Annotated in this window: 90 protein-coding genes, 2 tRNA genes and 1 pseudogene (1 of these 93 cut by a window edge); 60 read left to right on the forward strand and 33 right to left on the reverse strand. The window is 42.2% G+C overall.

From position 1 onward, the window contains the following. Both AY605_RS13465 and AY605_RS13470 read left to right on the forward strand, forming a co-directional pair. On the forward strand, nt 1–148 hold the 3' end of the coding sequence (locus AY605_RS13465; protein WP_064096894.1) for a hypothetical protein. The gene continues 806 nt to the left of window position 1, outside the view; 148 of the gene's 954 nt are visible here — the last part of the coding sequence; the start codon falls outside the window, past its left edge; it ends in the stop codon at nt 146–148. 1,173 nt (nt 149–1,321) lie between these two features. Next, on the forward strand, nt 1,322–1,951 hold the full coding sequence (locus AY605_RS13470; RefSeq protein WP_064096968.1) for a sugar transferase: 630 nt from the start codon (nt 1,322–1,324) through the stop codon (nt 1,949–1,951). A gap of 438 nt (nt 1,952–2,389) precedes the next feature. On the opposite strand, the gene AY605_RS13475 is transcribed toward AY605_RS13470, so the two are convergent. The 3 genes from AY605_RS13475 to AY605_RS13485 are packed head-to-tail and all read right to left on the reverse strand — an operon-like array spanning nt 2,390 to nt 6,124. Then, complete coding sequence (locus AY605_RS13475; RefSeq protein ID WP_064096895.1) at nt 2,390–4,576, reverse strand: polysaccharide biosynthesis tyrosine autokinase; 2,187 nt, start codon at nt 4,574–4,576, stop codon at nt 2,390–2,392. Between the two features lie 16 nt (nt 4,577–4,592). After that, on the reverse strand, nt 4,593–5,021 hold the full coding sequence (locus tag AY605_RS13480; RefSeq protein WP_064096896.1) for a low molecular weight protein-tyrosine-phosphatase: 429 nt from the start codon (nt 5,019–5,021) through the stop codon (nt 4,593–4,595). Then, a complete protein-coding gene (locus AY605_RS13485) occupies nt 5,021–6,124 on the reverse strand; it encodes a polysaccharide biosynthesis/export family protein (protein WP_155857673.1) in 1,104 nt (367 codons plus the stop codon). Before AY605_RS13485 ends, AY605_RS13480 begins: the two co-directional genes overlap by 1 nt. Nucleotides 6,125–6,555: 431 nt before the next feature. Here AY605_RS13485 and wecB point away from each other — a divergent pair, with 431 nt between their 5' ends. The 15 genes from wecB (at nt 6,556) to AY605_RS13560 (ending at nt 23,393) form a co-directional block, all read left to right on the forward strand. After that, nucleotides 6,556–7,680 (forward strand): non-hydrolyzing UDP-N-acetylglucosamine 2-epimerase, encoded by a 1,125-nt coding sequence (gene wecB, locus AY605_RS13490; RefSeq protein WP_081406383.1) that lies wholly within the window; start codon nt 6,556–6,558, stop codon nt 7,678–7,680. A gap of 12 nt (nt 7,681–7,692) precedes the next feature. After that, nucleotides 7,693–8,946 carry a UDP-N-acetyl-D-mannosamine dehydrogenase gene (gene wecC, locus AY605_RS13495; RefSeq protein ID WP_064096898.1) on the forward strand — a complete coding sequence of 418 codons (1,254 nt, stop codon included), beginning with the start codon at nt 7,693–7,695 and terminating at the stop codon, nt 8,944–8,946. Continuing rightward, on the forward strand, nt 8,946–10,010 hold the full coding sequence (locus tag AY605_RS13500) for a glycosyltransferase (protein ID WP_064096899.1): 1,065 nt from the start codon (nt 8,946–8,948) through the stop codon (nt 10,008–10,010). The genes wecC and AY605_RS13500 overlap by 1 nt, the downstream gene beginning before the upstream one ends. Continuing rightward, a complete protein-coding gene (locus AY605_RS13505) occupies nt 9,997–10,740 on the forward strand; it encodes a lipid II flippase family protein (RefSeq protein ID WP_064096900.1) in 744 nt (247 codons plus the stop codon). The genes AY605_RS13500 and AY605_RS13505 overlap by 14 nt, the downstream gene beginning before the upstream one ends. Continuing rightward, nucleotides 10,737–12,002 carry an O-antigen polymerase gene (locus AY605_RS13510; protein ID WP_064096901.1) on the forward strand — a complete coding sequence of 422 codons (1,266 nt, stop codon included), beginning with the start codon at nt 10,737–10,739 and terminating at the stop codon, nt 12,000–12,002. Before AY605_RS13505 ends, AY605_RS13510 begins: the two co-directional genes overlap by 4 nt. Beyond that, a complete protein-coding gene (locus tag AY605_RS13515; RefSeq protein WP_064096902.1) occupies nt 11,999–13,210 on the forward strand; it encodes a glycosyltransferase family 4 protein in 1,212 nt (403 codons plus the stop codon). The genes AY605_RS13510 and AY605_RS13515 overlap by 4 nt, the downstream gene beginning before the upstream one ends. Before the next feature lie 4 nt (nt 13,211–13,214). Further along, a complete protein-coding gene (locus AY605_RS13520) occupies nt 13,215–13,823 on the forward strand; it encodes a sugar transferase (protein WP_064096903.1) in 609 nt (202 codons plus the stop codon). Then, nucleotides 13,823–14,476 carry an acetyltransferase gene (locus AY605_RS13525; protein ID WP_064096970.1) on the forward strand — a complete coding sequence of 218 codons (654 nt, stop codon included), beginning with the start codon at nt 13,823–13,825 and terminating at the stop codon, nt 14,474–14,476. The genes AY605_RS13520 and AY605_RS13525 overlap by 1 nt, the downstream gene beginning before the upstream one ends. Nucleotides 14,477–14,507: 31 nt before the next feature. Continuing rightward, entirely contained in the window at nt 14,508–15,683 is a 1,176-nt protein-coding gene (locus AY605_RS13530; protein ID WP_064096904.1) for a DegT/DnrJ/EryC1/StrS family aminotransferase, read from the forward strand. 118 nt (nt 15,684–15,801) lie between these two features. Then, nucleotides 15,802–17,676, forward strand: a complete 1,875-nt coding sequence (locus AY605_RS13535) for a polysaccharide biosynthesis protein (RefSeq protein ID WP_064096905.1) — start codon at nt 15,802–15,804, stop codon at nt 17,674–17,676. 12 nt (nt 17,677–17,688) lie between these two features. Then, entirely contained in the window at nt 17,689–18,564 is an 876-nt protein-coding gene (gene galU / locus AY605_RS13540; RefSeq protein WP_064096906.1) for a UTP--glucose-1-phosphate uridylyltransferase GalU, read from the forward strand. Between the two features lie 12 nt (nt 18,565–18,576). Then, on the forward strand, nt 18,577–19,833 hold the full coding sequence (locus AY605_RS13545; protein ID WP_064096907.1) for a nucleotide sugar dehydrogenase: 1,257 nt from the start codon (nt 18,577–18,579) through the stop codon (nt 19,831–19,833). Continuing rightward, nucleotides 19,833–21,491 (forward strand): glucose-6-phosphate isomerase, encoded by a 1,659-nt coding sequence (gene pgi / locus AY605_RS13550; protein ID WP_064096908.1) that lies wholly within the window; start codon nt 19,833–19,835, stop codon nt 21,489–21,491. The genes AY605_RS13545 and pgi overlap by 1 nt, the downstream gene beginning before the upstream one ends. Before the next feature lies 1 nt (nt 21,492). Continuing rightward, nucleotides 21,493–22,512, forward strand: a complete 1,020-nt coding sequence (gene galE, locus AY605_RS13555) for a UDP-glucose 4-epimerase GalE (protein ID WP_064096909.1) — start codon at nt 21,493–21,495, stop codon at nt 22,510–22,512. 2 nt (nt 22,513–22,514) lie between these two features. Beyond that, nucleotides 22,515–23,393: a beta-1,6-N-acetylglucosaminyltransferase gene (locus tag AY605_RS13560; protein ID WP_064096910.1), complete on the forward strand. Its 879-nt coding sequence runs from the start codon at nt 22,515–22,517 to the stop codon at nt 23,391–23,393. 83 nt (nt 23,394–23,476) lie between these two features. On the opposite strand, the gene AY605_RS13565 is transcribed toward AY605_RS13560, so the two are convergent. From AY605_RS13565 to AY605_RS13610, 10 genes are all read right to left on the reverse strand, one after another. Next, nucleotides 23,477–24,853: a phosphomannomutase/phosphoglucomutase gene (locus AY605_RS13565; protein ID WP_064096911.1), complete on the reverse strand. Its 1,377-nt coding sequence runs from the start codon at nt 24,851–24,853 to the stop codon at nt 23,477–23,479. Between the two features lie 59 nt (nt 24,854–24,912). Continuing rightward, the gene (gene glmS / locus AY605_RS13570) at nt 24,913–26,751 is read right to left on the reverse strand and encodes a glutamine--fructose-6-phosphate transaminase (isomerizing) (RefSeq protein ID WP_064096912.1); all 1,839 of its coding nucleotides are present in this window, start codon (nt 26,749–26,751) and stop codon (nt 24,913–24,915) included. A gap of 11 nt (nt 26,752–26,762) precedes the next feature. Then, complete coding sequence (gene glmU, locus AY605_RS13575; protein ID WP_064096913.1) at nt 26,763–28,127, reverse strand: bifunctional UDP-N-acetylglucosamine diphosphorylase/glucosamine-1-phosphate N-acetyltransferase GlmU; 1,365 nt, start codon at nt 28,125–28,127, stop codon at nt 26,763–26,765. Between the two features lie 20 nt (nt 28,128–28,147). Beyond that, nucleotides 28,148–28,669 carry a phosphatidylglycerophosphatase A gene (locus tag AY605_RS13580; protein WP_064096971.1) on the reverse strand — a complete coding sequence of 174 codons (522 nt, stop codon included), beginning with the start codon at nt 28,667–28,669 and terminating at the stop codon, nt 28,148–28,150. Next, entirely contained in the window at nt 28,647–29,564 is a 918-nt protein-coding gene (gene thiL / locus AY605_RS13585) for a thiamine-phosphate kinase (RefSeq protein ID WP_064096914.1), read from the reverse strand. The genes AY605_RS13580 and thiL overlap by 23 nt, the downstream gene beginning before the upstream one ends. A 17-nt stretch (nt 29,565–29,581) precedes the next feature. Beyond that, on the reverse strand, nt 29,582–30,031 hold the full coding sequence (gene nusB, locus AY605_RS13590) for a transcription antitermination factor NusB (protein ID WP_005173752.1): 450 nt from the start codon (nt 30,029–30,031) through the stop codon (nt 29,582–29,584). A 4-nt stretch (nt 30,032–30,035) separates the two neighbouring features. Continuing rightward, entirely contained in the window at nt 30,036–30,506 is a 471-nt protein-coding gene (gene ribE / locus AY605_RS13595) for a 6,7-dimethyl-8-ribityllumazine synthase (RefSeq protein WP_004280926.1), read from the reverse strand. A gap of 18 nt (nt 30,507–30,524) precedes the next feature. Continuing rightward, on the reverse strand, nt 30,525–31,640 hold the full coding sequence (gene ribBA, locus AY605_RS13600) for a bifunctional 3,4-dihydroxy-2-butanone-4-phosphate synthase/GTP cyclohydrolase II (protein WP_005173756.1): 1,116 nt from the start codon (nt 31,638–31,640) through the stop codon (nt 30,525–30,527). Nucleotides 31,641–32,060: 420 nt separating this feature from the next. Next, nucleotides 32,061–33,572, reverse strand: coding sequence for an aldehyde dehydrogenase family protein (locus AY605_RS13605; protein ID WP_064096915.1), 1,512 nt, complete (start codon nt 33,570–33,572; stop codon nt 32,061–32,063). 356 nt (nt 33,573–33,928) lie between these two features. After that, nucleotides 33,929–34,891 (reverse strand): alpha/beta hydrolase, encoded by a 963-nt coding sequence (locus tag AY605_RS13610; protein ID WP_064096916.1) that lies wholly within the window; start codon nt 34,889–34,891, stop codon nt 33,929–33,931. A 293-nt stretch (nt 34,892–35,184) separates the two neighbouring features. Here AY605_RS13610 and AY605_RS13615 point away from each other — a divergent pair, with 293 nt between their 5' ends. The 8 genes from AY605_RS13615 to AY605_RS13650 all read left to right on the forward strand — a co-directional run bounded on the left by AY605_RS13615 (nt 35,185) and on the right by AY605_RS13650 (nt 45,577). Then, nucleotides 35,185–36,885, forward strand: a complete 1,701-nt coding sequence (locus tag AY605_RS13615) for an NAD-dependent malic enzyme (protein WP_064096917.1) — start codon at nt 35,185–35,187, stop codon at nt 36,883–36,885. 504 nt (nt 36,886–37,389) lie between these two features. Continuing rightward, nucleotides 37,390–38,433 (forward strand): phytanoyl-CoA dioxygenase family protein, encoded by a 1,044-nt coding sequence (locus AY605_RS13620; RefSeq protein WP_064096972.1) that lies wholly within the window; start codon nt 37,390–37,392, stop codon nt 38,431–38,433. A gap of 206 nt (nt 38,434–38,639) precedes the next feature. Next, on the forward strand, nt 38,640–39,467 hold the full coding sequence (locus AY605_RS13625) for an ABC transporter permease (protein ID WP_064096918.1): 828 nt from the start codon (nt 38,640–38,642) through the stop codon (nt 39,465–39,467). Next, on the forward strand, nt 39,464–40,126 hold the full coding sequence (locus AY605_RS13630) for an ABC transporter ATP-binding protein (protein WP_064096919.1): 663 nt from the start codon (nt 39,464–39,466) through the stop codon (nt 40,124–40,126). Before AY605_RS13625 ends, AY605_RS13630 begins: the two co-directional genes overlap by 4 nt. Beyond that, on the forward strand, nt 40,116–41,213 hold the full coding sequence (locus AY605_RS13635) for a capsule biosynthesis protein (protein WP_064096920.1): 1,098 nt from the start codon (nt 40,116–40,118) through the stop codon (nt 41,211–41,213). Before AY605_RS13630 ends, AY605_RS13635 begins: the two co-directional genes overlap by 11 nt. Nucleotides 41,214–41,216: 3 nt before the next feature. Next, a complete protein-coding gene (locus AY605_RS13640; RefSeq protein ID WP_064096921.1) occupies nt 41,217–42,902 on the forward strand; it encodes a polysaccharide biosynthesis/export family protein in 1,686 nt (561 codons plus the stop codon). 77 nt (nt 42,903–42,979) lie between these two features. Continuing rightward, nucleotides 42,980–44,302: a glycosyltransferase family 2 protein gene (locus tag AY605_RS13645; protein ID WP_064096922.1), complete on the forward strand. Its 1,323-nt coding sequence runs from the start codon at nt 42,980–42,982 to the stop codon at nt 44,300–44,302. Between the two features lie 144 nt (nt 44,303–44,446). Then, nucleotides 44,447–45,577: a GT-D fold domain-containing glycosyltransferase gene (locus tag AY605_RS13650; protein ID WP_064096923.1), complete on the forward strand. Its 1,131-nt coding sequence runs from the start codon at nt 44,447–44,449 to the stop codon at nt 45,575–45,577. A 116-nt stretch (nt 45,578–45,693) separates the two neighbouring features. On the opposite strand, the gene AY605_RS13655 is transcribed toward AY605_RS13650, so the two are convergent. Further along, nucleotides 45,694–50,322 (reverse strand): capsular polysaccharide synthesis protein, encoded by a 4,629-nt coding sequence (locus AY605_RS13655; RefSeq protein WP_171254980.1) that lies wholly within the window; start codon nt 50,320–50,322, stop codon nt 45,694–45,696. A 400-nt stretch (nt 50,323–50,722) separates the two neighbouring features. Here AY605_RS13655 and AY605_RS13660 point away from each other — a divergent pair, with 400 nt between their 5' ends. Genes AY605_RS13660 through AY605_RS13675 form a run of 4 tightly spaced genes read left to right on the forward strand, consistent with a single transcriptional unit; the run spans nt 50,723 to nt 56,526 of the window. After that, the gene (locus AY605_RS13660) at nt 50,723–52,096 is read left to right on the forward strand and encodes a bifunctional cytidylyltransferase/SDR family oxidoreductase (protein ID WP_064096924.1); all 1,374 of its coding nucleotides are present in this window, start codon (nt 50,723–50,725) and stop codon (nt 52,094–52,096) included. Nucleotides 52,097–52,106: 10 nt separating this feature from the next. Further along, the gene (locus tag AY605_RS13665) at nt 52,107–53,270 is read left to right on the forward strand and encodes a hypothetical protein (RefSeq protein WP_064096925.1); all 1,164 of its coding nucleotides are present in this window, start codon (nt 52,107–52,109) and stop codon (nt 53,268–53,270) included. Nucleotides 53,271–53,273: 3 nt separating this feature from the next. After that, nucleotides 53,274–55,259, forward strand: coding sequence for a capsular polysaccharide biosynthesis protein (locus AY605_RS13670; RefSeq protein WP_081406386.1), 1,986 nt, complete (start codon nt 53,274–53,276; stop codon nt 55,257–55,259). 7 nt (nt 55,260–55,266) lie between these two features. Next, nucleotides 55,267–56,526: a capsule biosynthesis protein gene (locus AY605_RS13675; RefSeq protein WP_064096926.1), complete on the forward strand. Its 1,260-nt coding sequence runs from the start codon at nt 55,267–55,269 to the stop codon at nt 56,524–56,526. Nucleotides 56,527–56,696: 170 nt separating this feature from the next. Here the strand turns inward: AY605_RS13675 and AY605_RS13680 are convergent. Together AY605_RS13680 and AY605_RS13685 are read right to left on the reverse strand one after the other, a co-directional pair. Continuing rightward, nucleotides 56,697–56,772: transfer RNA gene (locus AY605_RS13680), tRNA-Gly, on the reverse strand. A gap of 48 nt (nt 56,773–56,820) precedes the next feature. Further along, nucleotides 56,821–56,893: transfer RNA gene (locus AY605_RS13685), tRNA-Gly, on the reverse strand. Between the two features lie 233 nt (nt 56,894–57,126). On the opposite strand from AY605_RS13685, the gene AY605_RS13690 reads away from it, so the two are divergent. From AY605_RS13690 to AY605_RS13710, 5 genes are all read left to right on the forward strand, one after another. Continuing rightward, entirely contained in the window at nt 57,127–57,435 is a 309-nt protein-coding gene (locus AY605_RS13690) for a BolA family protein (RefSeq protein WP_064096927.1), read from the forward strand. 9 nt (nt 57,436–57,444) lie between these two features. Beyond that, entirely contained in the window at nt 57,445–57,837 is a 393-nt protein-coding gene (locus AY605_RS13695) for a SirB2 family protein (protein ID WP_064096928.1), read from the forward strand. A gap of 96 nt (nt 57,838–57,933) precedes the next feature. After that, nucleotides 57,934–58,770 (forward strand): ParA family protein, encoded by an 837-nt coding sequence (locus tag AY605_RS13700; RefSeq protein ID WP_064096929.1) that lies wholly within the window; start codon nt 57,934–57,936, stop codon nt 58,768–58,770. Between the two features lie 13 nt (nt 58,771–58,783). Continuing rightward, on the forward strand, nt 58,784–59,176 hold the full coding sequence (locus tag AY605_RS13705; protein WP_064096930.1) for a hypothetical protein: 393 nt from the start codon (nt 58,784–58,786) through the stop codon (nt 59,174–59,176). A 197-nt stretch (nt 59,177–59,373) separates the two neighbouring features. Beyond that, on the forward strand, nt 59,374–59,967 hold the full coding sequence (locus AY605_RS13710) for a hypothetical protein (RefSeq protein WP_064096931.1): 594 nt from the start codon (nt 59,374–59,376) through the stop codon (nt 59,965–59,967). A gap of 21 nt (nt 59,968–59,988) precedes the next feature. Here AY605_RS13710 and AY605_RS13715 read toward each other — a convergent pair whose 3' ends face one another. After that, nucleotides 59,989–60,627, reverse strand: coding sequence for a DedA family protein (locus tag AY605_RS13715; RefSeq protein WP_064096932.1), 639 nt, complete (start codon nt 60,625–60,627; stop codon nt 59,989–59,991). A gap of 271 nt (nt 60,628–60,898) precedes the next feature. Between AY605_RS13715 and AY605_RS13720 the strand changes: the two genes are divergently transcribed. Next, on the forward strand, nt 60,899–61,261 hold the full coding sequence (locus AY605_RS13720) for a NirD/YgiW/YdeI family stress tolerance protein (protein WP_064096933.1): 363 nt from the start codon (nt 60,899–60,901) through the stop codon (nt 61,259–61,261). A gap of 191 nt (nt 61,262–61,452) precedes the next feature. Further along, a complete protein-coding gene (gene guaA / locus AY605_RS13725; protein ID WP_064096934.1) occupies nt 61,453–63,021 on the forward strand; it encodes a glutamine-hydrolyzing GMP synthase in 1,569 nt (522 codons plus the stop codon). Between the two features lie 141 nt (nt 63,022–63,162). On the opposite strand, the pseudogene AY605_RS15365 reads toward guaA, so the two are convergent. Both AY605_RS15365 and AY605_RS13735 read right to left on the reverse strand, forming a co-directional pair. Then, nucleotides 63,163–64,380 (reverse strand): annotated as a pseudogene (locus AY605_RS15365) (GGDEF domain-containing protein). 193 nt (nt 64,381–64,573) lie between these two features. Beyond that, complete coding sequence (locus AY605_RS13735) at nt 64,574–65,896, reverse strand: GGDEF domain-containing protein (protein WP_064096935.1); 1,323 nt, start codon at nt 65,894–65,896, stop codon at nt 64,574–64,576. Nucleotides 65,897–66,398: 502 nt separating this feature from the next. Here AY605_RS13735 and AY605_RS13740 point away from each other — a divergent pair. Both AY605_RS13740 and AY605_RS13745 read left to right on the forward strand, forming a co-directional pair. Continuing rightward, nucleotides 66,399–67,346, forward strand: a complete 948-nt coding sequence (locus AY605_RS13740; RefSeq protein WP_064096975.1) for a pirin family protein — start codon at nt 66,399–66,401, stop codon at nt 67,344–67,346. 160 nt (nt 67,347–67,506) lie between these two features. Then, complete coding sequence (locus AY605_RS13745) at nt 67,507–68,157, forward strand: glutathione S-transferase family protein (protein WP_064096936.1); 651 nt, start codon at nt 67,507–67,509, stop codon at nt 68,155–68,157. A gap of 48 nt (nt 68,158–68,205) precedes the next feature. On the opposite strand, the gene phoR is transcribed toward AY605_RS13745, so the two are convergent. The 3 genes from phoR to AY605_RS13760 form a co-directional block, all read right to left on the reverse strand. After that, a complete protein-coding gene (gene phoR / locus AY605_RS13750; RefSeq protein ID WP_064096937.1) occupies nt 68,206–69,564 on the reverse strand; it encodes a phosphate regulon sensor histidine kinase PhoR in 1,359 nt (452 codons plus the stop codon). 26 nt (nt 69,565–69,590) lie between these two features. After that, a complete protein-coding gene (gene phoB / locus AY605_RS13755) occupies nt 69,591–70,301 on the reverse strand; it encodes a phosphate regulon transcriptional regulator PhoB (RefSeq protein ID WP_064096938.1) in 711 nt (236 codons plus the stop codon). A 250-nt stretch (nt 70,302–70,551) separates the two neighbouring features. Further along, entirely contained in the window at nt 70,552–71,229 is a 678-nt protein-coding gene (locus tag AY605_RS13760; protein ID WP_064096939.1) for a TetR/AcrR family transcriptional regulator, read from the reverse strand. A 224-nt stretch (nt 71,230–71,453) separates the two neighbouring features. Between AY605_RS13760 and AY605_RS13765 the strand changes: the two genes are divergently transcribed. Beyond that, nucleotides 71,454–72,302 carry an SDR family NAD(P)-dependent oxidoreductase gene (locus AY605_RS13765; protein WP_064096940.1) on the forward strand — a complete coding sequence of 283 codons (849 nt, stop codon included), beginning with the start codon at nt 71,454–71,456 and terminating at the stop codon, nt 72,300–72,302. Between the two features lie 118 nt (nt 72,303–72,420). Here the strand turns inward: AY605_RS13765 and AY605_RS13770 are convergent, their stop codons facing one another. Further along, a complete protein-coding gene (locus AY605_RS13770) occupies nt 72,421–73,785 on the reverse strand; it encodes an MATE family efflux transporter (RefSeq protein WP_064096941.1) in 1,365 nt (454 codons plus the stop codon). Nucleotides 73,786–73,917: 132 nt separating this feature from the next. After that, nucleotides 73,918–75,072, reverse strand: a complete 1,155-nt coding sequence (locus AY605_RS13775; protein WP_064096942.1) for a methionine aminotransferase — start codon at nt 75,070–75,072, stop codon at nt 73,918–73,920. Between the two features lie 246 nt (nt 75,073–75,318). Between AY605_RS13775 and AY605_RS13780 the strand changes: the two genes are divergently transcribed. Genes AY605_RS13780 through AY605_RS13790 form a run of 3 tightly spaced genes read left to right on the forward strand, consistent with a single transcriptional unit; the run spans nt 75,319 to nt 79,926 of the window. Further along, nucleotides 75,319–78,168: a type VI secretion system Vgr family protein gene (locus AY605_RS13780; protein WP_064096943.1), complete on the forward strand. Its 2,850-nt coding sequence runs from the start codon at nt 75,319–75,321 to the stop codon at nt 78,166–78,168. Nucleotides 78,169–78,170: 2 nt separating this feature from the next. Continuing rightward, nucleotides 78,171–79,469: a LysM peptidoglycan-binding domain-containing protein gene (locus tag AY605_RS13785; RefSeq protein WP_064096944.1), complete on the forward strand. Its 1,299-nt coding sequence runs from the start codon at nt 78,171–78,173 to the stop codon at nt 79,467–79,469. Then, the gene (locus tag AY605_RS13790; protein ID WP_064096945.1) at nt 79,456–79,926 is read left to right on the forward strand and encodes a hypothetical protein; all 471 of its coding nucleotides are present in this window, start codon (nt 79,456–79,458) and stop codon (nt 79,924–79,926) included. Before AY605_RS13785 ends, AY605_RS13790 begins: the two co-directional genes overlap by 14 nt. A gap of 131 nt (nt 79,927–80,057) precedes the next feature. On the opposite strand, the gene AY605_RS13795 is transcribed toward AY605_RS13790, so the two are convergent. Further along, nucleotides 80,058–80,978: a Dyp-type peroxidase gene (locus AY605_RS13795; RefSeq protein WP_064096946.1), complete on the reverse strand. Its 921-nt coding sequence runs from the start codon at nt 80,976–80,978 to the stop codon at nt 80,058–80,060. A gap of 161 nt (nt 80,979–81,139) precedes the next feature. Here AY605_RS13795 and AY605_RS13800 point away from each other — a divergent pair, with 161 nt between their 5' ends. Continuing rightward, nucleotides 81,140–81,760 (forward strand): LysE family transporter, encoded by a 621-nt coding sequence (locus AY605_RS13800; RefSeq protein ID WP_064096947.1) that lies wholly within the window; start codon nt 81,140–81,142, stop codon nt 81,758–81,760. An 88-nt stretch (nt 81,761–81,848) separates the two neighbouring features. On the opposite strand, the gene znuB is transcribed toward AY605_RS13800, so the two are convergent. The 3 genes from znuB to AY605_RS13815 are packed head-to-tail and all read right to left on the reverse strand — an operon-like array spanning nt 81,849 to nt 83,914. Then, entirely contained in the window at nt 81,849–82,649 is an 801-nt protein-coding gene (gene znuB, locus AY605_RS13805; protein WP_064096948.1) for a zinc ABC transporter permease subunit ZnuB, read from the reverse strand. 3 nt (nt 82,650–82,652) lie between these two features. Beyond that, nucleotides 82,653–83,435 (reverse strand): zinc ABC transporter ATP-binding protein ZnuC, encoded by a 783-nt coding sequence (gene znuC, locus AY605_RS13810; protein ID WP_064096949.1) that lies wholly within the window; start codon nt 83,433–83,435, stop codon nt 82,653–82,655. Beyond that, nucleotides 83,417–83,914: a transcriptional repressor gene (locus AY605_RS13815; RefSeq protein ID WP_064096950.1), complete on the reverse strand. Its 498-nt coding sequence runs from the start codon at nt 83,912–83,914 to the stop codon at nt 83,417–83,419. Before AY605_RS13815 ends, znuC begins: the two co-directional genes overlap by 19 nt. Before the next feature lie 147 nt (nt 83,915–84,061). On the opposite strand from AY605_RS13815, the gene AY605_RS13820 reads away from it, so the two are divergent. From AY605_RS13820 to adhP, 13 genes are all read left to right on the forward strand, one after another. Further along, nucleotides 84,062–84,898: a metal ABC transporter solute-binding protein, Zn/Mn family gene (locus AY605_RS13820; protein WP_064096951.1), complete on the forward strand. Its 837-nt coding sequence runs from the start codon at nt 84,062–84,064 to the stop codon at nt 84,896–84,898. A 174-nt stretch (nt 84,899–85,072) separates the two neighbouring features. Continuing rightward, nucleotides 85,073–85,465 carry an ATP synthase subunit I gene (locus AY605_RS13825; protein WP_064096952.1) on the forward strand — a complete coding sequence of 131 codons (393 nt, stop codon included), beginning with the start codon at nt 85,073–85,075 and terminating at the stop codon, nt 85,463–85,465. Nucleotides 85,466–85,576: 111 nt separating this feature from the next. Further along, nucleotides 85,577–86,452: a F0F1 ATP synthase subunit A gene (atpB, locus tag AY605_RS13830; protein WP_064096953.1), complete on the forward strand. Its 876-nt coding sequence runs from the start codon at nt 85,577–85,579 to the stop codon at nt 86,450–86,452. A gap of 83 nt (nt 86,453–86,535) precedes the next feature. After that, nucleotides 86,536–86,781 carry a F0F1 ATP synthase subunit C gene (atpE, locus tag AY605_RS13835; protein WP_000424060.1) on the forward strand — a complete coding sequence of 82 codons (246 nt, stop codon included), beginning with the start codon at nt 86,536–86,538 and terminating at the stop codon, nt 86,779–86,781. 39 nt (nt 86,782–86,820) lie between these two features. Further along, nucleotides 86,821–87,291: a F0F1 ATP synthase subunit B gene (locus AY605_RS13840; RefSeq protein WP_064096954.1), complete on the forward strand. Its 471-nt coding sequence runs from the start codon at nt 86,821–86,823 to the stop codon at nt 87,289–87,291. A 12-nt stretch (nt 87,292–87,303) separates the two neighbouring features. Next, nucleotides 87,304–87,840 carry a F0F1 ATP synthase subunit delta gene (locus AY605_RS13845; protein WP_005094549.1) on the forward strand — a complete coding sequence of 179 codons (537 nt, stop codon included), beginning with the start codon at nt 87,304–87,306 and terminating at the stop codon, nt 87,838–87,840. A 43-nt stretch (nt 87,841–87,883) separates the two neighbouring features. Continuing rightward, the gene (atpA, locus tag AY605_RS13850) at nt 87,884–89,428 is read left to right on the forward strand and encodes a F0F1 ATP synthase subunit alpha (protein ID WP_005094547.1); all 1,545 of its coding nucleotides are present in this window, start codon (nt 87,884–87,886) and stop codon (nt 89,426–89,428) included. A gap of 88 nt (nt 89,429–89,516) precedes the next feature. Next, on the forward strand, nt 89,517–90,386 hold the full coding sequence (atpG, locus tag AY605_RS13855) for a F0F1 ATP synthase subunit gamma (protein WP_004280996.1): 870 nt from the start codon (nt 89,517–89,519) through the stop codon (nt 90,384–90,386). A gap of 26 nt (nt 90,387–90,412) precedes the next feature. Continuing rightward, a complete protein-coding gene (gene atpD, locus AY605_RS13860; RefSeq protein ID WP_004280997.1) occupies nt 90,413–91,807 on the forward strand; it encodes a F0F1 ATP synthase subunit beta in 1,395 nt (464 codons plus the stop codon). 26 nt (nt 91,808–91,833) lie between these two features. Beyond that, entirely contained in the window at nt 91,834–92,253 is a 420-nt protein-coding gene (locus AY605_RS13865) for a F0F1 ATP synthase subunit epsilon (RefSeq protein WP_064096955.1), read from the forward strand. Nucleotides 92,254–92,334: 81 nt separating this feature from the next. After that, nucleotides 92,335–93,012: a hypothetical protein gene (locus AY605_RS13870; protein WP_155857674.1), complete on the forward strand. Its 678-nt coding sequence runs from the start codon at nt 92,335–92,337 to the stop codon at nt 93,010–93,012. Nucleotides 93,013–93,314: 302 nt separating this feature from the next. Further along, nucleotides 93,315–94,691 carry an NAD-dependent succinate-semialdehyde dehydrogenase gene (locus AY605_RS13875; RefSeq protein ID WP_064096957.1) on the forward strand — a complete coding sequence of 459 codons (1,377 nt, stop codon included), beginning with the start codon at nt 93,315–93,317 and terminating at the stop codon, nt 94,689–94,691. 401 nt (nt 94,692–95,092) lie between these two features. Continuing rightward, nucleotides 95,093–96,124 (forward strand): alcohol dehydrogenase AdhP, encoded by a 1,032-nt coding sequence (adhP, locus tag AY605_RS13880; RefSeq protein WP_064096958.1) that lies wholly within the window; start codon nt 95,093–95,095, stop codon nt 96,122–96,124. 76 nt (nt 96,125–96,200) lie between these two features. Here adhP and AY605_RS13885 read toward each other — a convergent pair whose 3' ends face one another. Both AY605_RS13885 and AY605_RS13890 read right to left on the reverse strand, forming a co-directional pair. Then, nucleotides 96,201–96,776, reverse strand: coding sequence for a hypothetical protein (locus AY605_RS13885; protein ID WP_064096959.1), 576 nt, complete (start codon nt 96,774–96,776; stop codon nt 96,201–96,203). Nucleotides 96,777–97,187: 411 nt separating this feature from the next. Continuing rightward, entirely contained in the window at nt 97,188–97,733 is a 546-nt protein-coding gene (locus tag AY605_RS13890) for a glutathione peroxidase (protein WP_064096960.1), read from the reverse strand. Nucleotides 97,734–97,922: 189 nt separating this feature from the next. Here AY605_RS13890 and AY605_RS13895 point away from each other — a divergent pair, with 189 nt between their 5' ends. Next, nucleotides 97,923–98,831 (forward strand): DMT family transporter, encoded by a 909-nt coding sequence (locus tag AY605_RS13895; protein ID WP_064096976.1) that lies wholly within the window; start codon nt 97,923–97,925, stop codon nt 98,829–98,831. Nucleotides 98,832–99,263: 432 nt separating this feature from the next. Here AY605_RS13895 and AY605_RS13900 read toward each other — a convergent pair whose 3' ends face one another. The 3 genes from AY605_RS13900 to AY605_RS13910 are packed head-to-tail and all read right to left on the reverse strand — an operon-like array spanning nt 99,264 to nt 102,224. Next, complete coding sequence (locus AY605_RS13900; protein ID WP_064096961.1) at nt 99,264–99,833, reverse strand: L-threonylcarbamoyladenylate synthase; 570 nt, start codon at nt 99,831–99,833, stop codon at nt 99,264–99,266. 40 nt (nt 99,834–99,873) lie between these two features. After that, nucleotides 99,874–101,013 carry a DNA-processing protein DprA gene (gene dprA, locus AY605_RS13905; RefSeq protein WP_064096962.1) on the reverse strand — a complete coding sequence of 380 codons (1,140 nt, stop codon included), beginning with the start codon at nt 101,011–101,013 and terminating at the stop codon, nt 99,874–99,876. A 56-nt stretch (nt 101,014–101,069) separates the two neighbouring features. Continuing rightward, the gene (locus tag AY605_RS13910; RefSeq protein ID WP_064096963.1) at nt 101,070–102,224 is read right to left on the reverse strand and encodes a LysM peptidoglycan-binding domain-containing protein; all 1,155 of its coding nucleotides are present in this window, start codon (nt 102,222–102,224) and stop codon (nt 101,070–101,072) included. 121 nt (nt 102,225–102,345) lie between these two features. Here AY605_RS13910 and def point away from each other — a divergent pair, with 121 nt between their 5' ends. The 3 genes from def (at nt 102,346) to AY605_RS13925 (ending at nt 105,491) form a co-directional block, all read left to right on the forward strand. After that, the gene (gene def / locus AY605_RS13915; RefSeq protein WP_004644875.1) at nt 102,346–102,876 is read left to right on the forward strand and encodes a peptide deformylase; all 531 of its coding nucleotides are present in this window, start codon (nt 102,346–102,348) and stop codon (nt 102,874–102,876) included. A 91-nt stretch (nt 102,877–102,967) separates the two neighbouring features. Continuing rightward, complete coding sequence (locus tag AY605_RS13920; RefSeq protein ID WP_064096964.1) at nt 102,968–103,387, forward strand: DUF2946 family protein; 420 nt, start codon at nt 102,968–102,970, stop codon at nt 103,385–103,387. A gap of 73 nt (nt 103,388–103,460) precedes the next feature. Beyond that, nucleotides 103,461–105,491 carry a TonB-dependent copper receptor gene (locus tag AY605_RS13925; RefSeq protein ID WP_064096965.1) on the forward strand — a complete coding sequence of 677 codons (2,031 nt, stop codon included), beginning with the start codon at nt 103,461–103,463 and terminating at the stop codon, nt 105,489–105,491. The last annotated feature ends 313 nt before the right edge of the window (nt 105,492–105,804 follow it).

A 105,804-nucleotide genomic window follows, 5' to 3' on the forward strand; every position in this document is an offset into this window, starting at 1 on the left:
AAATAATAGTAAAAAATTTGCTAAAATATTTGATTTTGGTACTTCTAACGAGAATGAAGGAAAATTTTTGAATAAGGGTTTAATCTATCAAAAAGAACGATTTGGTGCACGTGCAATTGTGCATGATTATTATAGTATAGATTTATAAAACTCGGCGCTTGGCTAAGCCAGCCTATGTCCTATTTATTTGTACCACCACTTGCTTCGACGAACCAAGAGTGAATGACAAATAGTGCAGAGATTAGATTGCAAATTTAATCTGTGTAATCATGGGCTACTATCTTAATGTAATTTCTTTCATTGTATACAACCTGGTCACAGGCCATCTGTCCTTGCCTGAATGGTACAAGGATATCCAGTATTTTAACGACAATAAAGCGATACATATAATGTATCAATATTACTGTAACGACAGTATTTTATTTGAGAGTAAGTTATACACAGGCTAAATGCTGTGCCGGCGGGATAAAAAATTAAGTTTAATATGTCCGTCCATGCTGAAAATGACCTATTTATCAATGACGCCAGCTTTAAAAAGATATAATTCATTTATTTATAATAATTTCAAAAGCTTGTATCTATTTTATGTTTTTTGAATGAGCTTCCAGAAGTTTAGGATTTGATCCGCTTATAAGGAAATCTGTGTATTTTGTCACAAAATGGCAAATTAGATCACATTTTGTCACATTTTTTTTAGTGTGAGCTGTGTTGTATTTTGTAATTGATATTTTTGTTAATTAACAATAATTTTCTTTCTCTGTTATAAATATCTGGAAGATTGCACTAGCTGGGTATAATTTCATAAGTGGCTAATTTAATTGCAAATTCTATAAAAATTTAATTTAATTATCAAATAAAATTTCACTAATACTACTTAGATTTAAAGTAATAATAAAAAAAATATTAATATCAGGTTATTTTGATTTCATTTGATTGCTTGTTAGCTGGTTAAAACATAATTTATTTTTAAAATTAAATATCCTTGCTATGATTCTGAAAAATAGACATATCGAGGTGTTTATTAATGATAATAGAAAAAGAAAAAAAGAATATTAAAAGAAATGAAGAAAGTACTATTTTAATATATAAGCCTTTATTTAATGAAAAAAATAATATTTTTTTAAAAGAACATTCGATGAATGAGGGGCATTATAAAAATAAAATAATACAGTTTTCTTTAAAGAAAGATCAACCTAATAAAGTGGATAAAAAGCCATTCAGGAATTTTATGCATAAAAATAATTTAATTTTAAAAAATTCTTTAATGCCTCAGGTATATGCTTATTCTGTTGCTGATATGCTTAAATATAAGCAGGATATCTTGAAAAGATTGATTGATATAGTGATTGCCTGCCTGGCTTTGCTCATATTATTTCCTGTTTTTATTATAATAGCTTATAAGGTACGGAAAAATTTAGGGTCGCCTGTTTTCTTTTATCAGGAAAGACCGGGTAAAAATGGTCAATTATTTAAAATAATTAAATTTCGGTCTATGCGGGATGCTGTAGATAAAGAGGGTAATCTTTTACCAGATAAATTCCGTATTACTCCATTTGGACAAAGGTTACGTTCTAGCAGTTTAGATGAAATGCCGCAGCTCATTAATGTTCTAAAAGGAGATATGAGTATTGTCGGACCCCGGCCTCAAATGAAAGAGTTTCTTGAACATTATACTGATGAACAAATGAGACGTCATGAAGTAAAGCCAGGTATGACAGGACTTGCTCAGGTAAGTGGACGTAATAATTTGTCTTGGGAAGAAAAATTTGCATTTGACGTAAAATATGTTGAACAGTGTAACGTGTGGCTTGATTTTAAAATCATGTTTAAAACAGCTAAAGTGATGTTGAGTCAGGAGGGAATTAATGCTCCTGATCAGGAAGTTGGTGCTGCAAGATTTTCAGGGAAAAATATACCTGAAACTCCTTTATATACCAAAGAGGTAAAATAATATGATTAAGAAATTGCTTCAGTTATTGCGGGTTTAGGAAGCTATTTTCTAGTCAGAAATGATTACGTACTAGAGAGAATGAATTTCACTATTTGTTTTTAATCCTGTATTTTTTTAAAAAGAGCTTGTTTTATCCAGCTTGGAAACTTTTAATTTGTGTCCGTTGGACAAAAAATAAAAATCTTTAAAAAAGGTCATGACTGATATTTTATTTTTAGAATGTCTGCATATTGAGTCAGTAATTTAGATTTACAGTGCAGAGTTAGATAATCTATTCAGCTTGGTTTGCTTAAACTATCTTGTTCAGTAGCGTTCTGATTACTGAATACAGGCTTGGTTATAATAATATTTGTTATTCAGATAAATATGAAAAGCTTCAAACAGATTTAAATTGAATGATTCTGAATCTGTTTGAAGCAGGATATCTAGGTCAAAGACCTAGTCTTCATTTTTTGAAGCCTTATAGGAATAAGCATAATTATAACCATAGCCATAACCTGCACTGGAGCGCTGGATATCATTCAAGATCACGCCATTTACCTTAACTCCAGCTTGTTCAAAGCGATTGACTGTTAATTCCAGCTCTTTCATCTGAGTCTGTGCATAACGTGCAATCAACAAATTCACACCCGCATGTTGTGAGATGATAATCCCGTCAGTCACTGCAAGAATAGGTGAAGTATCAATCAGGATATGATCATATTGACTGGATAACTGAGTCAGCATTTCCCCAAATAATGGGGTACTGAGTAACTCCGAGGGATTCACCGGGCTTTTACCCCGAGTCAATAGATCTAATCCTGGAATATCTGTGGCTTTGATCACTTCATTTAAAGTAGCCTGTTTATTTAAATACTCGGCTAAACCAGGCTGATGATTTTGATTAAAGTATTTATGGATATAACCGCGACGTAAGTCTGCATCAATTAAAAGCACACGTTTCTGGCTTTGTGCCAAAATTGCAGCCAGGTTGGTCGAGATAAAAGATTTACCCACTTCTGGTGCAGGCCCAGAAATCATCACAATATTGTTCCGTGCATTGCTTAAAGCAAAGTGAATGGCAGTACGCATACTACGCAAACTCTCAATCGCAATATCATCACTGTTTTTAACTGCCAGTATAGGAATATATTTTTTCTTCTTGGCCAGCTTGATATAGCCATTTTGTGCAGGTGAGCGAGGTACCGTCGCATATACCGGCAAATCTAGTTCATTTTCAATTTGACTGGAATCTTTAATGCCCGAACGTAGCATATTGCGTAGCAGTGCCAGCAAGGTTCCCAGGAACCCGCCCAAGAAGATGGATAAAATCAGGATTTGCAGTTTTTTCGGTTTGATTGGTTCTAATGGTTCAACAGCAGTATCGACTACACGTACATTACCAATTTCACCAGCTTTGGCAATTCGTAGCTGCTGATAAGAGTTTAACAGGGCAGTATAGAGCTGCTGTTTCACTTCAACTTCACGGAAAAGTTGCAAGTATCGGCGTTGCAGGTCGGGTAACTGCTTTAAAGTCCCTTCCAGCTCGTTAATTCTTTTGTTGATGGCAGCCAGTTGTGCATTCATCTGCTGCATCACCGGATGTTCATTGGTGTATTTGGCAGAAGCCTCAGCGACTTGCTGTTCGAGCTGAGCTTTCTGGGTTTCCAGGCTAATACTTTGGGTCAGATACAGTTCCGACTCTTTGGTGACATCGACCGTGTTGAATTGCTGACGGAAAGTATTGAATTCTCGCTCAGCTACATCCAGTTGCTGGCGCAATTCAGGTAACTGTTCATCCAGAAACTTAAGCGTTTGGGCCGTTTCTGCAGAACGACGTTCAATATTTTGCTGGCTATAGGCAGCCAGAATGGCATTGAGCACCTCAGTAATATGCTGTTTATCCGTACCCTGATAATTCAGGCCTAATACACCGGTCATTTTGCCTTTTTCTGCAACCGAGTAATTGGCGAGAATTGATTTTACTGCAGCGGGAAGGGATTGCTTTTGAACAAGATAAGGTGCCTTTAACTGGTCCTGGCTATAAATGGCAACTTTCCATTCACCATGTTCGGAATGTAATTGACTGCGCTGATTTAATGGCGCAGAGAATACCACCTGTTCTGTGGCCGGATCAGTTAAAGTGTATTTACCTTGCTGAAAGTCTAGACGTAAATTTTTGTCATGAAAATAAGCCGGTACTTCAAACTGACGGATATCAAAGGATTTACCATTGTCCTTAAACAAAACAGATGTTTTGCTGTATTCGGTCTGATAGTCATGCGGTGATAGTAAACGGTCGGTAAAGCTGTTTTCAGTGCCAGCGATGCGTAGATCGAGGTTTAAGGCTTTAATGGCCGAACCCAGCACCAGACGCGATTTCAGGAGTTCTATTTCTGCCTGAGCCGGCTGCTTTTGCTCTATCATGTTGGATAGATCACCCAATAAGGCAGCAGAAGCCCCTTTATTCTCTTCGACCTGTACCAGCGCATCGACTGAATAGGTGTCCGGGGTGACTCTTAAATACAGCAATGCGCAGATCACGCTTAAGATGACACACAGCGCAATCAGCTTCCACTGGGCAATGAGTGAAAAAAATAATTCTTTTAAGTCTATCGTATCTTCAGTATTGCTATTTTGGCTCATAATCTTGATTTCAAATTTAAATATATTTTTTCCAGTCAGCAATACAGCTCTGTATTAACTGGCAGGTATCATCAAATACAGCTTGGTCATGCTGATAGGGGTCAGCGATATTCCTGGCTTGCCAGTGCCCCAAACGGAAGGTTTTACCTTTGGCAAAAGGCCAGGTCTGTTCCAGATGTTTTTGTTGATTTTGACTCATCACCAGAACCAGATCAGCCTGTTTAATCATCTCGGCATTCAGCTTTCGAGCGACATGCGGGCTCATATCAATGCCCAAACTTTGCATGCACAGACTGGCTTTTTCATCTGCTGCATGTCCTACCATGCCCGCAATACCGGCAGATTCAATCTGTAAATGCGGATACTGTTGTTTTAAAAAGTATTCGGCCATCGGACTGCGGCAAATATTGCCAATACAAACCACTAAAATATGTTTAATCTGCATTATTGTCCCAAACGATCCAGGTTATAGAGTGCATTCGAGAACGGGATCATCTGGTTCACGACACGTTGCCAGCGTGCCAGACCTGAAGCATCAACATAGACAATGTCATTGCTGCGCATCTTGAACTGGTTGGCCAGGCCAAAGTCGGCAATACTACTCAAGTCCATTTGATAAACTTCGGTATGCACAGCATTCGGCTGACTGCGCACGATATAAATTTTGCTGCGGCTGGCGGAGAGTGGATTTAGGCCCAAACTTTCACCTAATACATCACTTAAACTCATCCCCTGATCGCGCAGTGGCAAGGACTGGTTTTTACCAGATTCACCCATGACATAGATTTTTTGATTTTCGCGATTGTTCACATATAAAGTGTCATTTGGCTGGATCAGCAAGTTATGCAGTGAAAAACCTGCTTTTTCCAGTTCTACCGTATTCAGGGTATAGGTCTGTCCCTGACGAACCAAGGTAATGGAAGCATTATTGCCCTGTTGTGCATTGACACCACCGGCCATGCCCAATGCCGTATAGACACTTACCGGCTGATCACTTAAATAAAACTGACCGCCTTTGATGACATTGCCCTGAACGGAGTAGCGCTGACCCTGATAGGACAGAACCCGTACAATGACATCCGGCGTTTTTAAATAACGGGCCAGTTGACTACGCAACTCGCGGTTGACTTGGGTCAGAGATTTGCCTGCAGCCTTGTAGCGGCCAATAATTGGAAACTGGATATAGCCCTGTGAGTCAATCTGATAACCGTTAGCCTGAGCAGACTGGTCACTACTAATGGTCGTGCTAGGCGGGGTCATTTCCGGATAGGCCCATAAATAGATGGACAGGATATCACCCGGACTCAGACTGTAGCTACGATGCGGGGTGCTAAACAAATGGGCGTAGTCTTGTTGAATGTTTTGTACAGCAGGCTGAACGGCCAGCATAGAGTCCTGGGTGAGTTTAATCACATTGACTGAAGTGCCGAGTTCGGTTTGATAAACACCTTCTGCTGGTAGGTCATAAGTTTGCAGACCAGAGGTCACTGCGCAGCCGGTCAAAGTGAGACCGCAAGTCAGTAAAAAAGCCAGTTGAATTTGTCGCACATGAAATCCCGTTTTTAATATTTAATTCGTTAAATCTGCGATATTCTACCTGAGAACTTTGATTTTATTATAACAAAATGTATCTGATTTTAATTGAACAGTGAACAAAGAGAATAAGGCCTGCCTGCCCATCCAAATCTTTTTCTAGAGCATTCCTGCATAAGCTTAGTTAAATATTTTCTTATTTTTTTTGTTTTTTGGTGTTAAATCACAACAGAATTTTCATGTTTTTCTGCTAGTATGCCTGCCGAAAGAAGGATGCCTATCATCATTAATGTGATATTTCAGCATTTTAAGTTATCAATCTAAAGATTGAGATGAGGATATATAAGAGTTTTTTTGACTATTTAGAAATCATTTTACAGTGAAATTTTGTACTCAAACATACTCTTAATTAGTTATAGCATTTTCATGCACAAAGGCGAGTAATAGTGAAAAAGAAAGTATTGCTGGTATTTGGTACAAGACCAGAAGCAATCAAGATGGCACCATTGGCTTTACAATTAAAACAGCAAGAGGATTGTTTTGAAACCAAAGTCTGTGTAACAGGTCAACATAGACAAATGCTCGATCAGGTACTTGAACTTTTTAATCTTAGCCCAGATTTTGATTTGAATCTGATGAAACCTGGCCAAACCTTATCTGATATTACTTCAGGCGTATTAAAAGGTTTAGAGCAAGTTTTTACAGAGTGGATGCCAGATGTGGTACTGGTACATGGCGATACTGCAACGACTTTTGCCGCTTCTTTAGCTGCCTATTATCACAAAATTTCTGTAGGTCATGTAGAAGCAGGATTGCGTACAGGTGATATTTATTCACCTTGGCCGGAAGAAGCAAATCGTAAGTTAACTGGCGCATTAACCACTTATCATTTTGCACCAACACAATCTTCCTATAATAATTTAATTAAAGAAAATATTAACCCTGAAAATATTACCATTACAGGTAACACGGTTATTGACGCGTTATTAACTGTAAAAGAAAAAGTTGAAAATGATCAAGAGATTATTTCTCAATTTGAACAGAAATTTGATTTCTTGGATCCTACTAAAAAACTGATTTTAGTTACAGGACATCGTCGTGAGAACTTTGGTCAAGGCTTTTTAAATATCTGTTCAGCTTTGGCTAACATTGCCAAGCAGCATCCTGAAGTTCAGATCGTATACCCTGTCCATTTAAACCCGAATGTACAAAAACCAGTAAATGATTTGCTCTCTGATATTTCTAATATTCATTTGATTGCACCTCAGGACTATTTGCCTTTTGTGTACTTAATGAACCGCAGTTATTTAATTTTAACCGACTCTGGCGGGATTCAGGAAGAAGCCCCTTCTTTAGGCAAGCCTGTATTGGTGATGCGAGATACCACAGAGCGTCCAGAAGCAGTAGATGCAGGTACGGTAAAACTTGTCGGAACTGATGCGGCACTCATTCAGCAGTCGGTCATCGAACTGTTAGAAAATCCAGATTTATATCAAACCATGGCAGCGGCACACAACCCTTATGGTGATGGCACAGCTTGCCAACAGATTATTCATGCTTTAAACAAATAAATTGAGTAAAAAATGCAAAATTTTAAACATATTTGTGTCATTGGTTTAGGTTATATCGGTTTACCAACAGCAGCAACGTTCGCTGCACATGGTGTAAAGGTTACCGGGGTAGATGTAAATCCGCATGCTGTAGATATGATTAATCAGGGTAAGGTACATATTGTAGAACCTGATCTTGATGCATTGGTGCGTGATGTAGTAGCTCGGCAAAAACTTTCTGCACAGCTTACTCCGGTAGCAGCAGATGCATATATTGTTGCAGTACCAACACCATTTAAAGAAAACTATGAGCCTGATTTAAAATATATTGAAGCAGCTGCCAAGGCAATTGCACCACATTTAAGTCAAGGTAATCTGGTGATTTTGGAATCTACCTCGCCTGTGGGCGCAACAGAGCAAATGGCGGCATGGTTAAGTGAGGCCCGCCCAGATTTAACTTTTCCGCAGCAAGCTGGTGAGCAAGCCGATATTTTAATTGCACACTGCCCTGAACGTGTATTACCCGGTAAAGTATTGCAAGAGCTGATTAGTAATGATCGTATTGTAGGGGGGATGACGCCTCGTTGTTCACAAGCATCAATCGATTTATATAAAGTATTTGTAAAAGGTGACTGTATTGAAACCAATGCACGTACTGCCGAAATGTGCAAACTGACCGAAAACTCGTTCCGTGATGTAAATATTGCGTTTGCTAATGAACTTTCTATTATTTGTGACAAATTAGATATTAATGTTTGGGAGTTGATTAAACTGGCAAATCGTCATCCACGTGTCAATATTTTACAGCCGGGTCCTGGTGTGGGTGGGCATTGTATTGCGGTTGATCCGTGGTTTATCGTTTCGAAAACGCCAGAGCAGGCGCGTTTAATCCGTACTGCGCGTGAAGTCAATGATGCAAAACCAGAATGGGTGATTGATCAGGTTAAAATCAAGATTGCAGAGTTTTTACAGGCGAACTCTGAAAAAACGATTAAAGATGTCACCGTAGCTTGTTATGGTTTGGCATTTAAACCGGATATTGACGACCTTCGTGAAAGCCCAGCTTTGGAAATTACTAAAAAGCTAGCTGAACAAGGTTTGAATATTTTAGCGATTGAGCCGAATGTCAGTGAGTTGCCAAAATTGTTTCCAACAAATGTTAAATTAATTGGTGTTGAAGACAAAGACTCTGCAGATATTCATTTAATATTGGTTGATCATAAGCAATTTAAAGCAAATTATAGAATTGATTCGAAATATATAGTAGATACAAAGGGGATCTTCTAATGAAGATCCTTGTTTTATCACAAGATTATCCTTCTATAGATAAGCCTTATGCTATGTCGTATGTTCATAGTAGAAATATTGAATATTTGAAATTGAATCATGATGTACAAGTGATTAATTTTAGTGTATCCAAAGAATATTCTTTTGAGGGAATTAAAGTTTATCCATTATCTTTTGCTCTTTTAGATCAAGCAGATATTATTTTATCTCATGCACCTAATATTCGTAATCATTTTAAAGTTATTCGCAAATTAAAGAAAAAGAAAATTATCTTTTTTTTCCATGGGCATGAAGTATTAAGAAAATATGGTGATTATCCAGCACCTTATACTTGGAATGAAGATTCGATATTAAAAAAAATATTAGTAAAGTTTTATGATAGTATTAAATTAAAGCTAGTAAGAAAGTATTTATTACAGTTGCAATCAAATAATGAATTAGGTTTAATTTATGTTAGTGAATGGATGAGGAAACAATTTTTAAATAACATAAAATTAAAACCAGAAACAATTGGTAAGGTAGCTGTAATTAGTAATGCTAATAATTATATTTTTATCGATCAAGAATACAACTATGATAAGCAAAACAAAAAGGCTGATTTCATAACTATTAGGCCTTTAGATGATTCTAAATATGCAATTGATTTAGTTGTTAATTTTGCAAAAAACAACCCGGATAAGACATTTCATGTTTATGGAAAAGGAAATTATTTTAATTATAATATTAAGCCTAAAAATATTGAGGTTATAAACTCATTTATTGCACAAAAAGATATTCCTAATCTTTTAAATAAATATAGTTGTGCTTTGATGCCTACTCGTTATGATGCTCAAGGTGTAATGGTTTGCGAGATGGCAACATTTGGAATACCAGTGATTACTTCAGATTTTGAAGTATGTATTGAAATGCTAAATGGTTTCAAAAATGTTGCATATTTAAGTGACAGTGATTTTTCAAAGATAAAGTTTGAGGATATTGAAATCACTAATTGTAAATCTAAAAATCTTAAGTTTAGTGCTGAAAGTTTGGTTGCAGAGGAGCTAGCCTTCTTTGATAAGCTCTAGTTTTATTTGTATTATAGTGATTATATGTTTTGCCTCTATACAGTTTATAGAGGTTAGTTCTTTTCTGGCTAGATACTCTGGAATATTTATTGGTAAAAAAACACTTGCATATGCTTTGCAGAATGCTGTCTTTATGTTAACGCGTTTTTTTACAATGGCTTTGCTTCCTCTATTGGGTTTGTTAATTGATTTTGGGGTAGATAGAACACAATATTTGTATATGGTAAGTGGTGCGTTTATATGTTCAGGTATTTTAGGTCTTACCGTAGTTTATTTTAGATCCTACATAATTTCCGGATTTATTAATGTTTTAGAAAGTGTAAGTTTAGGTAAAAGTCTTTTTACTACATTACTTAAACTCCCTTTTTTTATTATTAAGAATAAAAAAAACATTAAGGTTGCGAAACCAAAATTTTCATATTTAATTAAATCAAAAATTTTTTGGCTTTCAGCTATTGTTTTCGCTGTGTATGCATTATCAGTATTTATGGTTTTTTTTGTGAGCCTCAGTTTTCCAGATTATAGAGCTTCTATTAGCCAATTATCTGGTGTTACAAATGCTTTGGCAACAGTGCTTTTAACATTTGTTATTGAACCTAAGATTTCTCTTGCTATTGATAAAGATAGTAATGAAGATGCATTAAGTATGGTATTTTCTTTAATTTTAGGAAGAATAATTGGAGTTACCTTGTTTTCTCAAATTCTTGTACTAGGGATTTTATTTTTATGATTTTAATCTCTTTTCTAATTATGTTTTCTATTTTTTTTTATGGTTTGTTATTTGAGTATAAGAATAAAAGTCCTTTTTTAGTTTTTTATTTAGGTCTTTTAATTCTAGTGGTATTTCCGAGTTTTCTTAATTCATTGCCGCTAGCTTTTAGAAATTATCCTGATGTAGTATATGTAGAAGCTAATTTATTTTCTGCATTGTATTTATTAGTTTTATGCTTTTTTAGAATGTTACTTACTAGGATTTTTAAGGTAAATAATATTTGGTTGGATTTTGTTCAATATAAGAACTATAATGACTTCTCTGATTTAAATAGAATTTACTTATTTTTTTTATCTTTATGTTTTTTATGCTTTATATTTGGATTAAAACTTTTTTCATTTTCTGCTCTCATGACATTAAATTGGTGGGATTTGGTCAGATCAAATAGTCCCTTAGTAATTTTAGGCACTTATCTATCCTATGTATCATGTGGCATACTAATATCAAGTTATTATTCTAAAAATAAATTTGATAAAATTTTCTCTTATAGTCTTACAATAATATTTTTGTGTTTTTCTGTTTTAGTTTTAAAAACTAGAAGTTATGTTTTGATGTTCCTTGTCCCTATGTTTTTATACTTAATGTATAGTAAGCGTGGTATAGAACTTATTAAACCAATGATATTTTTTCTTGTTACAGTTTTTTTATTTGTTTTTGCAAGAGCAGTTAGACATAGTAACGATTTAAATGATTTTTTGACTGCTGATATAGGTTTAAGTATATTGGATGCGGGACAAGGTGCAGAGTCAACATTTATTGAGGCTTTTTATTATTTCATTTATAATAACAATAATTTTGAAGGATTTGATAAGAATTATACTTTAACTAGAATTTTATTTTTTTGGTTTCCTGATTTTAAGCCTATTGAATTTTCATATTTAATGCATTCTGCATATTTTGGTAGTTCACCAAATGAAGGTTTATCTATGCATCCGACAGTTTTTGGTGATGCATATGCCAATTCTTGGTGGTTGGGTGCATTTATTTATTCATCTTTTTTAGCATTATACATTTCATTATTAGAGTTGATGGTTAGGTTTTTTGATAATTCTAGAAAATATTTTAAGGTAATTGTATTTTCAATAATATCAATTGTCTCATTAATATTTGCTCGCGGCGCAGTTTATAATGCATTTATGTATTCATTCCTACCAATAATGATGTTATTTATTTTGATTTACAGTTTTAATAATATCTTTAAATTAAGGTTTTTAAAGTGAAAATTTTATATTTCCATCAACATTTTTCTACACCCAAAGGTTCAGCAGGCATTCGTTCTTACGCAATGGCACAATCACTCATTCGTAATGGGCATCAGGTAACTATGGTCTGCGGTTCTTTTGGTGCGGGGCAAACGGGGCTCACAGCGCCATTTGATCGTGGTATGCGTAGAGGTAATGTAGATGGTATTGATATCATTGAATTTGAATTGCCCTATTCAAATAGTTTGTCTTTCTTAAAACGTATCTTAATTTTTTTAAGCTTTGCATTTAAATCTATTAAAGTTGCTTTTACAGAAAATTATGATGTCTTATTTGCAACCACTACACCTCTGACAGCAGGTATTCCGGGAATTTTTGCTAAATGGTTCCGCAGAAAGCCATTTGTATTTGAAGTTAGAGATTTATGGCCAGAACTGCCAAAAGCAATGGGGGTTATTAAAAATCCGGTTATTCTATGGATGATGTCTGTTCTAGAGTGGTTGTCTTATCATTCAGCAGACCGCTTGATTGGTTTATCTCCTGGAATTGTAGAAGGTATTGTAAAACGCGGTATTGATCCACAAAAAGTGGCTTCTATTCCAAATGGTTGCGATCTGGATATATTTGCTCAAGAGCATCAGCCATGGCGTCCAGTAAAGGTAAAAGAAACGGATTTGATGGCAATCTTCACTGGTACCCATGGCTTGGCAAATGGTCTGGATGCTGTAATTGATGTGGCTGTTGAATTGCAGAAAAGGGGTAGAGATGACATAAAATTAGTTCTAGTAGGTGATGGCATGCAGAAGAAGCCCTTAATGGCGCGTGCCCAACAATTGGAATTAACAAATGTAGTTTTTCATGACCCAGTGAATAAAGCTAAATTAGCGGGTTTAATGGCAAATGCGGATCTAGGGCTGCAAATTTTAGCTAATGTACCTGCATTTTATTATGGCACCTCCCCAAATAAGTTCTTCGATTATATTGCAGCAGGCTTACCTGTATTAAATAACTATCCAGGTTGGTTGGCAGAGCTAATTATAGAAAAACATTGTGGTTTTGCTGTGCCACCTGAAAATTCACTAGCTTTTGCAGATGCATTAGAATATGCGGCAGATCATCGTGATGAGCTTGTTGTCATGGGAGAAAATGCACAGAATTTAGCTCGTTCTCAGTTTAACCGTCAGGAACTTTCACAAAAATTTTCTGATTGGGTTGCACAAGGATAAGATTATGCTAAAACGCCTTCTCGATATTATCATCGCTTCCATCGCCCTGATCCTGCTTTCACCACTTTATGCATTTGTTGCTTACAAAGTGAAAAAAAATTTGGGCTCTCCCGTCTTGTTTCGCCAGGTGCGTCCCGGTTTACATGGCAAGCCCTTTGAGATGATCAAGTTCCGCACCATGAAAGATGCTGTGGACGAGCAGGGGAACCCATTGCCGGACAGTGAACGTCTAACGCCTTTTGGTCAAATGCTACGTTCTACCAGTCTGGATGAAATGCCGGAACTGTGGAACGTGATTAAAGGTGATATGAGTATTGTCGGCCCACGCCCACTGTTGATGGAATACCTGCCGCTTTACAGCCCTGAACAGGCCAAACGCCATGATGTACGACCGGGCATGACGGGTCACGCGCAGGTCAATGGCCGCAATGCCATTGGCTGGGAAGAAAAATTCAAGCTGGATACCTGGTACGTCGAAAATCAGTCCATTTGGCTCGACTTCAAAATCATGTTTAAAACGGTACATAAAGTTTTAGCAAAAGATGATATCAGTGCCGAAGGCGAAGCCACCATGACACGCTTTACTGGCTCACAAAACAAGGATGAAACATGATGACAACTTTATATATTGGCATTTATGGTGCAAGTGGTTTTGGTAAAGAAGTTATGCCATTGGTTCGCCAACAATTTCCAACCTTAGCCAAAGATAACTTTGTTTTTATTGATGATGGCCAAGCTGGCACTAGTTTAAATGGCTATGTTGTTTTAAGTTATCACGATTTTCTCGGCAAACCAAATACACATAAGGCTGTGACGATTGCTATCGCAAATAGTCAAGTTCGTGAAAAACTGGTTCAGCGTTTAAATGAAGACCAGATACAGCATCTAGATGTTCAAGCAGGCAATACAGTTATTCTGGATGAGGTGCATATTGGTGAAGGGAGCTTACTTTGTCCTTTCACCTGTCTGACATCCAATATTAAAATTGGAAAATTCTTTCATGCCAATATTTATAGCTATGTTGCTCATGACTGTGTCATTGGCGATTACGTCACCTTTGCTCCTGGGGTGAAATGCAATGGCAATATCCATATTGAAGACCATGCCTATATTGGTACAGGTGCCGTAATCAAACAGGGAACTCCCGACAAACCTCTGGTAATTGGCAAGGGTGCTGTAGTGGGTATGGGCGCTGTAGTGACCAAAAGCGTACCACCGGGCGTAACAGTTGTTGGTAATCCGGCGCGGATTCTAGAGAAAAAATAAGTTTTTAAATTTTAAAAATTCAGGAAACATCATGTTAAACACTGCATTTGAACCATGGCCAAGTTTTACTCAGGAAGAAGCGGATGCGGTTTCCCGGGTTTTATTGTCGAATAAAGTCAATTACTGGACCGGACAGGAATGCCACGAGTTTGAAAAAGAATTTGCCCGGTTCGCAGAAACCCAGTATGCAGTGGCATTGGCCAATGGAACAGTAGCACTTGATGTCGCACTCAAGGCATTAGGTATTGGCGCAGGGGATGATGTGATTGTCACCTCACGTACCTTTCTGGCCTCGGCCAGCTCCATTGTAACAGCTGGGGCAACCCCGGTCTTTGCTGATGTCGAACTGGACTCCCAAAATATCTCCCGCCGTACCATTGAAGCGGTGATCACACCCAATACCAAGGCCATTATCTGTGTACATCTGGCAGGCTGGATGTGCGACATGGACCCGATCATGCAGCTGGCTTCCGATAAAGGCCTGTATGTGATCGAAGACTGTGCACAGGCGCATGGAGCAAAATATAAAGGTAAATCTGCCGGTTCAATCGGCCATGTTGCGGCCTGGTCCTTTTGCCAGGACAAGATTATGACGACAGGCGGTGAAGGCGGCATGGTCACCACCAATGATGAGAATCTGTGGAAAAAGATGTGGTCCTATAAAGACCATGGCAAGAACTTTGACAGCATCTATAACAAGCAGCATCCACCGGGTTTCCGCTGGCTGCATGACTCCTTTGGCACCAACTGGCGCATGATGGAAATGCAGGGTGTGATCGGCCGTATTCAACTGAAAAAGATGTCCGAATGGACAGCACAGCGTAATGCAAATATGGAAAAGATTTATGCGGCATTTGCAGACAGTCCATATTTTATCGTCCATCGTCCATCCGATGATTATGTGCATGCTGCCTATAAATGTTATGTGCAGGTCAATATCGATGCTTTGCCTGAAGGCTGGTCACGTGACCGGATCATGCAGGACATCAGTGCGCAGAATGTGCCTTGTTTCAGTGGCTCCTGTTCAGAAGTTTATCTCGAGCATGCTTTTGATGATACGCCATGGCGTCCGGCACAGCGTTTGAAAAATGCGCAGCAATTGGGTGAAACCAGTCTGATGTTTTTAGTTCATCCTACATTAAGTGATGAAAGTATTAACAAAACAGTCACCGCAATTCAACAAGTTATTAATAGAATAGTTGCTTAAACTTTAAGAATATAAGTGCACCGTGTTCGGTGCATTTAACTTATATAGAATATGTTTTTAAGTTACTCATCGCATTGTGACTTATTAAAAATTTATTAGAATTGAGACAACGCATCCAGTGAAATCGATCATTACGCCTTTCGTAGAATCACCACGAGCCGCCAAACTTGCATTTTTAATTATTCTAGATTTTTGTGCTTTTCCTGTCTTGATCTGGCTATGTTATGCCATTCGCCGATTCGATTTAGGCGCAGAAGTGGTGCCGAATCTGGCCTTTGGTACGCTCTGGGTCAGCGTGATTGCAGTTGCATCACTGTTTATCTGTGGGGTCTATCGCTTTATTGTCCGTACGTATAATGAAGTGTTTATGATTAAAATGGGGCTGGCGACTGCATTGACGGTCGCTGGTCTTTATGCTCTGGCTTATTTTACCCCGGCATTTATTCCGACCTCTATTCCACTCATGTTTGGCTTTATGATGTTTGCCTGGATCTGGTTTAGCCGGGGCATCATCCGTTTTATTATCCGTTCCTATTTGCAGGCTGACGTACAGAAAAAACGCATTGCGATTTATGGCGCGGGTCATGCCGGTCAACAGGTCGCTGCTGCACTATATCGTTCCAATGAGCATTTACCCGTTATGTTTATTGATGACAAGCGCTCCTTGACCGGACAGCAGCTGGGTCGACTCAAAGTCTATGATGCCCAGACTGCCTTAAAGCTCATGAGTAAGCAAAAAATTGATGAAATCCTGATTGCCTTGCCTTCGGTAGGGCGGGTCCGCAAAAGTGAAATCATCAAGTTTTTAGAACCGGCGCATTTAAAAATTACCGAGATTCCGGGGCTGACCAAACTGGTGGATGGTGAAATCCGGATTTCTGATATTCAGGAAGTGGATATTATCGATTTGCTGGGGCGTGATCCGGTGCCGCCAGTGCCGGAGCTGCTGGCCAGAAACATTAAAGATAAAGTGGTGATGGTCACCGGTGCGGGCGGTTCGATTGGTTCAGAACTCTGCCGCCAGATCATTAAAAACCAGCCGGCCAAACTGGTTATTTATGAACTGACTGAATTCGCACTGTATAGTATTGAAAAAGAGTTACGCCTTAGCGCTAGCTGTGAAATTATTCCGATTCTGGGCTCTGTACTGGATGAATCCAAGCTGGAGCGGGTGATTGAACAATATGGCGTACAGACTGTTTACCATGCTGCCGCCTATAAGCATGTCCCACTAGTGGAGTGTAATCCTCTGGCAGGGCTGAAAAACAACGCCGTCGGAACTGCCTTTAGTGTGAATGCAGCAGTAAAAAAAGGCGTCGAAACCTTTGTGTTAATTTCAACTGATAAGGCGGTACGTCCCACCAATGTGATGGGGGCGACCAAGCGTATGGCCGAGCTGTATTGTCAGGCCATGGCCGAAGCCCAGAACCAGACCCAGATCAGTATTGTGCGTTTTGGTAATGTGCTCGGTTCTTCGGGTTCGGTGGTGCCGCTGTTTAAACAGCAGATTGCCAAGGGTGGACCAATTACCGTGACTCATCCGGAAGTGACCCGGTTCTTTATGACCATTCCGGAAGCTTCGCAACTGGTGATTCAGGCCGGTGCTTTGGGTACGGGCGGAGACGTATTCCTGCTGGATATGGGCGAACCGGTACGGATTCAGGATCTGGCACGACAAATGGTTGCGCTGAGCGGACTCAAGGTTCGAGAAGAACAAAATCCAAATGGTGATATTGAAATTCAATATAGCGGATTACGTCCGGGCGAGAAGCTGTATGAAGAACTGTTGATTGACGAAGAAAATACAGAAATTACCGCGCATACACGTATTCTACGTTCTGTCGAAAAACATTATCCATTGGCAGAAATTCTGGCAGTATTTAACCGTATACATGAACTTACCGCGACTCAGGCCGATATTGAATGGGCACTGGCACAACTGGAACATTATGTCGACGGTTATGTACGCGGTAACGAAATTAAAGTGAACTAGGTTTTTATAGATATGATCAAAAAAGCAATTCTCCCTGTGGCGGGTCTAGGTACGCGTTTCTTACCTGCCAGCAAATCCATTCCGAAAGAGATGGTGACTGTCGTGGATCGCCCTGCGATTGAATATGTGGTCCGTGAAGCGGTTGCTGCCGGAATTGAGCAGATTATTCTGGTGACCCATTCTTCCAAGGCTTCGATTGAAAACTATTTTGACCGTAACTTTGAGCTTGAAACCACCCTTGAGCAAAAAAACAAAACCGACCTGCTGAAAGAAATTACGGAGATTCTGCCTGCAGGCGTGAGTGTGATTAGTGTACGCCAGCCACAGCCTCTGGGTCTGGGCCATGCAGTATTGTGTGCCAAAGCAGTGATTGGCGATGATGATTTCGCGGTATTATTGCCGGATGTACTGGTCAAGGATCAGGATCCGGAAAATGATCTGGCACGCATGATTCAGCGTTATGCTCAATCTCGGGCTTCACAAATCATGGTAGAAGCGGTACCTGAACATCTGGTCGACCAGTATGGCATTGTTGAAGTTGCTGCATCACCTGAGGAAGGGGAAAGTATCGTCATGCAGGGAATCGTCGAGAAACCGGCCGTCGGTACTGCACCTTCAAATCTATCTGTGGTCGGACGTTATATTCTGCCGGCAAAAATCATGCAGCTTTTGGAACAGACCCCACGCGGGGCAGGTAATGAAATCCAGCTGACCGATGCGATTGCCATGCTGCAGCAAACCGAAGCTGTAGAAGCCTACCGCATGAAAGGCCAGACCTTTGACTGTGGCAGTAAGTTAGGTTATCTAAAAGCTGTTTTACATTATGGCATCGATCATCCTAAACTCGGTAGCGAGTTTAAAGCATTGATTCAGGAACTTGCTTTATAAGAAAGGAAAATTATGAAAGTCGCAGTATTGGGAAAAACCTTATTTTCCGGAGTCATGTCGGCTCTTTTATCTGAATGTGGTCACCAGGTGGTCTGGTGTAACAGCTTCAATGCAGATGAGTCGGCCCGGCCCTATTTCCAGGATGAATCTCTACAACAATTACTGCAAAAACAGGAAAAATCTGGCTTTTTAAACTGTTGTGATTTTCAACATCTGGATTTTAATCAGGATGTTTTTTTCTTTAGTTTTAATGCGACTGAAGAACAGCAGGCATTTCAGATGCTGGACACCATCCGGCATGCCTGTTTTGCCCATCCCAAACTGATGATTAATGCTTCAACCTTTGGCTTGCATGGCACGCAGCGCTTTCAGCAGTTGCTGCCGAATGATGACTGGATTTATCTGCCAGATATTATTCAGGAAGGGAATGCACTGCGTAGCTTTACTCAGGCCACCCAGCTGATTGTGGGCTGTGATCATGCAGATATCCAGCCTAAAATCAAAGAACTCTTACGCCCATTATTTCCACGCGCGCAGCAGTATCTATTTATGCCGGTGCTGGATGCCGAATTTACCAAGCTGAGTATTTCCGGCATGCTGGCCACCCGGATCAGTTATATGAATGATCTGGCCAGTGTGGCAGAAAAGCTTGGCATTGATATTGAACAGGTACGGCAAGGCATGGCTGCAGATAACCGGATTGGTTCTGCCTATCTGTTCCCTGGCGTTGGTTTTGGTGGAGAGAATTTCTCCCATGATATCCGGACGCTTACTCACGCCGTGGCAGATTCAGGAGTGAAAAACCAGCTGCTGGAACAGGTCTGGGACATTAACGAACAGCAAAAAGAATTACTGTTTCGTAAACTCTGGAACTATTTCCGTGGAGACTTGAAGGGTAAAGTCATTGCGATCTGGGGTGCAGCCTTTAAGGAAAATACCCCAAGTATCCAGCAGTCTCCGGTACATGCCATGCTGACCGCTTTGTGGGCACAAGGCGTGACGGTCAAGCTGCATGATCCTCAGGCAATCGCAAATATTGAAAAGGTCTATGGGCCACGGGAAGACCTGATCCTGTGTAAAGACCAGTATCAGGCCGTGGAAGGGGCGCATGCCTTGTGTCTGATTACGGCATGGAAACAGTATGGCAGTCCGGATTATCCGTATTTGATCAAGTTGATGCAGCATCCCCTGATTCTGGATGGGCGTAATCTGTATGATCCGACGTATGTCAAGATACGTGGTTTTAATTATATTGGGGTAGGACGTTAATGTTGAGCCATTTTAATCCAAATCTCGACACTGAAACTGTGTGTCAGAAACTCGCCTCGAACAAAGAACAGCTTCAGTCTGAGCATTTGCGGGAGCTATTTGCTGCTGACCCGGAGCGCTTTAATCGATATTCTATCCAGTTTGAACAACTGCTGTTTGACTATAGCAAACACAGAATTAATAAAAATGTGCTGCAGGGCCTGATCGAATGGGCGGATGCACAGAACCTCAGATCCTGGATTGGCTCCCTATTTTCCAATCAAAAAATCAACTATACCGAGCAGCGTGCTGCCATGCATTGGGCACTGCGCCTGCCTAAACAGGATCAACAGCATGCTGATCTGGCAGCGGATGTATATGCCCAGCTGGAACGGATGTATGCCCTGGTGGAACAGATTCATGCCGGACAGCGCCGCGGTGCCACCGGGGAGGTAATTCAGGATGTGGTCAATATTGGTGTTGGCGGATCGGACCTAGGACCCTTGATGGTCACGCACGCTTTATCTGATTTTAAATACCAGTCTGCCCAGCCACTCAATGTACATTTTGTTTCGACCATGGATGGCAGTCAGCTGTCCGAGCTGTTGCATCAGCTGCGTCCGGAAACGACACTGTTTATTATTTCCTCCAAATCCTTTGGCACCATTGATACTCTGACCAATGCACAAACGGTACGCTTATGGCTGGAAAAGGCTTTAGGCCAGCATCCCTATATTCTTAAGCATCATTTTATTGGAGTATCGACCAAGCCGGAAAAAATGACCGCGTGGGGTATCGCGCCGGAAAACCAGTTGCTGCTCTGGGACTGGGTTGGCGGGCGTTATTCACTCTGGTCCTGTATCGGACTGCCAATTGCCCTGAGTATCGGGATTGAAGGCTTCAAGCAGCTGCTGGCGGGTGCCTATGCCGTGGACCAGCATTTCCAGTACCAGCCTTTTGAACGCAATATTCCGGTGCTGATGGGACTTTTGGGGGCATGGAATACCAATTTTCTGGATATTCAGACCCATGCAATTCTGCCTTATGACGGCCGGCTGAAATATTTTGCCTCCTATCTGCAACAGCTGGAAATGGAATCAAATGGTAAGTCAATCCAGCGCAATGGCGAAAAAGTCCAGTTCGATACCTGCCCGATCATCTGGGGAGAAGTAGGACCGAATGCCCAGCATGCCTTCTATCAGTTATTGCATCAGGGTACGCAGTCAGTCAGCTGTGATTTTATTGCGCCGGTAGAGCGTTATAACAGCCAGCAATATACCTATGTAGACAGTGCCGAAGCATTGGTAGAACAACATCATTTGGCCTTATCCAACTGTCTGGCGCAATCGCGCTTACTGGCTTTTGGCAATGAAGCCTTAGATCAGACTGAATTGGCGAGCTTGCCGGCCTATAAGCAGTATGAAGGCAATCAGCCGAGCAGTACCCTGTTATTGCAGGAGCTCAATCCATACAGTTTGGGCATGCTAATTGCACTCTATGAACATAAGGTATTTGTCCAGTCGGTGCTGTGGAATATCAATCCGTTTGACCAGTGGGGCGTGGAAAAGGGCAAGGAAATTGCCAACCAGTTATTGCCCATTCTGAATGGTGAGCAGGCTGACTTGAGTGGTCTGGATGGGTCTACCCAAGGCCTTATTAAGGTTCTATTAGGAAAGTAAAATGGCGAAAATTCTGGTCACAGGCGGGGCAGGCTATATTGGTTCACATACCTGTGTGGAATTGCTGAATGCCGGACATGAGGTCGTTGTACTGGATAATCTGTGTAATAGCTCAGCTGAATCCTTAAACCGTGTAGAAAAGCTAACCCAGAAAAGTCTGACCTTTGTGGAAGGTGATATTCGGAATAGCCAGTTACTCGATCAGGTCTTTCAGCAAAATTCGATTGATGCAGTGATTCATTTTGCCGGACTGAAAGCCGTTGGTGAAAGTCAGCAGATTCCTTTGGCCTATTTTGACAACAATATTGCCGGTACCATCAGTCTGGTTCAGGCGATGCAGCGCGCACAGGTATTTAAACTGGTTTTCAGCTCTTCAGCCACGGTATATGGGGAAAATAATCCGTCTCCCTATCAGGAAGACATGCCCTTAAATATGCCGAATAATAATTATGGTTACACCAAGTTGGTTGTTGAGCAGATGTTAGAAAAAGCAGCGATTGCAGATGAACGTTGGTCCATTGCTTTGTTGCGTTATTTTAATCCGGTCGGTGCGCATAAAAGCGGACAGATTGGTGAAGATCCATTGGGTATTCCCAATAACCTGATGCCTTTTGTGACGCAAGTGGCGGTAGGTCTGCGTGAAAAGCTGTGTATTTTCGGGAATGATTACGACACGGCTGATGGTACCTGTGAACGTGACTTTATTCATGTGGTGGATTTGGCGAAAGCACATGTTTTAGCCATTCAGAATCGTTTAAATCATCAAGGCTGCCGGGCCTGGAATATTGGTATGGGCCAACCGATATCGGTATTAACCCTGAAAGATACTTTTGAGAAAGTGAATCAGATCCAGATTCCATTTGAGTTTGCTGAACGACGTGCCGGTGATCTGGCAAGTTTCTATGCAGACAATGCGCGTGCAGTAAAAGAGTTGGGCTGGACACCCGAATATGGCTTGGAGGATATGCTCGCCGATAGCTGGAAATGGCAGAAGCAGAATCCCAAAGGATATGGATCATAGATATGAATTTTATTTATGGGGTTATTTGTCATCAACTTACCCATTCACTGGTTTTCCTGGTGAATGAGCTGCTGAAAAGTCCTCATAGTATTATTCTTATTCATGTCGATCAGAAAGCCGACCTTGCCCCATTTCATACTCAATTCGGACAGCATGATCAGGTATATTTTTTAGCAGACCGGACAGATGTACGATGGGGCAGCTATAGCCAAATTGAAGTCATGTTAAAACTCCTGCAGGAAGCGCAAAAATATGATTACGGCTATTTTTTCTTCCTGTCTGGAGATGACATTCCTTTATGTTCCAATACAGCAAGAGAATTATTTCTAGAAAAAGAATATCAGAAACAGACCGAGTTTGTGGGTCATGATGATTTAGCAGATGATGTGAAACAACGGGTTAATGTCCTGTATTTACCGATTATGTATCAGAAAGCTAAATCACCATTATTTCAGTTCCTGAACAGATGGGCATTATGGTATTGCCGGCACTTCCGTAAACAGGATATTTCTCATTTACCTAAACTATATAAAGGTTCAAACTGGATTACTCTCACCGATCAGGCGGTGACATTTATTCTAGATTATCTGGAAGCGAATCCGGATTATGCAAAAACCTTTAAATCTTCACTCTGTGCAGATGAAATCTTTTTCCATACCATTATTTATAATTCCCATTTTCAGCAACGCATCTATCATGCCCAGCATAGGATAGAGGATTGTGAAACAGGGCTAAGATATATTGACTGGGATTCCGGGCCAGATTATCCAAGAACTTTAGATGTTTCTGATTTTGATAAAATGAAGCAGTCAGGCATGCTGTTTGCGCGAAAAATGAATACAAATATAACAGTGGATATACTCGAAAAACATTTTCCATAAAAGCTTCAGGCCGGAAAAGTACCCTAAAAACTGGAGTCTTTTCTCTGGTTTAAAGGATACTGTTTTCAGGTTTTTTTGAGGACTTAAGCTTCGCCCTGGATCAGCTGGATCAGCTCATCGACATAGTCCTGCATTGGGCGTGGATTATGATCACGGCGGCTTTCAATATTCAAACGCAATAATGGTTCAGTATTGGAGGCGCGCACATTAAAACGCCAGCTACCAAAATTCAGGCTGACGCCGTCGGTCTGGTCAATTTCTGGTTTTTGATCGGCATAATGATCGAAAAGTTTTTGGATGGTTGCCTGGGTATCGGCCACTTTAAAATTAATTTCACCTGAACATGGGAACTTGGCGATCATTTCTTCCACGAGAGAAGATAAGGATTTTCCTGTTTCAGACAGTACCGCCATAGCCAGTAACCATGGAATCATGCCGCTGTCACAGTAAGCAAAATCACGGAAATAATGATGGGCGCTCATTTCCCCGCCATAAGCCGCATTATGTTCACGCATGACATCTTTAATGAAGGCATGACCTGATTTTGATTGGACGGTAATCCCCTGATACTGCTCCACCACATCCAGTGTATTCCAGACCAGACGCGGGTCATGGACAATTTTTTCACCAGACTGCTTCAGCAGGAATGCCTGTGCCAGAAGGCCAACAATATAATAACCTTCAATGAACTGCCCTTTTTCATCGAACAGGAAGCAGCGGTCAAAGTCGCCATCCCAGGCAATGCCCATATCCGCACCATGCTGAATGACCGCATCACGGGTGCTATCACGGTTTTCAACCAGAATTGGATTCGGGATGCCATTCGGGAAGTTACCATCGGCCTCATTGTGAATTTTGACAAATTCAACCGGGATCTGTAGTTGTTGAAACTTCTGTTCAAGCGCATCCACCACATGACCTGCGGCACCATTACCGGCATTCATCACCAGTTTCATCGGGCGGATTTTTGCCGGATCGATATAGGTCATCAGGTGGTCGATAAATTCTGGCAGGATATTATATTTTTCCGTATGACCTTTTTGGCTAACTTCAATGAATTGCCCTGATTCGGCCAAGGCCTGAATTTCTTTCAGACCGGTATCTGCACTGATCGGACGGGCATTTTCACGCACCAGTTTCATGCCATTATAGTCCATCGGATTATGGCTGGCAGTAACTTCAATACCACCCTGGACATCCAGGTGGAAAGCTGCGAAATAAACTTCTTCAGTCCCGGTCATGCCAAGATCCAGCACATTGACCCCGGCATCATTCAAGCCGCGAATAGTGGCCTGTTTTAGGTCTTCACTGCTGAGTCGTATATCACAACCAATGGCTACTGTTTTAGGCTGATAAATCTGTCCATAAGCCCGGCCAATTTTGTAGGCAATTTCTTCATTGAGTTCTGTGCCCAGTTTGCCGCGAATGTCATAGGCTTTGAAGCAAGTCAATTTTGTCATTTAGAGGCTCTCCATTTAGAAGAAAAAAGGCCGGTTTCCCAGCCTCGATTCAATTTTAATTATTCTACAGTAACCGATTTTGCCAGGTTACGGGGCTGATCCACATCCGTACCACGTAGCACTGCCACATGATAAGAGAGTAACTGCACCGGGATGCTATACACAATCGGTGCCAGTACTGCATTGACTGCCGGAATATGGACTACGTGCTTGCGCTCTTTGGCTTTAATGCCACTGTGCTCATCAGCAAAAACAAACAGTTCACCACCACGCGCCTGAACTTCTTCCATATTGGATTTCAGTTTATCCAGCATGTCATCCTGTGGTGCCAGAATCACCACCGGCATGTCATTGTCGACCAGTGCCAATGGTCCGTGTTTCAGTTCACCTGCAGCATAACCTTCCGCATGAATATATGAAATTTCTTTCAGCTTGAGTGCACCTTCCAGCGCGATCGGGAAGTGCGTACCACGACCCAGGAACAGGCAGTGCTGCTTTTCAACAAACAGTTCTGAAAGGCGTAAAATTTCATCATCATGACGCAAGGTATCCAGCATGACTTTAGGCATATGCCAAAGTCCTGTGGTAATTTCTGTCATTTTTTCTGTAGAAATAGTATTTTTTACAGAACCGATTTTCAGCACCAACAGCATCAAGGCGGCAAGCTGGGTGGTAAAGGCTTTGGTGGAAGCCACGCCAATTTCAGGACCAGCTAAAGTCAGCAGGCTGAAATCTGTTTCACGTACCATCGAAGAGGTTGCCACGTTACAGATCGTCATCGTGCTAATGTCCAGGCCTTTGGCCGTTGCACGTTTCTGTGTATCACGCAAGGCAGCCAAGGTATCGGCAGTTTCACCGGATTGGGAAATACATATATATAGCGTATTATTCACAATCACCGGAGTGCGATAACGGAACTCGCTGGCAATCTCGACCTGGCAAGGCAGATCAATCAGCTGTTCAAACCAGTATTTGGCGATCATACCGGCATGATAGCTGGTACCGCAGGCAATAATCTGGATTTGCTGGATTTTTGAGAAGTCATGTTCTGCATTGGTCAGGAAGTCTTCACGCAGTTCATGACCATTCAATGCTTGTGAAATGGTCTGCTGGATTGCTTCCGGCTGCTCATAAATTTCCTTGAGCATATAGTGCTTGTATTCACCTTTAGAAGCATTGCTGACGGCAGCATCCAGTTCCTTGACCGGACGATCGACCAGTTGACCATCGACAAAGACTTCAATGGTGGTACGGGTCAAACGGGCAATATCACCTTCTTCAAGATAAATAAAACGATTGGTAATTGGAAGTAATGCCAACTGATCGGAACTAATGAAGTTTTCACCAATACCGACACCAATCACCAGTGGCGAACCTTCACGCACGGTAATCAGTTCATCTGGATGATCCGTATGCACGATGCCCAGAGCATAAGCACCTTTCAGTTGCGGAACCACTTGGCGTACAGCCTCTAAGAGGCTCGGGGTAGATTTCAGCGCATCATTGATCAAATGGGCAACCACTTCAGTATCGGTCTGTGAGGTAAACACATAGCCCAAAGCTTCAAGATCATCCTTGAGCTCCTGATAGTTTTCGATAATTCCGTTATGCACCACTGCCACATTTTCAGAAATATGCGGATGGGCATTTTCTTCAGTCGGTTTACCATGGGTTGCCCAGCGTGTATGCGCAATGCCGAGTGAACCACTAATTTTTGATTCATTCACCGCCTGTTCAAGGTTGGAAACCTTGCCGACACGGCGTTCACGTAAGACCTGATGATTGTTGATAAGGGCCAAACCTGCTGAATCATAACCACGGTATTCCAGGCGTTTTAAGCCTTCAACCAAAATATTGGTAATACTACGTTCCGCAATGCCACCGACAATACCACACATATTTGTTCCCCTTATTTCTTGATTTTTTGCGGACGTGGATAGTTTTCTTTGACAAATTGCTTAGAGCGCTCTACTGCCAAACTGTTATCTTCCACATCACGGGTAATCGTCGAGCCTGCACCCACTGTGGCACCATTGCCAATTCTCACAGGTGCAACCAATGAACTGTTCGAACCAATAAAGGCCTGATCACCAATAATCGTTTTAAATTTGTTTGCACCATCATAATTACAGGTAATGGTCCCTGCACCGATGTTTGAACCACTGCCAACTTCTGCATCACCCAGGTAGGTAAAGTGGTTGGCTTTAGAGCCTAGACCAATCGTGGTATTTTTAACTTCAACAAAGTTACCGATATGCACCTCATTGGCCAGTTGTGCGCCCGGACGTAGTCGTGCAAAAGGTCCAATTTGGGTATCTTCCCCAACGATGGCGCTATCGAAAATGCTATATGGCTGAACCTTGGTGCCAGCTGCAATCTTGGTATTCTTGATAATACAGCCGGCGCCAATTTCAACGTTGTCGCCCAACTCGCAATCACCTTCGATAATCACATTGATATCAATGCGGACATCCTGGCCGACAGTTAAATTGCCACGCAGGTCAAAGCGGCTAGGATCAACCAGATGTACACCTTGCTGCATTAGCTGTTTGGCTTGATAAGACTGGAACTGACGCTCTAAAGCAGCGAGCTGTACACGGTCATTTACCCCTTCAACTTCAAAAGCCTGCTCAGGTTCTACCGATGCAACTTGCATACCATCTGCCAAAGCCATCGCGACAATATCAGTCAGGTAATATTCACCCTGCGCATTGTCATTGCTTAAATTTGGCAACCATTCATGTAATTTAGCATTGCTGACGGCATAAATACCGGTATTGATTTCCTTGATCTGACGCTGTTCTTCGGAAGCATCCTTGTGCTCCACAATGGCCTGGATTTCACCATTTTCACGGACAATACGACCATAACCACTGGCATCTGGCAGGGTAAGGGTTACCAGACCAATGCCGGTTGCTGTAGTGGCATCGAGTAATTTTTGCAAGGTCACAGGATTAATACAGGGTACATCACCGGAGAGGATCAGTGATACGCCATCTTGAGGCAGGACAGGCAGGGTCATTTGCACTGCATGACCGGTACCGAGCTGTTCAGCCTGTTCTACCCATTTAATAGCGTGTTGTGTAAATGCTGACTGAACCCGATCACCGCCGTGACCATAAATGGTAATAATATTATCTGCGTTTAATTTTTTTGCCGTTTCAATGACATGACCCAGTAAAGGACGTCCTGCAAGGGGTTGTAATACTTTCGGTAAGCTAGAGCGCATGCGCGTTCCTTTACCTGCAGCAAGAATAATAACAGTCGTTGACATGTTCTAATCCTAAATATGGCTTATGCCACGATGAAGTAAAAATAAAGCAAAATATAAAGAGCAGCCCAAAGACCGGCAATAATATCATCCAGCATAATGCCAAAGCCTCCGTCGACCTGTCGGTCAACCACCCGGATCGGCCAGGGTTTCCAGATATCAAATAATCTGAACAGGGCAAAACCGACCAGCAACCATAACCAGTTCATCTGACCTAAATAAATCAGTGGTAAGAAGGTAATAGATTGTCCGGCAAATTCATCCCAGACGATGCGGCCATCATCATGAACTCCCATAACCTTGGCAGTATGTCCGCAGATATATATGCCAATCAGGGACATGATAGCAATGGCAAAAACACTGTTTAAAAAACCAAGATGCAGCCAGATAGGGATAAATAAAAGTGCAAAGGCCGAACCGAAAGTACCTGGTGCTTTGGGAATGAGGCCAGAACCAAATCCTACCCCACTAAATACAATCAGTCGGTCGGTCCATGACATGGCTTTAAAATTGATCGCAGGTTTATGCAAAATGTTGATACCCATTAAATTGAAATAAATGGTCTGTGCCATCTTTTTCAAAAGTTAAGCCGTCTTGCTGCTGAATTGTGCCGATCATACTAATCGAAACATCAAGTTGTTTTTGCAATAATTTTTCGTAATTTTGCGGGCTTATTGTAAAACATAATTCATAATCGTCACCACCTGCCAGTGCATACTGCCATTTTTGTGCATCGTCTAATGCCTGCAAGGCAGGACTGATTGGCAGGTTTTCAAGTTGCAGCCTGGCACCGACTTGAGAAGCTTTGAGAATATGTCCAAGATCTTGAGCCAAACCATCCGAGACATCAATCATGCTATGGGCCAGTCCCTTTAGAGCAGCACCAAGCTGACAGCGTGGCGTTGGATAGTCCAGACGTTGCTGTAGCGGATGGCCAAGATGCTGTAGTGCAAAAGCCGCATCTCCAACGGTGCCGCTGACACAGACCAGATCACCCGGTTTGGCCCCTGAGCGTGGCACAGCCTGGCCAATATCAACCCAGCCTAATGCAGTGACAGACAGGGTTAAATGAGGACTTTGAGTGGTATCACCACCGATTAAACTCACCCCAAATTGATCGCAGCAATCATATAGGCCCTGACTAAAAGCTTTTAGCCAGTCATGATCAATCTGGGGTAGGCTCAATGCGAGTAAAATACTGTGTGGAGTTGCGCCCATCGCGGCAATATCAGATAAATTGACAGCCACGGCTTTCCAGCCAATCGCATGCGGATTGGTGTCTATTGGAAAATGGCGTCCAGCAACCAGAGTGTCGGCACAGATGACCAGTTGTTGCTGAGGCGGGGGGGTGAGCAAGGCTGAATCGTCACCGACGCCTAAATCGACAGAATTGGCATTCTTGCGATTGAAATAGGTGTCGATAATCGAAAATTCAGCCATCCAACATATCTACGCTATTAGTTAGACTGCTGTTTTTCTGCTGCACGCAAGGTTGTCGCTAAACGATCCAATACACCGTTGATGTATTTATGGCTGTCAGCACCGCCAAAATGTTTAGCCAGTTCGATTGCTTCATCCAGAACCACGCGATATGGAATCTCAAGATGTTCCTTGAGTTCATAAGCGCCTAGACGAAGGGTTGCAAGCTCAACACCATCCAGTGCTGAAAGTTCGCGATCAAGTACCGGAACCAAGAGCGCATCCAGCTCTTCATGATTGGCAACCACTTGAGTCAACAATTCATGATAATAGCTCAGATCCACTTTGTGCATGGCATTTTCCACACGCGTACGTGCTTCAATCTCATGCACCGGATTGTGGCTCATCTGCCATTCATAAATTCCTTGTACAGCAAAGCGACGTGCTTTACGTTTTGCTGCATAAGTTGCTTGAAGTGTTTGCGACATAGCGTTAAATAGCCTTTAACAAGTTAACCATTTCAATCGCAGTCAGGGCAGCTTCGCTACCTTTATTGCCTGCTTTTGTTCCAGAGCGTTCAATCGCTTGTTCAATACTATCCGTAGTGAGTACACCGTTAATGACAGGCAAGCCAGTGTCCAGGCCAACAACGCCCAAACCTTTGGCACATTCGCCTGCAACGAAATCGAAGTGAGGCGTGCTGCCACGAATCACAGCGCCAAGCGCAATGATGGCATCGAAACGATCTGAAGCTGCCAGTTTTTTCGCAACCACAGGAAGCTCCCAGGCACCAGGTGCATGAACAACAGTGATATTATCCTCTGATACACCATGACGTTTCAATGTATCAATAGCACCTTCTAACAGATGTTCAACCACAAAGCTGTTAAAACGACCAACTAAAATCGCATAACGGTCTTCGTTCGCGAGATGTAACATACCTTCAATACGGCGAACTGCCATAACAACCTCGATGATTTCTTAAGATGTTTGTTGTGCGGTGATGTATTCCACCACTTCTAAGTTAAAGCCTGACAGGGCATTGAAACGTAATGGAGAGCTCAGCAGCTTCATTTTTTCAACGCCTAGATCACGCAAAATTTGTGCACCCACACCAATGGTCTGATACTGCTGAGACAGTGCAGAATTTGATTTTACATTTTTTGGTGTTTTCAGGGTATCTAATGCCGGGCCCAAATCCTGTAAATGACGTTGGCCAATCCAGACCAGGACACCACGATCACTATTGGAAATTTCTTTCAGGGCACGATCCAGGTTCCAGGCTGGCTCGCCATCCTGTTTTTTCAGTTTGAGCAAGTCGCGGGTCGGGTTAAAACCATGTACACGCACTGTGGTCACGCCCTCTTTAGGCTCACCTTTGACCAAGGCCAGATGGATATCCGGATTACCCAGTTCACGATAGCGGTACAGGTCAAAGCTGCCGTATTCAGTATCAATACTTTGCTGATCGATACGCTCAACCGTTTGTTCATTGGTCATGCGGTAATGAATCAGGTCGGCAATCGTTCCGATTTTCAGGCCATGCTTTTCAGCAAAGACTTCCAGATCCGGACGGCGCGCCATGGTGCCATCTTCATTAATGATTTCACAAATGACTGATGCGGGTTCCAGTCCTGCTAAACGGGAAAGGTCACAACCTGCCTCGGTGTGCCCGGCACGGTGCAATACACCGCCTGGTTGCGCCATCAACGGGAAGATGTGTCCTGGCTGTACAATATCTGCCGGTTTGGCGTGGGCAGCCACTGCAGTTTGAATCGTGTGCGCACGTTCAGCCGGAGAAATACCGGTAGAAATACCTTTGGCTGCTTCAATCGACAGGGTGAAATTGGTTCCATGCTGAGCACCGTTGGCATCTACCATCAACGGCAGATTTAACTGCTGGCAACGCTCTTTACTTAAAGTCAGGCAGACCAGACCGCGTGCATGGGTGATCATGAAGTTGATGTCTTCAGGACGTACGTGCGTGGCAGCAATGACCAGGTCACCTTCATTTTCACGATCTTCATCATCCATCAGGATGACCATTTTTCCTGCACGGATATCTGCTACAAGCTCTTCAACAGTATTGAGCGGCATCAACCTTCACCTTCTTTTTTGATCTTGATCAGACCGAATCATGACATTATTGGGTACATAGTCTAACGCTTTTTGCGCAATTTTGCCTATGCTTATTGTTTTCCCTCTAGTGGTCCATTGTTATACACAGTCTTAATAAACATGAAAAGCCAACTTTAAATGAAAGCCTGAACTTTATGCGGAATTTTTGAACAAACAAAAAGCATAAAAAATGAGAAACTTAGGTGAAGTTAATATAAGTGCAGACATTCGGCAGATGTTTTACCCAGGTTTTATCCTCACTGGTTCAGCCAGTAGAATTTTGAAGCTGGACTGACAGGAGCAGGCAGGGAAATAGCAGAAAATTTTTACCTGATATTAAAAAATGAAGATCAGGGGATCAAAAGCGAACCGAAGCCCGCTTTAGATTGACTTTATTTTTTAGAAAAAACCGGCAGGCTTGGTTGAATAGCTCACCAGCAGGTTTTTGGTTTGCTGATAATGATCCAGCATCATTTTGTGGTTCTCACGGCCAATCCCGGATTTTTTATAGCCACCGAAAGCCGCATGCGCAGGATAGATATGATAACAGTTGGTCCAGACCCGACCCGCCTGAATGGCGCGACCGGCACGGTAGGAAGTATGTGCTGAGCGTGACCAGACCCCGGCACCGAGTCCATAAATTGTATCGTTGGCGATCTTGATCGCATCATCAAAGTCTTTAAAGGTGGTCACAGCCAGTACAGGCCCGAAGATTTCTTCCTGGAAGGTCTTCATGTCATTGGTGCCTTTAAAGATGGTCGGTTCAATATAGAAACCTTGACCCACTTCCTGACGTGCTTCACCACCGGTGAGGATTTGTGCACCTTCTTCACGGCCAGTGGCAATACAGCCCAGAATCTTGTCCTGCTGTTCCTGTGAGGCTTGCGCGCCAATCATGGTGTCGGTATCGAGTGGATGACCGGTTTTAATGCGCTTCACACGCTCAACCGCGCGTTCCAAGAATTGATCTGCAATGCTTTCCTGTACCAAGGCACGGGAAGGGCAGGTACAGATTTCACCCTGATTCAGGGCAAACATGGCAAAGCCTTCCAGCGCTTTATCCAGATAGTCATCTTCCTGATCCATGATGTCGGCAAAGAACAGATTTGGGGATTTGCCGCCCAGCTCGAGGGTCACCGGAATAATATTTTCGGTGGCATATTGCATGATCAGCTGACCCACTGCGGTCGAGCCGGTAAAGGCAATCTTGGCAATACGGGGATTGGTCGCCAGTGGACGACCCACCTCAACCCCATAGCCATTGACGATATTCAACACGCCCGGTGGCAAAATGTCCTGAATCAGTTCAGCCAGCACCAGAATACTGACCGGAGTCTGTTCCGCAGGTTTCAGCACAATACAGTTACCCGCAGCCAGAGCAGGTGCCAGTTTCCAGGCAGCCATCAGAATCGGGAAGTTCCACGGGATAATCTGACCCACGACGCCCAACGGCTCATGGAAATGATAGGCAATGGTATCTTCATCAATTTCGGAAATACCGCCTTCCTGCGCGCGGATACAGCCAGCAAAGTAACGGAAATGGTCAATGGCCAGAGGAATATCGGCAGCCAGTGTTTCGCGGACTGGCTTACCATTGTCCCAGGTTTCAGCCACGGCCAGCATTTCCAGATTTTGTTCCAGACGATCTGCAATTTTCAACAGAATATTGGAGCGGGTGGTCGGCGATGACCGGTTCCATTGCTCTTTGGCTTTATGCGCTGCATCAAGCGCCAATTCAATGTCTTCTACAGAGGAACGCGGCACTTTGGTAAAGACCTTGCCATCTACCGGAGAGATGTTGTCAAAGTATTCGCCTTTGACCGGGGCGACCCATTCGCCGCCAATGAAATTATCGTATTGTGCTTTAAATTGAATTTTTGAACCGTCAGTATTGGGATCTGCATAACGCATAATCTATTCCTTTATATGATTGTTAGTGGTGCAGGCTGAGCGCATTTTGCTGATCAAAAAATATAGGCGCTTCTGCATTCAGCTCTACTATAAAGAGGGAACAAGACGGACGGTTGTTTGTTTACAGGCTTGCTACAAAAGACAATATTTGGAGACAAGCGTTAGAGAAATAAAAGCTATAAATTCTCAAATCTTAAATTTAAAAACAATGAGTTATGGAAGTTTAAAATGTCGAAAGATTGGCATATTTTCAATGTATTTGCTTACATTCCCACCATAGTGCGGGTTTTACCAGACAGCCAAAATGGAGAAACGAATGAAATTTTCATTTCTCCTCGCTGCTTTATTTAAAGTGTTTAAAGGCCTTGGTCATGCAGCCACTGAAACAGCTGCTGATAAACCTGCTCACGTACTGATTTCTCTGAAAGTACCAGATCATGTAAACCGTTCTGAATACTCAGAACCGTGACATCACCTTTGATTTTTTTGGCATATTTCTGAATGTCTTTAATGCCTAAAATTACATCACTGCTCTGTGCTGCTTTGCCCCATTTTTTAGGATTGAGCGTTTGGTGCGAATGCATGACCAGTACCGGAATATCAATCTGAACACCGCGATGAATTTCCTTTTGTGCCTCATGAATGGCACGAACAAAACTGATCCTTACTCTAGGGTAACGGGTCTTTTTCCAGTCCAGATTGAAGTCCCATTCTCCTTTTAAGTCCTTGTGCAGACTGGCGGTATACCACTTGTTTAACTCACTTGGAAATTTAAGATTCGGGAAGGTTTTAGCCAGCCTGCTTAGCTGGGGGAGACCCAGCGCGCGTTTGATCGGGTTCATGTTGAAGTCATAAAATGGACTATTGACCCAAAGTGCTTTGATTAAGGGGTGCTGCGGATGGTGCGCTGCATATAAGGTCGTAATCAGACCACCGGTAGAATGACCACAGAGCAGGGCAGCATCGTGGCCCTCTGCTGCTATAATGTCGAGCGCCTGGGTAATTTCTGCATCATATTCAGACAGATCATGCACGTTATAATATTTTTGATGCGGCAGAATCGAACGGCCGTATTTTCTCAAATCCAGCGCATAAAAATCAAAGCCTTGCTGATTAAAACGCTCTGTCATTTCAGTCTGAAAAAAATAGTCAATAAATCCGTGAATATATAAAACTGCTTTGGATGTAGGTTGTGCCGCTTTTTTACGGATCAGCGTGGCGACTACCTTGCCCTCATAATCGTCGGGAAAGTTCAAGGTCGCTTGCTCATAACCTGTCCCTAGGATATCGGGCTGATAAAGGGGCTGTAGTTCACTCATTGTTATACTCATCGTTTTCTTGAAATTATACTTTATCCTTGATGAGCTGCAGTTTTTTGTCAAACGGAACTTGCTGCTCACTTGAATTAATAATACCAATACCGGTTCATTTTAAAATCAGCCCCGAACCTATGCGGGACAATGAGTGTTATCAGATTATAAAATCCTGCTAAAAGTATTATCAATTTACTAAATGACCTAACCGCTCAGAATCAGGCTAAGCTATATAAAATAAGCAAAGTGATGTGATTATTTTGGCAGGATTGCCGACAATTGATTAGATGAGTTAAAGAATGCCCAGAGAAAATTTGAACAGTAAGCGCCCCTTATATATTCCTTATGCTGGAAATACTCTGTTAGAACTCCCTTTACTCAATAAAGGCTCTGCATTTTCTGAAGAAGAGCGCAGAAGTTTTAATTTACATGGCTTGATTCCTCATGTTACCGAAACGATTGAGGAACAAAGTCAGCGTTCTTATCAGCAATATAGTGCGTTTAACAGTGATATTAACAAGCATATTTATCTGCGGAATATCCAGGATACCAATGAGACCCTGTTTTACCATCTGATTGAACATCATCTTAGCGAGATGATGCCGATTATTTATACTCCAACGGTAGGTGAGGCATGTCAGCACTTTTCTGACATTTATCGCCGTCACCGCGGAATTTTTATTTCCTATCCGGACCGTGACCAGATCGACCAGATTATTCACAATATTAGTAAAAGAAATGTGAAAGTTATTGTTATTACGGACGGTGAGCGCATTCTGGGTCTTGGAGATCAGGGCATTGGCGGCATGGGGATTCCCATTGGCAAACTGGCGCTCTACACCGCATGTGGCGGGATCAGTCCGGCTTATACCTTGCCTATTACCCTCGATGTCGGCACCAATAATCAGCTACTGTTGAGTGACCCGATTTATATGGGCTGGCGCCAACCGCGGATCAGCGGCGATGAATATTATGCTTTTGTCGAGACCGTGATTCAGGCGATTCAACAGCGTTGGCCTGATGCCTTGATCCAGTTTGAAGACTTTGCCCAGAAAAATGCCATGCCTTTGCTGGAAAAATACCGTGATCGGATCTGCTGTTTTAATGATGATATCCAAGGAACCGCTGCGGTGTCTGTCGGTAGTCTGATTGCTGCTTCGCGCGCAGCAGGCAAGCAGCTTAAAGATCAGGTCGTTGCATTCCTGGGTGCAGGTTCGGCTGGTTGCGGGATTGCAGAACAGATCATCAAGCAAATGGTGGCTGAAGGCTTGAGTGATGCTGAAGCGCGTGCACGCATATTTATGGTCGACCGCTTTGGTCTGATTACTGAAAATCAGCCGAATTTACTGAACTTCCAGCGTAAACTGGCACAGCCGCTTGAAAATGTAGAAAACTGGGCAGATACCGAACGCATGATTTCTCTGCTGGAAGTAGTCAAGCGCGCCAAACCGACGGTACTGATTGGGGTGTCAGGACAGCCCGGTTTATTCACTCAGGAAGTGATTGAAGCCATGGCTGAAAACAGTATGCAACCAATTATTTTCCCCCTGTCGAATCCGACCTCCCAGGTAGAAGCCGTGCCGGCAGATATTTTGCAATGGACCCAGGGCAGGGCTCTGATTGCGACGGGCAGCCCATTTGCTCCCGTGAATTATCAGGGGCAGATCCATCATATTTCCCAGTGTAATAATTCTTATATTTTTCCGGGTATAGGTTTGGGAGTGATTGCTTCGGGTGCCAAGCGTGTGACAGATAATATGTTGATAGCTTCCAGTAATGCTTTGGCTGATTGTTCACCAAAACTGCAAGATCCTCAGGCAGATTTACTGCCAAGTCTAGATAGTTTGCAGACTATTTCAAAGCAGATTGCATTAAAAGTAGCGCTTGCTGCGATTGAAGACGGGGTAGCACCGAAAGTCAGTGTGGAAAGCTTACAGCAGGCAATTGAGCGTAATTTCTGGACGCCAAAATACCGTGATTATAAGCGAAGCACCTTTTAATGAGGTCAAATAAATTTTGCTGTGCTAGCCTGAGTTTATTTGATGCCCGGGCAAGAATAGGATTGTTTGATTAATCAGGAAATAATCATACATTACTATTTTAAATAGTATTTAAAGCCTCTTCTTGTTTCCGCAAGAAGGGGCTCCCTTGAAAATTTTTTAATGTTTGAAAAATGTGGATGAAAGAGTTCGAATATAAAAATAACCCTCATAAAAAAGATCAGGGCCTTACAGCTGAAGCAGGCAAAGTAGACTGCAACCTCAGACTTCCAGCTTAAAAAGATAAAGACAATTTTATTAGAGGCTTAAGGGTTCGGGTGTAAATGAGAGAAGAGAAGTATTAACGGACAACTTTGTTTTTAGTTATAATTTTTCCAAATATGAATCAAGTATAGAATAAGGCTACTTCCATTGAATTTATTTAAAAAAAATATTTTTGAAAATATTAAAAAACTGGACCAGAAAAAACAAAAAAAAATAGCTGTGGCTCAGGAACTAGGCAAGATGTTTATTCACTCCCCAAGCAAATTTATCTTAGATAGTATGGCTTTGTTCACGCAGTCTAAATCCTTTGAAGCCAATTCTGTCTTGGGAAACTCCAGATTAAACCAACTCGGCTTACACCGTTTTCGAGTGCAGTTTGCTGCACAAATGGCAGCTCAACGCAGATCAAAGTTAGCGAAGTTCATTCATCCCGCAGACGTTGAAAATTTTCAAAAAAACGGGTTTATATTCAGAGAAAACTTTTTAGCTGCAGAAGAGTTTTCGCAATTAAAACAGGAATTATTGACCACGCCTCTGGACACACGGGAAACCTTACAGGGGGACACGGTAACACGCCGTATGGCATTGGATGGCAAAACCTTGAAGCACATGCCGGTAACCCGACAATTCCTGCATTCAGCGAAATGGAGAAACCTGCTGAATTATGTGGCCAGCTTTAAAGTTCAGCCCATCTCTTATCTGCAAGTCATCTTTTCGCATGTCAGAAAAGCCAAAGCGGATCCGCAAACGAATTTACACAGTGATACTTTTCACCCTAGTGCAAAAGCCTGGTTATTTCTAGAAGATGTCGCTGCAGATGAAGGTCCGTTTGTGTATGTACCCGGCTCGCATCTGTTAAATCCTGCACGATTGAACTGGGAGCAGCAGAAATCTGAAGCAATCACAGCAAAAACTGACGTGATGACCCGCCGAGGCTCTTTTCGAGTCTCTGAAAGTGAAATACTGGAATTAGGCTATGTAAAACCGCAAGCTTTTGCTGTAAAAGCAAATACCCTGGTGATTGCAGATACCTATGGTTTTCATGCCAGAGCAAAGAGTCTCAAACCTTCAGTCAGGATTGAGCTATGGGCCTATGCACGTCGAAATCCATTTATGCCTTGGTTGGGGGGTGATCCACTTTCCTTGCCCTTTCTGAAGTCAAATTTAGTGCCTTTATATTGGGCAGGTCTGGACTTTATGGAAAAGAAATTCCAGCGCAATAATCCCTGGAAGAAAGTGGGTAATAAGCGTGCCACTGATCCTGCCGTTCTCACCAGTAAATAAGTAGGGTTGGGTTTCAGTTAGAGAATGCATATGGGATGGTACTAAGCACTCCTGATTGCTCTGGAAATAAAGCCGATCTGTTATTCAATCTGGCCTTCTACAACTTAAGTATGGTGAGAGATATTTTCAGGAGTTTAACTTTCTTCTGCCTATTGATCGCTGTATGATAGTGAAAATTTTACATAAAAAATTTACAAGTAATAATAATGGAATCACAGTCACAGATGCCCTTAAAAAAACTCCCGCGGCTTAAAGCTCGAGGTGGTTTACAAGTGATGTATGCATCTATACGTGCATTATTGCTTCGGGAGTTACAAACCCGCTTTGGTCAATACCGTTTGGGATATTTATGGGTCTTTCTCGAGCCTCTGCTGACCATCGGGATTATGGTGGTGCTGTTTGGTACGCTCATGCAGAGGACCTTGCCGGGTATGGATTATCCGGTTTTTTTGATTAACGGCATTATTCCATTCTTTATGTTCAGGACAGGGGTTACCCTGGCGATCAGTGCCACCGAATCCAACCGGGGATTATTCAGCTACCGTCCGGTCAAACCGATCGATGCCTTACTGGCACGGAATGTTCTTGAATTTCTGCTTAAATTTACTGCATATGTTGCATTTACCGCGGCATTTGTGTGGTTTGGTTACAGCATCAGTTTTGAACACATTCCTGAGCTTTTGGGTTACTGGGTGCTGTTATTTCTATTCATGACGGCATGTAGCCTGATTTTTATCGTGATTGGTGATTTTTCCAGGGAACTGAACAAGTTTCTTTCGGTGTTCTTTTTAATTCTTTATTTCCTGTCCGGGATTTTATATTCCATCCATATTGTTCCAGTCGAATATCGCGAATATTTACTCTATAACCCGTTGATTCATATCTTCGAATTAATGCGCCATGCGGTTGCGCCGACTTATAGTTTAGTGCCCGGAATCAGTTTGAGTTACTTTGTCATATGGATCATTGTCTCCTTATTCATCGGATTATTATTATATAAACGCTTTGAACGCCATATGGTGAAATCAAAATGATTGAATTAAAAAATCTAACAAAATCATACGCCACACCCAAAGGACGGCATTATGTGTTTAAAGATTTAAATGCAGTTTTACCGGAAAATAAAAGCGTGGCCTTGTTGGGGAAAAACGGTGCAGGTAAGAGTACCTTGCTGCGTGTGATTGGTGGAATTGACTATGCCGATTCAGGCAAGGTAATCACCAATAAAACCATTTCCTGGCCGGTGGCATTGTCCGGGGGGTTTCAGGGCAGCCTGACTGCCCGGCAAAATGTACGCTTTGTGGCCAGACTTTATGTGAGTCATCATGATGAAGTTGAACATGTAGTCAAGTTCGTTGAAGAGTTTGCCGAAATTGGTAAATACTTCGATATGCCGATGAAAAGCTATTCGAGCGGCATGCGCGGCCGGATCGGTTTCGGTTTAAGCATGGCGTTTAATTTTGATTATTATCTGCTGGATGAAGCCGGTGCAGTGGGGGATGCTTCTTTTCGCAAGAAAAGTCAGGCTTTGCTCGATGAACTCAAAGAAAACTCAAATATTATTATGGTCTCTCATGACTTGAAAGATTTAACCCGTAATTGTGATGTTGCCTTTCTGGTGCGAGATGGCCAGGCGGAATATTTTGATAATGTGCAAGATGCAGTAGAGGTCTATAAAGCGTATGCAAGCTAAAATAAATAAGCGACTCTGGGTCGCCTATACCTGCTGTGTCCTGATCCCGGTGGTGATCATAGTCATTTATCTGTTCGCCTTTGCCAAAGACCGTTACCAGTCTTCTTCCATCGTCCTGGTAAAGCAGGTCGCCGATACCCCGGTGGCAGATGCCTCAGGAATCGGTGCTTTGCTGGGAATGCCCAATACCAGCCGTGAAGATTCACAGATTCTTAAAGAGTACATTACTTCGCGCGACATGATTGAGAAACTGGATCAGACCCTGAATTTGCGTGAAGAATTTTCATCCGTCCATGACCCGATCTTTGCCCTGCCCAAGGATGCACCGATTGAAGATCTGGTGAAATACTTTAATAAGATGATCAAGGTTGAACTGGATGAAAAAACCATGATGCTGCATGTGCATGATCAGGGCTTTTCACCAGAATTTTCATTGAAACTGAATCAGGAACTGCTGAAGCAGAGTGATGCTTTCATTAATGAAATCTCGCAAGCCATCGCGGAAGAACAGCAGGTCTTTGCCCAGCAACAGTATAGCGATGCCGCTACACAGCTAGATCAGGCACGTCGGGCTGTCCTTCAATATCAAAATGAAAATGAAATTTTCGATCCTGAATTACAGGCCAAAGCGGTAGCGACACTGATTGCAGGTCTGCAAAGTAGCCTGGCGCAACTGAAAACCGAAGAGCGCACCTTGCTGAGTTACCTGACCCCGGAAGCCGCCCAGGTGATCGCTGTACGTAGCCAGATTGCCGCCTTGCAACAGCAGATCAATACCGAAAATGCCAAACTGACTTCACCGAATAATTTAAAGCTGAATAAAAATGTTGCCGATTTTGAGGCACTCAAAGCACAAGTCGAATTTGCAGCGGATCTTTATAAAATTTCCCTGGTTTCTTTGGAAAAAGCGCGTTTGGAAGCCTCACGTAAACTGAAGAAGCTGATCGTGATTTCCACCCCGCGTTTGGCGCAGGAAGCTTTATATCCACGCAAAGTGTATATCAGCCTGACCTCATTTCTGTTATTGAATATCATTTTTGGTATTGGCTTGCTGATCCATTCCATTATCCGTGAGCACAGGGAATAAATTATGAAAAAAATTGCTTTATTATCAGTTTTATCATTGGCATGTGCGGCACAAACCTATGCATTGGATTCCAGCCTGCTGCCTACTGAAATCTCTCAGGATTTGAATAGTCTAAATCTGGCGCCAGCCAGTACCAATAATAATACGCTGCTGAATAGTCAATCGATCGTTGAGCTTTCTCCCGGTAGCTCGATGAAATACCCGACAGTAAACCGGATGTTTGGTTCGCAGCTCTTTAAGGGGGCTTTTGCCTCTACGGCAGGCTCGACGTTTAATAGCAGTTATCAGATTAATCCAGGCGACAATATCAATTTACGTCTATGGGGCGCCTATCAGTTTAATGGCACACAAACCGTCGATCCCCAAGGCAATATTTTTATTCCCAATGTAGGCCCGGTCAGGGTTGCCGGTGTTCGAAACGGTAATCTGCAATCGGTAGTTGAAGCACAGGTACGGCGTATTTATGTCTCGAATGTAGGCGTATATGCAGCGCTGGAACAAGCCCAGCCAGTCAAAGTCATGGTTACCGGCTTTGTCAATCAGCCCGGGAATTATGGTGGTGTGTCCAATGATAGCGTGATTGCTTACCTGGACCGTGCTGGCGGAGTAGATCCGGAACGTGGCAGTTATATCAATATCAAGGTGCTGCGCAATGGCCGGACCGTGCAGCAGGTCGACTTGTATGATTTCCTGTTACAAGGCCAGATTCAGCCTTTTTCCTTTCGCGATGGTGATGTGATTGTGGTAGGACAGCGAACCCATACCTTCAATGTTTCGGGTGAAGTCTATAACCAGAATGATTTTGAGTTTAATTCTCCAGCCATCACACTGGCTCAGGCCCTGACTTTTGCCAAACTCAAACCGGGCGCGACCAATGTCAGCATTCAGCGTCGGCAGGGTACAGAATACCGCAGTGAATATTATTCGCTGAGTCAGGCACCGAATATCACGGTTGAAGATGGTGATGTGGTTACGGTAACAGCTGACCGCTATGCAGGCACTATTCAGGTACGGATTGACGGTGCACATAATGGTGCCCATGCCATTGTATTGCCCTATGGTGCCAGACTCGGAGATGTGCTGGTACAACTGCAGCCTAATGCTTTGGCTGAAGTCGAGTCCTTACAGCTTTACCGTGCCTCTGTGGCCACACGACAAAAAGAGATGCTGAATGTTGCCCTGGACAAGCTGGAGGAAACCACCTTCAATGCCCGCTCCAGTACCCAGGAAGAAGCCACCTTACGCTTGCGTGATGCAGAACTGGTCAAGCAGTTCATCGTCAAAGCACGTCAGGTGCAGCCTAAAGGACAGGTGGTTCTCAATCCGGATTCTTTTCAGAATGTGATCCTGGAACAGGGCGATATCCTCTATATTCCGGAAAAAACCTCGGTCATCATGGTACATGGCGAAGTTGCTTTCCCGAACGGGATTGAATACAGTAACGGACTGAATGCTAGGGATTATATCGAGCAGGTGGGCGGTTTTAGCCAGAAATCGAATAAATCCAAAGTGATTGTGATCCGGCAGAATGGTAGAGCAGAGCTGGTCAGTAAAACTGCAAAAATCCAGCAGGGCGACGAGATTCTAGTGCTGCCGAAAGCCCAGACCAAAGGTATCGAGATGACGCGTGGGATCACCCAGGTGATCTATCAGATTGCAGTGGCTGCCAAAGTCGCGTTGGATCTTTAATGATTAGCCTGCCTCTAAAACTGGAGACAGGCTGAGCAATTCAAATATTAAACATAATAATTTTAAAGTGTATAAAAATGTCAAACTGGTCAGTAGTCGTAACAGTAAAAGCAGATCCAGAATTAATAGATGTGTTTATTCAGCATTATCTTAAGCTGGGTGCATCTGAAATGTTTATCTATCTGGATGATCCTGCTGATCGGTATATCCAGGATCTCTATTCTGATAATAGTCAGATAGATATACAGGTATGTGATGAGGCTTTCTGGAATATTGATTATAAATTTAAAAATCTGGACTTCGTGGGTAGGCCGGATGGGGTAGAAGACAGACAAAGTCATAATGTAATACATGCCCTGACCAAAACCAAGGTGAAATGGTTAGCATGTGTAGATATTGATGAGTTTATCTATTCTGAAAGAAAGATCAGCAGAATTCTGGATAGCATACCTGATAATATTTTTTCACTGCGGATTAAGCCTTTTGAAGCGATCTATCTCAATCATGCACCTCTAACCTATCAAGACGTATTCGCAACCCCATATTTTAAGCATCATACCAAACGTAGTGATGTATTTTTCTGGAATGAAGTTTATCCTGAGGGTCTGATACATAAGGCAGGATTGTTTGGTCACGTATCAGGTAAATGCTTTTTCCGGGCAGATGAGCCACTCAAATGGCCTGGCTTACATAATTTTAATCCCATCGATATTACATTGAAAACAAATTATATTGTCGAGGATTTTAAGCTATTACATTTTGAGGCATTGACCGTTCATTTTTTTATACAAAAGACCTTGAATCGTATAAATAAGAATTTTAATGTCAAATATCTGGACGGACCGTCAGTCAGAAGACTGGAAAATCTCAAAGACCGCTATAATAAAGATGGAGAAAAGGGCCTGTCAGATGCATATAAATTAATGCATGTGATTGATAGTGAGAATTTAAAAAAAGGCTGTGATTTGTATCTAATCGATAGGATCGATATGCATACAGCGGGAAATTTTGATAAAAGAATATTGATCACGACCCATCATACAGCGCTTGTCTATAATGATTTAACAGAACAATGTGAACTTGCTACACTTTCTGAAGAGTTAGAGCCTCATCTCAGTTTTGTGCAGGTGGCTTATGATTTTGATCAGAAAGTCTGCTATTTGTTTGTAGAGAAATTTAATAACGTTATATATTTATATACCGACAAGAGAGGACGCTTAGTCGCTTATCCTTTTAAGAAGGCAATGTTTTTTAAACTGGAACTGCATGACATCATTAATTATCAAATAAGTATAGCCTATGAGAATGGTCAGTATTTTACTGCGACCCCGAAGGGTGAGTTCAAGTTGGGTGCAAAAGAGGTTAAAGCATGGGAGATCTTTAATATAAGGTTAATTTAAAGTTATTTTTAAAACATATAATAAAAATAAATGTATCTAAAAAATAAAAATTATTAAATCAGAGAATTTATATATTAAATCTAATTTTGGTTTTTTAAGTAATATAATATTTTCTCTGATTTAACTTTCATACAGGAAAATGTAATGAAATTAAATGAAATGCATAGACTTTTGCAGCTAAATTTACTAAAAGAACAATTTATAGAAAAAGTAGAAATATATAGGAATGAAGTAGTTTATGTTAATATTAAAAAAGATGATATTTACTTTGCCTTGGATGTTAATGAAAAAAAAGAAATTTTCCTAGTATTCAGAAATGATAATAGCTGGGAAAATATCTGCCAGCATTTCAACTGCAAAATAAATCATAAAACAAAAATTTTTTCTAATAATCAGTTGCTGGTTGATTTTTTAGCTTTAAGTGATAAAGATAATATTGTAGAAATAATCAGACAAATTATTAATCAGTTATTAGAACATAGCAGTAATGAAGTTTATTTGCTTAAAAGTATAAATAGTAAGTTAATAAATATTAATCAAGTTACTTCAAATAAGTATTTGAATGATATTTATCTAGATATGGCAAATAGCTTAAAGGATAAATATTTAACATTACGTGATACCTTAGTCATGGTCAAAGAACAGGAGCTGAGTATTGCCAGATTTGGTGATGGTGAAATTCGTTGCATGGTGACCACCAACGGATGCGGTTTTCAAAAACATGACTGGAAATTGATGCAGGAACTCAGAGAAATCAGTCGTGAGAATACTGGCTTACTGGTCTGTTATCCTAGTTTGCTCATTGAAGATAAATTCTGGCAAAATTTTTGGCCGATATACTGGCCAAAGTGCAAGTTTTATCTGCAGCAGAATCGTATTGGTGATGCCATGATTACCAGACCTGAGGCTTTTTATTTTTATGGTCAAGAAATGGTTACCTTGTGGAAATCAATCTGGAATGACAAAAAAATCTGTTTTATATCGGGTGAAAATTCCAGATTTACTGCGAATCACCCAATTTTTTCTAATATTGAAAATGCAGAATATATTCTTTCAAAAAATAAGAATGCCTATCAGGATATAGATCAACTGCTCGCAAAATGTCTTGGAAAAAAACATATTGATATATTTTTGATAGCACTTGGCCCGACTGGAACCGTACTGTCTGCAAGATTACATCGTCAGGGGAGAAGAGCTTTAGATATTGGTCATTTAAATAATAGTTTTGATACTGTATTTTTAAATAAAGTTACACCGGAAGGAATTCCATATTGATATAAATTTTATTTAATCTCTTTCATCAGTTTTTAGTTTTAAATAAAGTGATAATTTTAAACACCTCATCAACTTGATATGAGATGTTTAAAATATAGAAAATACTTGGATAAAGTTTATAGATTGCGACGGATCCATCCCGTCAGGGTTTTACCTACTTTGGTATTTTCATCAAAACAGTGCTTGAGCAAAATCAGTTTTTCATTCTTTGCATCAGCGAAGAATTGATGCGGATTACGGGTGAATTTGCCCCACTTACGCTGTATATGTTCAAAATCTCCATTTTTATTAAGGATTTTATAAGGTTTTTCCAGAAGACTCATCAGTTGCTCAATATGTTTGTTTTTCATGGTATTTAATTTCTCTTTGGTGGTGATAGGTTGCGCTATGGCTTCATATTCGCCCAATGCATTCTTACGAACATAAATCCCTTCTGCTTCTTTTAAGGGCAGTACCCAATCTCTGTGTGCCGTGACATAACCCTGTTGGGTCACTAAACGTGGAATGCCATTGGTGAGCCATTCAATCGCAATAACCTCAAAGATTTCTCCTTGTGCCAAATATTGATCCTGGCGTTTGGAGTCTTTACGAAATCCGATATCTAAGTATATGGAGTTCCGTTGGATGGCAACTATCCGAATCGGGAATTCGACAGCACGAATATAGTTTTCAAGATTATTCGTCGGATAAACATATTTAATCCCGGTTGAATTCACTGCGGGTAATTTCATCTTTTGAAAGATTTTTTGATAATAAGCCCGAACATCCTGATGACTTCGGGAAAGTGAAATCGCAGCAGAACTGGTGAGCTGATCCAGATCTTTTTTATCTCTGACTGATTCAAGCTGTTGGATGGAAAGAACTGGCGCATATTCTTTCATTTCACCAAAACTTGAAATGTTGTCTTCTAACTTGGCAAAGACATTACAAATGAACTGGTCACTAGACTCTTTCATCTGATACGTATAGCTATGTTCATTCAAGATGCGTGCAAAGCTGGCCGGTTCTCCTGTTTCGATCTTGAGATAATCTTCTGCGAATTCAATCAGGCCTTGTTGGAAAAACTCATGATAGTCATTGAGTCTTGGTACGATCACTGCTTCCACCGATTCATTGACCCTTTGATATTCCGATATACTTTCATAAGGGGTACTGGCAAACAGAGGCTCAAAATACGAGAAGTTTACAGGCGCCAGGACGAAATTATGGCGAAGATTAGAGCCAGTCTCAGGACTGAAACTACGGATATAGTAGAATGGATTGGTAAGCTCGTGCCCAGCTGCATCCGTTAACAGGCGAGTAAAGGTATCCTGGGTATATCCTCTTCCCCAGAATTCTACAAAAGCAAATTTTTCGGAAAAATCAATATTTTCACGTAAATATTGATTTACGATAACCCGTTTTTCTGCTGCCAGTGCCAGAATTTTTTGGCGGTAAATTTCCGAGTTGGACAATGTTTTGCGGATATTCTCAGCAGTTTCGCCCCGTAAATGTCTAGCTTGTTTCAAGCTTTCAAATTCAGGAAAAAGTGCCAGAAGTTCATCTTCGGACAGATAGCTTGCTCGCACCAGATCCTGAAAACTGTCCATACCGACAAAGTTGCCAAAAGGGCCAAACATTTCATCATCAACTGTATGGATGAAAGAGGGAAGGCGCCACACCTTGCGAGAGCCATAAATATATTTTGTTTTTATTGGATAGCTATTCTTCTCAATCAGGGCATCAGCAATCAGTTTCAGGTAATGGCCATCACGGGAAATAAAGTAAAGTGTTTCATAACCACGTTCTAGGGCATCAAGGATAGTCCAGTGTATATAAGGCACCAGAAGCGAACCTGCATAGGCATAGGCATAATAGCTTTTTTCAAATTCAGAATTGCTGATACTGCTATCAGAGCTTAACTTATTCTGCCGATAACGATGCATGAGCGTAGCCAGCTGATATGCTTCGTATTTACAGGAATTTGGAGCAGAATGAATGAGTCTGCTTTCAAATGGAATAAAGCTGTCGATGTGATGTACACGGGTTTCTATTGCAAATTTTCTTGGAACTGCACCATCTGCATGTGCATTGTCGCCATAATGCACCCATTTTTCGTACTGATATTTTTTTTCAAAGAAAATATGTTTGTAGATTTTCCCTGTTGATTTTTGATAACCGGTACTGCTGGACAGATACAGCGGAATATTATCCAGACGGGAATCCGCCTGATGCAACATGGTACGAATCACGCTTTCCGGAAGATACATATCGCTAATCAAGATGACATCCTGTCCCTGCGCCTGCAGATTTAACAGAAATTCAATACGGGGCTGCATGGGCTCGGCATGTGAAATTTCATTCTCAATTTCGAGTGTTTTTAAATAATCAGTTTGTTCAGCCGTGAGTAAATAATTATTTTGAAGGCGCTCATAAATCAAATCGAGTGAAATTTCAATTTGATCGGTTTTGCGCTCAAACGTTGTTTTTCTAAACATATCGCGCGCATCCATTTCGACTTTATGCCTGATTTGCACCCAGTCGTCTTTGAATATCTGCGGGAAATTTAGCTCTGAATGCGTAAGCTGCTGTTGCATACGCGCAAAGATACTAAATGGAGCAAGTGTTTTGCGGTGAATCAGTGTGTCGAATACATCAAAGCTGTGTAATTCTTTATATTGGACTGCGAATGTCTTTAGCTGGTCAATTTCTGCAATGAGCTGATCCAGAGTCTTTTGTTTAGAATAGGAAAAGAAATATTCCAGTAGCTCATCTTTATTTTCAATTAGCGGTATTTCTTGAGAAAGTGTTTGCAGCAGGTGCTCAAAGCTGTCTGAAACCACACCACTGGTGAATTTGAAATAATCACCGATAAATCCTAAAGTATCTGAATATTCCTGATAGTCGGGAATATATCGAATGAACTTATTAACATTGGCTTCAAGCAGATCATAAAAAATGCTTGAATAGTCGATAATTGCAATATCAATCAGATGAAAGATTTCATAGATATCATAATTTTCGTTCCAGAACATAATATGTTCTGAGTCAGAATACTGCTGCTGGATTTCAAGAAAATAGGGATCATTTCTCATAAACGGGTGGACTTTAATGATCAGTAGATCATTATTTTCTGCTATTGCAGCAGATAATAAGTCAAAGCTCGGTATCAGTTCGCTCAACACCCCGTTAATTTTTTTGATGCGATAGGTGGGGGCGAACAGAATAACATTCCGGTAATGGGACTTATTGATCAGCTGATTAATATCATAACTTTGTACCTGACCATAAACGATATTACGAGGATAAGGCCCTCGGATAATTTGAGACCGCTCTATAATGGTATCTTGAATAAAGTGATCTTCCATTGCAGGAGAGGTGGCAAGGAAATAAGACTGATTACGGTAAAGCTTAAAATTCCGGATATGTTTGCGAACAATACTATCTGCTAAAATGGATTCTGGGCCAAGTGCCAATTCAATATGCTTAAGACCCACCCCATGCCAAGTGTTAATGACTTTTGTCGTTGTGGGAAGGTTGTCAGGATATTTCTCTCTAAAATTTTCAGTGATGTAGACATCACACTCGGCAAATAAAGCTTTGCATCGTTTATCTTTAGCAGAAAGAATATTATTAAGGCCAAGTTTTTTTAGGGTTTCAAATTCTTCATTATTTTCTGAAATCCACCAGCACTCATGGGAGTTTTGGTATTTATGACTCATATATAAAAATAGAGCTTTAGGATTACCCTGCCAGTTATAAGAAGAGAAGATCCAGCTATATTTTTGCTTTTTCTGCTCTGATAATTTATTTTCCAGAATATCCGGACTCAAATTTATTTTAGGTAAATCGGAAATATAATTAACAAAACTGTTTGTATTGTATAGTTTTTTATCAAACTTATAAGTCAATTTATGGATGAAAAAGTCATTTATAATTTCATTAAAGCGCTCAAGATTAAATTCTTTTGCGAGACTTTGGTTGAGTTGTAGCGCTTTTCTGGGATGGATTTTAAGCATGTTATCCCATTCATTTTTGTATTCTTCATCCGTCCAATACAGCATTTCAACGATGTCATGATACATAAAATAATTGGTTAAACTTTCTTGGTTTTTCCACCATAAGTTCAAGACGGTATGGATTGCATTCAGGACATAGGAATTCGAGGAACTATAAATAAACCAGTTGCCCACTCGGGAACCGCTATAAGTAAAAAAGAAACAGTTTTGTTTTTTGATTTCCTGTAATGACTGGCTTAAATCTTGGGTCAGCAGGCAGGTTGAATCTAGCCAGATACCCCCATATTTGGTGAGTAATTCTGTTCTCAGCCAGTCTGAAAAGTGAGTAGGACTAGAATTAATCAGTTTTTCGATATGTGGAGGAATTCTGACATAGTCAGATAAATTATTTTTAGTCAAAATGATTAAATCAAAATCCTCACCAATATATTTTTTTTGACTTTCTAATGCCACCTTGACTACAGCAGGAGCGGTTGCTGGATTATCCCAGAAAACAAAAGCTTTATTTTGATTGATTTTTTTTATACTTAAGTTTTCTCTGATTTTTTCCTTAATCTCGGATTTATTTTGAATAATAAATTCCGCCATGAGATGACGTTCTAATAATAGCGATGGGTGGATCTTAAACGCTGCTTCCACATCATAATTGGCATGCAGGGTGTTTTTTATTGCATGGTTGATAATGAGTCGAGATTTTTCTTTATCATTTTTCTTTTCATAAATCCCTGCAATTTTTAAATCTAGCAATGCATTATTAGCAAAATCTTTTTTACACTGTTCATACAATTTCAGTGCTTCGTCATAATTTTTCTTAGATTCTGCTGTTAATGCGGTTTTGAAATCCTCATTTTGTGTAACAGGAGATGGAGATTTCTGCTTTGATTTAACTAAGTTATTGTAAATTAATATTAATTCTTGATTATCCATGATACTTTTTTTGAGCCAATTGATAAGCTATTTTGTAGAGCATATGTTCTAAAAGCAATAGATCATTTGACAATTAAGTGATTTGTACAGAGTCTTGTAGCCGTGACAGCCACTCTAGTGCTGTTGCTCCAATTCATGCTATCTTTCAAAACTATATTTATACCTTTATACCTTATTCGGTATAACGCTGTACTAAAGAACAAAAAATTTTGAGAAGATAATGAAAAACATTGCTGTAATTTTATCTGGTGGTTCTGGTTCACGCTTTGGTGGAGCCTTGCCCAAACAATTTACTAAACTTGCCGGTAAAGCAATTATTGAATATACCATCGATGTATTTCAGAGTTCCGAAGATATTGACGAAATTATTATTGTTTCCCAGACCCAGAATGTTCACCGTACCTGGGAAATCATTAAAAAGAATAATTGGTCAAAAATTACTAAAGTCGTGACAGGTGGTGCAGAACGCTTTGATTCAACCTATTCAGCACTGACAGCCCTAAGAGGCAATGATGCGACGTGTAAAGTTTTATTCCATGATGCAGTACGGCCTTTGGTGAATCACCAGATTATTTCTAATTGCCTTACAGCGCTGCAGGATTTTGATGCTGTTGATGTCGTAATTTCATCTGCGGACACTCTCGTGGAAGTTTATGATGATGGATGTATTTCAAATATTCCCAATCGCTCATTTATGCGCCGTGGACAGACGCCCCAGGCTTTCACCTTGGGTACTATTCAACTTGCTTATAGTAAAGCATTAGAAATGAATCGAAAGACCTTTACCTGTGATTGCGGGGTAGTGCGTGCCATGTTGCCTCAGGTACGTGTGGCGACGGTGGAGGGAAATGAACGCAATATTAAAGTTACCCATCCGGTTGATTTATTTATTGCAGAAAAGTTTCTACAGTCTGCTCATGATATTCCGTTTAAAAATGGCGACAGCTTAAATTTTTTAAAAGATAAAAATATTGTCATTTTTGGTGGCAGCAGTGGTATTGGCCTGGAAATGAAAAATATAGCCTTGGTACATGGGGCGAATGTAGAAATTGCCAGTCGTTCATATAATCAGGTCGATATTTGTAATCTGGAAAGTGTTAAAGCTTATCTGTCTACTATAAAGAAAAAAATGGGTCATATCGACTATGTGGTGAATACAGCCGGACTTCTGATCAAGAAACCTATTGATCGGTTAAGTATAGAAGAACTCACCTCTTTAATTGGTGTGAATTATACCGGCGCGGTAAATGTGGCCATTGCAGCAAAACCCTATCTGCTAGAAACTTCTGGCATGTTAATGAATTTTACTTCTAGTTCTTATACTCGAGGCCGTGCTTTCTATGCAGTATATTCATCAACAAATGCGGCGATTGTCAACTTTACTCAAGCTTTAGCTGAAGAGTGGAGTAATGAAGGTATTCGGGTGACCTGTATTAATCCGGAACGTACCGCTACCCCAATGCGAACAGCGAACTTCGGTATAGAGCCTGCCGGATTATTATTGTCTGCTCAGGAGGTTGCCTTGGCTAGTTTAAAAGTGCTGGGTACGCAGAATACCGGTATAATTGTAGACGTTAGAAAAGACGGTCGATAAGAAGCTGCCCATGCCTGGAAATAATTTGTATTACATTTATATAGACTCAAAAATTGAAGGTACCATAGATCAACTCATAAGTTATTTTCAGGCAGATATTTTTAATGCTGATGACTGTATCTGTATTTATTTTAAATATTATAAAGATATTGAAAAATATATAAAAAATAGACTAGGTTCACAGCGGATAAAATATAAATTTATACGTAAAAACAGTGATTTGAATTTTATTTCACATAAGGTTGTATTTTATCTGTTTAATGCACAGTCAAATTGTAAAATTACGGCACGCCGTGATTTAACCCATATTTTTGTCACCCATGGTGAAAGCCATAAACTGGCTTCTATTAAACCGATTATAAGAATTTACGATTTTGTTATTACCTCAGGACAGGTAGGTATTGAGCGGTTTTTAAAGGCAGGTATTTTTAATTCATACAATATTCAGCATGAACATCGCGTCTTAACAATGGGTGATACCTTTATTGGTCAAAATGCTTATGTATTCGCATCCGATAGCCAAAGCCTGCTTTATGCTCCTACTTGGGAGGGCGGCGTACCTGAGGAGAATTATTCCTCGATTGGACTGCAAGCCACTAAAATTTTAAAACATATTATCCAACAATATGGGATAAAAAAGCTGTATATACAGCCCCATCCTAACCTAGGACACCGGGATAAAGAATACTTGGTTCATTTCAAAAAGATGTTAAATGAGTTGAAGCAATCATCGCTTGAAATTGTAGTGGTGAAAGCACAAATCAAATTAGCAGATCACTGGTCTTATCGGGGTTATACGCTTATTTCACAATCCTATAAGCCTAAGCTTAAAGTTGCAGCTGCGGTGACTGATATTTCGGCGATGGAAATGCAGCTGATTAATAATAAGATACCGACTTTAGTACTTTTTGATCAGGATTATTTGAATAGGCTTATTATTCCGCGCCGGGTGCAATATTTGTATGCAACCACACGATCTTTGCAAAACTTTAATGTAGAAGCCTTCAGTTTTTCACAGCAAAAAGATGAAATACAAAAACATGATGATTATCTGATTGGTTATTTTGAGGAAAATTTGAGATTAATGTCATTTAGACAACGTATACAATGGTTGTGTGGGTTTGCATACGAGAACAAGATCAAAAATTATCGGGAAAATTTGGAATTATATTAATTCATGTTGTTATTTAAATACTTAGAAAAAAATTCAATGCAGGCTTGGAAGCCTCTGTTAGAACCTTATAAAAATCATACAGCAGGCTGGGGACGCAAAAAAAGTTTTTTCAAAGCCCAAGCTTTGGCAGAGGAAAAGGGCTTAAAAATACTCTGCCTGGAGGACGGTTTTATCCGTTCTTTGGGGTTGGGTAAACAGGGCTTCGCAGCTCTTTCTCTGGTTGCTGACACTACAGGCATTTACTTTAATGCCTTACAGCCTTCTGACTTGGAACAACTGATTGTTCAACCTGAAAATGAAAAATTAAACCTGCGAGCTTCATCCGTCATTCAGACAATTTTAAGCCATAAAGTCACCAAATATAATCAAAAATTCCAAAGCATCGATCCTGCTAAATTTGAACAGACAACTAGACATGTTTTGGTTGTTGATCAAACTTTTGGTGATCAATCCATTAAATATGCAGGTGCTACCCCAGCAACCTTTAAGACCATGTTGGCACAAGCCTGTCACGATCATCCGCATGCGATTATTTGGGTCAAAACTCACCCTGATGTAATGGCGGGAAAGGCAAAATCTCATTTTCAACCGCAGGACTTGGATTCTGAAAATATCCGGGTTTTAACTGAGGCCTATAATCCGATTGAACTGTTGGAATATATAAGCGAGGTCTATGTGGTCAGTTCACAGCTAGGCTTTGAAGCCTTACTGTGTGGGAAAAAAGTTCACTGTTTTGGTGTGCCATGGTATGCAGGCTGGGGACTTACCCAAGATCATCACGCACCTCTGCATATTTTAAATGGGCGACGCAGACAAAATCACTCCTTGCAGCATTTATTTGCCTGTGCGTATTTGCAGTATGCACATTATCTTAATCCAGTAACCGGACAGCGCTGCGAGTTAGAGGAAATCCTCGATTTATTTATTCCAAATATACAGTTCCAACAACAACTGGCCCAATCGTATATAGCCTATGGGTTTAGTCCCTGGAAAAAAAAGTTTATTGCAGCTTATTTCGCATTTCCTCAGCTCAAGCTGAAATTCCAGCGTTATTTTAAACCGCATAAACATCATTATATTTTAGCTTGGGGGAAAAGAGCCAAGCTATTAAAAGAATCAGCTTATGAACAAGTCACTACTGTTGAAGATGGATTTATTCGTTCTGTTGGCCTAGGAGCGAAGCTGATCCGGCCCTGTTCACTGGTTTTTGACAATGTCGGCATTTACTATGATGCTACACAGCCTTCACGAATAGAACAGCTGCTTTTAAATGTGAATTTAAGTACAGAGCAGATTGACCGCGCACAGCGATTAAGAAAATTACTTATTGATTTAAATATTTCAAAATACAATGTCGGCACAAAAAAATCATTAACACGTCCTCCACATTCACGTGTTCTGTTGGTCGTTGGACAGGTGGAAGATGATATGTCGATTCAGCTCGGGGGAGTGGGGGTTAAAACCAATCTGGGGCTGCTCAAGCAGGTCAGGGAAAACCATCCGGACAGCTATATTATTTACAAGCCACATCCAGATGTCCAGAGCGGACTACGCACAGGGAAAATTCCTGAACCGGACATGCTGCATTATGCCGATCAGGTTGAACTTGATACTTCCATTTTAGAGTGTTTTGAAATTTGTGATGAGGTACATACCATAACGTCCTTAAGTGGTTTCGAAGCTTTAATTCGGGGGCTAAAGGTCTATTGTTATGGATTACCTTTCTATGCAGGCTGGGGCTTGACACAGGATAGATACTTGTCACAAAGACGCAATAGACATCTTACATTGGAGGATTTATTGTATGTAACCCTTGTAGAATATCCGACCTATAATTTAGCGCATACCGAGGTGTCGGGTATCCCCTTGGTCAGACCTGAAGATGTAATTGCTTATATAAAAAAACAGTTAGATCAACCGGTAAGTTATAACGAAAGGTATAAACGTGTATTATTAGCTCTATATAATATACTAAAAAAAATAGGTTAATTGCTTTATGTCAGTTCATATAAATCGTTTATTACTTTCTGAGCGGGTCCTCTTGTTACAGGGCCCGATGGGGAACTTTTTTAATCGTTTTTCTGCATGGCTAAAAGATCATGATATTCATTGCTTTAAAGTAAACTTGAATGGTGGTGATCAGTTTTTTTCACGTTCTTTTGAATACAATTTTAATTTTACCGGTGCTTCTTCTGAATTTTCAGCCTGGATTGAGGATCTGCTGTTAACCCAGGATATTGATACTGTCGTATGTTTTGGGGACTGCCGTCAATACCATCAGATTGCAAAAAAAGTGGCATTGAAGCATCAGATTAACTTTTTTGCTTTTGAAGAAGGGTATATCCGGCCAAACTACATTACCTTTGAGCAGGACGGGGTTAATTTCTTTTCCAACTTTTTATCGCATTTGAAGTTAAAAGCCAAAAAACATAAACATAGCCAGATTGAGGAAATTTCCGAAGTCAATAATAGCTACCGCTCAATGGTAGTCAGTGTAATGATCTATTATTTATTTATGCTGATTTTTTCATGGAAATACCCCCATTATAAACACCACAGGCAGATGAGTATCTGGGCTGAAATTTATTACTGGATCTGGTCAGGTGCGCGGCGCATTAAAAACTATTTTGTAGAAGACGGTCGGTTTAATACATTTATACAGGGCTATAAAAAACGCTATTTTGTTTTTGCCCTACAAGTGCATAACGATTTTCAAATTCGTACCCATTCTGATTTGAAATGTATGAAAAAGTATATTGAAATGGTGATTCGGGATTTTGCACGATCCGCAGATCCGCATCATCATTTAGTACTTAAACATCATCCAATGGATCGTGGCTATCGTAATTATGCCTCTTATATCCGTAAGTTGGCCAAGTCTCAGGATGTGGAGGGGCGGATTCACTATTTTTGTGATATCCATTTACCTACGCTTTTAAAAAATAGCCTAGGTTTTGTCACGGTAAATAGTACGACAGGCATTCAGGCTTTGTATCACCATATTCCTGTCAAGGTATTGGGCTATGCACTCTATAACTTGCCTAAGCTGACCAACCAACGGCCACTGGCTAAATTCTGGAGGAATCCAGGTAAGGTGGATCAGGTGTATTTTAATTACTTCCGTGAAGAGCTGATTAATTATTCTCAATTAAACGGGGCATTTTATGGTGCTTCACCTTGGATGGATCACTATGATCTGTCGCATATCGAGGTAGATGTAGAAATGCAGCCGGTCAATAATCCTGTTTCCATCTGATCGGGATGAGAGCCTTCATGGCTCATATAATTAACTGGTAAAATTTAGAAATTTTAGAAATCTTGTTGAGAGAAATCCTTAAATAAAATACTTTTGCCCGAAATTCATTGAAGAGCAGAAAAGAATTTAAAAAAAAGCCCTGATCGAAAAATCAGGGCTTTTTTAGAATCTGGAGCGGGAAAGGAGACTCGAACTCCCGACCCCAACCTTGGCAAGGTTATGCTCTACCAACTGAGCTATTCCCGCGGAGTCTATAAAGTTTTTTAAATGAAAAAACTAAATGAAAAAATTTTGAGCGGGAAAGGAGACTCGAACTCCCGACCCCAACCTTGGCAAGGTTATGCTCTACCAACTGAGCTATTCCCGCATGCCGTGTATAATACAGCATGCAAAAATGAGGTCAACACCTTTGTTAAAAATCTTGCATCAATTGCATAAAATAAAATCAAAATCCTTTGGATTAGACATTAAATAGCCAATATTTATCTGGTAGTTTATAAAACTTAGCCACAATCAACGGATTGCACCCATATAGACTGCCAAAATACTTCGCAGAACAAGGTATACTGAAACCATATTTTTCAAAATTGGAGTCCGGCCATGAGCTTAGAACAACAACTGAAAGACCGTTTGGCACAATTATCCCCAACCTATTTGGAAGTGGTTAATGAGTCCTCGGGCCATGGCGGTTATTTCCCGGGAAAAGAATCGCATTTTAAAACCGTCATTGTCAGTCAGGCTTTTGCCGGTTTGCGCCCCGTCCAGCGTCATCAGAAAGTTTATGCTGCTGCGGGTGATCTGCTGTCGAAAGACAAGATTCATGCGCTGGCGATTCATGCATTTTTACCTGAAGAATGGACAGGACAGGATACGAGCAGTCCTGCTTGTGCCCATGCACCAAAAAACTAAGAGGAAATGATGGAAACCCAACTTTTAGTCAAGATTATCCATATGTCGGTAGCAGGATTGGCAATTGTCGCCATTCTTGCCCGTGCCTTGACCTTGTTTGTCGGCACCCAGGGAAATATGCCTAATCCGGTAGCACGCACCGTGTTAGTGGCTTTGCAGCATTTCGCCATCACGGTGATTGTACTGACCGGTATCGTGTCGCTTTTCCTTAAAGATTTTGATGTGCAGCCCTGGTTCTATGCCAAAGTTATTTTATTTTTGGTACTGGTGTCCTCGCTAGGCAAAGCCTATAAAAAAGATGATTCGATTTTGCTGGTACAGCGTCGGGCTGGCTTATTTATTGCTGTGGTTTCATTGGTGTCTATTCTGGCTCTGGTGATGATCAAGCCGAATTTTGGCTAAAAATAGACTGGCTATGACGATCAGCATAGCCATTACATCTGAATAATTAAAAAGTACAAATGTAGTAAAAGTAATTAAAAATTGACAGGAGGGGACATGCGTACACGTGTGGTATTTAATCAAAAAGGTGGGGTGGGCAAGTCGAGTATTACCGTCAATCTGGCAGCGATCAGCGCACATCAGGGCTTAAGAACCTTGTTGATCGACCTAGATCCACAGGCTAACTCCAGCCAGTATGTGCTAGGCGATGATGCGACGTATTCCAGTGACAAGCCTGCTCTCGAACCGAATATCGAAAACTATTTTGAAGATGTACTCGGCAATCAGCAAAGTAAGGGGCTGCTCGGCAATGCCATTGGCTCGATTTTAAAAAGCCGTAGCAAAGGTCTGGAAAGCTATGTGCATCAATCCTCCTTTAAGCATCTGGATGTTATTCCGGCCAGCCCGACACTCGGAACATTGGCTCATGCCCTGGAATCCAAGCACAAGATTTACAAGTTAAGAGATGCCTTGCAACAACTGTCGGGACATTATGACCGGGTGTTTATTGATACACCGCCTGCATTCAATTTCTTTACCCTCTCCGCACTCATTGCGGCAGACCGCGTGCTGATTCCCTTCGACTGTGACGTGTTTTCTAAACGCGCCCTGCAGACCCTGATTGAAAATGTGATTGAAACCCAAGATGACCATAATGAAAATTTGGAAATTGAAGGCATTGTCGTCAACCAGTTTCAGGTACAGGCCAAATTACCGCGCGAAGTGGTACAGCAGCTCAAAGATGAAGGCTTACCGGTGCTTGACAGTATGTTGCCACCGTCGATCTTGATGAAAGAATCTCATCAGAAAAATCTGCCTTTGATTCATTTGGCTACTGATCATAAATTGACTCAGGCCTATCAATCGTTGTTCAATGAGATAGAGCAGAATTAAGATCGAGTTAACTATGAAACTTGTGAAAATCGGCCTGAGTATTGCTGCACTGGCATTACTCAGTGCCTGTGCAACGACGGTAAAACCGACTTATGTGTCGCCTACCCTGTATCAGACTTTGGGTTGCTCGCAACTACAGGGTGAATATAACCGTATTCAGCAGTATATTGACAATGGTGTCGAACCACCCAAACGTACTGGCATGGGTGTAGGTGTGGGTCTTGGCGGTGGCTGGGGCAGTCACGGTGGTTGGGGTATTGGTCCGAGTATCTCAGTCAATATGGGACAGTCATCTGATACCAAAAGAACCGAACTGGCACGCCTTTTAGGCGAGCAGGAAGCGATTGTGCAGGCTGCACGTTATAAGAACTGCCCGATGATCGTTCGGCAGGCGACACCTAAATAAACCATTCCACATTAAAAGGATGAATGCTGACTTCGGGTCGGCATTTTTTATTGCTTTCACCAAGAATAGGGCGGTTTAAATTAAGATAAAACTCACGTGAAATTGACTGGCCTGTATAGAAGTCTGAAATTTTTAAGCTTGTCATGATATTCGCATATTGATTAAGCTAGAATCTGGGCCCGGAATAGTTCATTGCGATGATTGAAAATTGGTTATTTGTTTTAGGACTCATTGCTGTACTGATGGTTCCAGGGCCGGCCAATGCCCTGGTGGCCAGTTCTGCTTATCAGCAGGGACGGCCCAAAACCAGTCTTTATCTTCCTGCCATTCTGATGGGCTATTTTTATGCCATTAATGTCTGGGCTTTGTTGATTCATCTGGCTTCACCGATCTGGCCAAATTTTAAAGGTGTGGTCTATGTACTGAGTACCATCTGTGTGGGCTGGATGACCTTGCATTTATATAAGGCCCAACAGTTAGAGCGCTATAATAAGAACCATCCCCAGATTCGTCCCTGGCAAATGTTTAGGGCCACCTTAAAAAATCCTAAAGCAGCCCTGTTGGCCTCAGGAATTTTACCCATGGAAACCTGGCAAAGTCCGACCAACTTCGTGCTGGTTTTTGCTGCCTTTAGCTTGAGTACCATTCCTGTAGGGGTTTTCTGGATGATTTTTGGTCAGGCAATTTTGAGCAGTCATTCTGAAAAAATAAAAGCCGGCCTCATTTATAAAGGCGCGGCTCTGTTTGTCCTGCTTTGTCTGATCCCACTCCTGATCAAGCTGTGGGATTAAATGCGCAGGCTATAAAAAATATTAAGCTGTTTTACTTTTTTTAAGCTTTTGTTGAATAAAGCCAATCACACCTGGCAATACACTTAAAATAATGATGCCGAAAATCAGATAGGTAAAATTGTCTTTAACAATCGGCATATTGCCAAACATATAACCCAAGATTACAAATGAGCTAATCCAGGCAAATGCCCCGACCACATTATAGGTCAGGAAATATTTGTAATTCATGCTGCCAGCACCGGCTACAAAGGGTGCAAAGGTACGGGCAAAAGGAATAAAACGCGCAAAAATAATGGTTTTACCCCCATGTCTGGCAAAGAATTGCTGAGTCGCCAATAAATGTTTTTGATTGATAAAGCGCGATTCAATCTCGAACACCCGAGGTCCAATATATTTACCAATGTGATAATTCAGGGTATCACCCAGCACTGCCGCAACAAATAGGAGCGGAATCAGCACCCAGGGATCCATCGCACCTGTAGACGCTGCCAAAGCACCTGCTGCAAATAACAAGCTGTCACCGGGCAGGAATGGCATTACCACCAAACCTGTTTCCACAAAGATAATCAGGAAAAGAATGGCATAAATCCAGATCCCGTAATTGGTGATAAATTCAAGCAAGTGATCATCAACATGCAAGATAAAATCAATCAGTTCCATGAGCCCAGTACAAGCAAAAGTGTGCTCAAATCCTAACAGCGATCACCTCTAAAGTCAGTAATAAAAGTCGACTATTTTGCGGCTTATTTTTCTGCTTTCAGGCTAATCCTGTCATTTTAAAAATGGATGTATCAGCGTATTTACAGATTTTTATTGGAGCTTTCTGAGCAGACTACACAAGGTCATCATGGTGTTACATAACTTCTGCGGTGTCTGCTCCAGCTTTCTGTTTAGATCATGGAATCATTATAAAAATAGCAGGTCAAAACATATGAAAAAATATATTCTTGTGACACTAGTTCTGGCAGCTGTCAGTCCGGCACTTTGGGCTAAATCCGATCAGGCTGTTCTGGCAGAAGCCAAAAAGAATGTGGTCAGTATTGCTCAGGCACACAAAATGAAAGATGAAACCGGCGTGACCTTAACAGGCCAGATCGTCAAACAGCGTGCAGCGCAAAGTGATGAATTTGAATTAAAAGATAAAACCGGCAGCATCATGATTGATGTGGATGATGACCACTGGAAAAGATTAAAACTCAAAGCAGGCGACCGGGTGAAAGTCTGGGGCGAGGTCGATACGCACCGCAATAAACCCACCGATATTGAAGTGATTCAGATTGAACACCTGAAATAAACCATTCATTTGGCTGGAACAGGAAAGCAGCGGAAGTCTGCTCTCCTGTGAACCAGCCAAAAATGAAGCCATCAATTTCTATAATTTCTTAACTGTTTAATATTTAAACGCTTTGGAATAGTGTGCTTAAATGCAAGAAAAATGCTAGAATACGGCGCTTATCTTTCGTTTGCCTTTCATAGTTGTTCGTCATGACTACCAATACTCAAATTACTGAAGATCGTATCCTGATTCTGGATTTCGGTTCTCAATATAGTCAGCTCATCGCACGTCGTGTTCGTGAAGCTGGTGTATATTCTGAAATGTATGCCTATGATATGTCTGAAGAAGACATTCGTGCATTTAATCCAAACGGGATCATCTTGTCTGGTGGACCTGAGAGTGTTCACCTTGAAGGCAGCCCACGTGCGCCGCAAGTGGTATTCGAACTGGGTGTGCCGGTATTGGGTATTTGTTATGGCCTGCAAACCATGTGCGAACAGCTTGGCGGTAAAGTTGAGCCGGGTCATGTACACGAATTTGGCTATGCAGAAGTAGATATTGTCGTACGTGACAAGCTGATCGGTAATTTACAGGACCGTGAAAACCAGTTGCATGTCTGGATGAGCCATGGTGACAAGGTTGCCCGTATTCCAGAAGGCTTCCAGATCACTGCACAAACTCCAAGCTGTCCAATTGCGATGGTTTCTGACGAAACTCGCGGTTTCTATGGCATTCAGTTCCATCCTGAAGTAACACATACTTCTAAAGGCGCAGAATTACTGTCGAACTTCGTTCATCAAATTTGTGGTTGTCGCGGTCTGTGGACGCCAGAACACATTATTGATCTACGTGTAGAACAGCTTCGCCAACAGATTGGTGATGAAAAAGTATTACTTGGTCTTTCTGGCGGTGTGGATTCATCTGTAGTGGCAGCACTGTTGCATAAAGCAATTGGTGATCAGCTGACTTGTGTGTTTGTAGATAATGGTCTGCTTCGTTTGAACGAAGGCGATCAAGTGATGCAAATGTTTGCAGATAACATGGGTATCCGCGTGATTCGTGCTGATGCAGAGGAACGTTTCCTGACTGCACTGGCTGGCGAAGTTGATCCAGAGAAAAAACGTAAGATTATTGGCCGTGAATTTATTGCAGTCTTCGCTGAAGAAGCCCGTAAATTAGATGGCGTAAAATTCCTGGCTCAAGGTACGATTTATCCGGACGTGATTGAATCTGCCGCAAGCAAGCAGGGCAAGGCGCATGTGATTAAATCGCATCACAATGTGGGTGGGTTGCCGGCAGACCTGGCGTTTGAACTGGTTGAACCGTTACGTGACCTGTTTAAAGATGAAGTACGTAAATTGGGTACGACTTTAGGTTTGCCACACAGCATGATCTATCGTCATCCATTCCCGGGCCCAGGTCTTGGTGTGCGTATCCTGGGTGAAGTGAAAAAAGAATATGCAGACATTTTACGTCTTGCGGATGACATTTTCATGCAGGAATTGCGTGCCAGCGGTTGGTATGATAAAACGGCTCAAGCCTTTGCAGTATTCCAGCCAGTGAAATCGGTGGGTGTAGTCGGTGATGGCCGTCGTTATGCATGGGTGATTGCACTGCGTGCGGTAGAAACCGTGGACTTTATGACGGCTCGTTTCGCGCATCTTCCTTATGATTTAGTCGATAAAATCTCGACCCGTATCATGAACGAAATTGCTGAAGTTTCTCGTGTTGTGTATGACGTATCGTCTAAACCACCTGCAACGATTGAATGGGAGTAATTTAGGGGTTTCGGACAGCACTGCTGTCCGTCTAAATTACGCCAAGCGCTATGCTCGCGGCAGTTTAGGAATCTAAACTTTCCAAATTAAAGAAGAGTGCTTAGGCGCTCTTTTTTATACTTTTTTAAATAGATAAGAGACTTAAGCCGGCTTAACCTGCCAGTTTTGCAGCTCTCCATCTAAACTCTGATCTGGATCATAAGCCTCAACCCGATTCCGACCATTGGCTTTAGCCTGATATAAGGCGATATCAGCCTGTTTAATCAGGGTCAGTAAATCGGTTTCACAGCTTTCCAGAATGGCAGCACCAATAGAAATACTAAAACTGAAACGATGTTGACTGTCTAGGTCGATCACGATATTTTCAATTTTATGCCTTAAACGTTCAGCAATTTTTAAAGCATCATCGAGAGAAGTTTCAGGTAAAAAAGCAATAAATTCCTCGCCTCCATAGCGCGCCAGAATATCATGCTGCCGCATTTCACTATGGGTGCTTAGTGCTATCGTTTGTAAGACCTGATCTCCAATATCATGCCCATAACGGTCATTAATCTGCTTGAAATGATCAACATCAAATACCAGTAAGCTCATGGGTGCAGGTCGAGCAAGATTCTGCTGTACCAGTTGTTGAGCCAGTTATTCAAAACATCGACGGTTGTTCAGGCCAGTGAGTGAGTCAGTATGTGCCATATTTTCAAAGGCCTGACGATTATATTCATTCAGGGTATATTGCAGGAATACAATGCGTGATTTTAAGGTCGAGTTCCAGCTGATATAAAGACTGAAGGTTAATACCGGCAGATAAATCAAGGAAAATAAAAATATCTGATACGGGTCAGCATGGGTATTGAAATATACACCAAGATAAATAACCAGAGTAATCAGGCCTGAAGTAATCAAAGACGGCCAGAAACGGATCTGTACACACAAATTGGCCAACACAATAAAGACCAGGGATGCATATTGATAAATAAGGACAGAGGCACTTTCGGACTGATTCAGGTTAAAGAACCAGATGGCACTTGCACCAATAACTGAAGTGGGCAAGAGCAGATCAAAGACAGGCAGATTGCGGTAAGAATGATACATCCAGATCGTCACCATGACGATCAGAAGGGTATAGCTGATTTTGGTCAAAATGAGCAAAGTAAGGATATCGTTGAGTACCACAATATCGGCAAGGGTATAGGATGCATAGGCCAGCTGTGCAAATAAATTAACCTGTAATAGGTATTTTAAAGTAAGTTGTTTTTGATGAGCATAATAAGCTGGTTTTAAGGGTGCAGGAATACGAACAAGCGGCTCTTGAAGAGCCTCCTGAATCAAGCTACGAGATTCTTTTTCATAATCATGAGGCATGCAGCCTTCCCAACTTAAAATTTATAAAAATGAATAAGATAAAATTTATATATAGTTGTATAAAAAATATTCTATTCTTTTGTTAAATTTTTTAAAAGTGAAGAAACAAATTTATTTGATCAGGTGAAAATATCTGATTAATACTTCTCAGGATGAGCTTGGCTTGTTATAACAAACCAATCTGGGTTCAACTTTAATTTGTGGCTGATTGAACTGGCTGAGTGCTCGATTTAAATACATTCCAGGGATTGTCTGTTGCAGGCTTGGCCTGATCCAGTATGTCAGGATGATAGACTTCAATCCGGTTGCGTCCAGTTTTTTTGGCCTGATATAAAGCAATATCCGCTTGTTTGATCAGGTCTTCCAGAGTTTGGGTATGTGATTCCAGTTCTGCTATCCCGATCGAAATAGTAAATCGGATGGCATGATTAGGTTTGACATAAATGTACTGCTTTTGAATAGCACAACGAATTCGCTCTGCAATCACCAGGCTGTCTTGTAGCTGAGTATCCTCCAGAAGGGCGATAAATTCTTCCCCGCCAAAACGTGCCAGTACATCGCTATGTCGCATTTCTTTACGGGTCACTTCAGCAATGAGTTGCAATACCCGATCACCAACATCATGTCCATAGCTATCATTAATATTCTTAAAATGATCAACATCAAACATCAGCAGGCAGCTACTGGCATGTCTAGGCCATTGATGAATTGAACGTTCAGCCATATCGACAAAATGGCGACGGTTATATAGCTGGGTCAAATCATCGGTATGTGCGAGATTTTTTAAGGTTTGATAGTTCCATTCGTCAAGTAGGGAACGCAGAAACGAACGCCGAACATTTAGAATATTATTCCAGTTAATATAGATACTAAAAAACCAGAGAGGACTAAAAACTACTGCAAAAATAAAAGCTTGAGATGTACTCATTAACTGGTTGGCCCCCAGCATGATAAACAGGGCAATCAAGATGGAACAATAGACCGCGACTTTAAACTGGGTCTGTATACAGAGATTGGCGACAAGAATAAAAATCGCAGAGGCATAAATATAGGTGGCCACATGAGGACTACTTGAAAGTACCAGTAAGCCAATCCAGGCCGCTGCGGCCACAGTCGTACCTATAGGCACGATTCTATCCAGAACCTGAATGTTTTTATATTTTTTAAACAGGTAATAACAGCAAAACAGTGCGCCCAGAACCAGAACCACACGTATCAGCCCGGACATAAAAAACATGTCCGGAATAATCAGGATATCAGCAAAAAAATACAGAAGAAATGCTATTTGTGCCAGATAGTTAATTTGACGCAAATTTTGATGACTATGGGTATAGACGTAATCATAAAAATATTGCTGAAACGGAGCAGGAATACGGGCATGCGGATCTGTCAGCGCCTGTTCAATCAGCTGACGGTTTTTCAGATCACATTCAGATAGTTTTAGTGATTTATCAGTCGTCGAATTTTGAAAAGATATATTCGTCGTTGAATATATATTCTCATTCTTAGCAGACATGTCCTGGTCCAGTATTATTTTTATAGGTGCCTATTATGCCGTGATTGAATAAAAAATAACCTCCTAAAAATTGGGTATCCGGAAGGATTTTGCATTTAAAACGTAACAAAATTTGTGTTTTCAATTATGGAAGTAGTTGAAATACATGAAAAATCATCTTATTTTCCAAAATTTTAAAATACTATTCATTCGTTTCACGTGAAACATGGCTGCTCAATACTTCTTTGTATACACCCCATATCATCTCCTTAAGCCAGGTAGCTGCATCAAAAATTTTTAAGCTAACTCAAGTATTTGTATTTACAATACAAATCGTATCAGCTGTTCAGATTTTAAATAGGGTAGCCATTAGAATACTTAATACGTATCTAAATATTTCTAGAGATAGATTTTGAATCTAGACCCTGTACATTGTCCTGAGCAAGGGGCATTTTGGATCAGTCTAATGTGAATGTCTCACCCACTCCGGAACTGGAATGAAAATGCCGAGGTAAACTCAGCCATGTCGACCAATAGTGATATTGAACTGTCCAATTCTGATGATTGTGAAAAGTATGTAAACCGGTTTATTCAGGAATTTCCTTTACGCCGCGCAGAAATCGGGCAGGGTACCGTGATTAAACGTGCCTTGCCAAGCAGACACAAGCGCATGATAGGTGCCTGGTGTTTTCTCGATCACGCCGGTCCTGCCATTTTCCCGCAAGGAGATGGCCTAGATATCGGACCACATCCGCATATCGGGCTGCAGACTTTTACCTGGATGATCGAAGGCAGCATGATGCACAATGACAGTCTGGGAAATCAGCAATTGATTCGTCCCAAGCAGGTCAATCTGATGACCTCGGGCTATGGTATCTCACATACTGAAGTCTCTCCGGAAAGTGAGACCCATATGCATGCAGCACAGTTGTGGATTGCCTTGCCGGATGACAAGATCAATATGGCACCGGGGTTTGACCATTATCCTGAATTACCGGTGGTCAATGAGCAGGGTATCGAGTTTACCGTGCTGGTTGGAGAGTATTTAAATACCAGATCACCGGTTAAAGTGCATAGTGAATTGCTGGGCGTGGATCTGTATGCAGATGAAAGTAGCAGTATGCGTTTGCCACTGAATCCGAAATTTGAATATGGCTTTATGGTACTTGAAGGTACGGCCAGTATAAATGGACATGAACTGACAGAGGATAATATGCTGATCCTGGAGCCCGGGTTGCAGCAGGTCAATGCTGAAATTCATGCCAGAAGCCGGGTGTTATTGATTGGAGGAGAGCCATTTGAAAGCCCGATTTTATTATGGTGGAATCTGGTTGGGCGTACGGTAGAAGACCTTAAAATTGCACGGGAACAATGGATGGAGGGTCATGAACGTTTTGGTTCTATTCCAGCTTATGATGGGCCACGTTTAGAAGCTCCTGCATTTCCAGACCGGATGCGTGCTTCCCGATAAAGGCTAAAAATGATGGGAATATAAAGCGCTGGCTGAATTGAGCTCAAAGAGTGAATCTGCAACATGGGATACATATCATTACAGTCATCAAAAAATGAGCTAGAGTTTGCTGCTTTTTGCTATGCTCGAAAAGTAAGAACAATAAAATCATGAGTCTACTATGCGTGTTTTACATCATCTCGAACAATCACGATCATTTCGTATCCTGTGGGCCATGGAAGAATTAGGACTGGATTACGAGGTTAAATACTATAAACGTCAGCCCAACCTTTCTGCACCACCGGCCTTAAAGCAGGTTCATCCGTTGGGCAAAGCCCCGATTCTGGTCGATCAGGGTCAAGTACTGGCGGAATCTGCAGCGGTCCTGGAATATTTACAGGAAATTTATGACGAAAAGCAGCAGTTTCGCCCAGAAGATCCTGCCGACAAGGCCCAGTACCGTTACTGGATGCACTATGCGGAAGGTTCGTTAATGCCGCTGCTGGTAATGCAACTGGTAATGACCACTGTACCTAAACATACCCCGTTGCTGATTCGACCAGTCGCCAAGAAAATCTGCGATGGAGTGAAGAAACAGTTTGTACAGAGCCGCTTAAAAGATCATATCCAGTTTCTGGAAAGCTATTTGAGCGAGCATGATTATTTTGCCGGACATTTCAGTTTTGCCGATATTCAAATGAGTTTTCCTTTGGAAGCGATGCAGAGTCGGACAGGCCAAAGTTATCCGGCCATTCAGGCCTATCTGAAACGGGTCTCGCAACGTGCAGCCTATGCGCGTGCACTGAGCAGGGAAAAACAGATCAGCTCTTAAATGCTTAAAAGAAAAGGTGCCGATGGCACCTTTTTTGATTTTGTGAGATTAGTCCGGGAAGCTGAGACGTTCTTTGGGGAAAACCACCTTAAACGTGGAACCTTGGTTTTCTTTGGACTCGATTTCCAGATGTGCCTGATGTTGCATCAATACATGTTTGACGATGGCAAGTCCCAAACCGGTACCACCAGTACGGCGACTGCGGTCTGAATCGATACGGTAAAAACGCTCGGTCAGACGTGGCAGATGCTTGGGATCAATGCCGATACCGTTATCTTGCACCACAAAATAGGCCGATTCACCATCATCATGCCAGCCGATAGTGATGGTGCCACCTTTAGGCGTATATTTGATGGCATTGGTGATCAGATTACTAAAAGCGCTGGCCAGTTCCATGTCTGAACCGATCAGATCGCAATGGCTGTCAATGTCCAGATTCAGGGTATGACCATAATCCATATTATAGGCCTGAGCATCATCGAACAGCTGGTTCATCAGACTCGGCATTTCAATGATCTGGTTTTTGGCAATATTCTTGTCATTTTCCAGACGTGACAGTAACAGCAGGTCATTGACCAGTGCATTCATGCGTCGGGTCTGCGACTGCATCTGATCAAAGGCCCGTTTCCAGCGTGGATTGATGTCTTCCTGATCGGTGAAGGTTTCAATATAGCCACTGAGTACGGTCAAAGGAGTCCGTAGTTCATGGGAAATATTATCGACGAAATCTTTACGCATCTGTTCCAGATTATGCATCCGGGTCACATCATAAGCGACCAGTACCCGGCTTTCTCCGCCAAAACGGGTCATTTTGACCTGTACATAATGGTCTTCAAACAGTGAAGAACGCATTTTCAGGCCGTCCGGAGATTCATCAATGTGATGATAATATTCAATAAAATTCGGTTGGCGCAGCAAGGTCAGGATATTACGGCCACGGTCATCACTCGAGATTCCGAGCAGACGTTCCGCAGCAGGATTCCACCATTCAATCTGCTGGTTTTCATCAATTAAAACGACAGCTTCTTGCAAGGCTACCAGAGAAGACTGTGCACGATCGATCAGTTCAACCATTTCTGCCTGAACAATCCGTTCCTGACGCTGGGCGCGGTAAACATTGAAAAGCAGTGCACCCCAAATTCCGCCAATATTGGGCGGAACATCATAGGGGCGGTTGGAAATCCATTCATTGACCAGGTATAAAGAACGCATCTGGGTCGCAAAAAACGCCACGAAGGCGATTACGATACAAATCCAGAAATACCCAATCCCAAAACCGATAAAGCTGGCGATAATCAGAAAAAAAGCCAGCAGGCGTAAATCCTGCTTGGCGAAATCCCATAAACTGCTGTAACGGATTCTTTTGTGCTCGCGTGCCAGTTCGGGGACAGGGTAGGGTTCATACATAAAACAAGATTTACCTTAAATGATATTTAACCTAAAGCGACATCGGAACGGGTCGAGAAACGATAACCTGTGCCACGTACGGTCTGTACATAACGGTCCACGCCATAGGGTTCCAGCACCTTGCGCAGGCGACGGATATGCACATCAATGGTCCGGTCTTCAATATAGACGTTACCGCCCCATACCTGATCCAGCAATTGTGCACGGGTATAGGCACGTTCCGGATGGGTCATGAAGAATGCCAGCAAACGGTATTCGGTGGGTCCCATTTCCAGAATATTATTGCCAAAATTCACCCGCTGGCTGACCGGATCCAGAATCAGGCCATTGGCATCAATGGTTTTTTCACCGCTCAGGGCATTGGCACGGCGCAATACTGCCTTAATCCGGGAAACCAGTTCCCGGGTCGAGAACGGTTTGGTCATGTAGTCATCGGCACCGGCATCCAGACCTTGTACCTTGTGATCTTCTTCACCGCGTGCTGTCAGCATGATCACCGGGATTTCAGACAGGCTTTCATCACGTTTCAGACGACGACATAAGTCCACACCGCTGACACCACCTGGCATCATCCAGTCCAGCAAAATCAGTGCCGGACGCTGATCCACAATCATCTGATGCGCCTGCTTGGCATCTTCTGCCTGCAAGCACTGAAAACCGGCCATATCCAGAGAGGTATGGATCATTTCCCGAATCGGGAGCTCGTCATCGACGATTAATATGTAGTCATCTTTCACAACGCAATACCCTATTTCATGTAAACGGTGAGCCGTTTTATATTTATGACAGGCTTATTACAAAGACTAATTATGACAGTATCATTGCAGAAAGGGAAAAACTGCTGAAATTCACAAAGATTTGTGACAAATATAGCGCATAAAATTGTTAAAAAATCATAAATTAATTTTACCTGTTTCCAAGATAAAGCATAAATTCACAACTACACTGGAAAGCTCATAATACCTTTTTAACAAAAGGATTTAACAGCTATTTTTTCTCGGAAAATGACTCTAATAGTGCTAAAAAAACCACACTGCAAGATGATAAAACTTCTTCAAGCGAATGCTTAAAACCGCTCATCACCCAACGAATGGCAATTTGGGTGACATAACCATTTAAACCGGTCGAAACCAGGGAAATTTCCTGCTCGCTACGATTTAACTGCGGCATCATTAACATGACAAAAGCATGAATCATACGGTCAAAACGCGACATGGTTTCATGAATGGTGGCCTGATTATGCAGTTCCTGTACCAGCATGGCATCAATATAAATGATCCTGGCCATACGTGGATTGTCACGCAAGGTGGTGAGTAGGGCTGTCAAACCGGCTTCGATCATTTTTTTCGGATCACTCGATGCCTGCATCATGGCCTGCATCACATTCTGTTGCAGTTCATCAATCAGTTTCAAAAAAATGGTCTGAAACAGATCTTCGCTTTTCTTGAAAGATTCATAAAAATAACGTTCAGTCAGTTTGGCTTCATTGCAGATATCTTTGACCGTGACTGAAAAAAAGCCGTAACTGCCATAGGCTTCAATTCCAGCTTCGATCAACTTTTCACGACGTGCCTGCTGCCGCTCCGCCATCGACAGGCCTTTAAACTGACGTTGTCTGGTTTTGGCGGCTCGTGGTTTCACTGCTGAGTCGATTGAATCGGTCATAAGGCCTGAGTGCTCATCTGTATAAAGATTTTGAATATCTTAGCAATAAATCACGCTTAGACCTACATGAGAAATTCTGTCCCGAAAGTTGGCCTCTAAGGACATGGGATAATTATTGACAATCCGTATTGTCAAAACTATATTGAGGATCTGTGCTAGCTCCTGAAACAACAGAACAAGATCCTGCTGTCATGGAATGGCAGTAGTTTACATAAGGAAATTGAATGAAAAATTTTAACAATAAAGTTGCCGCGATTACCGGGGCCGGTTCAGGTATTGGCCAGCAACTGGCGGTACTACTGGCCCAGCAGGGTTGTCATCTGGCACTGAGTGATATCAATGAACAGGGTCTGGCGCAAACGCTCGAATTGCTCAAAGAGAGTGATGTCCGTGTGACTATCCAGAAAGTGAACGTGGCTGATCTGGAACAGGTGCGTAACTGGGCAGCACAGGTTGAACAGGATCATGGCAGTATCAATATGATCTTTAACAATGCAGGCGTTGCACTAGGTTCAACTGTGGAAGGGGCATCTTATGAAGAACTGGAATGGATTGTCGGAATCAATTTCTGGGGTGTGGTGTATGGCACCAAAGAATTTCTGCCACTGATCAAGAAAACTGGCGATGGCCATATTATCAATATTTCCAGCCTGTTTGGTTTAACGGCTCAACCGACCCAGTCTGCTTATAATGCGACCAAGTTTGCAGTACGTGGTTTTACTGAATCCCTGCGTCAGGAACTGGATATGGAAAATTGCGGAGTCAGTGCACTCTGTGTACATCCGGGGGGGATCCGTACCAATATTGCCAATGCAGCAAAAATGAATAACAGCCTACTGACTTTAGGTATGAATCCGGAAAAATCGGCCCGTAATTTTAATAAATTATTGCGTTGTCCACCTGCAGAAGCTGCCCGTCAAATTCTGGAGGCGGTACAAAAAGACAAGCGCCGTCTACTCATCGGCAATGATGCCAAAGCGATAGATCTGATTCAGCGAATCTTGCCGACCGGTTATCAGCATGTCACTGCACTGGCGACCCAATTTGGTAAAAGAAAGAAAAAGTCTGCTTAAGAAACTGTAAAACAGACCCGCGAAAGCGGGTTTTCTTTTATGGCAATAATCATAGTCTGACTCTTTAGCAGGTCAGTATCTGAGGTAATGTAAGGCTTTTGAATTATAAAATTTTTATCTAGATCAAGGTCTCAATGGTCTTTTTCTTCCAGACAAACTGATAATACAGTCCCTGCAAAATACACATGCTGACAAAGGCCAATGCATAGGCATACCAGATACCTTCCAGGCCCCACCACCGGCTAAACAGATAAGCGGCGGGAACTTCAATACATAGAATGGCGAAAATATTAATCAGCATTGGCATAGTTACCGTACCACTGGAACGCATGATCGAAGCAAAAATGGCACTGGCGCCAAAAAACAGAATTGCCCACAAAACAATGAACAGCAGTTTTTGACCGAGCACCACCACCTGGGGGTCGGTAATAAACAGCGCCATCAGATATTTGGAAAACAGGTAAGCCAGAATCACCAGACCACCGGTGAACAGGATATTCATAATGAGCGCAGTGCGGGTAACTTTATTCAGCAGATCCGATTTGCCTGCACCAATGGCTTGAGCAGCAAATACAGATGCAGCTATCGCAATCGATAAGGCAGGGAACTGAATATAATTTAAGACCTGATTGACTGCGCCATAAGCGGCTGTTGCTTCTGCACCATAACGGTTAACCAGTCCGACAATTACCAGACCAGCCACTGAAGTCGTGACCATTTGTACACCAGTTGGAACTCCCAGTTTAAGGATGGTTTTGCTTAACTGGGGCTGATGACGAATATTTTTTAATAAAGCCCAGTCGAGCTTGAGCGGATGCTGCTTGTGCTTCAGATACAAAATCAAAAATACCAGAACTGCGAGATTTCCCAGAATGGTAGCAAGTGCCGGTGAAATAATGCCCATTTTAGGAAAGCCAAAGTAACCGCCAATCAGGACAGGTGTCACCACCAGACCTACCCCAATGGTGATGACGGAAGCAAATAGGGGCGTGGTACTGTCTCCGACACCACGCAGAATGGAGGTATAAACAATATAGATAAAAATTAAGGGGCTACCTACCAGCATCCACTGCACATAAGGCAGGGACAAATGCATCACATCAGGATCTGTGCCGAGTGCCAAGAGAATATTTTCAGCAAAAATCACCCCAAAAAGCGCAATCAAACTGCCGCCAATCAAGGTCATAAATAAAGTTGAACCAACCACACAGCGGACTTTTTCTATATTTTTCCCGCCCCAAGCCTGGCCAATCAATACGGTAGAGCCGGCGGATAAACCAATCACAAAAGCCATCAGGCAAAACAGGATTGGAAAAAATACTGCAACAGCAGCAATGGCGTTAACGCCTAGCATTTGTCCCACAAATATTGTATTGACCGTGCCAGAAAGACTTTGCAGGATATTAGTCACAATCAATGGCACCAGAAAAACCAGAAAGGCTTTCCATAAATTCTCTTGGTGAATCAATGCTTGCTGTGCCATGCGACATCCTGTGATTGGATTATTATCTACTTATTTATTGCTGTAACTATTATTGGCTAGAGTATAGAAAAAAGCCTTAGCTTTTAGGTAACTAAGGTACTTATTTTATAAGGTTTTTAGTTAAAAGGTGAGTTAAACCTTTGAAAGAATTTGACCTGCCTGGATCAGAGTTTGTTCTTTTTTTGCAAAGCAGAACCTGAGTAGACGTAAATCGGCAGGAGGGTGCTGGTAGAACGCGGAGACTGGAATCGCGACAATCCCATGTTGTTCTGCCAGAAAATGGCACATGGACAAATCATCGAGCTCAGGCCGAATCTCTGAATAATCTAAGTTCTGGAAATAAGTTCCTTGAGAGGGTGTCCACTTAAAGCGTGACATTTCAATGGATGAGTTAAATAAATCCCGTTTGTTTTGATAGAAAGAGGACAGTCCAGGTATATGCTCAGGATGCAGTTGCATATATTCCGCCAAGGCAACCTGAACGGGCGTCACACCGCAGAAACTGGCAAACTGATAAATCTGTCTGAACATTTTCATGAGTGCCGGTGCAGCAATACAAAATCCGGTTTTCCAGCCCGTGACATGGAAGGTTTTACCAAAAGAGCCAATCACGAAGCTACGCTCGCGAAGTTCTGGAAATGACCACGCCGAATGGTGCTGAACGCCGTCAAAAACCAGATGTTCATAGACTTCATCGGACAGCACCACAATATTGCGCTCGCGAATCAGCTCGATCAGTTGCTGCCAGTCTGCCTTGGACCAGACACTCCCACTCGGATTATGCGGAGTATTCACCACAATCATGCGGGTACGATCATTAATGGCATCTTTGACCTGATTCCAGTCCACAGAAAAATCAGGATGCTGCAAAGCAATATGCACTGGCTTTGCCCCAACCAGTTGAACCGCAGGTCCATAACTGTCGTAGCTTGGATCGAAAATAATTACTTCTTCCCCGGCACGCACCGTGGCTTGAATGGCACAAAAAATCGAAATCGTGGCCCCAGGCGTAATCGTGACTTCCTCGACAGGATCAATAATCAGTTGATCACGCTGCTGATAGAGATCTGCCACCAGACTTCGCAAGACTGGCAGACCATCTCCCGGAGCGTACTGGTTAAATCCATTCTGGCTAGCCCGATTTAAAGCTTCAATCAAGGCAGGAGGCGCTGCAAAGTCCGGAAATCCTTGAGAAAGATTCAAGGCCCCGAGTTTTTGTGCCAAGGCCGACATGGTACTAAAAATGGTCACGCCCAAATCAGGTAATTTAGAAGGGAGTTCCAGCATGTCCTTGGCCTTGAAGAATGAGATCTGAATAAGTGTAGCAGCAAGTTCCGTATAGGATAATCAGAAAAATATGGAATGTTGGGCAATAGTTTAAATTAAGATGTACCACATGCGATTTAAGATTTTTAATTGAAGGTCCATAAATTAAAGGCCTAATTATGTGAAATGCATCGTAAACTGGACGAAATAGATAACTTTTCCTAAAATCTGCCGCACAATAATAAAGCTTAAAATGATAACTATAAAATGCCAAAACCTATCCATATGCTGCTGGAGCAGCTCGGGCTTAAGCGACAGCATCGTGCGCTACATTTACAGTTTTCACATCCTCCTTTAAATCATCAGGTTTTGATTCAGCGGATTGAGGGTCAGCATCAGATCAATCAAGGCCTGCATGCTGAACTGATCTGTCTTTCCACTCATGCTCATATTGCCTTGAAACAGTTTATCGGCTGTCGGGTGGCCATTGATCAGGTCACAGACCGGGGTGAACTTTTCCGGACTACGGGCATTATTACTGCAGCCAGCCAAGGACAGAATGATGGAGCTTTGACCCTGTATAAACTGACGCTGAATGATGCGACTGCACTCTGGCAGAAGCGCCGTAACAGTCGGGTTTTTATGAATAAGACGGTGCGCGAAATCAGTGAAATCCTGTTCAGTGAATGGCAAAACAGAAGTGCATTATTCGCGGCCAGTCTCAGCCTGGATTTGACAGGACTCAGCCGGCACTATGATGTCCGGCCTTTTGTGATGCAGTCGAATGAATCGGATTATGATTTTCTGACCCGTTTATGGCGTAGCGAAGGAATTAACTGGCTGATTGATGAAAAGCAATTAACTGTGCCTGTATCAGCCAGCGAGATTCAAGCTCAGCTTTTAAAACTGGTAGATCATTCCCAATATTTTTCAGCTTTAAAACGCCGCTCCATCCGGTTTCATCGTAGTCATGCCACCGAACAGCTCGACACGCTGAACAGTCTGATTGCGGTACGTCAGCTCAATCCGAATAGTACCCAGACCCAGCGCTGGCATGCCCAGCAACTTGCCCAAGATCAAAGCCAGCCTTTATTCAGTAATCATCAGCAAAGTGATATTCACGCAAATGCCACTCTTCAGCTTGAAGATGCGTGGAACATCAGTCCGGCCTGGACCGGCGACTTAAATCATGAGGATCAGGTGACAGTATCTGGTATAGCTCAACTAGACCGACTCAATCAGCAGCTCAGTGACTATCATGCTTTGCAGTCCAAATATTTTAAAGCCAGTAGCAGCGTACGAGATGCTCAGGTCGGATACTGGTTTGAACTGCAACAGCATCCTGAAATTGATCAGCATCCTGCCCATCAACGTGAATTTCTGATTTTAGCTAAGCGGTTTTATAACCAGAACAATTTACCCAAAGACATTTTATCGCAGCTGGACAGTTTGCTTGAGAAGAGTGGTTGGCAGATGACACAGGAGGAACGACAGGCCAATGAACTACAGATTGTGCGCCGCGAAATCCCGGTTGTTCCTGAATATCAGCCTTTCATTCATCGGCCTGCTGCATATCCGCAACGGGCTCGAGTGGTCGGACCTGAAGGTGAAACGATTCATGTCGATGCATGGGGACGGGTGAAAGTTCGTTTTCTGTTTACCCGGAGTGAGGATCATCAGCATGATGGCGGTGCAGGCAGCAATGACAATGATAGCGATTCTGCCTGGGTGGATGTTTTGACCCCTTGGGCGGGTGAAGGCTATGGCATCAGGTTGCATCCGCGAATTGGCGAAATTGTGGTGATTGATTTCTTTGAAGGTGATATCGACCGGCCCTTTGTGGTGGGGCGGATTCATGAAGCAGAACGGCATCCGACCATGTTTGATGCGAAGGGAGAACTTCCTGCGACCAAAAAACTCAGTGGCATCCGTTCTCAGGAGGTCGATGGTAATGGCTTTAATCAGTTGCGTTTCGATGATACCCCTGAACAGATTAGTGTGCAGCTGCAAAGTAGTCATGCAGCCAGCCAGCTCAATCTGGGAAATCTAAGCCATCCTAAAGATAGTGAAAGCAGCGATGGTCGGGGAGAAGGTTTTGAGTTAAGAACGGATCATTGGGGTGCCATACGTGCAGGGAAAGGCTTGCTGATTTCCACTTATCGGCAAGAGTCAGCCGCAGGCAATCACTTGGAGGCTGACTCAGCCAAAGAACAGCTTGAATCGAATCTCAATCATAGTAAAGCCTTGAGTGATATTGCTGAACAACAGCAGACTGATCCGCTGCAATTTTTTGATAGTTTAAAACAGTTTCTGAATCAGATTGAAGCTGAAGATCAAGCCAAGGCTGCCGCATTTAAACAGGCGGTGATGCTGTTAACTGCCCCCCAATCGATTGCACTGAGTACAAAGGAAAATATCCATTTATCCGCTGATCAGCAAATCAATCAGAGTGCCGGGGACAATATTCATTTTTCCACACAAAAGTCTTTAGTCGCTCATGCACAAGACAAGATCAGTTTATTTGCTGCTCAAGAGGGTGCAAGTCTCTATGCTGCTCAAGGAAAAATTGAACTACAAGCCCAAGATGATGCGATTGAAGCGATTGCCCGCAAGGTAATCAAGCTTATTTCGACTGAAGACAAGATCGAAATCACCAGTCCGAAAGAGATTGTACTGACCGCTGGAGGGTCTCAAATTAAGATCAATGGTGGTGGAGTGGTGGTCACAACTGGTGGGAAATTTGAGTGTAAAGCCGGGCAGCATAGTTTTATGGAAGGGGCTAAAGTTAAAGCCGAAATACCTACTTTGCCCATGGTTCAAGATATTAAAATCTTTACAAATAAATGGGATTTTTATGATCTGTTCTATGAAGCTAATTTTGCAGAGGTTAAATATAAATTAATCAATAATAAAAATAATACCTATGTGTCAGGAACCCTTGATCAACATGGTCGAACCCAACGTATGAATACTTACAATAATGAAGATTACGATATTCTGATTGGCACAGCTGATGAATGGACTGTTTCAATAGACGACAGTGGTGAAGATGATGATTTTGAACATGAGTGTAATTGTGGATTAACTGACAATCATGAACATGATGAAGGGATATAAGTATGGATTGTTTAGCAAATATTAAATTTTTAGATGCCCTTGACCAGCCCATTAATGATTTAGCTCATCAGCTATGGGTGGGCTCATCGCTAATATCTGATTATATTACTCTTCCTATTGGTGAATCTGTTTGGATTAAGCGTCCAATAGGTACAATCATTGACGTAAAAGTTAAAAGTTTTACATCTGGTGAATATGAACCTAAAGTAAAAATACAACTTATTGGAGAAAAGACAACTTTTATTATACGTAGTCCTAAAGTGTTGCTTAAAGGGATGAGTTTGTCAGCTAAAGATATGGCGACAGGTAAGTATATAAGGTCTACGTATATCGTTGCTGAAGGTGATTATCTATCTCGAATAGCAGATGATAATCAGACAACCGTGGCTGAATTGATGCATCTTAATAATTTAAAAAGTGATATAGATATACATCCACAGCAAATTCTCAAACTTCCAGTTAGGAAAGCAGAATCCTCAACAATTGCATCGAATGGAAAATCACAAGTAACAGAATCTAGCCAGCAAGAGAAAATAAATATTATTGTTGTTCAACAAAAAGATACTTTACCTTTGATTGCAAAATTAACAGGTAATTCTGTAAATGAAATCAAGAAGTTAAATGGTTTAGCCAGTGACAAGCTAAATCAGAATCAAAAATTAAAAGTTTATGCTCGTAAAGAAGTATTTACTATTGCGAAAACAAAAAATGAAGATAAAAAGCCTTTTACTCCACCAATAGTAAAACAGGATGCATCTAAGAATAAAAAAAATGCACCAACAGCCAAGGTAGAATCTTCTGTTCCTACTAGCTCTAAAGTTTCACAGAGAAATGAAAAATCAATAGCAAAATTACATCCCCAAGTTCAAGATAAAATTAGAAAATTCATTAATGATGTATATACTAAACACCAAGTACAGCTTGTAATTGTTCAGGATTATCGTACATATACACAGCAAGATGCTTTATATGCAAAAGGGAGAACAGCCTCTGGCAGTGTGGTAACGAATGCAAGGGGAGGGCAAAGCAATCATAATTTTGCCCTAGCAGTTGATGTGTTTCCTTTATGGGAGGACGGTAAATTACATATGGATGTAAAATCAGACCAGAAAAATATCAAGATCCTTAAAAAGATTGCTCCTATTGGAAAGGGGATTGGATTGGAATGGGGTGGAGATTGGAAATCAATTATCGATAATCCCCACTTTCAGCTTAAAACTGGGAAAACAATGGCTCAGCTTAGAGAATTAACTGAGAGTGCGGGTGGTGACCCTCTAAAGGTAAAATATGATATTCAATAAATTTTATATAATCCTCTTAATATTTTTAACTGCTTGCAATAGTTCAGCGAATCAGAGCATTAGGAAAAATATTGAAGAAAAAGTATTTGAATTAGATCTCACGAATGAAGGAATAAGCGCAGAAGGTGGTGGAATTGAGTTGTATAAAGATAGAAATTTTTGCTCACTTCTACTCAATATTTATGGGGAAAATGGTCAAGAAAAATATAACTTTAAGTTTAAAAAAAATAATTTAATAGAAACATCTTACTTGAAATATAGATATAAAAATGGATTGTTAGTTACTGATGATGAGTTAAAAGATCTCATTACAGATGATAGTACTAATTCCGATAATGATAGGGAATTAGTTAGCAATAAATCATTTATTGGGAGTACAAATAAAAATATCGCTAAAAAATTTGATATGTATAAGAAAAGAATACCAAAATCAGTTTTAACGAAGAACTGTAATTAATCTGAATCACATATAAATATAAAAATTTGGCTTAAAAGATAGCTGAAAAAAATTTAACTAAAACTAATAAATAAAAGGCTTTAAAAAGAATCTAAAGCCTTTTATTTATAATTTAAATTGAATATTAAAAGTTACCCTTCCAAAACCTCTTCTAGCAACTCCTCACTCGGTGCAAAGTAATAGGCACCATCCAGAGGTGTTACGAAATGCAATAGACGGTCATGAATCCCATCGCCAGAGGTACCGAACATACGTTCTAACATAGCATCAATAATTTTCAGGTCTTTGGTATAGGCAATAAAGAATAGCCCCTGGTCACCACGTCCATCACCATAAGGCAGAGAATGACGTAGGATTTCCATTTCTTCGCCTTCTTCATCTTCAACTACAGTACGTGCCACGTGCGCATTTTTAGGTTTGACTTCATCATCCAATTCAATAGATTCAAGCTTGGTGCGACCCATAACCTGTTCCTGAGTATCGACTTTTAGCTTTTTCCATTTTTCCAGGTTATGCGCATAACGCTGGGCAAAAATAAACGAACCATCTTGGAAAATACCTGAATCTTCACCTAATAATGCGACTTCAGCACGATCATCCGGGAATTGTGGATTTTCAGTACCATCAATAAATCCGGTTATGTCACGACCATCAAAATAGCGGAAGCAAACCCGTTCATCTAGCACCTGAACCTGGTCCTGACTGCCTTCAAAAAAAGCCTGACTGAGCGCAAAACAGATATCAGCACGGGCACTGGCTATATGAATGATCATATCTGCTGGAACCACAGGCATTTCAAATGAACCATGAATGGGTTCAAGCTGTTTAAAACCTGCAGGACTTTGTGAGTACAGGCGTGACCAGAGCTCAGGCCCAAAGGCTACCGCCGTTTTAATTTGTGCTTGAGGATGTTGCGTGATCAGCCGATCACGTGAAGTAAACAGATGTTCAAGTTGTTCTTTTAATTTTTCAATACTTAAATCTTTAATACGTAAAACAATAAAGCGGGCATGATCTGAAGGAAGTGGCAAGATTACCGATTGGGCTGTCATTCATGGCTCCTGTAAGAATAAGTCCTGTTTTCTAATTTCTATATTGTGCCTGAAGCCAGACAGAGTGAATAGTCCAATGCTTTATATTTAAGCAGGTTTTTAGCCTGATTTTATTGGAATATTCATATAATATTGGGTGGGTTTTGCTGAGTGAAATGTTCATGTCCTATCAATTGTGGTTTGCCTATATGCTGGCCTGCTGGGTGATTAGTGTGTCCCCGGGCGCAGGAGCAATTGCATCAATGTCGAGTGGGCTCAACTATGGTTTTCGGCATGGTTACTGGAATGCGCTGGGTCTGCAACTGGCGTTATTGGTGCAGATTGCAGTGGTTGCGGCAGGTGTGGGAGTTTTATTTGCAACCACACCATGGGCATTTTTGGCGGTGAAATGGTTTGGCGTGGCTTATTTGTTGTATTTGGCATATTTACAGTGGAAAGCACCCGCACAATCTATCGAAATTAAACACGAATTGGCACGTAAATCGGCAGGTAAACTGGTATTACATGGTTTCTTGGTCAATATGAGTAATCCCAAAGCCATCGTATTTTTACTGGCAGTCCTGCCACAATTTCTGGACTTGTCCAAGCCGCAATGGATTCAATATCTGATTATGGCAGCAACGATGGTGACAATTGATCTGATTGTGATGGCCGGTTATACCGGACTGGCGGCTAAAGTTTTAAGGCTACTTAGATCGCCGAAACAACAAAAAGTCATGAACCGGACTTTTGCCGGTTTATTTGCTGGCGCAGCATTTTTATTGAGTTTGGTGCATCAATAGAGATTGTTTGCTCTCTCCTTTGGAGAGAGCTGAATGGGTTAATAGAAAATAAAAAGTATATAAAAGTTATAACGATGCGAAAGAAAGATTAACTCAGCTTTTTAAACTTCTGGATACAAAAAATTAATGCAAATAGGGTGGCCATGGTCAGGACAATAGTTAGACCTGTTGAAGTGTTGAGGCCTGCACTAGACCAGAGGCCTACGGTCACCCCAATTTGTGCAATCACGAATGCCCAGATCACCATTTGACGAGGGGAGTTTGCCAGTAATCGGGCAGTCAGGGCAGGGATCACCAATAATGCACCCATCAAGAGTGAACCGACTGCTTTTAGAGCAAGCACGGTAAAGAGTGCTAACAGCAACATGAAAATCAGGCGTTGCCATTTGGCATTGACGCCTTCACTGACCGCCATGTCTGGATCAATCGCGATTTGGATCTGCGCTTGCCAACTTTTATATAGCACGGCTAAGGCCAGACCAATGACAATGGCAAAAGTCGGTAAGTCAGTCCAGGAAATCGTGAGTAAATCACCAAATAAATAGCTGAGCAGTTCCGGTCTTAAGCTGGGTAAATGCTGGATGAATAACAATCCTGAGCAGAGCAGGGTCGCTGAGCAAAGTGCAAGTAGGGCATCATTGGGCAAGCGAGGATCGTGCAAAATCCAGAGAATTCCGACCAAAAGTAGGGCCAAAAAGGTCACACCTACCCAAAGCGGTAAACTTAAAGCGCCAGCAAGCGCTACACCCAATAAAGTGCCGTGTGCCATGGTGTCGGCAAAAAAGGACATACGACGCCACAGCATGAGACAGCCCAGTGGGGCAGTCAGAAATACCAATAGCGTACCCATGATCCATGCAGGTAAAAGGAGTTGTAACCAATCCATCATGGTTTAAGCTTCCGGCTCTGGGTGGATATGAGGGCGTGAATCATGCTGACAGGGGGTCGCAGAGTCTCCATGAGCACAGTGGTCATGATGATGTTGGTAAAACACCCGGTTGGTACCAAAAATAGCCTGGTATTCCGGATGTTGCTGCACGCTTTCTGGCAGGCCACTACAACAGATATGCTTGTTCAGACAAACGACACGATGTGTACCCTGCATCACCCATTGCAGGTCATGTGAAACCATGAGAATGGCACAGCCATATTTTTCTGGCAGGCTGCGGACATATTCATAGAGTTCCGCTTCGGACTGGATGTCCAGACCCTGCATCGGTTCATCGAGAACTAGAATATCCGGCTGGCGCAACAAGGCGCGAGCCAGTAGCACCCGTTGACGTTCGCCACCAGACAACTGCTGAACTTTGGAGTCTTGTAGGTTATTAATGCCGGTATCGCGAATAATCTCGGTTTTAATTTTGGCGGGGCACTTTTCTAGTGCCAGTAAATCCTTTACCCGGAGCGGCAAGCTATGTGAAGGATTGAATTTCTGTGGCACATAAGAGAATTTAAGCTTGCGCGCAGTCGTGATTTCACCTGATTGCGGTTTCAGAATGCCGAGCATGACTTTAATTAAGGTTGACTTACCCGCACCGTTTGGACCAATCAGTGTGACAATTTCTTTCTCTTGCAGCGAGAAATCAATGGCTTTTAGAATATCGCGCTCATCGATTTTGACCCAGATCTTGGAAAGCTGAATCAGGGGAGGAGCACTTAAGCTTTGTTGCGGCACTGCTGACAAATTCCTGAAATTTCAATAATACTATGATGTGCAGTGAAGTCGTCCGAGCTTGCCAGTGCATCGAGTTGATCCAGTAGACCCTGCGCTGAAGCTTCTTTGACGGCTTTACATCGGGTACAGATTAAAAAAGCAGCCTGATGTCCTTCACGCGGATGGCAACAAGGAATATAGGCATTGATCGAGGTCAGGCGATGAATCAGACCTTTGCTTAATAAAAAATCCAGGGTACGGTAAACGGTTGGGGGGGCCGCAGGGCGATCACTGGCATTTTTCATTTGTGCCAACAGATCATAGGCACCCATTGGACCATGCGCATTCAGAATGAGTTCCAGCACTTCTTTACGTAAAGGTGTCAGACGTGCACCGCTTGCTGCACAAAGACTTTCAGCTTCGACAAGACGTTGTGCGACATTCGGATGGTCGTGCACGCCGTGCAATGCGTTGTGGTGTTCGTGCGAACAGGAACCCATAGTTCACCTCAAGTGCGAAACTGAAAATTAATAGATTTCAAATCTTAGCATGAAGCGTTCTGAGTTTCGATTGGGCATAGGTATTTTTGTATTTTTGTTATATTATAACACTCACTGATTTTATCGTTTTTTAAGTGATTCCTGCCCATGTTCCGTCTCCTTGCAATCAGTCTGCTGGCCTTGTTCAGCACACTCAGTTGGTCACAAAGTCTGGTGGTGTCTACTCAGCCGATCTATCTGATCGCCAAGAAAGTTACCCAAGGCGTGGAACAGCCGACCTTATTGCTGGCCAATCAGAGCGGACATGATGTGAGTCTTACCCCGGCACATCGTAAAACCATTCAGGATGCGGGCCTGGTCATCTGGCTCGGCAAGGCGCATGAAGCACCATTGGCCAAAGTGCTGAATGAAAGTAATAAAGGTATTGCACTTTTAGACTCTGGGATCTTGACTACCTTGCCGATGCGTAATCCGCGTGGCGAGGCCTTAAAAAATACGGTAGATACGCATGTCTGGCTTGATCCCAACAATGCAGTACGGATTGGTTTCTTTATTGCTGCATTGCGTTCGCAGCAATTACCGAAGCATCGTGAACGCTACTGGAAAAATGCCCGTGACTTTGCACAGAACATGTTTGCTACGGCCCAGCGTTACGGTTCAAGCAGTAAAGCCCAGCCCTATTGGTCCTATCACGATGCCTATCAGTATCTGGAGCGTCCACTGAATTTAAAATTCATGGGGGCATTAACAGATGATCCGCATGTCTCGCCAACTGTGGCACAAATCAAGTTTCTGCAGGATCATCGTCCACAACGTAAAATGTGTCTGCTGGCCGAAGGTCATGCCAGTGAAAATCAGTACCGAAAACTCAAACCGGTGGTGTTCCAGGATGTAGATGAAAGCATGAGCGGTGCAGGGGACTTCGTAGAAGCGTGGCAGCAATTGGCGGCAAAAACTCAAAAATGTGTGATAAATGCGCGCTAATGATTTAAAAAATGCACAGATTTTGATTAGTTTAGCAGCATTGACCCGATTTAAAAAAACGCGACTAAGGTCGGGAAAAGATTGCATGTTCAGGGGTGTAACTCTATAATGCCTGCGATTAAAAATAATCACCTGTTAAACTTGTCAAGCATGATTGCTGTGAGTGAATAAATAATGAGCCGAACTAGTCGCTTGATTGACCGACGATTAGCGAAAGCTTTGGTCCTCCTGCAAGCCTGTATGATCCCTGTTTCAGCCTTGATCGGCTGGGTCGTGAAAGACTCAACCGCAGCCTTGAGTGCAGCATTAGGTGCGCTCGTATGTTGGCTCGCGACTTGTTATTTTTCGTGGCAATCGTTTCGAGCAGCAGGAGCCCGCGCGTCTAAACAAGTTCTTTCGAACATGTATAAAGGCTTAATGGGAAAGTTTGCCATTGTGATTGTTGGTTTCATTTTGATTTTAAGCAATGTTAAGCCGTTGTCAGCGGTGGCGTTGTTTTGTGGTTTTATGCTCGTTCAGGCCATGTCGTGGGTCGCTCCATTTTGGGCGTCACGTCTACAAAAATGAGTATAGGCACAACAAAAAATTGAAAAGTTTTTTAGGAGATGAACGAGATGTCAGGCAGCACGCGATGTTCGTTCACTCTATTTAGTATTTGACATTGACCAGGTGTGATTTATGGCTGCTGAAGAACATGCGCTTACTTCGACCGAGTATATCAAGCATCACTTGACCAACATGACCTATGGCAAGATGCCGGATGGTTCTTGGAAGTTGGCTGAGACTGCTGATGAAGCTCAACAGATGGGGTTCACTGCTATTCACTTGGATTCAATGGGTTGGTCAATCGGCCTTGGTGTCATTTTCTGTTTGCTGTTCTGGATTGTAGCGAAAGCTGCAAATGCTGGTGTTCCAACCAAGTTCCAGTCTGCAATTGAAATGATCATTGAGTTTGTTGACTCAAGTGTTCGCGACACTTTCCATGGCAAATCACGCTTAATTGCACCACTTGCATTGACCATTTTCGTGTGGATTTTCCTCATGAACGCAATGGACTTGATCCCAGTTGACTTTATCCCGTATACAGCTCAATTGATTGGTGCAAACGTGTTTGGTATGGACCCTCATCACGTTTACTTCAAGATTGTTCCATCTACTGACCCTAACATTACCCTTGGTATGTCATTGTCTGTATTTGCACTGATCTTGTTTTACAGTATCCGTGAAAAGGGTATTAGTGGTTTTGTCGGCGAATTGGCACTTAACCCATTCAATCCAAGTAACCCAGTTGCAAAAGCGTTGCTTATTCCAGTGAACTTGATTTTGGAATTGGTAACCTTCCTTGCTCGTCCAGTTTCATTGGCTCTCCGACTGTTCGGTAACATGTATGCAGGTGAGTTAATCTTCATCCTAATCGCGTTATTGCCGTTCTGGATCCAGTGGGCGTTGTCTGTGCCTTGGGCGATCTTCCACATTCTTGTTATTACGCTACAGGCATTCATTTTCATGATGCTGACTATCGTATACTTGAGTATGGCTAGCGAAAAACATTAATGGTATTGCCTGACTGTCACGAGATGGTTGGGCACAGTTTTCTAACTTAATTTGGTATAAAACCTAACCTCTGAGGAATTATCATGGAACTCACTTTAGGTCTAGTTGCAATTGCATCTGCTATCTTGATCGCTTTTGGTGCTTTAGGTACTGCGATTGGTTTTGGTCTTCTAGGCGGCCGTTTCCTTGAAGCTGTAGCTCGTCAACCAGAATTGGCTCCACAACTTCAAACTCGTATGTTCTTAATCGCGGGTCTTCTTGATGCTGTGCCTATGATCGGTGTTGGTATTGGCTTGTTCTTCATCTTCGCTAATCCATTTGTAGGTTAATCAGCTTAATTCCGAAATTCACTATTTGAGGAATTTGCAATGAATATCAACCTCACATTGTTTGGCCAAGCGATTGCATTTGCGATTTTCGTCGCATTCTGCATGAAGTTTGTATGGCCACCACTAATCAATGCGATTAGTGAACGTCAGCGTCGTATCGCTGATGGCTTAAACGCTGCTGAAAAAGCGAAGGCTGACCTTGCAGATGCGCAAGCACAAGTGAAAGCTGAACTGGACGCGGCAAAAGCACAAGCGGCTCAATTGATCGAACAAGCGAACCGTCGTGGTGCACAATTGATCGAAGAAGCGCGTAACCAGGCTGCGGCTGAAGGTGAGCGTATTCGTCAACAGGCTAAAGAAGCTGTTGATACTGAAATCAATTCTGCTCGCGAAGAATTGCGTCAACAAGTGGCTGCTCTTGCAGTGACTGGTGCTGAGAAAATTCTTAGCCAGCAAGTTGATGCAGAAGCTCACAATGCCATGCTGACTCAGCTGGCTGCTAAACTTTAAGAGAGGCGGATTATGGCTGAACTCTTGACGTTGGCACGCCCTTACGCTAAAGCAGCATTTGCTTACGCTTCTGAGCAGGGTGCAACTGACTCTTGGTCGACTGCACTTGAATTGCTCAGTGCTGCGGTGCAAGACGAAGCATTTTCAGCTTATCTAAATCGCCCAGAGCTTACACCTGCTGAGCAGGTGTCTCTTTTTGCTAAAGTTTTAGGTGAAGACCAAACTGCAGCAGTGTCTAACTTCTTGACATTGCTTGCTGAAAACAACCGTTTGGAACTTCTTCCTGAAATCGCTGCAGAATATGAACAGCTCAAATCACAGAATAACAATACTGTGGATGTTGTGATTGAATCAGCATTCCCATTGACTTCTGTCCAAGAACAATTGCTTGCAGATGCGTTGAAAAAACGCTTTAACGCAGCAGTGAATGTTTCTGTGGAAGTGAAACCAGAGCTTATTGCTGGTGTAGTTATTCGTGCAGGCGACCAAGTGATAGATGATTCTGCGCTTAATAAGCTTGAAAAAATGCGTACTCGTCTTCTTGCTTAATAAATAAGAAGACTGAACTTTAAAAAGATTGAGGTATAGCGCAATGCAACAACTGAATCCATCCGAGATCAGTGCGCTCATTAAACAGCGTATCGGCGATCTGGACACCAGCGCAACCGCTAAGAACGAAGGGACCATTGTTATGGTTTCCGACGGTATTGTGCGTATTCACGGCTTAGCTGACGCTATGTACGGTGAAATGATCGAATTCGACGGCGGCCTTTACGGTATGGCACTGAACCTAGAACAGGATTCAGTGGGCGTCGTTGTTTTAGGTAACTACTTGAACCTTCAAGAAGGTCAAAAAGCGCGTTGCACAGGTCGTGTATTAGAAGTTCCGGTTGGTCCAGAACTTTTAGGCCGTGTAGTAGATGCTTTGGGTAACCCGATTGATGGTAAAGGCCCGATCGATGCTAAATTAACTGATGCTGTTGAAAAAGTAGCACCAGGCGTAATTTGGCGTCAGTCAGTGGATCAACCTGTACAAACTGGTTATAAATCAGTAGATACAATGATCCCTGTAGGCCGTGGTCAGCGTGAGTTGATCATTGGTGACCGTCAAACTGGTAAAACAGCAATGGCGATCGACGCGATCATCGCTCAGAAAAACTCTGGCATTAAATGTGTATACGTAGCAATTGGTCAAAAACAATCGACTATCGCTAACGTAGTACGCAAGCTGGAAGAAACTGGCGCTATGGCGTATACCACTGTTGTCGCAGCAGGTGCATCTGATCCAGCAGCAATGCTGTATTTGGCTCCGTACTCTGGCTGTACAATGGGTGAATACTACCGTGACCGTGGTGAAGACGCGTTAATCATTTATGATGACTTGTCTAAGCAAGCTGTTGCGTATCGTCAAATTTCATTGCTTTTACGCCGTCCACCAGGTCGTGAAGCTTATCCAGGTGACGTGTTCTATCTACATTCACGTCTACTTGAACGTGCTTCTCGTGTATCTGCTGACTACGTTGAGAAATTCACTAACGGTGAAGTTAAAGGCCAAACTGGTTCATTAACTGCATTGCCGATTATTGAAACTCAAGCGGGTGACGTATCTGCATTCGTACCAACCAACGTAATTTCGATTACTGATGGTCAGATCTTCCTTGAAACATCATTATTCAACGCAGGTATTCGTCCTGCTGTGAACGCGGGTATCTCTGTATCTCGTGTTGGTGGTTCAGCGCAAACCAAGATCATCAAGAAATTGTCTGGTGGTATCCGTACTGCTTTGGCGCAATACCGTGAATTGGCAGCATTTGCTCAGTTCGCTTCTGATCTTGACGAAGCAACTCGTAAGCAACTTGAACATGGTCAACGTGTAACTGAGTTAATGAAGCAAAAACAATATGCTCCATACTCAATTGCTGACCAGGCTGTTTCAATTTATGCATCTAACGAAGGCTACATGGCTGACGTAGACGTTAAGAAAATCGTAGACTTTGATGCTGCGTTGATTTCTTACTTCCGTTCAGAACATGCTGCGTTAATGCAACAAATCGATGCCTCTGGTGATTACAACAAAGACATCGAAGCTGCAATCAAAGCAGGTATTGAAAGCTTTAAAGCGACTCAAACTTACTAATTTAGCAACTTGCTAGATTAGTGTTGGTTTGGTTCACGGAATCAACCTTCGGAAGCTCGCAAGGGCTTTCGAATACTAGGTTAAGCGTATGGCAAATTTAAAAGAAATTCGCGCCAAAGTAGCTAGTATCAAGAGCACGCAAAAGATTACTCGAGCGATGCAAATGGTAGCAGCTTCTAAGATGCGTCGTGCGCAAGAGCGCATGGCTCAAGGCCGTCCGTATGCCGAAAATATGCACCGTGTAATTGCTCATTTGGTTCAAGCGAATCCTGAATACAAACACCGTTATATGGTTGAACGCCCAGTTAAGCGCGTTGGCTATATTATTGTGTCATCAGATCGTGGCCTTGCTGGTGGTTTGAACATTAACCTGTTCAAAAAAGTGGTTAAACACGTTCAACAGCAACAAGAGCAGTCAATTGAAGTTCAATTTGCTTTAATTGGTCAAAAAGCGGTTTCGTTTTTTAAAAACTACGGCGGTAAAGTGCTTGGGGCAACGACGCAAGTCGGTGATACTCCAAGTCTTGAGCAGTTATCTGGTTCTGTACAGGTGATGTTGGATGCTTATGATAAAGGCGAGTTAGATCGTATTTATCTAGTGTCAAACGGCTTTGTCAATGCCATGACTCAAAATCAAAAGATCGAACAACTTGTTCCTTTGGCTGCTGCTGAAGAAGACAAGACTCTTAACCGTCAATACGGTTGGGATTATATCTACGAGCCTGAAGCTGAAGAGCTTTTAAATGGCTTGTTGGTTCGCTATATCGAGTCTGTGGTGTATCAAGGTGTGATTGAAAACATCGCATGTGAGCAGTCTGCACGTATGGTCGCTATGAAAGCAGCGACAGACAACGCAGGCGAGATCATTAAGAGCCTGCAACTTATTTATAACAAGCTGCGTCAAGCCGCGATTACTCAGGAAATTTCTGAGATCGTTGGTGGTGCCGCTGCCGTTTAACATTATTTTGAATTGAGGAGACAGCAATGAATAGCGGTCGTATCATTCAGATCATCGGCGCGGTTATCGACGTCGAGTTTGAACGCAACAGCGTTCCTAAGATCTATGACGCTCTCCAAGTAGATGGTACTGAAACTACTTTAGAAGTTCAGCAACAGCTTGGTGATGGCGTAGTTCGTACTATTGCAATGGGTTCTACTGAAGGCCTTAAGCGTGGTTTGAACGTAGTTAACACTGGCGCGCCGATTTCTGTACCAGTAGGTACAGCGACTCTAGGCCGTATCATGGACGTTCTTGGTCGCCCGATCGACGAAGCTGGTCCTGTTGCGACTGAAGCGCGTTTACCAATTCACCGCTCTGCACCTTCTTATGCAGAACAAGCAGCTTCTACTGACCTTTTAGAAACTGGTATTAAAGTCATCGACTTGCTATGCCCGTTCGCGAAAGGTGGTAAAGTTGGTCTGTTCGGTGGTGCCGGTGTTGGTAAAACTGTAAACATGATGGAATTGATCAACAACATCGCGAAAGCTCACTCAGGTTTATCTGTGTTTGCTGGTGTTGGTGAGCGTACTCGTGAAGGTAATGACTTCTATCACGAAATGAAAGATTCTAACGTTCTAGACAAAGTAGCAATGGTCTACGGTCAGATGAACGAGCCACCGGGTAACCGTTTACGCGTAGCGTTGACTGGTCTTACTATGGCTGAATATTTCCGTGACGAGAAAGACGAAAACGGTAAAGGCCGTGACGTACTATTGTTCGTAGATAACATCTATCGTTATACACTAGCGGGTACTGAAGTATCAGCACTTCTAGGTCGTATGCCATCTGCAGTAGGTTACCAGCCTACACTTGCAGAAGAGATGGGTGTTCTTCAAGAGCGTATTACATCGACTAAGTCTGGTTCTATTACGTCAATCCAAGCGGTATACGTACCTGCCGATGACTTAACAGATCCATCGCCTGCTACAACGTTTGCTCACTTAGACGCAACTGTTGTATTGAGCCGTGACATCGCATCTTCTGGTATTTACCCAGCGATCGATCCACTAGACTCAACTTCACGCCAATTAGATCCGTTAGTTGTTGGTCAAGAGCATTATGAAATTGCACGTTCTGTACAGAACGTATTGCAACGTTATAAAGAGCTTAAAGACATCATCGCGATTCTTGGTATGGACGAGCTTGCTGAAGAAGATAAACTGGTTGTTTACCGTGCGCGTAAAATCCAGCGTTTCTTCTCTCAACCGTTCCACGTAGCTGAAGTATTTACTGGTGCTCCTGGTAAATTAGTATCTCTTAAAGAAACGATTCGTGGCTTTAAAGGTCTTCTAGCTGGTGAATACGATCACATCCCAGAACAAGCGTTCTACATGGTTGGTGGTATTGACGAAGTGATTGCTAAAGCTGAGAAACTTTAATTAGTTCCCTAATTTAGGAGATTCTCATGGCGACTATGCAATGTGACGTTGTAAGTGTTCAAGAGTCTTTGTACTCAGGCACTGTAACTATGCTAATTGCTAAAGGTGCTGGCGGTGAGTTAGGTATTATGCCTGGTCACGCTCCGCTGGTAACTTTGCTCCAACCTGGCGCGATCCGCGTTATTTTGGAAAACGGTACAGAAGAATTAATCTATGTATCTGGTGGTGTTCTAGAAGTTCAACCGCATGTTGTTACGGTTCTTGCAGATACTGCAGTCCGTGCAGAAAACTTGGATGAAGCTGCAATTATTGAAGCGCGTAAACACGCTGAACAATTGCTAGCAAATCAAAAGGGCGATTTGGACGCTGCTGCTGCTTTGGCTGCTCTTGCAGAAACTGCTGCTCAGCTGGAAACGATCCGCAAAATCAAAAACCGCGCTCAATAAGAGACGGTTTGAGATTGAAAAAACCACCCGAAAGGGTGGTTTTTTTATGATATATATAATTAATAATAAAAGGGGTTAGCATTGAAGAAATTTTCAGAACGAAGTCTTTATAGAAAAGTGCTTTCTATGTTCTTACTTATTTTTTCTTATACAGTATTGATTGCAATTGTTTTTATTTTACCAATGTCCATTGATCGGGGAGCAGCTTTAGCTTCTTGTCTAAGTTTTGGGGCAACTTTATATGCTGCTATAGTTGCATATCTTTTATTAGATATGTGGAAGCAAGAACATAAAGCGAGTTATTTTAGTGATTTGGGAAAAAATTTAATTAATCATTTAAAAATACTGCATGGCGAAGTTTTGTACCTCTCACCGTTTCAATCGGAGATAAGAACTTTTCAAAATAGTAAGAGAGCTGATAAATATAATTTAATTGAAGAACATAAAAAACAGATTTTTAGTAAAGTAGCAACTATAAATTTATGCTTAGATCAATTAATGCATGAAGGTTTATTCTATCTAAAGGTTATAGAAAATGAATTATTAAAAAAATCTTTGCTAGATTTTCATGAGCAAATTAATAGTTTATTTATTGAGATTACAAATAAAATTAATGAAAATGGCGATGTGCCTACTAATGAAATTCTACTTTTTCTGGAGGGAGTAAATGCAAATTTTATGAAAATTTCAGATGATTATATTGGAGAAATTATAAATTTGATTAAAAGTGATTCATTTCTAGAAAACCATATAAAGTGACATCTTCTAGTATTAATCCATATTAAGTAATTTATTAAATTCCACATAAAATTTAAGAGGAATATATTTAGAAATTAGATTTATGGAAAAGTTTCTATCTTCCCCATGTACTCTTATGTTATTTGTACCACTCGATATAACTTTTACCCTTTCTCAGTAATGTTTTGAACCAATCTGTAAGCAGGCACACGCCATAAAAGAATCAATGATAAGTTAAATAATTCGAACAGATACTTGCTTGTTATAACTTCATTTGACTGGGTTCAGAACAGGCGAAACTTATAATTGAAAAAGGGAAAATCATGGCTTATCAATCTATTAATCCATTTACCAATCAAAAATTGAAAGACTACCCCTCCCATAGCGATCAAGATATTCAAAATGCCCTCGATACCGCAGAAAAAATCCTGAAATCGGAATGGGCTCAAAAGGCCGATACCCGTATTGAGGTACTGCGCAAGCTGGCTAGCAGTATGCGTGAGCGAAAGTCGGAACTGGCCAAGCTCATGACGCTGGATATGGGTAAACTGATCAAGCAGAGTGAAGGTGAAATCGAAACCTGCGCCAAAATTGCTGAATACTATGCTGATCATGCCAAAGAATTTTTAGCGCCTGTGTCCTACGAAACGGAACTGGGAGAATCCTGGGTTGAGCATCATCCATTGGGCATTGTTATGGCAGTTGAACCGTGGAATTTTCCGTTTTATCAATTAATGCGGGTTTTTGCACCGAACTGTGCCATCGGTAATCCGGTTCTGGCAAAACATGCCGGAATTGTACCGCAATGTGCCGAAGCTTTTGAACAACTGATCTTGGATGCAGGCGCACCCAAAGGTGTCTGGACCAACCTGTTTATTAGCAGTGATCAGGTTGCTGAGGTGATTGCAGATAAACGTGTACGTGGTGTGGCACTCACAGGTTCAGAAGGTGCGGGCAGTGCTGTCGCTGAGCAGGCCGGAAAACATCTTAAAAAATCAACGCTGGAACTGGGCGGTAATGATGTCTTTATTGTGCTGGATGATGCTGATCTGGAAAAGGCCATCAAGATAGGCTGCCAAGCTCGGGTGAACAATACCGGTCAAGTCTGTACAGCAGCCAAGCGCTTTATCCTACATGAAAAAATTGCCGAACAATTCAAGGCTGGCATGATCAAGGTATTTGAAGGGTTAAAAATTGGCGATCCGCTTGATCCTGAAACCACATTGGGTCCACTGTCTTCCGCTGACGCTTTGGAAAAGCTGACTGAACAGGTCGATAAGGCGGTAGAACATGGTGCGAAAGTGGTCACTGGTGGTAAGCCGTATGAGCATGCAGGCAATTTCTATCAGCCGACGATTTTGGAAAATATCAGCCGAGATAATCCGGCCTGGTATGAAGAATTCTTTGGTCCGGTTGCCCAGATTTATGTGGCCAAGGATGAGGATGAGATTGTTTCGATTGCCAATGATTCCAATTATGGTCTGGGTGGCGTGATTCATTCACAAGATATCGAGCGGGCGAAAAAGCTGGCTTCACGTGTCGAAACGGGCATGATCTGGATTAACTGGTATACCGATACTGCACCAGAACTGCCATTTGGCGGAATCAAGAACTCGGGTTATGGTCACGAACTCTCCATTGACGGTTTCAGAGAATTTGTGCAGAAAAAACTGGTCGTCGTCAAAAGCCCGAAAAAATAAGCCCAACACCAAACTAGAAAGCCACTGCTGAAGTGGCTTTCTTTTAATTAGTATTGATTAAATTCCTTTCGAATATGACTAATTATCACCTTATTATAAAGATATGGGCTTAAGAAGATGGAGTCTAAAATTTGAAGCTATCTTATTTGGATAAAAATATTATATCTGCTGATAGTGAATTTAATTAAATCATTATTATTCTTATATTTATGTATAAATAAAAATATTTGTTTTGAGATAGTCGAGCATAATTTAAAAATAACAGCCAAAAGAATTTTAAGAATTTGTAAAGAATAGCTGAGAAATACAATTCTATTGTTGTTGCAGTTTTTCTATTGTCTATAGTTAAGGAGATTATTCAAAAATAATCTGAAATTATAATAATAGAAGAGAGAATTAATATGCCAACAACAATGAAAGCAGCGGTCGTAACTGCATTTAACCAACCCTTAGAAATCCAAGAACTCGACATCCCTCAAGTTAGCCCAGGCAAAATCCTGGTCAAGATCATTGCCACAGGTGTTTGTCATACCGATCTGCATGCCATGCATGGCGACTGGCCGGTGCAACCGAGCTTACCTTTTATTCCCGGGCATGAGGGAGTAGGAGAAGTGATTGAAATAGGTGAAGGCATTGACCATTTAAAAATAGGAGATATTGTCGGTATTCCATGGCTGTATTCGGCGTGTGGCCATTGTGAACATTGTTATGCGGGCTGGGAAACCCTGTGTAGAAAACAGCAAAATTCGGGGTATTCGGTCAACGGCAGCTTTGCTGAATATTGTCTGGCCGATGGAGATTATGTAGGAGTAATTCCGGAGGGAGTAGACTTACTTGAAATTGCACCTATTCTCTGTGCAGGCGTCACTGTCTATAAAGGTCTGAAAATGGCTGATGCCAAAACAGGAGACTGGATGGCAATTTCGGGCATTGGCGGTCTGGGTCATATTGCTGTTCAATATGCCAAAACCATGGGATTTAATGTCATTGCCATAGATGTGGATGACTCAAAACTGGAACTGGCCAAAAATCTGGGTGCTGATGTGGGCATAAATGCACTGAAATCTGATGTAAAAGAAGAAGTGATGAAAGCCGCCGGAGAAGGTTGTCATGGGGTATTGGTAACAGCCGTCTCTCCCAAAGCTTTTGAACAGGCTGTCTCGATCGTGCGTCGGGGGGGAACTATGGTGCTAAATGGTTTACCACCAGGCAAGTTTGACTTGTCGATTTTTGATATGGTACTTGACGGCATTACGGTGCGCGGCTCGATAGTGGGTACGCGACTGGATCTCAAGGAAGCATTGGATATTGCTGCCCGGGGTAAGGTTAAGGCACATATTAATGTTGAGCCGCTGCAAAATATCAATGATATTTTTCAGCGTATGGAACAAGGGAAAATTGATGGCCGGATCGTGATCGATATGCGACTTTAATTCCTCATTGAGAGGAAATAAAAGCCAATCTGGTTCTTGCCGGATTGGTTTTTTGATGAAAGGGTTTAAATGAGTTTTAACCTTGTTCCTGCTCGGGATTCTGGATCAGCAAGCCGGCCAGTTTGACCATTTCGGCTTGAACATTGACCATCTGCGATTCAATCTTTTTCAAGTCCACTTGGCTAAAATCTACCTGACCATTCAGGAGGGGAGAAGCCAGCACTTGCTGGTTTGCAGACATCATATTATTACGAATCTGGTCAATTTCCTGACTTTTCAAGTTCAGGTTACCCAGCACCTGATTAAAACTGCTGAGTTGCTGTTGAAGCTGGGTCGCAGTGGATTGCAGCTGCTGGGTATCTTTGGCTTCGACCGCCGTTTGCAGTTCGGTCTGGGTCTGTTTTAACTGTTCCACATAACTGCCGGCCTTGAGCTGCAAGTCGGCGACATCCCGAACCATATAAAACATATTGCCAGATTTAAGCTCATTTGGTGTTGCCGAGCCTTGTGGCTGAGAGGCTGGTTCCAGATCTGACGTTGTTGTATCTGCCTGTTCAGTGGGTGGTTCGACAGCCTGTTCACAGCCCATCAGTAAAATTCCCGAGCTAAATAATGCGAAAGGAAGGACAGCATTGGCAAGAATCTTGGACATGGAATCAGGGTCTCGATACAGGTGATAGAATTTGAATAGTGTTTAATATAAGGATAAACTATGGAGATAAAAAAGATTGTTGCAAACTCATAACAATTCTTCTGGATTTTAAATAATTAGCCAGACAGAAGTGAGAAAAATCTAATAAAAATGAATAAGTAAATATTTTATTTTAAGCGGGGGCGGCTCGTTTGGCCGGCGATTAACTTGAAGACTTTATTGTGTGGAATTTCATTCGACTATTATTTTCCTGCATCCTAAGCAATTGCTGATTGTGCACGGGTTAGTTGAGTCTTTACAAATGTAGGTGAATATTAATTTAGTAAAAATAAGAGTTTTAAATAGAAATAAGTATCCATTATAAAAACGGATACTTATTTTAATCTTAATACTTATTGGAAGAGCAGAGCGTTATTTTGCAAGTTCTGCATTCACCGCATCTACAATCCGTGGATCATCTGCAGTAATGTCCGGTGCAAAACGTGCCACCACTTCGCCATTTTTATTGATCAGGAATTTTTCAAAGTTCCAGAGTACTTCCGGTGGCTGGTTAGGGGTCAGGCCATAATCGACCAGATCTTTCCACCAAGGACCTTCGCCGATACGTTCCGGTACAGCCTGTGTAAGAGTGGTATATAAAGGATGCTTGTCTTCGCCCGCCACAGAGATTTTTGCGAATAACGGAAAGTCGACTTTATAATTCACCGAACAGAATTCCTGAATCTCGGCTTCACTGCCTGGTTCCTGCTCCAAAAAGTTGTTGGCAGGAAAGCCCAGAATTTCCAGACCTTCAGCTTTTTTGTCATCATACAGTTTTTGTAAACCTTCATATTGCGGCGTCAGGCCACATTTAGAAGCGACGTTGACCACCAGCAAAACCTTACCCTGGTACTGGTTTAAAGTGGTTTCTGTTCCGTCAATGGTTTTGACTGGAATGTCATATACAGAGCGAGTCATTAGATTTCCTGTTTATTGCGACTGAATCGGTATTTGTTTTAACGGGTATTCAGATTTAGTACAAGTACAAACAGGTGAGCTGATTTACTTAAGGCAGTAAAATTGCTGCAATATTATGTGAAAAATCTATTATGCTAGGGTGCGAATAGGAATAGCTTAATACAAGACCAGCGACTCATGGATGACAGTATGACACAACAACAAAAAGCAGTCTGGTGGGCTATGGCCTTACCACTGGCCGCAGTTTTGATTTGGTCTCTGAATATGACGGTTACCCGTTATGTGGCAGATTATATTTCTCCCATCAGTATCAGTTTTTACCGTTGGGCTTTGGCTTTGCTAATTTTAACTCCCTTCATGTTGCCCAGAGTCAAAGCAGCCTGGCCAGAAATCCGTCCGCATCTCGGACATTTTGCCATTTTGAGTGCGCTGGGAATGGTGCTGTATCAAGGACTGGCTTATAGCTCGGCACACTACACTACTGCCACTAACATGGGGCTGATCAATGCCTTTATTCCTATTTTTACCATTATCGTGGGTATTTTTGTTTTAAGGATTCGCCCGACGCAGGCTGCAGTGCTGGGAAGTCTTCTGTCATTTATTGGCCTGATGTATGTCATGGCGCAAGGGCAGGGCCTGCGGTTCTTAAGCGTAGGTGAAAGTTATATTGGCGATTTGCTGATGTTGATCGCGGTATTTTTCTATGCCTGTTATGGCGTATTCCTGAAGAAATGGCAGATTCAGATTCCACTACTACTGAGTCTGTATATCCAGATTTTTATGGCTTTTCTTTACCATATTCCTTTGATACTGTTTTTAGGTCTGGACAGCATCAATAGCGCGAATGCAGCTAGCATTGTCTATGCCGGAATTTTTCCTTCCATTGCCGCGCCCTTATTCTGGATGATGGCTGTGCAGCAACTTGGTCCAAATCGCAGCAGTATTTTTATGAACCTGATGCCTGTCTTTACCGCAGTAGTCGCATATTTGTGGTTAGGCGAAGCTTGGACTATGTATCACACTATTGGCGGCAGTATTATTCTATTGGGGGTTTTATGGGCGCAGTACCCCGCGAAAAGCCAAGTCATAAGGAAATAGCTCAGTTTTTAAAATTCTTAATTGTTTAAATATTGATCATTCAGGCATGTTTTTTTAATAGAATTCATCTGTTAAATACTGATTTCTGAATGTAACAATAAATAGAAAATTAGCACTTTATTTTAAAATCGGAATGGAATGAGTTAGATATTTTGAATTCTCAATAAAAGTTCTACTTTGTTAATAGAAAAAATGTATTAATTGAGTTTTTTATTGTACTTGTTGTTGTGACCAATTTCTCGCATAATGCGCCCATCGAGAATGATCAAGCAAAAAAAACCTTGTTTTATCAGGCTCCCAGAGATTTTCTGAACCCTCTGGATGTGATTTATGCACATCCTTTTTTATGCTCAGCCATCCCTATATGGTTGAGCTTTTTTTTGTCTTAAAACTTTAGTCGGGTTTGAATATCCCGACTAAATCCGCTAGGTCTCAGTCACGAATAACCGCGCCAGTGAGTGCATCAATAATCCGGCTCGGTTGCTGACTTAAACCAAGGTCGCCATTCAGATAATTCAGGTTCTGGTCAAAATAGCGGAGGGCATCCTGAAGTGAGCGGGCAGGTTCCATACCGGCAGGATTGGCACTGGTCGAAACGATAAAACCACCAAAGGCCTGACACAGTGCCACGCAGAGCGGGTGAGTGGTTACACGTACGGCCACTTGAGTATGCTGACCTTTAATCCAGTCAGGAATCTCTTTATTTGCAGGAAGCAGCCAGGTGGTCGCACGCTCTGCAGGCCTGTCATGGTTCCAGGATTCAATCACTTTGTCACGCATTTCTTCGCTTAAATCCTGTAGCAGATGTTCTACCTGTGAAAGATGAGCTGCCAGCAGAATCACACCTTTCTCAATCGGGCGCTGCTTCAATTCTAAAATCTGATGAAATGCCTGTTCATTATAGGGGTCGCAACCCAAGCCCCAAACAGCCTCTGTAGGATATGCCAAGACTTGTCCGTCTTTAAGCCATGCTGCTGCTTCGGCAACAGAGGTAGTGATCATGTGAATACCTTTATCAAACAACAAAGCGCTATTGTGAACCTTATTTGAGGATCCGACAACGTAGATACAGGCCGGCTTGCTGGGTGCAAAAACCGAGTAACTCCAGTTCCATCAGTTGACTGGTCAAAGCAGATACCTCTTGCTGAACCTGCGTTCCCAGTTGATCCAGACTCTGTCCCACCCAGTCCAGCTGGTTATACAGGCTGAGCAGATGTGGCGGGATCTGTTGTGATTCTGCTGCAGCGACTTCCAGTTTGGGAGTATTTTCTAAAGCCTGCCATTGCGTCGCCAGTGCCAGTTCTTCGATGACCTGCTGTGGATGGTCAATCAGAATCGCACCCTCACGAATCAGTTGGTGACAGCCCTGATGATGCTCACTGTAAATATGTCCCGGAATGGCAAACACGGTTTTGCCTTGCTCGGCTGCCAGTTTAGCCGTAATCAGAGAACCACTTTTTAAAGCAGCCTCTGCCACAATGACGCCTAGGCTTAAACCACTGACAATTCGGTTACGCCGTGGAAAATGGTGCTGCAGAGGTAGTGTATCTGGCAAAAACTCACTGATGACCGCACCACCATGCTCAATGATTTGCTGGCGTAATGATTGATGTTGTGCTGGATAGGTTTGATCCAGTCCGGTCGCCATCACTGCAATTGTCCCCTGATGTTGTAGGGCAGCCCGATGTGCTGCTTCATCAATACCATGTGCCAGACCGCTATTGATATAAAAACCCTGTTCACTCAGGTAGAAAGCAAAATCATAAGCTACTTGCCGGCCGTGTGGACTGGGTTTGCGGCTGCCCACAATGGCAATCTGTGCCTGAAGCAGGGTATCAGGTCTACCCTGACCAAAAATAATTGGGGGCTTATCTGTATAAGGATGCAACTGCTGCGGATAATGCGGATCGCCATGCAATAAAACAAAGTCACTATCCTGCTGGATCTGCTGCAGACAACGCTGAAATTTCTGCTGGGCTTCGGGAAGAAAAAATTCTTTTAAGCGCTGTACATGATTGGCATGAATACCCAGTGCCTGCCAGACAGGGGCTTGATCCGGCTGAAGGGCATGGGACAGTTCGGCATAGTGTTGACTGATTTTATGGAAACTCGAAAGAGAATGCTGAACCAGATACCATAACGTAATTGTTTCCAGTTGCGCGCGCGATAACGGGTTCAGCATATTGAGACCTATAGGGTTGTCTTCTTATTATTAAGTTTTTTTATTTAGACAAATATTTATTCATCTAAAAGAGGTGCTTGAATTCCTGCACCAACCTTGATTGGTAATTCGCTCTCCAGCACATAGGCATAGCTCAACTGATCGAAGGTTTTAAATACCATGATCTGGCCAATACGCTCACCTGGCAATTGCACACGTTCTTTAGTTTTAGGATCAGTCACCACTTCACCTTTCTGGTTGACGCTAAAGACATGACCCGTCTGAACCCCATGTGCCGTACCACGGTCAATGGTCACAACACTATGACGTGCCGCGGTACCAATTGATCCCAATACGCGAACAATCTGGCCACCGGCAGCAATGTTTTCCGCGCTGGTCGGATAGAACAGGGTTGGTAACATTGGATCATATTCAGGGAGTACACGGTCACCGCGACGTACTTCAGCATTGTAACTATCCGTCAGTTCAAGTGTGGTGACATCACCTTCGTTACGTACTGCAATACCAGACGCCACCTGTTGCAGCTCAAGTGCAGCAGTATATTTCTTGCCGTTTGCATCCGTAAATACATACGGTTCCGCTTCACGATAAACGGCATAGCGTTGGCCAACTTCAAGACCGTTGCCACGTGCATAAACTTTCTGGCCTTTGCCTGCCAGTACGCGCTGATCTGCAGTTCCGAGAATATAGGGCGTACCTTGGACTGAATCAGGCGCCATCAGGGTATAACGCTCTAGCCATTGCCTGATATGTTCTAGTGGAATCACTGGAATGGTGTTATTTAAAGATTCAACCCGAATCTGGGGTTGCAGGGTAGTGCTGCCCAGATAGCGGCTGATAATACCCTCACAACCATCCCCTTCGTCTTTACCAATAATTGGACGACCCTGGTAATCGCACATGAGAAGGCGGTCACCCGGGAAAATCCAGTGCGGATTTTTCACGTGTTTATTGCTGGCCCAGATTTCCGGCCAACGTACCGGATTTTTCAGGAAGCGTTTCGAGATATCCCAAAGCGTATCGCCTTTTTTCACCACATAAACGTTCGGTGCATTGGCTTTTAATGCCGGTGGATTAACATTGCGTGCAGGTGCTGCCTCGGCAGAATGAATGGTCCCCATACTGACGCCAACACAGACGGCAAGTGCCAGCATCTGATTTTTAAACCCCAAGGCACTAAAAAATGGCATGCCTTTCAAAACCTTTTTCATTATCATAATTCCTAAAATTATGTGCGTAGTTGCGTTATAATAACGATCTTACACACATTTTTTTGATGAAGCATTCCCTTCATTTGGTTTTTTTGATCAATGGCATAATTGAGGACGTAGTATGGCCTTATTACCTATTTTAAGTTTCCCGGATCCCCGTCTTCGTACCATTGCACAACCTGTCGAAGAAGTGACTGATGAAATTCGTCAGCTCGCTGCGGATATGTTTGAAACCATGTATGAAGCACCAGGTATCGGACTTGCCGCGACTCAGGTGGATCGTCATATTCAGCTGATTGTTATGGATCTGTCTGAAAATAAAGATCAACCGATGGTGTTCATTAACCCCAAAATCACACCATTGACTGAAGAAACGCAGCCTTACGAAGAAGGCTGTTTATCAGTCCCCCAAATATACGATAAAGTTGATCGTCCGTCACGCGTAAAAATTGAGGCAATTAATCTGGAAGGTCAAGCATTTGAGCTCGATGCTGACGGACTTCTCGCTGTGTGTATCCAACATGAAATGGATCACTTAAATGGCAAGTTATTTGTTGATTATTTATCGCCACTAAAACGCCAGCGTGCCCGTGAAAAAGTGGAAAAACTGGTACGCCAGCGTAATAAAGACAAAGTAGCAGTGAAACGTTAGGATAATTTCAAAGTCTATTTTAATGGCCAAACCAGCCCAATTCTGATTGGGCTTTGCTATACTTGGCCTAGATAAATTTAAGGGCTTGCCTATGGTCCTGCGGGGCGGTCTGCTACTTTCCTTGGTAGCAGTGTTTTTACAGATTGCGGTATTTTTACAGCCTTTATTGCCGAAGCAATATCAGGTTGCTCCGGTCTGTGAAACCATCACGCATGCACTTTTAGACAAATCCTCTGTTGATCATTCTCACCATGCCGAGCAGCACGCTCAGCATTCTGTTACAGCACAGCATATTCCTGCTGATGTCCATGAGCATGATGCCAGTCATCAATGCCAGTACTGTACCGTCTATGGCAACCTGATCTTGCCGCCTGAACTGGACATTAAAGAAGTTCTGGACCGAATCCAGGTCAGACTGCTGGCTTTTGAAAAAACCTTTAAGCATGTCTGGTTTGCTCTGCAGCGGCTGTTCCTGTTACCCCAAGGCAGAGCTCCACCACTGTTTGCATAAATCCACGTTGTTTTTCGTCTGGGTCTTGAGTGACTTAGACCGTGTTCAATTTATGTATTCAGTGAGATAGAAAATGGCTCAGCCTAAATTTTTTCTACAGCCACTTGCGGCTGCGATTTGTATTGCCTGTTATTCAGCTTCGGTAATGGCCAATGAAGCCATGCCTGTACAAACCATGGCGCCGATTGTGGTGACCTCGACTGCGGGTAATGATGCCAATGGACTGATTGTCCATGCCGATCCTAAACAGCCGATCCAGCCTGTTCCTGCCACAGATGGCGCAGATTATCTGCAAAGCATTGTGGGTTTTAGTTCAGTCAATAGTGGCGCAGGAACCAATGGGGATGTCACTTTCCGCGGCATGTTCGGTTCACGAATTAAAATTTTAACGGATGGCACGGAAAACCTGGGGGCCTGTCCAAGCCGGATGGATTCGCCCACCTCCTATATTTCCCCGGAAAGCTATGACCAGATTTCGGTCATTAAAGGTCCGCAGACGGTGCAATATGCCAATACCGGTTCAGCCGCAACCGTCATTTTTGAGCGTTCACCTGAACAGTTTGATGCAGACAATCACTATCGCGGTCAGGCCAGTGTCCTGCTGGGCTCCTTCGGACGTCTTGACCATAATGTCGAAGTTGCAGCAGGTGATGCACAGAAATATATTCGCCTGAATACCAGCCGCTCTGTTTCAGACAGTTATAAAGATGGTAATGGCACGACCGTTCCTTCCGATTGGGAGCGCTGGAATGCCGACGTTGCATTAGGCTGGACACCGGATAGTGATACCTGGGTAGAGCTGACCGGGGGCAAGGCGGATGGTGAAGCTGTGTATGCCGGCCGTGCAATGGATGGCTCCAAATTTGCCCGTGAAAGTCTGGGTTTGCGTGTTGAAAAAAGAAATGTCAGCGATGTGATCAAGAAAATTGAAGCACAGGTGAACTACAATTTTAATGACCATGTCATGGATAACTATAGTCTGCGCGAGTTCAAGCCTGGCGGTATGATGAGTATGCCTATGGCCACCAATGTGGCGCGTAAGACATTGAATGCGCGTATGGCAATGACCAATGAGTGGGATAACTTACAGCTGATTACAGGTATCGACAGCCAGAATAATCAGCATAGCAAACGTAACGGAAATCTGATGACAGCGTATCAGAATAAGCCACGTATTAAAGATATGGAGTTCCAGTCGATCGGTGGTTTCGGTGAGCTGAGTTATCAGGTCAGTGATAATCATAAGCTGGTAAGTGGCCTGCGTCTGGATCAGGTCAAAGTAGAAGCAGTAGAGTCAAACCAGGAGCGTAGAGAAACTTTACCAAGCGCTTTTTTGCGTTTTGAGAATCAGCATCCAGACCATGAAGATGGCAAGACTTATATTGGTATGGGCTATGTCGAACGTATGCCGGATTACTGGGAGCTGTATAGTCCAAAATCAGGCAATGGTCATCCAAATACCTTTAAGAACATTGATACTGAAAAAACTTTACAGCTGGATATTGGCTACCAGCATGAACATGGTAATTTCAGTTCATGGGCATCGGCATATGCAGGTTTAATCAATGATTACATCCTCACGACTTACTTGCCAACAGGTAATATGGGAATGTTAGAAGCGCATAGCCGAAATGTCGATGCAACAGTGGCAGGGGCAGAAGTCGGAATCGGATATCAGTTTACTGATGCGATTCAGGCTGACCTGAGTGCGATGTATGCCTGGGGTAAAAATACCAGTGACAATACGCCGTTGCCACAGATTTCACCTTTGGAGGCTCGGGTAAACTTACGTTATATCCAGGATAACTATACTTTGGGTGCCTACTGGCGCCTGGTCGATGGCCAGAACCGGATCAGTGAGCGTGAAGGCAATATTGTTGGCTATGACCTTAAGCAAAGTGCTGGTTTTGGCACTCTCTCTTTAAATGGTACATATCATGTAAATGACAACATGGATCTTTCTGTGGGCATCGATAACGTACTGGACCGTACCTATGCCGAGCATTTGAACAAGATGGGCAGTTCCGGTTTTGGATTTGCTGCCAATGAGCAATTTAATAATATCGGACGGAATTACTGGGCAAGAGTCAGTATGAAATTCTAATTTGAACTGAAAACAAACAAAAAGCAGGAGTTTTTTCCTGCTTTTTGTTGATGATGGAAATTTAAATATATTTTTATCAGTAAGTTAGTGTTATTTGGTTTTGCATTCAATAATAACTCAAACTTTTATTAAAATAATTTTTATAAATAAAACAGTAATTTATGGATTTTATGGATTATAAAATAAACATGCGTTTGTAAAGTTTAAAAAATGGGGTTGCAAGGGATGTGAAATGCTGTAGAATGCACATCCATCGGCGGTGATGAAGATTAAAACTTCTGATAAAACAGTAACTTAGTTAAGATTGACTAAG

Source organism: Acinetobacter sp. SFD (assembly GCF_001647575.1).
In the GTDB taxonomy this organism is placed as follows: Bacteria; Pseudomonadota; Gammaproteobacteria; order Pseudomonadales; family Moraxellaceae; genus Acinetobacter; species Acinetobacter pecorum.

Coding starts and splice junctions, on each gene's coding strand:
- AY605_RS13475 (WP_064096895.1), bottom strand. CDS start 4,576: ATGAGCCAAAATAGCAATACTGAAGATACGATAGACTTAAAAGAATTA.
- AY605_RS13480 (WP_064096896.1), bottom strand. CDS start 5,021: ATGCAGATTAAACATATTTTAGTGGTTTGTATTGGCAATATTTGCCGC.
- wecC (WP_064096898.1), top strand. CDS start 7,693: ATGCAAAATTTTAAACATATTTGTGTCATTGGTTTAGGTTATATCGGT.
- AY605_RS13500 (WP_064096899.1), top strand. CDS start 8,946: ATGAAGATCCTTGTTTTATCACAAGATTATCCTTCTATAGATAAGCCT.
- AY605_RS13510 (WP_064096901.1), top strand. CDS start 10,737: ATGATTTTAATCTCTTTTCTAATTATGTTTTCTATTTTTTTTTATGGT.
- AY605_RS13520 (WP_064096903.1), top strand. CDS start 13,215: ATGCTAAAACGCCTTCTCGATATTATCATCGCTTCCATCGCCCTGATC.
- AY605_RS13525 (WP_064096970.1), top strand. CDS start 13,823: ATGACAACTTTATATATTGGCATTTATGGTGCAAGTGGTTTTGGTAAA.
- AY605_RS13530 (WP_064096904.1), top strand. CDS start 14,508: ATGTTAAACACTGCATTTGAACCATGGCCAAGTTTTACTCAGGAAGAA.
- galU (WP_064096906.1), top strand. CDS start 17,689: ATGATCAAAAAAGCAATTCTCCCTGTGGCGGGTCTAGGTACGCGTTTC.
- AY605_RS13545 (WP_064096907.1), top strand. CDS start 18,577: ATGAAAGTCGCAGTATTGGGAAAAACCTTATTTTCCGGAGTCATGTCG.
- pgi (WP_064096908.1), top strand. CDS start 19,833: ATGTTGAGCCATTTTAATCCAAATCTCGACACTGAAACTGTGTGTCAG.
- galE (WP_064096909.1), top strand. CDS start 21,493: ATGGCGAAAATTCTGGTCACAGGCGGGGCAGGCTATATTGGTTCACAT.
- AY605_RS13560 (WP_064096910.1), top strand. CDS start 22,515: ATGAATTTTATTTATGGGGTTATTTGTCATCAACTTACCCATTCACTG.
- AY605_RS13565 (WP_064096911.1), bottom strand. CDS start 24,853: ATGACAAAATTGACTTGCTTCAAAGCCTATGACATTCGCGGCAAACTG.
- glmS (WP_064096912.1), bottom strand. CDS start 26,751: ATGTGTGGTATTGTCGGTGGCATTGCGGAACGTAGTATTACCAATATT.
- glmU (WP_064096913.1), bottom strand. CDS start 28,127: ATGTCAACGACTGTTATTATTCTTGCTGCAGGTAAAGGAACGCGCATG.
- AY605_RS13580 (WP_064096971.1), bottom strand. CDS start 28,669: ATGGGTATCAACATTTTGCATAAACCTGCGATCAATTTTAAAGCCATG.
- thiL (WP_064096914.1), bottom strand. CDS start 29,564: ATGGCTGAATTTTCGATTATCGACACCTATTTCAATCGCAAGAATGCC.
- nusB (WP_005173752.1), bottom strand. CDS start 30,031: ATGTCGCAAACACTTCAAGCAACTTATGCAGCAAAACGTAAAGCACGT.
- ribE (WP_004280926.1), bottom strand. CDS start 30,506: ATGGCAGTTCGCCGTATTGAAGGTATGTTACATCTCGCGAACGAAGAC.
- ribBA (WP_005173756.1), bottom strand. CDS start 31,640: ATGCCGCTCAATACTGTTGAAGAGCTTGTAGCAGATATCCGTGCAGGA.
- AY605_RS13605 (WP_064096915.1), bottom strand. CDS start 33,572: ATGCGTTATGCAGATCCCAATACTGACGGTTCAAAAATTCAATTTAAA.
- AY605_RS13610 (WP_064096916.1), bottom strand. CDS start 34,891: ATGAGTGAACTACAGCCCCTTTATCAGCCCGATATCCTAGGGACAGGT.
- AY605_RS13615 (WP_064096917.1), top strand. CDS start 35,185: ATGCCCAGAGAAAATTTGAACAGTAAGCGCCCCTTATATATTCCTTAT.
- AY605_RS13620 (WP_064096972.1), top strand. CDS start 37,390: ATGTTTATTCACTCCCCAAGCAAATTTATCTTAGATAGTATGGCTTTG.
- AY605_RS13625 (WP_064096918.1), top strand. CDS start 38,640: ATGGAATCACAGTCACAGATGCCCTTAAAAAAACTCCCGCGGCTTAAA.
- AY605_RS13630 (WP_064096919.1), top strand. CDS start 39,464: ATGATTGAATTAAAAAATCTAACAAAATCATACGCCACACCCAAAGGA.
- AY605_RS13635 (WP_064096920.1), top strand. CDS start 40,116: ATGCAAGCTAAAATAAATAAGCGACTCTGGGTCGCCTATACCTGCTGT.
- AY605_RS13640 (WP_064096921.1), top strand. CDS start 41,217: ATGAAAAAAATTGCTTTATTATCAGTTTTATCATTGGCATGTGCGGCA.
- AY605_RS13645 (WP_064096922.1), top strand. CDS start 42,980: ATGTCAAACTGGTCAGTAGTCGTAACAGTAAAAGCAGATCCAGAATTA.
- AY605_RS13650 (WP_064096923.1), top strand. CDS start 44,447: ATGAAATTAAATGAAATGCATAGACTTTTGCAGCTAAATTTACTAAAA.
- AY605_RS13660 (WP_064096924.1), top strand. CDS start 50,723: ATGAAAAACATTGCTGTAATTTTATCTGGTGGTTCTGGTTCACGCTTT.
- AY605_RS13665 (WP_064096925.1), top strand. CDS start 52,107: ATGCCTGGAAATAATTTGTATTACATTTATATAGACTCAAAAATTGAA.
- AY605_RS13670 (WP_081406386.1), top strand. CDS start 53,274: ATGTTGTTATTTAAATACTTAGAAAAAAATTCAATGCAGGCTTGGAAG.
- AY605_RS13675 (WP_064096926.1), top strand. CDS start 55,267: ATGTCAGTTCATATAAATCGTTTATTACTTTCTGAGCGGGTCCTCTTG.
- AY605_RS13690 (WP_064096927.1), top strand. CDS start 57,127: ATGAGCTTAGAACAACAACTGAAAGACCGTTTGGCACAATTATCCCCA.
- AY605_RS13695 (WP_064096928.1), top strand. CDS start 57,445: ATGGAAACCCAACTTTTAGTCAAGATTATCCATATGTCGGTAGCAGGA.
- AY605_RS13700 (WP_064096929.1), top strand. CDS start 57,934: ATGCGTACACGTGTGGTATTTAATCAAAAAGGTGGGGTGGGCAAGTCG.
- AY605_RS13705 (WP_064096930.1), top strand. CDS start 58,784: ATGAAACTTGTGAAAATCGGCCTGAGTATTGCTGCACTGGCATTACTC.
- AY605_RS13710 (WP_064096931.1), top strand. CDS start 59,374: ATGATTGAAAATTGGTTATTTGTTTTAGGACTCATTGCTGTACTGATG.
- AY605_RS13715 (WP_064096932.1), bottom strand. CDS start 60,627: ATGGAACTGATTGATTTTATCTTGCATGTTGATGATCACTTGCTTGAA.
- AY605_RS13720 (WP_064096933.1), top strand. CDS start 60,899: ATGAAAAAATATATTCTTGTGACACTAGTTCTGGCAGCTGTCAGTCCG.
- guaA (WP_064096934.1), top strand. CDS start 61,453: ATGACTACCAATACTCAAATTACTGAAGATCGTATCCTGATTCTGGAT.
- AY605_RS13735 (WP_064096935.1), bottom strand. CDS start 65,896: ATGTCTGCTAAGAATGAGAATATATATTCAACGACGAATATATCTTTT.
- AY605_RS13740 (WP_064096975.1), top strand. CDS start 66,399: ATGTCGACCAATAGTGATATTGAACTGTCCAATTCTGATGATTGTGAA.
- AY605_RS13745 (WP_064096936.1), top strand. CDS start 67,507: ATGCGTGTTTTACATCATCTCGAACAATCACGATCATTTCGTATCCTG.
- phoR (WP_064096937.1), bottom strand. CDS start 69,564: ATGTATGAACCCTACCCTGTCCCCGAACTGGCACGCGAGCACAAAAGA.
- AY605_RS13760 (WP_064096939.1), bottom strand. CDS start 71,229: ATGACCGATTCAATCGACTCAGCAGTGAAACCACGAGCCGCCAAAACC.
- AY605_RS13765 (WP_064096940.1), top strand. CDS start 71,454: ATGAAAAATTTTAACAATAAAGTTGCCGCGATTACCGGGGCCGGTTCA.
- AY605_RS13770 (WP_064096941.1), bottom strand. CDS start 73,785: ATGGCACAGCAAGCATTGATTCACCAAGAGAATTTATGGAAAGCCTTT.
- AY605_RS13775 (WP_064096942.1), bottom strand. CDS start 75,072: ATGCTGGAACTCCCTTCTAAATTACCTGATTTGGGCGTGACCATTTTT.
- AY605_RS13780 (WP_064096943.1), top strand. CDS start 75,319: ATGCCAAAACCTATCCATATGCTGCTGGAGCAGCTCGGGCTTAAGCGA.
- AY605_RS13785 (WP_064096944.1), top strand. CDS start 78,171: ATGGATTGTTTAGCAAATATTAAATTTTTAGATGCCCTTGACCAGCCC.
- AY605_RS13790 (WP_064096945.1), top strand. CDS start 79,456: ATGATATTCAATAAATTTTATATAATCCTCTTAATATTTTTAACTGCT.
- AY605_RS13795 (WP_064096946.1), bottom strand. CDS start 80,978: ATGACAGCCCAATCGGTAATCTTGCCACTTCCTTCAGATCATGCCCGC.
- AY605_RS13800 (WP_064096947.1), top strand. CDS start 81,140: ATGTCCTATCAATTGTGGTTTGCCTATATGCTGGCCTGCTGGGTGATT.
- znuB (WP_064096948.1), bottom strand. CDS start 82,649: ATGATGGATTGGTTACAACTCCTTTTACCTGCATGGATCATGGGTACG.
- AY605_RS13815 (WP_064096950.1), bottom strand. CDS start 83,914: ATGGGTTCCTGTTCGCACGAACACCACAACGCATTGCACGGCGTGCAC.
- AY605_RS13820 (WP_064096951.1), top strand. CDS start 84,062: ATGTTCCGTCTCCTTGCAATCAGTCTGCTGGCCTTGTTCAGCACACTC.
- AY605_RS13825 (WP_064096952.1), top strand. CDS start 85,073: ATGAGCCGAACTAGTCGCTTGATTGACCGACGATTAGCGAAAGCTTTG.
- atpB (WP_064096953.1), top strand. CDS start 85,577: ATGGCTGCTGAAGAACATGCGCTTACTTCGACCGAGTATATCAAGCAT.
- atpE (WP_000424060.1), top strand. CDS start 86,536: ATGGAACTCACTTTAGGTCTAGTTGCAATTGCATCTGCTATCTTGATC.
- AY605_RS13840 (WP_064096954.1), top strand. CDS start 86,821: ATGAATATCAACCTCACATTGTTTGGCCAAGCGATTGCATTTGCGATT.
- AY605_RS13845 (WP_005094549.1), top strand. CDS start 87,304: ATGGCTGAACTCTTGACGTTGGCACGCCCTTACGCTAAAGCAGCATTT.
- atpA (WP_005094547.1), top strand. CDS start 87,884: ATGCAACAACTGAATCCATCCGAGATCAGTGCGCTCATTAAACAGCGT.
- atpG (WP_004280996.1), top strand. CDS start 89,517: ATGGCAAATTTAAAAGAAATTCGCGCCAAAGTAGCTAGTATCAAGAGC.
- atpD (WP_004280997.1), top strand. CDS start 90,413: ATGAATAGCGGTCGTATCATTCAGATCATCGGCGCGGTTATCGACGTC.
- AY605_RS13865 (WP_064096955.1), top strand. CDS start 91,834: ATGGCGACTATGCAATGTGACGTTGTAAGTGTTCAAGAGTCTTTGTAC.
- AY605_RS13875 (WP_064096957.1), top strand. CDS start 93,315: ATGGCTTATCAATCTATTAATCCATTTACCAATCAAAAATTGAAAGAC.
- adhP (WP_064096958.1), top strand. CDS start 95,093: ATGCCAACAACAATGAAAGCAGCGGTCGTAACTGCATTTAACCAACCC.
- AY605_RS13885 (WP_064096959.1), bottom strand. CDS start 96,776: ATGTCCAAGATTCTTGCCAATGCTGTCCTTCCTTTCGCATTATTTAGC.
- AY605_RS13890 (WP_064096960.1), bottom strand. CDS start 97,733: ATGACTCGCTCTGTATATGACATTCCAGTCAAAACCATTGACGGAACA.
- AY605_RS13895 (WP_064096976.1), top strand. CDS start 97,923: ATGACACAACAACAAAAAGCAGTCTGGTGGGCTATGGCCTTACCACTG.
- AY605_RS13900 (WP_064096961.1), bottom strand. CDS start 99,833: ATGATCACTACCTCTGTTGCCGAAGCAGCAGCATGGCTTAAAGACGGA.
- dprA (WP_064096962.1), bottom strand. CDS start 101,013: ATGCTGAACCCGTTATCGCGCGCGCAACTGGAAACAATTACGTTATGG.
- AY605_RS13910 (WP_064096963.1), bottom strand. CDS start 102,224: ATGAAAAAGGTTTTGAAAGGCATGCCATTTTTTAGTGCCTTGGGGTTT.
- def (WP_004644875.1), top strand. CDS start 102,346: ATGGCCTTATTACCTATTTTAAGTTTCCCGGATCCCCGTCTTCGTACC.
- AY605_RS13920 (WP_064096964.1), top strand. CDS start 102,968: ATGGTCCTGCGGGGCGGTCTGCTACTTTCCTTGGTAGCAGTGTTTTTA.
- AY605_RS13925 (WP_064096965.1), top strand. CDS start 103,461: ATGGCTCAGCCTAAATTTTTTCTACAGCCACTTGCGGCTGCGATTTGT.